At 70.2% G+C, this 112867-nt stretch carries 103 protein-coding genes, 3 tRNA genes and 1 other RNA gene; 55 read left to right on the forward strand and 52 right to left on the reverse strand.

All coding sequences use genetic code 11. The annotated features are described in order from the left end of the window. The 7 genes from FDA94_RS21245 to FDA94_RS21275 all read left to right on the forward strand — a co-directional run. On the forward strand, positions 1–1003 hold a 1003-nt coding region (locus tag FDA94_RS21245), incomplete at its 5' end, for a putative PEP-binding protein (protein ID WP_137248843.1). A 17-nt stretch (positions 1004–1020) separates the two neighbouring features. Further along, positions 1021–2310 (forward strand): beta-N-acetylhexosaminidase, encoded by a 1290-nt coding sequence (nagZ, locus tag FDA94_RS21250; protein ID WP_246060074.1) that lies wholly within the window; start codon positions 1021–1023, stop codon positions 2308–2310. Positions 2311–2325: 15 nt separating this feature from the next. Further along, positions 2326–2976, forward strand: a complete 651-nt coding sequence (locus FDA94_RS21255) for an HAD family hydrolase (RefSeq protein ID WP_137248844.1) — start codon at positions 2326–2328, stop codon at positions 2974–2976. 20 nt (positions 2977–2996) lie between these two features. After that, positions 2997–3503, forward strand: coding sequence for a DUF6912 family protein (locus tag FDA94_RS21260; protein ID WP_030451232.1), 507 nt, complete (start codon positions 2997–2999; stop codon positions 3501–3503). Positions 3504–3516: 13 nt separating this feature from the next. Beyond that, on the forward strand, positions 3517–4152 hold the full coding sequence (locus tag FDA94_RS21265; protein ID WP_137248845.1) for an HAD family hydrolase: 636 nt from the start codon (positions 3517–3519) through the stop codon (positions 4150–4152). Positions 4153–4211: 59 nt separating this feature from the next. Beyond that, positions 4212–4946, forward strand: a complete 735-nt coding sequence (locus tag FDA94_RS21270) for an HAD family hydrolase (protein ID WP_137248846.1) — start codon at positions 4212–4214, stop codon at positions 4944–4946. Between the two features lie 32 nt (positions 4947–4978). Then, positions 4979–6862, forward strand: a complete 1884-nt coding sequence (locus FDA94_RS21275) for an acetoacetate--CoA ligase (protein WP_137248847.1) — start codon at positions 4979–4981, stop codon at positions 6860–6862. On the opposite strand, the gene FDA94_RS21280 is transcribed toward FDA94_RS21275, so the two are convergent. The 5 genes from FDA94_RS21280 to FDA94_RS21300 form a co-directional block, all read right to left on the reverse strand. Further along, the gene (locus tag FDA94_RS21280) at positions 6840–8204 is read right to left on the reverse strand and encodes an FAD-binding oxidoreductase (protein WP_137248848.1); all 1365 of its coding nucleotides are present in this window, start codon (positions 8202–8204) and stop codon (positions 6840–6842) included. The two genes, FDA94_RS21275 and FDA94_RS21280, sit on opposite strands and share 23 nt — an antisense overlap. A 62-nt stretch (positions 8205–8266) precedes the next feature. Then, positions 8267–9727 (reverse strand): NADH-quinone oxidoreductase subunit NuoF family protein, encoded by a 1461-nt coding sequence (locus FDA94_RS21285; protein WP_137248849.1) that lies wholly within the window; start codon positions 9725–9727, stop codon positions 8267–8269. Positions 9728–9730: 3 nt separating this feature from the next. Beyond that, positions 9731–10420: a hypothetical protein gene (locus FDA94_RS21290; protein ID WP_137248850.1), complete on the reverse strand. Its 690-nt coding sequence runs from the start codon at positions 10418–10420 to the stop codon at positions 9731–9733. A gap of 141 nt (positions 10421–10561) precedes the next feature. Further along, positions 10562–12043, reverse strand: a complete 1482-nt coding sequence (locus FDA94_RS21295; protein WP_137248851.1) for a DUF1996 domain-containing protein — start codon at positions 12041–12043, stop codon at positions 10562–10564. 19 nt (positions 12044–12062) lie between these two features. After that, the gene (locus FDA94_RS21300) at positions 12063–12653 is read right to left on the reverse strand and encodes a DUF4142 domain-containing protein (protein ID WP_062335411.1); all 591 of its coding nucleotides are present in this window, start codon (positions 12651–12653) and stop codon (positions 12063–12065) included. 115 nt (positions 12654–12768) lie between these two features. Between FDA94_RS21300 and FDA94_RS21305 the strand changes: the two genes are divergently transcribed. From FDA94_RS21305 to FDA94_RS21315, 3 genes are all read left to right on the forward strand, one after another. Further along, on the forward strand, positions 12769–13338 hold the full coding sequence (locus tag FDA94_RS21305) for a sigma-70 family RNA polymerase sigma factor (protein ID WP_062335413.1): 570 nt from the start codon (positions 12769–12771) through the stop codon (positions 13336–13338). Next, complete coding sequence (locus tag FDA94_RS21310; protein WP_062344630.1) at positions 13338–13520, forward strand: zf-HC2 domain-containing protein; 183 nt, start codon at positions 13338–13340, stop codon at positions 13518–13520. The genes FDA94_RS21305 and FDA94_RS21310 overlap by 1 nt, the downstream gene beginning before the upstream one ends. 440 nt (positions 13521–13960) lie before the next feature. Next, positions 13961–18811 carry an NAD-glutamate dehydrogenase gene (locus FDA94_RS21315; RefSeq protein WP_137248852.1) on the forward strand — a complete coding sequence of 1617 codons (4851 nt, stop codon included), beginning with the start codon at positions 13961–13963 and terminating at the stop codon, positions 18809–18811. Here FDA94_RS21315 and FDA94_RS21320 read toward each other — a convergent pair. Further along, the gene (locus tag FDA94_RS21320; protein ID WP_137248853.1) at positions 18801–19808 is read right to left on the reverse strand and encodes a DUF8094 domain-containing protein; all 1008 of its coding nucleotides are present in this window, start codon (positions 19806–19808) and stop codon (positions 18801–18803) included. The two genes, FDA94_RS21315 and FDA94_RS21320, sit on opposite strands and share 11 nt — an antisense overlap. Positions 19809–19879: 71 nt before the next feature. Here FDA94_RS21320 and prfB point away from each other — a divergent pair, with 71 nt between their 5' ends. The 8 genes from prfB (at position 19880) to FDA94_RS21365 (ending at position 26998) form a co-directional block, all read left to right on the forward strand. Then, positions 19880–20995, forward strand: coding sequence for a peptide chain release factor 2 (gene prfB, locus FDA94_RS21325; RefSeq protein ID WP_137248854.1), 1116 nt, complete (start codon positions 19880–19882; stop codon positions 20993–20995). A 357-nt stretch (positions 20996–21352) separates the two neighbouring features. Then, a complete protein-coding gene (ftsE, locus tag FDA94_RS21335; RefSeq protein WP_062335424.1) occupies positions 21353–22042 on the forward strand; it encodes a cell division ATP-binding protein FtsE in 690 nt (229 codons plus the stop codon). 9 nt (positions 22043–22051) lie between these two features. Further along, positions 22052–22951 (forward strand): permease-like cell division protein FtsX, encoded by a 900-nt coding sequence (gene ftsX, locus FDA94_RS21340; protein WP_137248855.1) that lies wholly within the window; start codon positions 22052–22054, stop codon positions 22949–22951. A 23-nt stretch (positions 22952–22974) separates the two neighbouring features. Further along, positions 22975–23457, forward strand: coding sequence for an SsrA-binding protein SmpB (gene smpB / locus FDA94_RS21345; protein ID WP_062335428.1), 483 nt, complete (start codon positions 22975–22977; stop codon positions 23455–23457). Positions 23458–23460: 3 nt separating this feature from the next. Then, positions 23461–25341, forward strand: coding sequence for a penicillin-binding transpeptidase domain-containing protein (locus FDA94_RS21350; protein WP_137248856.1), 1881 nt, complete (start codon positions 23461–23463; stop codon positions 25339–25341). An 85-nt stretch (positions 25342–25426) separates the two neighbouring features. Continuing rightward, positions 25427–25816: a transfer-messenger RNA gene (ssrA, locus tag FDA94_RS21355) on the forward strand. A gap of 571 nt (positions 25817–26387) precedes the next feature. Continuing rightward, entirely contained in the window at positions 26388–26579 is a 192-nt protein-coding gene (locus FDA94_RS21360) for a hypothetical protein (protein WP_170991052.1), read from the forward strand. Positions 26580–26593: 14 nt separating this feature from the next. Next, on the forward strand, positions 26594–26998 hold the full coding sequence (locus FDA94_RS21365) for a type II toxin-antitoxin system VapC family toxin (RefSeq protein WP_246060075.1): 405 nt from the start codon (positions 26594–26596) through the stop codon (positions 26996–26998). A gap of 4 nt (positions 26999–27002) precedes the next feature. Here FDA94_RS21365 and FDA94_RS21370 read toward each other — a convergent pair whose 3' ends face one another. The 10 genes from FDA94_RS21370 to FDA94_RS21415 all read right to left on the reverse strand — a co-directional run bounded on the left by FDA94_RS21370 (position 27003) and on the right by FDA94_RS21415 (position 35716). Further along, on the reverse strand, positions 27003–28205 hold the full coding sequence (locus FDA94_RS21370) for an ROK family transcriptional regulator (RefSeq protein ID WP_212735432.1): 1203 nt from the start codon (positions 28203–28205) through the stop codon (positions 27003–27005). Positions 28206–28224: 19 nt separating this feature from the next. Then, positions 28225–30021 (reverse strand): glycoside hydrolase family 9 protein, encoded by a 1797-nt coding sequence (locus FDA94_RS21375; protein WP_137248859.1) that lies wholly within the window; start codon positions 30019–30021, stop codon positions 28225–28227. Continuing rightward, positions 30018–30983, reverse strand: coding sequence for an N-acetylglucosamine kinase (locus tag FDA94_RS21380; protein ID WP_137248860.1), 966 nt, complete (start codon positions 30981–30983; stop codon positions 30018–30020). The genes FDA94_RS21375 and FDA94_RS21380 overlap by 4 nt, the downstream gene beginning before the upstream one ends. After that, a complete protein-coding gene (locus FDA94_RS21385) occupies positions 30980–31807 on the reverse strand; it encodes a carbohydrate ABC transporter permease (RefSeq protein WP_246060076.1) in 828 nt (275 codons plus the stop codon). The genes FDA94_RS21380 and FDA94_RS21385 overlap by 4 nt, the downstream gene beginning before the upstream one ends. After that, positions 31804–32724 (reverse strand): carbohydrate ABC transporter permease, encoded by a 921-nt coding sequence (locus FDA94_RS21390; protein WP_137248861.1) that lies wholly within the window; start codon positions 32722–32724, stop codon positions 31804–31806. The genes FDA94_RS21385 and FDA94_RS21390 overlap by 4 nt, the downstream gene beginning before the upstream one ends. Next, positions 32724–34067 (reverse strand): extracellular solute-binding protein, encoded by a 1344-nt coding sequence (locus FDA94_RS21395; RefSeq protein ID WP_137248862.1) that lies wholly within the window; start codon positions 34065–34067, stop codon positions 32724–32726. Before FDA94_RS21395 ends, FDA94_RS21390 begins: the two co-directional genes overlap by 1 nt. A gap of 133 nt (positions 34068–34200) precedes the next feature. After that, a complete protein-coding gene (locus FDA94_RS21400) occupies positions 34201–34608 on the reverse strand; it encodes an NUDIX hydrolase (RefSeq protein WP_137248863.1) in 408 nt (135 codons plus the stop codon). A gap of 53 nt (positions 34609–34661) precedes the next feature. Next, positions 34662–34735 (reverse strand) — tRNA-Leu (locus FDA94_RS21405). 1 nt (position 34736) lies between these two features. Beyond that, positions 34737–34812: transfer RNA gene (locus FDA94_RS21410), tRNA-Leu, on the reverse strand. A gap of 274 nt (positions 34813–35086) precedes the next feature. Next, on the reverse strand, positions 35087–35716 hold the full coding sequence (locus tag FDA94_RS21415) for a DUF899 domain-containing protein (protein ID WP_137248864.1): 630 nt from the start codon (positions 35714–35716) through the stop codon (positions 35087–35089). 62 nt (positions 35717–35778) lie between these two features. On the opposite strand from FDA94_RS21415, the gene FDA94_RS21420 reads away from it, so the two are divergent. Both FDA94_RS21420 and FDA94_RS21425 read left to right on the forward strand, forming a co-directional pair. Next, positions 35779–36492, forward strand: coding sequence for an SDR family oxidoreductase (locus FDA94_RS21420; protein WP_212735433.1), 714 nt, complete (start codon positions 35779–35781; stop codon positions 36490–36492). Between the two features lie 13 nt (positions 36493–36505). Further along, positions 36506–37375 (forward strand): amidohydrolase family protein, encoded by an 870-nt coding sequence (locus tag FDA94_RS21425; protein WP_137248866.1) that lies wholly within the window; start codon positions 36506–36508, stop codon positions 37373–37375. Here the strand turns inward: FDA94_RS21425 and FDA94_RS21430 are convergent. Genes FDA94_RS21430 through FDA94_RS21440 form a run of 3 tightly spaced genes read right to left on the reverse strand, consistent with a single transcriptional unit; the run spans position 37348 to position 40428 of the window. Beyond that, positions 37348–38223: an SAM-dependent methyltransferase gene (locus FDA94_RS21430; protein WP_246060077.1), complete on the reverse strand. Its 876-nt coding sequence runs from the start codon at positions 38221–38223 to the stop codon at positions 37348–37350. The two genes, FDA94_RS21425 and FDA94_RS21430, sit on opposite strands and share 28 nt — an antisense overlap. 44 nt (positions 38224–38267) lie before the next feature. Next, on the reverse strand, positions 38268–39287 hold the full coding sequence (locus FDA94_RS21435) for an adenosine deaminase (protein WP_137248868.1): 1020 nt from the start codon (positions 39285–39287) through the stop codon (positions 38268–38270). Positions 39288–39342: 55 nt separating this feature from the next. Continuing rightward, the gene (locus FDA94_RS21440; protein WP_137248869.1) at positions 39343–40428 is read right to left on the reverse strand and encodes a S1C family serine protease; all 1086 of its coding nucleotides are present in this window, start codon (positions 40426–40428) and stop codon (positions 39343–39345) included. Between the two features lie 96 nt (positions 40429–40524). Here FDA94_RS21440 and FDA94_RS21445 point away from each other — a divergent pair, with 96 nt between their 5' ends. From FDA94_RS21445 to FDA94_RS21455, 3 genes are all read left to right on the forward strand, one after another. Further along, a complete protein-coding gene (locus FDA94_RS21445; protein ID WP_137248870.1) occupies positions 40525–41355 on the forward strand; it encodes a hypothetical protein in 831 nt (276 codons plus the stop codon). Positions 41356–41413: 58 nt separating this feature from the next. Then, positions 41414–43561, forward strand: coding sequence for an acyl-CoA dehydrogenase family protein (locus tag FDA94_RS21450; RefSeq protein WP_137248871.1), 2148 nt, complete (start codon positions 41414–41416; stop codon positions 43559–43561). Positions 43562–43637: 76 nt separating this feature from the next. Next, the gene (locus FDA94_RS21455; RefSeq protein WP_137248872.1) at positions 43638–44738 is read left to right on the forward strand and encodes an NAD(P)H-dependent flavin oxidoreductase; all 1101 of its coding nucleotides are present in this window, start codon (positions 43638–43640) and stop codon (positions 44736–44738) included. Here the strand turns inward: FDA94_RS21455 and FDA94_RS21460 are convergent. Beyond that, on the reverse strand, positions 44725–45534 hold the full coding sequence (locus tag FDA94_RS21460; protein ID WP_246060078.1) for a crotonase/enoyl-CoA hydratase family protein: 810 nt from the start codon (positions 45532–45534) through the stop codon (positions 44725–44727). The genes FDA94_RS21455 and FDA94_RS21460 overlap by 14 nt on opposite strands. 58 nt (positions 45535–45592) lie before the next feature. On the opposite strand from FDA94_RS21460, the gene FDA94_RS21465 reads away from it, so the two are divergent. The 5 genes from FDA94_RS21465 to FDA94_RS21485 are packed head-to-tail and all read left to right on the forward strand — an operon-like array spanning position 45593 to position 51659. Next, positions 45593–47125, forward strand: a complete 1533-nt coding sequence (locus FDA94_RS21465) for an acyl-CoA synthetase (protein WP_137248874.1) — start codon at positions 45593–45595, stop codon at positions 47123–47125. Continuing rightward, entirely contained in the window at positions 47115–47978 is an 864-nt protein-coding gene (locus FDA94_RS21470) for a Zn-ribbon domain-containing OB-fold protein (protein ID WP_246060079.1), read from the forward strand. Before FDA94_RS21465 ends, FDA94_RS21470 begins: the two co-directional genes overlap by 11 nt. Further along, a complete protein-coding gene (locus FDA94_RS21475) occupies positions 47978–48955 on the forward strand; it encodes a lipid-transfer protein (protein WP_137248875.1) in 978 nt (325 codons plus the stop codon). Before FDA94_RS21470 ends, FDA94_RS21475 begins: the two co-directional genes overlap by 1 nt. Then, positions 48955–50103 carry a thiolase domain-containing protein gene (locus tag FDA94_RS21480; RefSeq protein ID WP_137248876.1) on the forward strand — a complete coding sequence of 383 codons (1149 nt, stop codon included), beginning with the start codon at positions 48955–48957 and terminating at the stop codon, positions 50101–50103. Before FDA94_RS21475 ends, FDA94_RS21480 begins: the two co-directional genes overlap by 1 nt. Further along, a complete protein-coding gene (locus FDA94_RS21485; protein ID WP_342778513.1) occupies positions 50100–51659 on the forward strand; it encodes an acyl-CoA synthetase in 1560 nt (519 codons plus the stop codon). The genes FDA94_RS21480 and FDA94_RS21485 overlap by 4 nt, the downstream gene beginning before the upstream one ends. 41 nt (positions 51660–51700) lie before the next feature. Here FDA94_RS21485 and FDA94_RS21490 read toward each other — a convergent pair whose 3' ends face one another. From FDA94_RS21490 to FDA94_RS21500, 3 genes are read right to left on the reverse strand one after another with little or no spacing between them, the layout of a single operon-like run. Continuing rightward, complete coding sequence (locus FDA94_RS21490; RefSeq protein WP_212735434.1) at positions 51701–52285, reverse strand: dihydrofolate reductase family protein; 585 nt, start codon at positions 52283–52285, stop codon at positions 51701–51703. Between the two features lie 35 nt (positions 52286–52320). After that, positions 52321–52956 (reverse strand): LysE family translocator, encoded by a 636-nt coding sequence (locus FDA94_RS21495; protein ID WP_137248878.1) that lies wholly within the window; start codon positions 52954–52956, stop codon positions 52321–52323. Positions 52957–52984: 28 nt separating this feature from the next. After that, on the reverse strand, positions 52985–53839 hold the full coding sequence (locus tag FDA94_RS21500; RefSeq protein WP_137248963.1) for a LysR family transcriptional regulator: 855 nt from the start codon (positions 53837–53839) through the stop codon (positions 52985–52987). 113 nt (positions 53840–53952) lie between these two features. On the opposite strand from FDA94_RS21500, the gene FDA94_RS21505 reads away from it, so the two are divergent. Then, on the forward strand, positions 53953–54906 hold the full coding sequence (locus tag FDA94_RS21505; RefSeq protein ID WP_137248879.1) for a threonine ammonia-lyase: 954 nt from the start codon (positions 53953–53955) through the stop codon (positions 54904–54906). A 6-nt stretch (positions 54907–54912) separates the two neighbouring features. Here the strand turns inward: FDA94_RS21505 and FDA94_RS21510 are convergent, their stop codons facing one another. From FDA94_RS21510 to FDA94_RS21520, 3 genes are all read right to left on the reverse strand, one after another. Beyond that, positions 54913–55377 (reverse strand): hypothetical protein, encoded by a 465-nt coding sequence (locus tag FDA94_RS21510; protein ID WP_137248880.1) that lies wholly within the window; start codon positions 55375–55377, stop codon positions 54913–54915. Positions 55378–55621: 244 nt separating this feature from the next. Next, positions 55622–57286 (reverse strand): substrate-binding and VWA domain-containing protein, encoded by a 1665-nt coding sequence (locus FDA94_RS21515; RefSeq protein WP_246060081.1) that lies wholly within the window; start codon positions 57284–57286, stop codon positions 55622–55624. A 60-nt stretch (positions 57287–57346) separates the two neighbouring features. Further along, on the reverse strand, positions 57347–58687 hold the full coding sequence (locus FDA94_RS21520) for a M20/M25/M40 family metallo-hydrolase (RefSeq protein ID WP_137248882.1): 1341 nt from the start codon (positions 58685–58687) through the stop codon (positions 57347–57349). 177 nt (positions 58688–58864) lie between these two features. Here FDA94_RS21520 and FDA94_RS21525 point away from each other — a divergent pair, with 177 nt between their 5' ends. Both FDA94_RS21525 and ald read left to right on the forward strand, forming a co-directional pair. Continuing rightward, complete coding sequence (locus FDA94_RS21525; RefSeq protein ID WP_137248883.1) at positions 58865–60244, forward strand: aspartate aminotransferase family protein; 1380 nt, start codon at positions 58865–58867, stop codon at positions 60242–60244. Positions 60245–60260: 16 nt separating this feature from the next. After that, positions 60261–61376: an alanine dehydrogenase gene (ald, locus tag FDA94_RS21530; RefSeq protein WP_137248884.1), complete on the forward strand. Its 1116-nt coding sequence runs from the start codon at positions 60261–60263 to the stop codon at positions 61374–61376. On the opposite strand, the gene FDA94_RS21535 is transcribed toward ald, so the two are convergent. From FDA94_RS21535 to FDA94_RS21550, 4 genes are all read right to left on the reverse strand, one after another. Further along, complete coding sequence (locus FDA94_RS21535) at positions 61373–62773, reverse strand: tetratricopeptide repeat protein (RefSeq protein WP_137248885.1); 1401 nt, start codon at positions 62771–62773, stop codon at positions 61373–61375. The genes ald and FDA94_RS21535 overlap by 4 nt on opposite strands. A gap of 58 nt (positions 62774–62831) precedes the next feature. Continuing rightward, complete coding sequence (locus FDA94_RS21540) at positions 62832–63650, reverse strand: sulfite exporter TauE/SafE family protein (protein WP_246060085.1); 819 nt, start codon at positions 63648–63650, stop codon at positions 62832–62834. A gap of 103 nt (positions 63651–63753) precedes the next feature. After that, positions 63754–64401, reverse strand: a complete 648-nt coding sequence (locus tag FDA94_RS21545) for a response regulator transcription factor (protein WP_137248887.1) — start codon at positions 64399–64401, stop codon at positions 63754–63756. Continuing rightward, positions 64398–65507 (reverse strand): sensor histidine kinase, encoded by a 1110-nt coding sequence (locus tag FDA94_RS21550; RefSeq protein WP_246060082.1) that lies wholly within the window; start codon positions 65505–65507, stop codon positions 64398–64400. Before FDA94_RS21550 ends, FDA94_RS21545 begins: the two co-directional genes overlap by 4 nt. A 127-nt stretch (positions 65508–65634) precedes the next feature. On the opposite strand from FDA94_RS21550, the gene ggt reads away from it, so the two are divergent. After that, positions 65635–67383 (forward strand): gamma-glutamyltransferase, encoded by a 1749-nt coding sequence (ggt, locus tag FDA94_RS21555; RefSeq protein ID WP_137248888.1) that lies wholly within the window; start codon positions 65635–65637, stop codon positions 67381–67383. A gap of 58 nt (positions 67384–67441) precedes the next feature. Here the strand turns inward: ggt and FDA94_RS21560 are convergent, their stop codons facing one another. Further along, entirely contained in the window at positions 67442–67627 is a 186-nt protein-coding gene (locus FDA94_RS21560) for a hypothetical protein (RefSeq protein ID WP_062438396.1), read from the reverse strand. 117 nt (positions 67628–67744) lie between these two features. Between FDA94_RS21560 and FDA94_RS21565 the strand changes: the two genes are divergently transcribed. Together FDA94_RS21565 and FDA94_RS21570 are read left to right on the forward strand one after the other, a co-directional pair. Next, positions 67745–68509: an SURF1 family protein gene (locus FDA94_RS21565; protein WP_137248889.1), complete on the forward strand. Its 765-nt coding sequence runs from the start codon at positions 67745–67747 to the stop codon at positions 68507–68509. A gap of 2 nt (positions 68510–68511) precedes the next feature. Continuing rightward, positions 68512–68817: a DUF3817 domain-containing protein gene (locus tag FDA94_RS21570; RefSeq protein ID WP_030451176.1), complete on the forward strand. Its 306-nt coding sequence runs from the start codon at positions 68512–68514 to the stop codon at positions 68815–68817. Here the strand turns inward: FDA94_RS21570 and FDA94_RS21575 are convergent, their stop codons facing one another. The 3 genes from FDA94_RS21575 to FDA94_RS21585 are packed head-to-tail and all read right to left on the reverse strand — an operon-like array spanning position 68818 to position 71448. Next, on the reverse strand, positions 68818–69009 hold the full coding sequence (locus FDA94_RS21575) for a hypothetical protein (protein WP_030451175.1): 192 nt from the start codon (positions 69007–69009) through the stop codon (positions 68818–68820). It lies immediately after the preceding gene. 52 nt (positions 69010–69061) lie between these two features. Further along, the gene (locus FDA94_RS21580) at positions 69062–69994 is read right to left on the reverse strand and encodes an LLM class F420-dependent oxidoreductase (RefSeq protein WP_137248890.1); all 933 of its coding nucleotides are present in this window, start codon (positions 69992–69994) and stop codon (positions 69062–69064) included. A gap of 26 nt (positions 69995–70020) precedes the next feature. Further along, positions 70021–71448 (reverse strand): carotenoid oxygenase family protein, encoded by a 1428-nt coding sequence (locus tag FDA94_RS21585; RefSeq protein ID WP_137248891.1) that lies wholly within the window; start codon positions 71446–71448, stop codon positions 70021–70023. Positions 71449–71562: 114 nt separating this feature from the next. Here FDA94_RS21585 and FDA94_RS21590 point away from each other — a divergent pair, with 114 nt between their 5' ends. Then, a complete protein-coding gene (locus FDA94_RS21590; RefSeq protein WP_137248892.1) occupies positions 71563–72489 on the forward strand; it encodes a winged helix-turn-helix transcriptional regulator in 927 nt (308 codons plus the stop codon). On the opposite strand, the gene FDA94_RS21595 is transcribed toward FDA94_RS21590, so the two are convergent. Continuing rightward, on the reverse strand, positions 72479–72931 hold the full coding sequence (locus FDA94_RS21595) for a hemerythrin domain-containing protein (RefSeq protein ID WP_137248893.1): 453 nt from the start codon (positions 72929–72931) through the stop codon (positions 72479–72481). The two genes, FDA94_RS21590 and FDA94_RS21595, sit on opposite strands and share 11 nt — an antisense overlap. A 118-nt stretch (positions 72932–73049) precedes the next feature. Here FDA94_RS21595 and FDA94_RS21600 point away from each other — a divergent pair, with 118 nt between their 5' ends. Continuing rightward, on the forward strand, positions 73050–74669 hold the full coding sequence (locus FDA94_RS21600; RefSeq protein WP_137248894.1) for a class I adenylate-forming enzyme family protein: 1620 nt from the start codon (positions 73050–73052) through the stop codon (positions 74667–74669). A gap of 38 nt (positions 74670–74707) precedes the next feature. Here FDA94_RS21600 and FDA94_RS21605 read toward each other — a convergent pair whose 3' ends face one another. Both FDA94_RS21605 and FDA94_RS21610 read right to left on the reverse strand, forming a co-directional pair. Then, positions 74708–76375, reverse strand: a complete 1668-nt coding sequence (locus tag FDA94_RS21605) for a hypothetical protein (protein WP_137248895.1) — start codon at positions 76373–76375, stop codon at positions 74708–74710. A gap of 115 nt (positions 76376–76490) precedes the next feature. Next, positions 76491–77024 carry an XRE family transcriptional regulator gene (locus FDA94_RS21610; protein WP_137248896.1) on the reverse strand — a complete coding sequence of 178 codons (534 nt, stop codon included), beginning with the start codon at positions 77022–77024 and terminating at the stop codon, positions 76491–76493. Positions 77025–77084: 60 nt separating this feature from the next. Between FDA94_RS21610 and FDA94_RS21615 the strand changes: the two genes are divergently transcribed. Further along, positions 77085–78218 (forward strand): benzoate/H(+) symporter BenE family transporter, encoded by a 1134-nt coding sequence (locus FDA94_RS21615; RefSeq protein WP_170991053.1) that lies wholly within the window; start codon positions 77085–77087, stop codon positions 78216–78218. Here the strand turns inward: FDA94_RS21615 and FDA94_RS39330 are convergent. Further along, complete coding sequence (locus FDA94_RS39330; RefSeq protein ID WP_170991054.1) at positions 78167–80062, reverse strand: prolyl oligopeptidase family serine peptidase; 1896 nt, start codon at positions 80060–80062, stop codon at positions 78167–78169. The two genes, FDA94_RS21615 and FDA94_RS39330, sit on opposite strands and share 52 nt — an antisense overlap. A 47-nt stretch (positions 80063–80109) precedes the next feature. On the opposite strand from FDA94_RS39330, the gene FDA94_RS21625 reads away from it, so the two are divergent. The 7 genes from FDA94_RS21625 to FDA94_RS21655 are packed head-to-tail and all read left to right on the forward strand — an operon-like array spanning position 80110 to position 87920. Further along, a complete protein-coding gene (locus FDA94_RS21625; protein ID WP_137248897.1) occupies positions 80110–81915 on the forward strand; it encodes an ABC transporter substrate-binding protein in 1806 nt (601 codons plus the stop codon). Positions 81916–81919: 4 nt separating this feature from the next. After that, entirely contained in the window at positions 81920–82861 is a 942-nt protein-coding gene (locus FDA94_RS21630; RefSeq protein WP_246060083.1) for an ABC transporter permease, read from the forward strand. Beyond that, entirely contained in the window at positions 82858–83742 is an 885-nt protein-coding gene (locus FDA94_RS21635) for an ABC transporter permease (RefSeq protein WP_137248899.1), read from the forward strand. Before FDA94_RS21630 ends, FDA94_RS21635 begins: the two co-directional genes overlap by 4 nt. Beyond that, positions 83739–84698 carry an ABC transporter ATP-binding protein gene (locus tag FDA94_RS21640; protein WP_137248900.1) on the forward strand — a complete coding sequence of 320 codons (960 nt, stop codon included), beginning with the start codon at positions 83739–83741 and terminating at the stop codon, positions 84696–84698. Before FDA94_RS21635 ends, FDA94_RS21640 begins: the two co-directional genes overlap by 4 nt. Continuing rightward, entirely contained in the window at positions 84695–85627 is a 933-nt protein-coding gene (locus FDA94_RS21645) for an ABC transporter ATP-binding protein (RefSeq protein WP_137248901.1), read from the forward strand. Before FDA94_RS21640 ends, FDA94_RS21645 begins: the two co-directional genes overlap by 4 nt. Further along, positions 85624–86904: a M20/M25/M40 family metallo-hydrolase gene (locus tag FDA94_RS21650; protein ID WP_137248902.1), complete on the forward strand. Its 1281-nt coding sequence runs from the start codon at positions 85624–85626 to the stop codon at positions 86902–86904. The genes FDA94_RS21645 and FDA94_RS21650 overlap by 4 nt, the downstream gene beginning before the upstream one ends. Next, positions 86901–87920: an arginase family protein gene (locus FDA94_RS21655; protein ID WP_137248903.1), complete on the forward strand. Its 1020-nt coding sequence runs from the start codon at positions 86901–86903 to the stop codon at positions 87918–87920. The genes FDA94_RS21650 and FDA94_RS21655 overlap by 4 nt, the downstream gene beginning before the upstream one ends. On the opposite strand, the gene FDA94_RS39985 is transcribed toward FDA94_RS21655, so the two are convergent. Genes FDA94_RS39985 through FDA94_RS21665 form a run of 3 tightly spaced genes read right to left on the reverse strand, consistent with a single transcriptional unit; the run spans position 87905 to position 90246 of the window. Then, on the reverse strand, positions 87905–88789 hold the full coding sequence (locus FDA94_RS39985) for an AAA family ATPase (protein WP_212735435.1): 885 nt from the start codon (positions 88787–88789) through the stop codon (positions 87905–87907). The two genes, FDA94_RS21655 and FDA94_RS39985, sit on opposite strands and share 16 nt — an antisense overlap. Next, positions 88782–89360, reverse strand: coding sequence for an AAA family ATPase (locus FDA94_RS39990; protein WP_212735436.1), 579 nt, complete (start codon positions 89358–89360; stop codon positions 88782–88784). Before FDA94_RS39990 ends, FDA94_RS39985 begins: the two co-directional genes overlap by 8 nt. A 40-nt stretch (positions 89361–89400) precedes the next feature. Beyond that, complete coding sequence (locus FDA94_RS21665; protein WP_137248904.1) at positions 89401–90246, reverse strand: arylamine N-acetyltransferase family protein; 846 nt, start codon at positions 90244–90246, stop codon at positions 89401–89403. A gap of 76 nt (positions 90247–90322) precedes the next feature. Between FDA94_RS21665 and FDA94_RS21670 the strand changes: the two genes are divergently transcribed. From FDA94_RS21670 to FDA94_RS21695, 6 genes are read left to right on the forward strand one after another with little or no spacing between them, the layout of a single operon-like run. Beyond that, a complete protein-coding gene (locus tag FDA94_RS21670) occupies positions 90323–91012 on the forward strand; it encodes a response regulator transcription factor (RefSeq protein WP_062335540.1) in 690 nt (229 codons plus the stop codon). Beyond that, the gene (locus tag FDA94_RS21675; protein ID WP_137248905.1) at positions 91009–94497 is read left to right on the forward strand and encodes a DUF4153 domain-containing protein; all 3489 of its coding nucleotides are present in this window, start codon (positions 91009–91011) and stop codon (positions 94495–94497) included. Before FDA94_RS21670 ends, FDA94_RS21675 begins: the two co-directional genes overlap by 4 nt. A 4-nt stretch (positions 94498–94501) precedes the next feature. Next, positions 94502–95986, forward strand: coding sequence for an N-acyl-D-amino-acid deacylase family protein (locus tag FDA94_RS21680; protein ID WP_137248906.1), 1485 nt, complete (start codon positions 94502–94504; stop codon positions 95984–95986). A 34-nt stretch (positions 95987–96020) separates the two neighbouring features. After that, complete coding sequence (locus FDA94_RS21685) at positions 96021–97118, forward strand: alanine racemase (RefSeq protein ID WP_137248907.1); 1098 nt, start codon at positions 96021–96023, stop codon at positions 97116–97118. Between the two features lie 8 nt (positions 97119–97126). Then, a complete protein-coding gene (locus tag FDA94_RS21690) occupies positions 97127–97507 on the forward strand; it encodes a Rid family detoxifying hydrolase (RefSeq protein WP_137248908.1) in 381 nt (126 codons plus the stop codon). Beyond that, positions 97507–98730: a hypothetical protein gene (locus tag FDA94_RS21695; protein WP_137248909.1), complete on the forward strand. Its 1224-nt coding sequence runs from the start codon at positions 97507–97509 to the stop codon at positions 98728–98730. The genes FDA94_RS21690 and FDA94_RS21695 overlap by 1 nt, the downstream gene beginning before the upstream one ends. A 5-nt stretch (positions 98731–98735) precedes the next feature. On the opposite strand, the gene FDA94_RS21700 is transcribed toward FDA94_RS21695, so the two are convergent. The 4 genes from FDA94_RS21700 to FDA94_RS21715 all read right to left on the reverse strand — a co-directional run bounded on the left by FDA94_RS21700 (position 98736) and on the right by FDA94_RS21715 (position 103107). After that, entirely contained in the window at positions 98736–99737 is a 1002-nt protein-coding gene (locus FDA94_RS21700) for a LacI family DNA-binding transcriptional regulator (protein WP_137248910.1), read from the reverse strand. Between the two features lie 52 nt (positions 99738–99789). After that, positions 99790–100740: a carbohydrate ABC transporter permease gene (locus FDA94_RS21705; RefSeq protein WP_137248911.1), complete on the reverse strand. Its 951-nt coding sequence runs from the start codon at positions 100738–100740 to the stop codon at positions 99790–99792. 2 nt (positions 100741–100742) lie between these two features. Continuing rightward, the gene (locus FDA94_RS21710) at positions 100743–101726 is read right to left on the reverse strand and encodes a carbohydrate ABC transporter permease (RefSeq protein WP_137248912.1); all 984 of its coding nucleotides are present in this window, start codon (positions 101724–101726) and stop codon (positions 100743–100745) included. Positions 101727–101799: 73 nt separating this feature from the next. After that, positions 101800–103107, reverse strand: a complete 1308-nt coding sequence (locus tag FDA94_RS21715; protein WP_342778514.1) for an ABC transporter substrate-binding protein — start codon at positions 103105–103107, stop codon at positions 101800–101802. 668 nt (positions 103108–103775) lie between these two features. Here FDA94_RS21715 and FDA94_RS21720 point away from each other — a divergent pair. Both FDA94_RS21720 and FDA94_RS21725 read left to right on the forward strand, forming a co-directional pair. Continuing rightward, the gene (locus FDA94_RS21720) at positions 103776–105149 is read left to right on the forward strand and encodes a GH1 family beta-glucosidase (protein ID WP_137248914.1); all 1374 of its coding nucleotides are present in this window, start codon (positions 103776–103778) and stop codon (positions 105147–105149) included. Next, entirely contained in the window at positions 105146–106129 is a 984-nt protein-coding gene (locus FDA94_RS21725) for a LacI family DNA-binding transcriptional regulator (protein ID WP_137248915.1), read from the forward strand. The genes FDA94_RS21720 and FDA94_RS21725 overlap by 4 nt, the downstream gene beginning before the upstream one ends. Here FDA94_RS21725 and FDA94_RS21730 read toward each other — a convergent pair. Then, positions 106113–106517 carry an SRPBCC family protein gene (locus FDA94_RS21730; RefSeq protein ID WP_137248916.1) on the reverse strand — a complete coding sequence of 135 codons (405 nt, stop codon included), beginning with the start codon at positions 106515–106517 and terminating at the stop codon, positions 106113–106115. The two genes, FDA94_RS21725 and FDA94_RS21730, sit on opposite strands and share 17 nt — an antisense overlap. Before the next feature lie 25 nt (positions 106518–106542). After that, on the reverse strand, positions 106543–106713 hold the full coding sequence (locus FDA94_RS21735) for an MbtH family NRPS accessory protein (RefSeq protein WP_137248917.1): 171 nt from the start codon (positions 106711–106713) through the stop codon (positions 106543–106545). A 106-nt stretch (positions 106714–106819) separates the two neighbouring features. Between FDA94_RS21735 and FDA94_RS21740 the strand changes: the two genes are divergently transcribed. Together FDA94_RS21740 and FDA94_RS21745 are read left to right on the forward strand one after the other, a co-directional pair. After that, on the forward strand, positions 106820–107962 hold the full coding sequence (locus tag FDA94_RS21740; RefSeq protein WP_137248918.1) for an ROK family transcriptional regulator: 1143 nt from the start codon (positions 106820–106822) through the stop codon (positions 107960–107962). Positions 107963–108047: 85 nt separating this feature from the next. Continuing rightward, the gene (locus FDA94_RS21745) at positions 108048–109406 is read left to right on the forward strand and encodes a glycoside hydrolase family 16 protein (RefSeq protein ID WP_137248919.1); all 1359 of its coding nucleotides are present in this window, start codon (positions 108048–108050) and stop codon (positions 109404–109406) included. Here the strand turns inward: FDA94_RS21745 and FDA94_RS21750 are convergent. Genes FDA94_RS21750 through FDA94_RS21760 form a run of 3 tightly spaced genes read right to left on the reverse strand, consistent with a single transcriptional unit; the run spans position 109385 to position 110952 of the window. After that, complete coding sequence (locus tag FDA94_RS21750; protein WP_137248920.1) at positions 109385–109951, reverse strand: DinB family protein; 567 nt, start codon at positions 109949–109951, stop codon at positions 109385–109387. The two genes, FDA94_RS21745 and FDA94_RS21750, sit on opposite strands and share 22 nt — an antisense overlap. A 10-nt stretch (positions 109952–109961) precedes the next feature. After that, positions 109962–110528, reverse strand: a complete 567-nt coding sequence (locus tag FDA94_RS39335; protein ID WP_170991055.1) for a hypothetical protein — start codon at positions 110526–110528, stop codon at positions 109962–109964. A gap of 16 nt (positions 110529–110544) precedes the next feature. Next, positions 110545–110952 (reverse strand): response regulator transcription factor, encoded by a 408-nt coding sequence (locus FDA94_RS21760; protein ID WP_246060084.1) that lies wholly within the window; start codon positions 110950–110952, stop codon positions 110545–110547. Positions 110953–111074: 122 nt separating this feature from the next. On the opposite strand from FDA94_RS21760, the gene FDA94_RS21765 reads away from it, so the two are divergent. Then, a tRNA-Arg gene (locus FDA94_RS21765) sits at positions 111075–111146 on the forward strand. A gap of 144 nt (positions 111147–111290) precedes the next feature. On the opposite strand, the gene FDA94_RS21770 is transcribed toward FDA94_RS21765, so the two are convergent. Both FDA94_RS21770 and FDA94_RS21775 read right to left on the reverse strand, forming a co-directional pair. Next, positions 111291–112664, reverse strand: coding sequence for a tyrosine-type recombinase/integrase (locus tag FDA94_RS21770; protein ID WP_137248921.1), 1374 nt, complete (start codon positions 112662–112664; stop codon positions 111291–111293). A gap of 11 nt (positions 112665–112675) precedes the next feature. Continuing rightward, the gene (locus tag FDA94_RS21775; protein ID WP_137248922.1) at positions 112676–112867 is read right to left on the reverse strand and encodes a helix-turn-helix transcriptional regulator; all 192 of its coding nucleotides are present in this window, start codon (positions 112865–112867) and stop codon (positions 112676–112678) included.

Genomic DNA, 112867 nt, shown 5'->3' on the forward strand with positions numbered 1-112867 from the left:
GGAGCCGGCCGCCGCGCAGGCCGCCGTCGCGACCGCGCGGGCCCGCGCCGAGGCGCTGTCGGGTACGACCGGGCCCGGCGCGACCGCCGACGGGCACCCCGTCCCGCTGCTCGCCAACGTCGGTGGCCCGAAAGACCTCGAAGCGGCGCTGGCCAACGGCGCCGAGGGCGTCGGTCTCTACCGCACCGAGTTCCTCTTCCTCGATCGCGCCGACGCGCCGACCGAGGAGGAGCAGCAGGCCGCCTACCGGGCCGTCTTCGACGCCTTCCCCGGCGGACGCGTCGTGGTCCGCACCCTCGACGCGGGCGCCGACAAGCCCCTCGCCTTCCTGCCGCCGCCCGGCGAGGAGCCCAACCCGGCCCTCGGCGAGCGCGGCCTGCGCATGTTCCGCCGCTATCCCGACATGATGGCCGCCCAGCTCGGTGCGCTGGCCCGTGCCGCCGAGGGCACCGAGGCGATCCCCTACGTCATGGCCCCGATGGTGGCGACCGTCGCCGAGGCGGCCTGGTTCGCCGACGCGTGCCACGCGGCCGGGCTGGAGACCGCCGGCATCATGATCGAGGTGCCGTCGGCCGCGCTGCGCGCCCGCGACCTGGCCGGGGTGGTCGACTTCTTCTCGATCGGCACCAACGACCTCACCCAGTACGCCATGGCCGCCGACCGTCAGATCGCCGGGGTCTCCGACCTGCAGGATCCCTGGCATCCGGCGGTGCTCGACCTCATCGCGCTGGCCGCCGGGGCGGCGGGCGCGGCCGGGAAGAGCTGCGGGGTCTGCGGCGAGGCCGGCGCCGATCCGGTGCTGGCCTGTGTGCTGGTCGGACTGGGTGTGACATCGCTGTCGATGGGCGCCCCGGCGCTGCCGTGGGTACGCGCGTCGCTGGCCCGGCACACCCTTGACCAGTGCCGCGCGGCGGCCGACGCCGCCCGAGACGCACCGGGCGCGTCCGAGGCGAAGGCGGCGGCCCGCGCCCACCTGACCGGCCTCGATGATCTGGGGCTCTAGCCGCTACGGTGTCTGGCGTGTCCCTCCACAGGGCGCTGCTCGGCGCCGGTCTGCTCGTCGTCGTGGCGGGGTGTTCGACCACCCCGCCACGCACCGCCCTCCCCAGTTCCCCGACGACCTCGGTCGTCGCCCCGCCCCCCGCTCCCAGCCCGTCGCCGTCTCCCACTGAAGATCCGATGGCCGAGATGACCGTCGAGGAGAAGGTCGGCCAGCTCTTCATGCCGGTGCTCTACGGCTCGTCGGCCCGGTCGGCCCACCAGGAGAACCTGGCCCGCTACGGCGTCGGCAGCCCGGTCGAGGTGATCCAGAAGTACCACCTGGGCGGCGTCATCCTGTTCCCCGGCACGGGCAACATCCAGAGCGCCCGCCAGGTCGCCACGTTCACCGCCGGCCTGCGCTCGGCGGCGAAGAAGGTGCCGCTGCTGATCGGCGTCGACCAGGAGAACGGCATCGTCTCCCGGCTCAAGGGCATCGTCACCGAGATCCCCGGCGCCTCGGTGATCGGTCAGACCGGCGACCTGCGCAACGCCCGCGACGCGGCCCGGGTCACCGCCGAGGAGCTCAACGCGCTCGGCATCTCGCTCGACTTCGCCCCGGTCGCCGACGTGAACGTCAACCCGAACAACCCGGTCATCGGGCCGCGCGCCTACGGGAACGATCCCGAAGAGGTCGCCGACATGGTCGGCGCGGCCGTGCAGGGGTTCCACGACGGCGGGGTCGCGGCGACCGTGAAGCACTTCCCCGGCCACGGCGACACCAACGTCGACAGCCACACCTCGCTGCCGGTCATCGACCACACCCGCGAGGAGTGGGAGAAGCTCGACGCGCCGCCGTTCAAGGAGGCCATCGCCAACGACGTCGACGCCGTCATGAGCGCCCACATCGTGATGCCCGCGCTCGACCCGTCGGGCGACCCGGCCACGCTGTCGAAGAAGATCCTCACCGGGGTGCTCCGCGGCGAACTCGGCTTCGAGGGCGTGGTCTTCACCGACGCGCTCAACATGGACGGCGTCCGCAAGAAGTACGGCGACGGCGAGGTGGCCGTCCGCGCGATCCTGGCCGGGGCCGACATCCTGCTCATGCCGCCCGACTTCGACGTCGCCCGCGACGCCGTCCTCGCGGCGGTCGCGTCGGGCCGCATCACCGCGACCAGGCTGAACCAGTCGGTCGAGCGCATCCTGCACCTGAAGCGGGAGTTCCGCCTCGACAGCCCGCGCACGTTCCCGACCCCGGCCGAGGCCGTGAAGCTCATGAAGACCACTGAGCACCGGGCTGTGGCCCGGCGGATCACCGGCGCCGCAAAATGACTACCCTTTGACCACATGACGGTCAAAGGGGTGCTTATCGACTGGGCCGGAGTGCTCACCACGAGCATGGCCGAGTCCATCAACACGTGGCTGGTCGGCGACAACATCGACGCCGACCACTACCGCGACGTCATGCGCGGCCTCATCACGGCGGCGTACGGCGGCGGCGCCGAGAACCCGATCCACACGCTGGAGCGCGGCGAGATCACCGCACTCGCCTTCGAGACCGGCCTGGCCGCCGAGCTGCGCACGCTCGACGGGATGCCGCCGGTCGCCGAAGGTCTGCTGACCCGCATGTTCGCCGGGTTCCTGCCGGTCGAGGCGATGTTCGAGATGCTCCGCCGGGCGCGCAAGGCCGGATACAAGACCTGCCTGGTGTCGAACTCGTGGGGCAACGACTACGACCGCACCGGCTGGGACGAGGCGTTCGACGCCGTCGTCATCTCGGGCGAGGTCGGCATGCGCAAGCCCGAGCCGCGCATCTTCGAACACGCCGTCGGCCTGGTCGGGCTCGAACCGTCGGAGTGCGTCTTCATCGACGACATCGAGGGCAACATCGTCGCCGCCCGGGAACTGGGCTTCACCGGCATCCTGCACACCCACGCCGACTCGACCATCGCCGAACTGGAGACGTTGCTGAAGGTGCCGTTGCGCGCCCTTCCGTGACTTCCTGGCACACTCGTCGCATGCGTGTCTACCTTCCGTGCACGCTCTCCGCGCTGGCCCGCACGGCCGCCGCGGGTGAGCTGGGCCCCGCTCCGCTGACCGGGTTCGCCGTGACGCCCGCACTCGTGGAGTGGTACGTCTCCGGCGACACCGAGGAGCTCGAATACGTTGCCCTCACGGAGGCGGCCCGCGCGTCGCTGCGGATGATCGCGGCCGACCTGGCCGACGGCGTGACCGCTCCCGCCCGCCGGGTGGTGATCGCGGCCGACGTGCCCGACGCCGACGTCCAGGTCAGCCCCGACGTCGCCGAGCGCGGCCGGGTCAGGCTCGGCGCGCCGGTCCCGATGCGGCTGATCCAGGCCGCCCACGTCGACGAGGAGTCGGCGGTGCCTGACGTCGAGGCCGCCGCGCTCGCGCTCAAGGCGGCCGACGCCGGCGACGACGACGCCCAGTTCACCGTCGACGGCGCCGAGGCCCACGAGCTGCTCTGGTACGCCACCCAGGAGATCCCGGACGTCCTCGGATAACCTTGTTGGCGCTATGACACACATCGTCTGGGACTGGAACGGCACCCTTTTTCACGACTCCGACGCCGTCGTGAGCGCCACCAACGAGATCTTCCGCCCCTACGGGCTGGCCCCCATCGACCTCGACGGGTTCCGCAGCGTCTACTGCCGCCCGATCTGGGTCGCGTACGAACGCATGATCGGCCGCGCCCTCGAAGAGGGCGAGTGGGAGCTGCTCGACCGGGGCTTCCACGACCACTACCACCGGCTGATGGAGGCCTGCCTCCTGGCCGAGGGCGCGGTGGCCAGCCTCGCGGCCTGGGGCGACTCCGGTCGCAGCCAATCGCTGCTGTCGATGTGGCAGCACGAGCGGCTGGTGCCGAAGATCGCCGAGTTCGGCATCGACCACCACTTCACCCGGGTCGACGGCCTGCGCCCCTCGGGCCGCGCCGACCACAAGGCCGACCACATGGAGGCCCACGTCAGGGCCCTCGACCTCGACCCGGCCAAGGTCGTGGTGATCGGCGACAGCGTCGACGACGGCATCGCCGCGCAGCACGTCGGCGCCCGCGCGATCCTCTACACCGGCGGCATGACCAGCCGCGCCGAACTGGCGGCGCTCGGCTTCCCGGTGGTCGACTCGCTCTCAGACGCAATGGATCTGATCTGACCCGATCCGGGGCAGAGGGCCTTACTCTGGGCGAACCCACCTTTTTCCAAGGCAGATTCATGACGCCTCCGGAGGCAGCCATCGACCGCCGACTCGTCCTCTGGAACATCGACCTGACCCTGGTCGACGTCACGATCGTCACCCGGGACGCCTACGCCGAGGCGTTCCGCGCGGTCACCGGGCGTCCGCTCGTGAAGCTGGCGCCCGCGATGGGGCGGCCCGACTCGGAGATCATCTTCGAGACCCTGGCGATCAACGGCATCGTGGTCGACGACGGGCACCTGCCGAGGTTCATCGAGGCGCTGGCCCGGTCGTTCGGCGACCGGCGCAAGCGGCTGGCCAAGGAGGGCCGGGCGATGCCCGGCGCCAAGGACGCGCTGCACGCCGTCTCCCGCCTCGACGGGACGGTCCAGTCGGTGCTGACCGGCACCGTCAAGTCGAACGCCATCCACAAGCTGATGGCCTTCGGCCTCGACAAGTACGTCGACTTCGAGGTCGGCGGCTACGGCGAGGAGGTCTACCCGAAGGCCAGCCTCCTCCAGGTCGCCCAGGGCCGGGCCAAGGACAAGTACCGCGCCCCCTTCGAGGTCGTCCTGATCGGCGACTCGACCCGTGACGTGCAGGCCGCCCGGATCGCCGGAGCCGCGATGATCGCGGTCGCGTCGGGCCGGTCGACCGCCGCCGAACTCACCGAGGCCGGGGCCGACATCGTGCTGCCCGACCTGTCGAACGCCTCCGAAGTGGTCGCCGCGGTGGCCCGCCTGACCGACCGTTATGTGGGGGGCCGACAGTGACATCCCGCTGACCTCGCAGCAGGATGGGCCCCATGGTGAGTGAAGGCGACGTGCTCTGGGTCCCATCGGCCGAGGTCATCCGGGATGCCCGGATCACCCGTTTCCAGGAGGCGGTCGGCCGGCCCGGCTCCTACGACGGGCTGTGGTCGTGGTCGGTCGAGGAGCCCGCCGCTTTCTGGACCGCCGTCTGGGATTACTTCGGCGTCGTCGGCGACCGTTCCGATTCTCCGGTCATAACCGGAGAAATGCCGCAAGCGCAGTGGTTTCCCGGCAGTCGCCTTAATTACGCGGAAAACGCGCTAAAAGGCCCTGCCGACCGTATTGCAGTGATATTTCGGGATGAATCGGGCGAGCGGCGGACGTACACGCTCGGAGAGTTGCGCGACGAAGTCGCGAAAGCGCGGGCCGGGCTGGTCCGGCTCGGCGTGGGGAAGGGCGACCGGGTCGCCGGATATCTGCCGAACATTCCCGAAGCGCTGATCGCCTTTCTCGCCACCGCGTCGCTGGGGGCGATCTGGTCGTCGTGCTCGCCCGACTTCGGGGCCCCGGCGATCATCGACCGGTTCACCCAGATCGAGCCGAAGGTCCTGATCGCGGTCGACGGCTACACCTACAACGGCAGGCGCTTCGACCGGACCGACGTGGTCGCCGACATCGCCGCGCGGCTGCCCTCGCTCAACGCGACCGTGCGCGTCTCCGAGTGGGACTCCTTCACCCGCCCCGGTGACCTGGCCTTCGACCGGGTGCCCTTCGACCACCCGCTCTGGGTGCTCTACTCCTCCGGTACGACCGGGCTCCCCAAGCCCATCGTGCACGGCCACGGCGGCATCGTCGTCGAGCACCTGAAGTCGCTCACCTTCCACCAGGACCTCGGCGAGGGCGACCGGTTCTTCTGGTACACCACCACCGGCTGGATGATGTGGAACTACCTCGCCGGCGGCCTGCTGGTCGGCGCGACGGTCGTCCTGTACGACGGCTCGGCCGCCCACCCCTCGACCGGCGCCCTCTGGGACCTCGTCGCCGAAGAGGGCGTGACCTACTTCGGCACCGGCGCCCCCTACATCGTCGCCTCGATGAAGGCCGGCCTGAAGCCCGCCGGGCTCGAAGCGCTGAAGGGCGTCGGCTCGACCGGCTCGCCTCTCCCGCCCGAGGGCTTCGCCTGGATCTACTCCGACGTGTCGGCGGACGTCCAGCTCGGCTCGTTCTCCGGCGGCACCGACGTCTGCACCGGGTTCGTCGGCGCGGTCAGGACCCTGCCGGTCCGCGCGGGCGTCATCCCGTGCCGCTCGCTCGGGGCGCGGGTCGAGGCGTTCGACCCGGCGGGCGAGCCCGTCACCGGCGAGGTCGGCGAGCTCGTCATCACCGCGCCGATGCCCTCGATGCCGGTCATGTTCTGGAACGACCCCGACGGCCGCCGCTACCGGGAGTCGTACTTCGAGGAGTACCCCGGCGTCTGGCGGCACGGCGACTGGATCAAGATCCTGCCCGACGGGGGCAGCGTCATCTACGGCCGGTCCGACTCGACCCTCAACCGGGGCGGGGTGCGGATGGGCACCAGCGAGTTCTACCGCGTGGTCGAGCGCTTCGACGCCGTCGCCGACAGCCTCGTCATCGACACCGGCCGGCTCGGCCAGGAGGGCCGGCTGCTGCTCTACATCGCCCTCGCCGAAGGACGCGATCTCGACGAGACCCTCGTCAAGGAGCTGAAGACGGCGCTGCGCACCGAGCTGTCGCCGCGCCACGTGCCCGACGAGATCGCGGCCGTGCCGGGGATCCCGCGCACCCTGTCGGGCAAGAAGCTCGAAGTGCCGGTGCGCAAGATCCTCCAGGGCGTGCCGGTCGAGCAGGCCGCCAACCCCGACGCGATGGCCAACCCCGAGGTGCTGGCGTTCTTCACACCCCTTGCGGATGCCTGAAGAATCCCGTCGGGTCGTAGACCTTCTTCACGGCCGCCAGCCGGGCGGCGTTGGCGCCGTAATACTGATCCTTATAGTCCTTTAGGGCTATATCGGGATAGTTAACGTAGGCATGCCGTCCGAGCCTCGGCGTCATCGAATCGCGGGCCGAGCGGACCCACGCGCTTGCGCCGTCGAAGTGGGCGTAGTACTGGAGGCTGAACAGCGCCTTCCGGTGCGGGAAGGCCGTCGCGCCGGGGGCCACCCGGCCGACCGCCCCGCCCAGCGCGTCGATCAGGACGGTGTGCCGCCCGGCCCGGCCCACCTGGGCGATGAGCGCCCTGATGGTCGCGTCGCTCATCTCGGCGTACGCGAAATGGGAGCTGGCGCTGAACCGGTCGCGCGGCCCGGTGTGGCAGGCCTCCAGGGTCGAGCAGCCGGCCATGAAGTACATCGCCTGGAGGTAACTCAGCGACTTGACCGTCCGTGTCGACGGCGGGAAACCCTTCAGGAGGGCCTCACAGCGCGATCTGGAGCCCAAATAGAGCCCGGTGACGGAGACGGATCGCCCCGGATCCTGGGAGAGGTGCAGATTCGACCACAGCGCGTCGGGTGCCGCGGGGGCCCATTTCTGCCACTTCTTCACCACCGCGAACGCCTGCGACCACGGCCAGCGCATCGTGAACACGGTGACGTCCTGGACGGGGTGGGTCTGGTAGGTGAACGAGGTGGCGATGCCGAAGTTCCCGCCGCCGCCTCCGCGCAGCGCCCAGAACAGGTCGGGGTGGCTGCCGGCCGTGGCCGTGATCAGCTTTCCGCCGGCCGTCACGAGGGAGACGGCCTTCAGCACGTCGATCGTCAGCCCGTAGCGGCGTGCGACGACCCCGATCCCGCCGCCCAGCGTCAGGCCGGCCACCCCGACCGTCGGGCACGAGCCCGCGGGGATGCTGACGCCGCTCCTGCCCAGGGTGGCGTAGACGTCGATGAGCTTGGCCCCCGCCCCGACCGTCGCCAGGCCGCCGGTGAGCTTCACGGCCTTGAGCTGGGAGACGTCCACGACCAGGCCGGATCCGGTCGACCAGCCGGCGTACGAGTGGCCGCCCGACCTCGGGTGCACCGCCAGGCCGTGGCGGCGGGCGAACCCCACGCAGGCCGCCACGTCGGCGGCGGAGGCGCAGTAGGCGACGGCCCGGGGGGTCGCATTGTCGAAGGCGACGTTGAAGACGCGTTTGGCGGTGGCGTAGGAGGCGTCGCCGGGCCGTACGAGACGGCCCTTCAGCGTCCTGTCCAGCGCGGCCCAGTCGGGCGCCGCGCCCGCGAACGGCGCGAGCGCCGCCGCGGACAGAAATTCACGACGATCCACTGCACATCACTCCCCGAGGGTTGGTACTACCTCGTGAGACGACCGCTTGGATAACGGAACGATTACTTCCGGGAGTCGACTCGGAGCGCGAGCGCCGGGCACATCTCGACCGCCCGCTGCGCCTCGCTCTTGGCCCACGCCGGGACCGGCGCGTCCATGAACACCGGGAAGCCGTGGTGGTCGAGTTTGACCAGGTCGGGCATGAGGTGGGCGCAGAGGCCGTGGCCCTGGCAGCGGGTCCAGTCGACCACCAGCCGCACGTCGCTGGCCTCGGTGATCGGCATGGGCAGGGTGTTCTTCACACCCCGGCCGCACGAGCCGTTGATGATGTGCTCGTCGACGTCCTCGGCGAAGGCCTCCAGGGCCGACAGCACGAAGCGGGTCGTGCCGTCGGGGTGGAAGCACGCGCCCCGGCCCTTCACCGCCGTGGCGGCCGATTTCACCAGGTCGTGGGCCTGCGGGTCGCCCATGGTGAGCTCCGACAGGGCCCGCGCGAGCGCCGGCAGGCCGATGCGGCACGGGCCGCACTGCCCCGACGACTGCTGGGCGAGATAGGCGGCGACCCGGACCGTCTCCCCGAGGGGACACGTGTCCGGGCCCAGCGGCACGATGATGCCCGCGCCGAGCTCACCGCCCGCCTGCTGCATGCCCCGGCGCGACACGATCGCGCCGTAGGCGTCGGCCGCGCTGAGCCACTTGCCGTGGTAGCCGCCGATGAGCACGCCGTCGCCGACGTCCGCCTCGCACATGTCGAGCACCTGCGCCAGCGGCACGCCGGGCGTGACCTCCACGACCGAGGGCGCCTTCACCGACCCGCTCACGCTGAGCAGGGTGGTGCCGGGCTCCTGCACGGTGCCGACGGAGCCGTACTCCTCCGGGCCCAGCTCGGCGAGCAGCGCGAGCTGGGCGAACGTCTCGGTGTTCGACAGCAGGGTGGGCAGTCCGCGCACCCCGGCGTCGCTGGTCCGGACCTTCCGCCCGGACGGCTGGCCCAGCTCGCCGTTCACCGCCCGGACGAGGGACCCGCCCTCGCCGGAGATGAACCGCTCCTGGATGCCGGCCACCCGGACGTATCCGATGAGCCCGCGCTCGGCCACGGCCGCGCGCATCGAGCCCTCCGCCAGCTCACCCGCGGGGGTGGCGATGACCACCTCTTTGGCGTCCAGCGCACTGGCCGCCAGCAGCGCGCCCTCGAGCACGAGGTGCGGCTTGCGGGTGAGCAGCATCTTGTCCTTCATGCTGGCCGGCTCGCCTTCGGCGGCGTTGACCAGCACGACGGTGTCGGAGGTGCGCGCGTTGGCCTGGACGGCCCGGAGTTTGCGCGCGAACGGGAAGGCCGCCCCACCGCGTCCCCGCAGGTCGACCTCTTCAGCCAGCGAGATCAGTGAGTCGACGGACTGGCCGTCGAGTTTGCCGTGGATCTCGTAGTGAGTGTCGAGGTCCATCCGGCGGTGCTCGTCGAGGCCGGCGGTGAGCCGGGCCGGACCGAGCCTGCGGATCTTGGAGACGCGGTAGGGAATCATGTCTTAGACAACCCTCCTTAGCTTCTGAGGCTGGGCGACCTGCTCGCGCTCGGCCTCCCGGGTCTTCTTGCGCTTGGCGTCCTCCTGCGGCATCGGCAGCTCCTCCATCTCGTCCCGCATGGTCGTCTTCGGCCTGAGCGAGACGATCGCGCGGATCATGAGGGCGGTGCCGACGGCCACGATGCAGAGGATGTAGCTCCACGCCACCCAGGGCGCGGGGGTACGTCCGGCCGCCAGGCCGTGCAGGATCGAGACGGGCCAGGCCAGATAGGCCAAGTCGTGCAGGCCACGCCAGATCCAGGGGTGTACGGCCATGGCGAACCGGCCACGCATCACCCCGGTGGCGACGATCACGATGAACAGGTCCGACGCGACGGCGCCGGCTCCCACCGCCAGGCTGGTGGTGGGAATCACCGACCCGTACGACGGGACCAGCCCGGCCGCGATCTTCATGCCGATGTGGACGACCAGGAAGCCGACCCCGATGAGGGCGGCGCCCCGGTGCACGAGCTGGGCCCGGACCCGCCACTTGATCGGCAGGATCATGCGCTCGGACGTGAGCAGTCCGAGTCCCACGGTCGCCGTGAGCGCCACGAGCGAGAAGACGCCCGCGTAGAACGTGAGGAACTCCTGCGCCATCAGCAGGACCTGGGTGCTCAGGCCCAGACGGGCACCGAGCAGGGATCCGGCCATGATGGTGAACGCGAGAGAGCCCAGGACGATCCGAACGCCTCGTTTCTGGAGGTCGAAGCGTTCGGATCGCCGATGAGCCCGCCTTTTTGACACTGATTCCTCCGATTAGGGGGGATCTGCCGAGGGCTCTGAGGCCGCCTGTCAGCAGCGGCGATTACGGTTGATGCACTGCACCATGAAGTTCATGAGGTTGTTGGGCATGACGTTGTGGAAGTCGGCGTGGTCGGTGATCGGGCTGTGCTTCTGCTCCGGGAACGCGTCCACGGCGAAGCTGGCGCCCTGCGGCACCGAGTAGGCCAGGGTCATGCGCAGCTGGGGAACGGCCCGGGTGCCCTGGGGGCAGCGGCCGCTCTGGTCGGGGAACACGATGTGCGTCCGGTGGTTGGCGCTGTCGGTGTTCTGACCGTCCCAGCAGCTCGGGAAGTCCAGGATGCGCATCACGAGGCTGCCCCTCGGACAGACCGGATACTTGTCGGAAGCCCGGTTCTGGAAACCGGAGCAGGTCCACTGCGCCCGCGCGTTGGCCGGACCGTTGGTGGCCGCCTTGGCGTCACCGGTGATCACACGCAGGAAGCGGGGCATCGCGACGACCCGGCTGAACCGGTTGCCGCGGAACTGGAGCTGGACCGAACGCGGGGTCAGGATCTGACCGACGTTGCCGTCGGCGAAGCCGCCGATCTCCGAACCGTCCTGGCCGGGCTGCGGAGGCTGGCCGGTCTGGCCGGGCTGCGGCTGCTGCCCGCCGTTGTTGCCGCCGTTGTTGTTCCCGCCCTGGTTGTTGCCCCGGCCGCCGTTGTTGTCGCCGCGGTTGCCGAAGCGGCTCTGGTTCTCCGGCTGGGGCTGCTGCCTGCTGAAGCTCTGCGCCTGCGCCGCGCCGTTGCCGGCGTTCGCTGCGGGCTGCTGGCTCTGGTCGGCCTGGCCGGTGTTCCCCGCCTGGTCATTGACGGGCTGGTCGCCTTGCTGCGCAGCCTGGTCATTGACGGCTTGATCGTTGGGAGCGGCCTGGTCGCCCTGCTGCTGCTGTTGCTGCTGAGGCTGGGCGTTGGGGTCCTGCTGCTGGTTCGGGTCCTGCTGCTGGTTGGGATCCTGCTGTTGCTGGTTCGGATCCTGTTGCTGCTGGTTGGGGTCCTGCTGCTGCTGCTGTTGCTGCTGGTCCTGCTGTCGCTGCTGCTGATTGTTGTTCTGGCCCTGCAGCCTCAGGTCCGGCCGGAGGCGGAGGATGGGCCAGAAGTACGCGGACCGGTCGCCGTTCCGGCAGGTCGTGCCGCCGGCGGCGAGCGACTGGTCGGTGGAGAACCCGTTGGTGGTGACGTTGCCCACGTAGTCGTGGACGTGGTGCGCGCCGTTCGTCACACCCGGCGCGACGATGTGGTTGTCGGAGTTGCGGTGCCCTCTTTCGTTGCGGCCACACTGCGAGGTGAACGATCCGCCGCCTGCGACGACGCCGTTGGCGCGGCCGACGCGGCGGATGTCGACGAAGTCGCTCAGGGCCGGGCCGAGTGCGTCGCACTCGGCGCCGCCGATGCGTGGGTCGCAGGCCGCGAAGGCCGGCGTGGGGAAGCTCGGCAGGATCAGGGACCCGGCCAGCAGAGCTCCCGCCATGGCGAGGGCGCGTTTACGCATGTTCTTCTTTTCCTCCTGGTTAGACCGGCGGGACCGGGAGCGCGGAGTAGTCCACCAGGCCGGTCTCCTCGAGCACACGCATGTGCTTCATGACGACCACGTTGGCCTCCGCGGCGAAGGCGCGGATCCTCTCGTTCCGCGTCCCTGCGCGGATCGCGGCGACCGTGGCGAAGACCTTGCCGTGGGCGGCCCGCAGCCGGTCGGCGAAGATCTGGTCGAACTGGGCGCCGGTCGCGTTCGACATCTCACCCAGCCAGCGCTGCTGGTCAGGGTTGGGTTCGTTGGGGAGCAGCACGCCGAGGGCGGCGGCCTCCGCGCGGACCGCCTCGTCGAGCTTCGCGTGGTCGACCATCAGGTGGTTGCCCGCGATCTTGACCTTCTCGTTGGTCGAGCGCTCCTGAGCCCAGCGGCCGGCGGGGATCTCCCAGAGCCCCGCCCACCGCACCTTCACGAGGAAGTCCCTGTCGGCGGGGCTCAACGGGCCCCACCGGGTCGAAGTGAAACCCTGCTGCGCCGTCGCCTGTTCTTGGGGCACGACGACGATGACGGCGACGGCCGCCGCGAACAGGAAAACCGCGAAGACCACGAGTTCCCCGAACCGGAACCGCATGGCGCCTCCTCTCTTTCGGGGGGAGGTACGCGGGCTTGTGGCGGATGGTTCAGGAATAGTTAGAAATGACGAGAGTTGTCAGAGTTGTGTACAGGCCACAAAGGCTGATGCAAATATGTGGCCTGTGCGCCGACAACTCGACAGCCGGTTCGAGCGTCTGGACCCCGACGTAGACCCTGATTGGGATGATCGCCTCATCAGGGAGCTCTATAACGAGTTCGGTGGTCCGTTGCTCCGTCAGGTCAGGCAGACGACCGGCAACGACCTTCAGTGGGCGGAGGACGTCGTTCAGGAGACGTTGCTTCGTGCCTGGCGTAACGCGGCGAAACTGACGTGGGAGAGGGGTCTGCTCTGGGCATGGCTCCTCACCGTCTCTCGCCGCATCGTGATCGACGGCCGCCGCCGCCGCGGTGTCCGTCCCCGGGAGGTGGAACCACCCGAGGCGGACAGCATCGCGGTGCCCGACGGTGCCGACAAGACTCTGGCGGCGATCGTCGTCGCCGACGCCTTGCGCGGCCTGAGCGCCGATCACCGAGAAGTTATCGAACAGACATACTTACGGGACCGTACGGTTAACGAGGCAGCAGTGATACTGGGGATACCTCCGGGTACTGTGAAATCGAGGCTGTACTACGCTCTGCGTTCCCTCCGCGGGGTCCTGAAGGAGAGGGGAGTGGCCAGCTGATGTCCGAGTCGTCACACCTTGAAGTGGCGGCCTACGCCCTCGGGGTGCTTGACGACGGCGACGTCGAGGCCTTCGAACGCCACCTCGACGCGTGTGAGCGGTGCCGACAGGAGCTCAAGACGATGTCCGAGCTGCCCGGCCTGCTCGATGGAGTGAAGTCATCATCGGAGCGAGCCAACTAATCCGCGTGACGTGAGAACACCGCAGCCGTCGACCTCGAGTTTGACGGCTGCGGTGTTTTCGGCTGTTATCGGAGACGAGACGCGGACGGCCGGAGGCCGGTCGTGGCTCGTCTTGTGAATCTGCCCGATGGACACGAGACGCGGACGGCCGGGGGCCGGTCGTGGCTCGTCTTGTGAATCTGCCCGATGGACACGAGACGCGGACGGCCGGGGGCCGGTCGTGGCTCGTCTTTTGAATCTGCCTTAGATGCTGGTGGTCCAATGCTGCCGGTCAACGGAGACCGGTAGGCGTCCGCCCAGAGGTCGCGTCCCCGTGTCGTGCATCTATCACCGTTTCACGGGAAGCGCTGTGCGATGCTGACACGACCGCCCTCCTCTTCGCGGCTGACGTGAGGGCCCTCACGCAACTCGCACCAGCTCACAAAGGAGTGAGGACCGCGATGCCGCTCGATCCGGCCGGGGAACTCGACGACCTGCTCCGCGCGGCCGCCGCCGCGTGCGGCGACGCCGATGACGACACCCTCGGATATCTACGGGAGTTCTACCGCAACGTCCCGCCCGACGACCTCGCCCACCGCGACCCGGCCAACATCTACGGTCCGGCGCTGGCCCACCGCAGGCTCGCCGCGGTCCGGCCGCAGGGACGGGCGCTGGTGCGGGTGCTTCCCCAGGCCCCCGACGACCACGGATGCGACCTTGGCGACTCGGTGGTCCAGATCGTCACCGACGACATGCCCTACCTGGTCGACTCGGTCACCAACGAGATCGAACGGCACGAGCTCGGCGCCCATCTGATCGTCCACCCCCAGATGCGGGTGCGCCGCGACATGACCGGCCGGCTCCTCGGGCCCGACGAGATGGACGTCACCGGCCTCACCCTGGCCGAGTCGTGGATGTACATCGAGATCGACCGCCAGACCGACCCGGTCGCGCGCGGCCTGCTCGAGTCCGACCTGCTACGGGTCCTCGACGACGTGCGCGGCGCGGTCGAAGACCAGGCGAAGATGCGCGCCCTGGCCGTCTCCACCGCCGACGACCTCGCGGTCAACCCGCCGCCGCTCGACCCCGGCGAGGTCGAAGACAGCCTGGAGCTGCTCCACTGGCTGGCCGACGGCCACTTCACCTTCCTCGGCTACCGCGAATACCGGCTCGAAGAGGACGACACGCTCACCTCACAGCCGGGCACCGGCCTGGGCGTGCTGCGCCCCGACCGGGCGGGCTCGGGCAGCTTCGCCGCGATGCCGCCGGAGCTGCGCGCCAAGGCCCGCGAGAAGCAGGTGCTGATCGTCACCAAGGCCAACAGCCGGGCCACCGTCTCGCGCCCCGCCTACCTCGACTACGTCGGGGTCAAGCTCTTCTCGCCCGAAGGCGAGGTGGTCGGCGAGCGCCGCTTCCTCGGCCTGTTCACCCACGTCGCCTACAACGAGTCGATCTCCCGGGTGCCGCTGCTGCGCCGCAAGCTGGCCGCCGTGCTGGAGAAGGCCGGGCTGTCGCCCGACAGCCACGACGGCAAGGACCTCATCGAGATCCTGGAGACCTACCCGCGCGCCGAGCTCTTCCAGATCTCCGCCGACGAGCTGCTGCCGATCGCCCTGGGCGTGCTGCGGCTGCGCGAGCGCAAGCAGGTCAAGCTGTTCCTGCGCCGCGACGACTACGGCCGCTACATCTCCTGCCTGATCTATCTGCCGCGCGACCGCTACACCACCAAGGTCCGCCTGCAGATCCAGGACCTGCTGATGAAGGCCCTGAGCGGGCACACCCTCGACTACAGCGCGATGATCGGCGAGTCGGCGCTGGCCCGGCTGCACGTCGTCGTCCGCGGCGAGCGCGGCGTGCCGCTGACCACCGAGGGCGTCGACGTCGACGCTCTGGAGGCCAAGGTCACCGCCGCCACCCGCACCTGGGAGGACGACCTCGCCGCCGCCATCGCCGACCTGTGCGACGAGGCCGACGTGCCGGGGCTGATCCGCCGCTACAGCATCGCCTTCCCCGAGGGCTACAAGGCCGACTTCCCGCCCCGCGCCGCCGTCGCCGACCTCAAGCGCCTCGAACAGCTCAGCGACGACGACGCCGACGACATCGCCATGAACCTCTACGAACCGCTCGACGCGGTCGAGGGGGAGTGGCGGTTCAAGCTCTACCGGCTCGGCGCGGCGATCTCGCTGTCCCACGTCCTGCCGCTGCTGGCGCGAATGGGCGTCGAGGTCGTCGACGAGCGGCCCTACCAGGTCGACCGCGACAACGACCCGCGCACCAAGGACGCCTGGATCTACGACTTCGGGCTGCGCTACACCCGGGCCGCGGAGCTGGCCGCCGACGACTTCAAGCGCCTGTTCCAGGACGCCTTCGCCGCCCTGTGGCGGGGCCAGGTCGAGAACGACGGCTTCAACGCGCTCGTGCTCGCCGCCGGCATGACCTGGGAGCAGGCCGAGGTGCTGCGCGCCTACGCCAAGTACCTGCGCCAGGCCGGGGCCACCTTCTCGCAGGACTACATCGAGAAGACGCTGCTCGGGAACCTGCGGCTGGCCCGCCTGCTGGTGCGCCTGTTCGAGGCCCGGCTCGACCCGCGCCTGCCCGAGACCTCCCGCGAGGACATGTCGGCCGCGCTGCGGGAAGAGGTGCTGGCCTCCCTCGACGAGGTCGCCTCGCTCGACGAGGACCGCATCCTGCGGGCCTACCTCGAATGCGTCGGCGCGACGCTGCGCACCAACTTCTTCCAGCACGACGCCGAGGGCCGGCGCAAGCCGTACACCTCGCTGAAGTTCGACCCTCAGTCGATCAGCGTGCTGCCCCTCCCGAGGCCCAAGTTCGAGATCTTCGTGTACGGACGGCGCGTCGAGGGAGTGCACCTGCGCTTCGGCAAGGTGGCCCGAGGGGGGCTGCGCTGGTCCGACCGCATGGAGGACTTCCGGACCGAGATCCTCGGCCTGGTCAAGGCGCAGATGGTGAAGAACACCGTGATCGTGCCGACCGGGTCGAAGGGCGGCTTCGTCGTCAAGCACCCGCCGCAGGGCGGCCGCGACGAGTTCCTCGCCGAGGGCGTCGCCTGCTACAAGCAGTTCATCTCCGGCCTGCTCGACCTGACCGACAACCTGGTCCACGGCCAGGTCGTGCCGCCCGCCGACGTGGTGCGCCACGACGGCGACGACACCTACCTCGTGGTCGCCGCCGACAAGGGCACCGCGACGTTCTCCGACATCGCCAACGGCGTGGCCAAGGACTACGGCTTCTGGCTGGGCGACGCGTTCGCCTCCGGCGGCTCGGTCGGCTACGACCACAAGGCCATGGGCATCACTGCACGGGGCGCCTGGGAGTCGGTCAAATACCACTTCCGCACCCTCGGGCTCGACACCCAGACCACCGACTTCACCGTCGCCGGCGTGGGCGACATGTCGGGCGACGTATTCGGCAACGGCATGCTGCTCTCGCGGCACATCCGCTTGGTGGCCGCCTTCGACCACCGCCACGTCTTCGTCGACCCCGACCCCGACGCCTCCCGCGGCTTCGCCGAGCGCGAGCGCCTGTTCGCCCTGCCGCGCAGCTCGTGGGACGACTACGACCGCGGCCTGATCTCCACCGGGGGCGGGGTGTGGCCGCGTACCGCGAAGTCGATCCCGGTCTCCCCGCAGATGCGGAGCGCGCTCGGCATCGACGCCGCCGTCACCTCACTGGCCCCGAACGACCTGATCAGCGCCATCCTCCGGGCCCCGGTCGACCTGCTGTGGAACGGCGGCATCGGCACCTACGCCAAGGCCACCGCCGAGTCGAACGCCGACGTCGGCGACAAGGCCAACGACGGGCTCCGGGTCAACGCCGCCGACCTGCGCTGCAAGGTCATCGGCGAGGGCGGCAACCTCGGCTTCACCCAGCTGGCCCGCATCGAGTTCGCGCTGCGCGGCGGCCTGGTCAACACCGACTTCATCGACAACTCCGCCGGGGTCGACACCTCCGACCACGAGGTCAACATCAAGATCCTCCTCGACGAGGCGGTCCGCGAGGGCGACCTGACCGAGAAGCAGCGCAACGGGCTGCTGGCCCAGATGACCGGCGAGGTCGGCGACCTGGTGCTGCGCGACAACCACGCCCAGAACGTGGTGCTCGCCGCGGCCCGCAAGCAGGCCGCCGACATGCTGCACATCCACACCCGCTACCTGCGGCGGCTGGAGCGCCAGGGCCAGCTCAACCGGGCGCTGGAGTTCCTCCCCTCCGACAAGGCGCTGGCCGAACGCCGCCAGGCCGGGCTCGGGCTGACCGCGCCGGAGTTCTCGGTGCTGCTGGCCTACACCAAGCTGGTGGTCGACCAGGAGGTGCTCGCCAGCGACCTGCCCGACGACCCGGCACTGCGCGAGTGGCTGGTCTCCTACTTCCCGTCGGCGTTGCGGGGGGCGTACGAGACCTTCATGGACAATCACCCGCTGCGGCGGGAGATCATCACCACCGGCGTCACCAACGACCTGGTCAACAGCGGCGGCACCAGCTTCGTCTTCCGGTTCCACGAGGAGCTGGGCGTCTCCACGCCCGACATCGCGCGGGCCTACCTGGTGACCCGGCGGGTCTTCGACCTGCCCGCGTTCCGCCGCCAGGTCGAGGGGCTCGACAACCGGGTCGACGTCGACACCCAGCTGGCCATGCTGCTCGAAGGCCGCAAGCTGTCGGAGCGCGGCACCCGCTGGCTGCTCAACAACCGCCGCCCGCCGCTCGACCTGGCCGCCTCGGCCCGGTTCTTCGCCGAGGGCGCCGCCCTGCTGCCCAACCTGCCCAAGCTCCTGACCGGTCCCGACCTGACCGCCTTCGAGGAGCGCCGCGACCACTTCGTCGGCCGCGGCGTGCCCGACGAGCTGGCCGAGCGGGTGGCCGCGATGGTGCCCGCCTACTCGACCTTCGACCTGGTCGAGATCGCGGTCGCCACCGACCGGCCGGTGAGCGAGGTGGCCGAGGTCTACTTCGACCTGGCCGACCGCGTCCAGCTCGCCCGCCTGCGCGAACGCGTGATAGCGCTGCCGCGCGACAGCCGGTGGAACACGATGGCCCGCTCGGCGCTCCGCGACGACCTCTACGCCGCCCACGCCAGCCTCACTCATGACGTGCTGATGCACAGCAAGCCGGGCGAGGCGCCGGAGGAGCGGCTGGCCCGCTGGTCGGAGGCCAACGAGGCCGAGGTGACCCGGTCGCGGCAGACCCTGTCGGAGATCTGGGAGAGCGACGTCTTCGACCTGGCGACCCTGTCGGTGGCCCTGCGCGCGATCCGGACCCTGGTCGCCACCAGCGGTCTGCCGCGCGCTACTCCGTAGCGCTGGCCTGGGTGATCCGGCCGTCGTAGGCGATGATCTCGGCCTTCGCGGTGGAGGTGCGGGGCGGGACGAGCGCCAGGAACTGCTGGGTCTCCTGGATCCGCCGGTCTTTGAGGATCTCGGTCGTCGTCAGGTCCCACCTGGCGTCGGCCGGGATCGGCAGATGGCCGCCCACGGCGTTGGGCAGCGCCGGGATCCACTGGCTGGTGCGGGTCAGCGTGTAGAAGAGCAGGCCGCCGCCGTCGGCGGTGCGGACCGCCTGAACCGGGTAGGAGGCCGCCGCCGCGAAGATCGAGATGTACTCGTACCCCTCGGTCTTGTAGATCTTCTTCTGCGCGGCGATGTCGTCGAAGAAGCCCTTGGTCAGCGGGCCCTCCTCGATCAGGTCGGAGGTGAACCCGTCGGGGCCCTCCTCGGCGACCGTGGCGTGCAGGGGGCCCAGCAGGTTGGGGCTGATCGCGATCGACTGGTCGCGGGCGTCGAGCGAGACGGCGTAGCCCTCGGCGTCTTCGGCGATCTGGGGCAGGACGGCGCCGCTGTTCAGCAGGGTGGCGAGCCCGCGCTGCCAGAACTCGCCCTCTTTCATGAACGTCATGATCGCGGTCTGCTTCACCTTGCCGTGGCGCCGCTCGGCCACCGCCGCGAACCAGGGGGTGACCCCCTTCTGCAGGCGCGGGACGATCAGCCGGCGCGGTCCCCAGGAGTATCGGATGGGCCTGTTTTCGGATGACCGATATTCGGCCAGCACGAGCGGGTCCTGGCCGTCCCTGGCGCGGTCGAGGGCCATGCGGCCGTCGCCCATGCTCCTGATCACGTCGTCGGCGCCGAGGAAGACGTCGGCCGCCCTGGCCGCCTCGTCGAGGGTGAGGGCGGGCGGGGCCGGAGTGGGGGAGGGCTTGGTGGTGGCGGCGACCGGGCTCGGCTTGGGCGCGGGGCCCTGGCTCGTGCATCCCGCCAGCAGCAGAAAGGCCAGAGGAAGGGTCAGCGCGCGGCGCATGTGAATCCCCCTCCCTTGTGCAAAAGGGACCGTACCTGAGTCGGTCCGGTGTTCGCGTACCCTTTAGAAACGTGGCAGCCATCGATCCAGCAGAAGAGATCAACGAGCTTACCGGCACCCTGAACAGCATTCAGGACGTGCTCGACCTCGACAGCCTGCGCAAGCAGATCGCCGAGCTGGGCGAACAGGCCGCGGCACCCGACCTGTGGAACGACCCCGAGGCCGCCCAGAAGGTCACGAGCAAGCTCTCCCACCTCCAGGGCGAGGTGAACAGGGTCGAGGGCCTGACCTCCCGGCTCGAAGACCTCAAGGTCCTCTACGAACTGGCCGCGGAAGAGGGCGACGACGACACCCTGGCCGAGGCCGACAAGGAACTGGCCTCCCTGCGCACCGACATCGGCGCGATGGAGGTCCGCACCCTCCTGGCCGGCGAATACGACGCCCGCGAGGCCCTGGTGACGATCAACTCCCAGGCCGGCGGCGTCGACGCGGCCGACTGGGCCGAGATGCTGCTGCGCATGTACCTGCGCTGGGCCGAGCGCAAGGGCTACGGCACCGAGGTCTACGACACCTCCTACGCCGAAGAGGCCGGCATCAAGAGCGCCACCTTCACGGTCAAGGCGCCCTACGCCTACGGCACCCTGCGCGGCGAGCACGGCACCCACCGGCTGGTCCGCATCAGCCCCTTCGACAACCAGGGCCGCCGCCAGACCTCCTTCGCCGGGGTCGACATCGTGCCCGTGGTCGAGCAGACCGACCACATCGACATCAACGAAGACGACCTCCGGGTCGACGTCTACCGGTCGTCGGGCCCCGGCGGTCAGGGCGTCAACACCACCGACTCGGCGGTGCGCATCACCCACCTGCCGACCGGCATCGTGGTGTCGTGCCAGAACGAGCGGTCGCAGCTCCAGAACCGCGCCTCGGCGATGGCCGTCCTCCAGGCCAAGCTCCTGGAGCGCAAGCGGCAGGAGGAGGCCGCGGCGATGAGCGAGCTGCGCGGCGAGACCACCAGCTCTTGGGGCACCCAGATCCGCAACTACGTGCTGCACCCCTACCAGATCGTCAAAGACCTGCGCACGGGGGTCGAGGCCGGCAACCCGACGGCGGTGCTCGACGGCGACCTCGACGAGTTCATCGAGGGCGAGATCCGCTGGATGCGCCGCCAGGAGTCGGGCCAGGAATAGGTCAGCTGTAGGCGACCTTCAGCGCCGTCAGGGCGAGGGCGAGCACTATCACAAGGGCCACCAGAAGGGGTGGCAGTCCCAGGAATCCGTGCTGGTGCATCTTCTCCCTGGCGGCACGGCAGGAGGGGCAGCGACCCTCCACCACAGGTGCGGCGCACGCGGCGCATACCAAGTGTTCGCAGCTCATCAGCCCTTTACCTATGCCCTAATCGTTTTGTTTCCGTTATGGACGTTCCATGCCAGTGTTACCCCTAGACTGAGCTCTGGCCAACCGGAACGTCGATCTGGAGCAAAGAGACCGGCGCCCCCCGGTATGGATGTCCCCCGCCCCCTAGACTGGCATGCCGTGATGCGCCCGTGATCCATTTCGATAATGTCACCAAGGTCTATGTGAACCAGAATCGCCCTGCGCTCGACCACATCTCGGTCGACGTCGACAAGGGCGAGTTCGTGTTCCTCGTGGGGCCGTCGGGTTCGGGAAAGTCGACGTTCCTCCGCCTGGTCCTCAAAGAGGAAAGGCCCAACTCCGGCGCCATCCACGTCGCCGGCAAGGACCTCTCCAAACTCTCCAACTTCAAGGTGCCCCACCTCCGGCGCCGCATCGGATGCGTCTTCCAGGACTTCCGGCTGCTGCCCAACAAGAACGTCTACGAGAACGTGGCGTTCGCCCTTGAGGTCATCGGCAAGCCGCGCCGTTTCATCCGCAAGGTCGTTCCCGAGGTCATCGAGCTGGTCGGCCTAGAAGGAAAGGCCCACCGCATGCCCGACGAGCTGTCGGGTGGCGAGCAGCAGCGAGTGGCCATGGCGCGGGCCTTCGTCAACCGACCGATGATCCTGCTGGCCGACGAGCCGACGGGAAACATCGACCCCGCGACGAGCATCGGCATCATGAAGGTGCTCGACCGCATCAACAGGACCGGCACCACCGTCCTCATGGCGACGCACGACGCCGCCATCGTGGACTCCATGCGCAAGCGCGTGGTGGAGCTGGAGGATGGCAAGATCGTCCGCGACCAGTCGCGGGGTGTCTACGGCCAGGCTTACTAAGAAGGAAGCATGCGGGCGAATTTCATCTTCTCCGAGGTCTGGATCGGCCTCCGTCGCAACCTCACGATGACCATCGCGGTCATCGTGACCGTTGCCGTCGGCATGGCGCTGCTCGGCATCGGGCTGATGATCAACTCACAGGTCTCGAGCATGACCAGCTACTGGTCCGACAAGGTCGAGCTCTCGGTCTACCTGTGCAAGGAGAACTCCCCCTTCGAGCCGTGTACGGACAAGAAGGGGATCTCCGAGGAGCAGAAGACGGCGCTCGAGGCCGTCATCAAGGGCATGCCGCAGGTCGAGGACGTCATCTTCGAAGACTCCGCCACGGCCTACAAGAACTTCCTCGACAACCAGTCGAACAACGTCTTCGCCTCGTTCCTCAAGGTCGAAGACATGCCGGAGTCGTTCCGGGTCAAGCTGGGAGATCCCGACCAGTCGCAGGCGGTGACCGAGGAGCTGACCGGCCAGGCCGGCGTCTCCAACATCGTCAACCAGCGCCAGCTGCTCGACAGTTACTTCGGCTTCATGGACAAGCTGCAGTGGATGGCCCTGTCGGTCGCCTTCGCGATGGTCTTCGCCGCCACCCTGCTGATCGGCAACACGGTGCGGCTGTCGGCGTTCAACCGCCGTCGCGAGACCGGCATCATGCGGCTCGTCGGGGCGTCCAACGTCTACATCCAGCTGCCGTTCGTCCTCGAGGGTGTCATCGCGGGTCTGATCGGTGGTGTCCTGGCCGCCGTCATGCTCATCACCAGCAAGGTTCTGATCTTCGACAGCATCCAGAACTTCATCCCCGAAGCCCTGGGCTGGAACACCGTCGCCGGGATCATCTCCGGCACGATGGCCATCGGCGTGATCATCTGTATCCTCGCCTCGTTCATCACGCTCCGCCGTTATCTGCGGGTGTGACGAGCCGCCGGTAGGCTCTTGCCATGCCTCGTGAGACCGGGCGCAAGGTCATCGCCCAGAACAAACGTGCCCGTCACGAATACTTCATCGAAGACACCTACGAGGCCGGTCTGGTCCTGACCGGCACCGAGGTGAAGTCGCTGCGGGAGGGCCGCGCCAACCTCACCGACGGGTTCGCCGCCGTCGAGAACGACGAGGCGTGGCTCTACAACGTCCACATCCCCGAATACACCCAGGGGACCTGGACGAACCACTCCGCCAAGCGGAAGCGCAAGATGCTCCTGCACCGCAAGGAGATCGGCAAGATCTACGCCACGCTGCGGGAGAAGGGCCTCACCTTGGTCCCCCTGGCCCTCTACTTCAAAGACGGCCGGGCCAAGATCGAGATCGGCATCGGGCGCGGCAAGAAAGACTACGACAAGCGTCAGACCCTTCGTGAGAAGCAGGACAACCGGGATATGTCACGCGCCATGTCGAACGCCGTCCGGCGCAAGGGGGGCCGCTAGGCCGTGACCGCCCGTCGTCCCCTTCGGTTGGCGCTCACGCTGGCGCTTCTGGCGCCCGGCTTGACCGCCTGCTTCGAGGAGCCGTCCCCCCACGAGGCGGTCCGCGACTTTCTCGTGGGCTGGCAGAGCGGCGACTACGAGATGGCCGCCCGCCGGGCCGACGCCGACGAGGCCACCGTGGTGAAGGCGCTCGGCGACGCCAGCCTCCACCTCGACGCCGCCTCGATCCGCTTCGCGCTCGGCACCATCAGCCGCGAGGGCGACAGCGCGAAGGCCAACTTCTCCGCCGAGGTCAACCTGGGCGAGAACAACCCGCTGTGGGAGTACGACAGCGTGCTCCCGCTGCGGCTGGTCGACGGCCGGTGGAAGGTGCACTGGTCGCCCGAGGTCGTCCACCCCGACCTCCACGAGGGCCAGCGGCTCGCGGTGAAGATCGACCCCGAGCCCCGCCAGCCGATCATCGACCGCAACGGCGACACCCTCCAGGAAGACGACACCCAGTACGTCGCCCAGGTGGTGCCCGCCGAGCTCACCGACCCCGCCAAGGTCTGCGAGGAGCTCTCCAAGATCACCGGGTTCGCCCAAGACCGGCTGCTCAGCCGCATCCTGTCGGCCCCGCCGACCGACGAGGTCCCGCTGGCGACCTTCGGCCCCAACAAGTACCGCGAGCTGTCGGCCAAGCTCCAGGCGATCCAGGGCCTCACCATCGAACAGGTCCACCCGCCGGTCGCCCCCAAGTCGCCCGCGCAGATCGTCGGCCGCGTCAACGCCGTCACCCCCGAGAGCGAGCAGCAGCTCGGCGGCCCCCAGCGGGCCGGCGACACCGTCGGCCGCGACGGCCTCCAGAAGGCCTACCAAGACCAGCTCACCGGCTCGACCGAGACCCGCGTCGTCGTCCTCGACTCCAAGTCGTCGCAGCAGGTGAAGGAACTCAAGTCGTGGCCCGGCCGCAAGAACGCGCCGGTCCGCACCACCCTCGACACGGCCATGCAGCACGCCGCCGACCTGGCCGTCGCCGGCTCCCAGCCGGCCGCGCTGGTCGCCGTGCAGGCCTCCACGGGTGAGATCCGCGCCATCGCGACCAAGGGTTTCCACCAGCAGAGAGACGCCCTCGCGGGCAAGTTCCCGCCCGGCACCGCCTTCTCCATCGTGACCACCGACGCCCTGCTCAAGGCCGACCTCGACACGCAGGAGAAGATCCCCTGCACCGCCGACCGCACCGTCGGCGGCGCCCGCTTCCAGCAGGTCGGCGTCACCGCCGCCGCCCCCACCTTCGAGGCCGACTTCGCCCACGGATGCGTCACCGCACTCGCCTCCCTGGCCCGCAAGGTCAAGAGCGACGACCTGCTCCTCAGCGCCCAGCAGTTCGGCATCGGCGCCGACTGGACCCTCCCGCTCCCCGGCCACAGCGGCCACGTCCCCACCCCCGCCACCGACGCCACCCGCGCCAAGGTCATCGCCGGCACCAGCGTCCAGGTCAGCCCCCTCGCGATGGCCCTGGTCGCCGCGGCCGTCCAGTCGGGCACCTGGCGCCCGCCCGTTCTCGTCAGCAGCCCCGCCCTGCCCGACGTCAGCGCCGAGGCGGCCGCCACTCCCGCGACCCCGCCCAAGCCGATCAGCCTCGACCCCGGCCGCGTCTCGACGCTGCGTACCCTCATGAGGGCCGGAGTGACCAGCGGGTCGGCCAAGGCCGCGTCGGTCGCCGGGTCGGAGGTCTACGGCGTGGCCTCCCACGTCGGCTTCACCGACAAGAAGCAGCGCCGCCAGCTGTCGTGGTTCGTCGGCTGGCAGGGCGACATCGCCATCGCCGCGATGGTCGAGACCAGCGTCCCGGGCGCCGCCCCCGCCGTGGCGGGGTCGTTCTTCGGCGCGCTGGCGCCCTGAGGGAATACGTGTTCGCGGCGGGGTGGTTGTACGGGTAAAGTTGCGGTGTCCGGACGCTTGCGCGGACGGGTTTGACAACTGCACAGGGGGTGACCGGTTTCGACTTTGGCATTACAAGCCAGGGGAAGCGGGCCGAGGACGGCGGACATAACCTCGTTAACACTGTGACCGCAAACAAATAAGTGCCAATACCAAGGCCACTTCGGTTAGCCAGGGTTCCCTGGCTCTCGCTGCCTAAGCAGACGAGTTAAACCGTGTCAGCCCGGGACCGCCTCCGGCCCGGGATCTGGCATCGCTAGGAGGCTCCACCATCTTCGCCGGCCGCGGGGGAGGATGGGAAAACAAACAGCGGATGAGCCCGTCGGCGACTCGCCTGTGAGAGCGCCGGGGCTGAGAAAACGCTAAACAGGCTGCGCCCGGAGAAGCCCTGACTCGGTGCTGAAGGACGCGGGTTCGATTCCCGCCACCTCCACTCTCGGAATGGCCCGTGGTTGACGCCCCTTCGGGGCGGCTGCCGCGGGCCATTCCTCGTTTCTACGGGGGGCGACCCCCGAACCCCCCGATGCGAAGGGGCTGGCGCCCCCTCGCGCTCCCCCTGGTGCGCGTTCGCGCCCCTGGCGTCGCTTGCGCTCCGGGGTCGCTGCGCTCCGGGGTCGCTGCGCTCCCTGGCGATGGGCTCCGCCCCTCGCGCTCCCTGGCAAGGCCTCGCTTCGCTCGGCTTTCGAATCCGAACGATCCGGCGATGAGGGTCCTGATGAACGTTCGTACGACGGGTACCTCAGTGCGATTGACGCATTTTCACCCCATGAAAGTGGGGTGATGCGCTGCAGATCCCTCGATTGTGGGAGTGCTGCCCCGTCCCAAGGAGTTCGGTGAAGGCTTCACGCCGCTCATCTGCGGAAGGGTTGCGGTGTTAGTGTGGTACAGCGTGGTACGGGTGGAGGGTGGAGATGAGCGGGAGATCGCGGCCGGTTGATGTCAGTGTGCGGCAGTTCGTCAATGACTCGGGGAGTGTTACGCGAGGGCTGCGGCGGGGGCAGCGGTATGTGTTGACCATCAATGGTGAACCGCTTGCCGATGTCGTCCCGATCAAGCGTCGGCGTGCCGTTCCGACCGGCGAAGTGTTGGCGATCTTCGCCGGTGCGCCTGCTCTTGATGTCGACGAGTTGCGTGCCGACCTGGACGCCGGTATCGATCAGGAACTGCCTCACGATCCCCTTGAGGGGACCGGTCTGTGAGACACGCGGAAGGTGTGCTGGATACGAACATCGTGGCGGTGCTGGCCCTCCACAACGCTGATGAACTTCCGGAGGCGGTGCTCATCACCGCTGTGACGCTCGGTGAGTTGTCTGACGCGCCGCACGCGACCGACGATCCGATCAGGCGGGCTCGGCGGATGGCGGTGCTGCAGCATGTCGAGGCCACATTCGACGCGCTGCCCTACGACGACGAGGCCGCTCGTATGTACGGCCAGATCTGTGCGGCCGTTCGAGCCGGTGGTCGGCAGCCGCGAGGCCGAGTGGCCGATCTGATGATCGCCGCGATCGCCGCGAGCAACGGGCTCCCTCTCTACACCGCCAATCCCAAAGACTTCGCCGGGCTCGAGGACATGGTGGAGATCGTGGCCGTGCCGCGGCCTCCGGATGCCACTGCTTGACGGTCTAGGAACGGCTGACCAGGACGCCCTCGAACAGCTCCTCCCGTACGGACGTCAGCCCCAGCTCCAGCGCCCCCGCCAGCACCGGGTTGCCCTCCAGTGCCGACAGCCGCACCTGAGGGCGCGAGTGCGCCAGCGCGTGCAGCTCCCGTTCGACCAGGTCACGCAGCAGTTCCCCGCCCGCCACCGGCAGGCCCCCTGTCAGCACCACCAGGCCCGGATCGACGACCGAGGCGATGGCCGCCAGGCCCACGGCCAGGCGGGAGGCGACCAGGCGGAGGCCCGCGCGGGCCTCTTCGGCCGCTCGGTCGGTGCCCTGGGACAGGGCTACCGCGGCCGTCATGGCGCGGCGGAAGTCGGGGGCCTCCACGCCGTAGGTGCGGAGGAGGTCGTGGACTGCCGGGCCGCCCACCAGGGCCTGGTAGCCGTGGTGGCCGAAGCGGCCGCCGTCACGGGCGGTGGCCACGCCGGGGGTGGGCATGTAGCCCACCTCGCCCGCGCCGCCGAAGAAGCCCCGGTGCAGGCGGCCCCCTATGACCAGGGCCGAGCCCAAGCCCTCGTCGGCCCACAGGAGGACGAAGTCGGGGTGGTCGGTCGCGGCGCCGTGGGCCTGTTCGGCCAGGGCCACGAGGTTGACGTCGTTCTCCACGTCGACCTCCGTCCCCAGGCCCTCGCGCAGGGTGGGGAGGAGGTCGGGGATGCGCCAGCCGGGCAGGTCCTCGTCGGTGGCGTAGGACAGCAGGCCCGTGGTGGGGTCGACCGCGCCCTGCACGCCGATCACGATCCGGCGCAGCGGGACGGGCGGGGTCGCCCCGGCGATCGCCGAGGCCAGGCGGTCGACCAGTGGACCGGGGGTTCCTTCCGTGAGGTCTACGGTGTGTTCGCCCCGGATCGTCCCGGTGAGGTCGGCGATCTGGACGCTGATGCGGTCGTGGGTGACGTCCAGGGCGGCGACGTGGGCCGAGTCGGGGTTGATGCGGTAGATCTCCGCCGTGGGGCCCGGCTGGCCCGCGCGGATGCCGTCGGCGACCACCAGGCCCGCCTCTTGGAGGCGGGCCAGGAGCTGGAAGGCCGTCGGTTTGGAGAGGCCGGTGAGCTCGCCGATCTCGGGACGGGTCAGCGGGCCGCGTTCGAGCAGGACCCGGAGGGCCCGGCCTTCGTTGATCGCGCGCATCAGGCTGGGGGTCCCGTGAAGGGGAGGCTTCACTGCATCTCCGCGGCGATGATCATGACGAGGTGAGGGTCAAAGCGTACAGCGCGATCGCGGCGAAATCGTCGGCCGGCTCGGAGGCCTGCCAGGAGCGGACGTCGTCGACGAAGCGGCTGCCGTGGCCGGTGAACTCGTTGTACACGTCGACGCCGTTGGGCGGGCAGGGGGGCATCTCGTCGAAGTGGCCGCCGAGACCGTCTTCGAACAGGCCGGCGCTGTTCGGGCCGTTGACCACCGCGCCCGTTGCGGGCTTGCCGGTGATGTTGGCGATCTGGTGGTGCGGGCAGGCGATGGAGTTGGCGCCCGCGCCGGCCACGAAGGAGACGCCCCACGGGTTGGCGCCGAGGGTCCAGTTGCGCTGCTGGGTGCCGAAGGCGTCGTAGGAGCGGTCGCCGGTCACCTTGCGGTAGAGGCGGGTGGTGGCGGCCAGGCCGAAGGCGTGCGGGACGGAGTCGAACTCGTCGTGCTGGGCGCCGGCGCGGAAGGGGTCCTTGGCGGCTCGGGCGGCGCCGATGTCGAGCTGGGCCTTCAGGCCGGCGATCAGGTCGGCCTCCGAGACGGCCAGGCCCCTGGCGCGTGCGGCCCGGATGGCGGTGATCAGGTCGGCGTGGGCGAGGGCGCTCACGTCGTACAGGTTGAGGGTGTCGCCCTGGTCGTCGTCGAGGTAGCCGCGGGCCCAGCGGGCGGCGTCGGCCAGCCACTTTCCGGCCCTCGGGTCGCGGAGGCGCTGGGCGGCGAGGGTCATCTGGGTGGCGCCGAGTTCCATGTCGTCGCGCCAGACGCTCTCGGGGTAGAAGGCGTGCGGCAGCGAGGTGACCAGCTGGCCCACGTCGGTGGTCTTGGCCATCGCGTACACGGAGGCGGCCTGTTCCAGCAGGTGGGCGGCCTTCTTGCGGTCGGGCTCCAGCTGGGCGGCCAGGGCGAAGGCGGCGGCGGTGCGGCCCGCGAGGTTGGGGCTGATCGGCTGGCCGGGGGCGGCAGCGCGGAACACCGGGCGGTTGCGGATGAACTGGTGGCCCTCGGCGGTGTCGGTGTCGTCGGCCTGGGGGAGGCGCCAGATGTCGTGGTCGCCGATGAAAGTGCCCTCTTCGTTGCCGGCGCCGACGCCGACCTGGATGTAGAGGGTCTTGGACTTCTCGTCCCACATCTTGTCGAGGTACTTCAGGCCGTGGGTCGCCTCGTCGCGCAGGGCCGCGGTGTGGACCCTGCCGTCTCGCTGGGCGGCGAAGAGCAGGGTGTCGACGTACGACAGGATGTGGGTGAACTTGAGGTAGTCGCCGGCGTCGAACCAGCCGCCCTCGACGTCGACCGGGCCGCCGACCTTGGTCAGCTCGCCCTTGATCTGGTCGGTGTCGGGGCCGGTGAACGTGGGCCAGTCGTAGACCGACGCGGCGCGGTCGTTGTGGTGGGTGGTGTCCCGCTGAAGGCCGAAGAAGCCCAGGATGTCGGTGGCCGGGTTGTGCTTGGGGGCGATCTGGAACTCGGCCGAGGTGGTGCCGCCGGCCTTGATCCGGTAGCGGCCGGGGGCGCGCAGCTTCGAGACGTCGAGGTCGTACACGTGGGGATAGCCGCTGTTCCAGGCGCCCCGGTCGCGGCCGGCGTGGCCGGTGAGCACGGTCCGGCCGCGGTGGTCGACCACGGTGAAGCGGCCGGCCGCGCCGCTCGTCATCAGATAGGCGTGCTTGCTCTCGCCCGGCAGGAAGCCGACCTGGTCGACCCGGACGTGGCTGGGGGTGGTGTCGGCCCATGCCGGGGCGGTGGTCGCGCACGCCGCCAGCGCCAGCGCGAGGGCGGCGGGGAACAGCCTGGTCATTCGCTCCTCCTGAAATGTTCACGAACACGGGTGCGCGCGGAGTCGTCCGCGTGGAACAGGTCCAGTCCGGCCAGGGCGGCGCCCGCGACCGGCGGGAGGGTGCCGACCACGACCTGCGCGCGCGGTGCGCTCGCGCCGATCGCGGCCTCGATCAGTCCGTGCATGTACGGGTCTTTCGCGGTCAGCACGCTGCCGCCGAGCACCACCTCGGCGGCGGCGTCGAGCAGGCCCAGCCGTTGGAGGCAGACGCGCGCCAGCACGGCGACCTCCTCGGCCTGGCGGGTGACCACCTCCCTGGCCACCGGGTCGCCGCCGGCCGCGACGGTGAACAGGCCCGGTACGAGCTCATGCAGCCTAGCCGGGGACAAATCGCCGAAATGCAGTGATAGCACCACTTCTTGAACGGTGGCCGTGCCGAAGTGGCCGACGACCAGATCGGCCAGCGCGGTCGACGGGCCGCGGCCGTCCTCCATGCGGGCGGCGTGCCACAGGATCCAGTCGGCCAGTTCCTCGCCGCCGCCCCAGTCGCCGCTCCGCCTGCCGAGCGCGGGGAACCGCGCCACCTCGCCCGAGGGGGCGACGCCGACGGCGTTGATCCCGGCCCCGCACACCACCGCGACGCCCCACGGCCGCGCGGCCCCGGCGCGCAGCACGGCGAAGACGTCGTTGGCGACGTTCACCTCCTTGGCGCACCCGCGCAGCAGGAACTCCGCACGCAGCGCATCTTCTTCGGCGGGGAAGTCGGCCCCGGCCAGGTAGCCGGCCAGCGCGTCGGCGTACGGCGGGCCGTGGCCGAGCAGGTCGCGGGCGGCCCGGTCGACCACGTCGGCGGCGGCCTCGACACCCTCGCTCTGCGGCAGGAAGGGGCCGGTGCGCACGGTGGCGAGCACCGCGCCGTTCTCGGCGACCAGGGCGAGATCGGTCTTGCTGTTGCCCCCGTCGACCGCGAGCACCGTCCTCACCCCTTGACCCCCGTCAGCGTGACGCCTTCGATGAAGACCTTTTGGGCGAAGAGGAACACGACGATCACCGGCGCGGTCACCAGCAGGGTCGCCGCCATGGTCAGGTTCCACTGCACGCTGTGGAAGGCCTTGAAGGTGGCCAGCCCGAGCGACAGGGTCCAGCCCTCCTGGTCGACGCCGGCGTACAGCAGCGGCCCGTAGTAGTCGTTCCAGCAGTAGAAGAACGAGAACAGCGCCACCGCGGCGATGGCCGGGCGGGCCATCGGCAGGATGACCGTGAACAGGATGCGCACGTCGGAGCAGCCGTCGACGCGGGCCGCGTCGGTGTAGTCGCGGGGGATCGTGATGAGGAACTGGCGCAGCAGGAAGATCGAGAAGGCGTCGCCGAACAGCATCGGCAGGATCAGCGGCCACAGCGAGTCGGTCAGCCCGAGCCGCGCCCACACCAGGTAGATCGGCACCGCGACGACCTGCGGCGGCAGCATCATCGCGCTGATCACCACGAGGAAGGCGACCTTGCCGCCCCGGAACCGGAACCGCGACAGCGCGTAGGCCGCCGGGATCGACGAGGCCAGCATGAAGACCGTCGCGAGGGAGGCGTACAGGAAGGTGTTGGCCGTCCAGGTGAGCAGTTCGGAGCGGGCGAACACCTCGGCGAAGTTGTCCCAGTTCCACTGGTCGGGCCACAGGCGGCTGGTGAGGGCCTGCTCGTCGGTCATCAGCGCGGTGAGCGCGATGAAGACGATCGGGCCGAGGAACATCAGCGCCAGGGCGATGGCGATGGCGTGCTGGGCGATCCAGACCAGGCCGCGTCGGCGCCTCACGAGGCCGCCTCCGCCCGGCCGAACTGGCGCAGCAGCACCAGGGTGAACACCATCGAGACGGCGAACAGCATGAGGGCGTACACGCAGGCCAGGCCCATCGACCAGTCACGGAAACCGGTGTGGAACAGGTGCTGGGGCAGGGTGAGCAGCGCGCCGTCCGGGTAGCCGGGGGTGAAGGTGGTGCCGGCCGAGTCGGTCGCGCCGGAGGCGACCCGGGAGGCGATCATCGCCTGGGTGAAGTACTGCACCGCGTAGATCACACCGGTCACGGCCGAGAACATCAGCACCGGGGAGATGACCGGCAGCGTGATGCTGCGGAACTGCCGCCATGCCCCCGCGCCGTCGATGGCAGCGGCCTCGTACAGATGCTTCGGTACGTCGAGCAGCGCGGCCAGGAAGATCATCACGGTGTTGCCCGCCCCCCACAGGGCCAGCAGGGTGAGGCTCGGCTTGGCCCACGCGGCACTGCCGAACCAGTCGGGACCGGTGATCCCGACCAGGGCCAGCAGCTGGTTGACCGGGCCGGTGGCCGGGTTGAGCAGGTAGACGAAGGCGACCGTGCCCGCCACCATCGGCACCAGCGACGGCAGGTAGAAGATCGTGCGCAGGATCCCGCCGCCGCTTTTGAGCTTGGTCAGCAGCTGCGCGACGCCGAGCGCGAACAGCAGCTGGGCCGGGACCATGAAGACCACGAGCCACAGCGTGTTGAGCGCCGAGCGCCCGAGCCTGGTGTCGGACAAGGCGTAGCGCCAGTTGTCCAGGCCGACGAACTCCAGCGTGAACAGGTCGTAGCGGTGGAAGGAGAAGTACACCGTGGAGGCCAGCGGATAGACGAAGAAGACCGCGATGCCGATGATCCACGGGGCCAGCCAGACGAGGGCGCGGACGCCCTCGCCCCGGGTGGAGGCCGCCATCATCAGCTCCCGGACAGCTTCCGCTTGTCGTCGATGCGCGCGTCTACCTCCGCCAGGCCGGCGTCCAGATCCTTGACCGCGCCCTTCTCCCACTCGATGAGGAAGGTGGAGAAGGCGTCCTGGTTGAAGACGCTGTTGACGTTCGCGGGCAGGGTCGAGGTCTTCGGGTGGGCGAAGATGTCGAGGAAGGTGGCGAACCTGTCGTCCTTGGCCAGGCCGGGGTGGTCCATGGCGGCCTTGGTGGTGGGCACGTTGCGCAGCGCGTTCGACAGCGTCACCAGCGACTCGGTGTCGGTGGTCAGGTATTTGACCAGCTCCCAGGCCTGCTGCGGGTGCTTGGCGCCCTTCGGTACGCCGATGACGGTGCCGGCGGTGAAGCCGCTGCCGTACAGGTCGGGCTTGTCGTCGGCGACGGGCAGCGGCGCGGTGCCGTAGTCCATGTCCTTGGCCTCGGGGTCGGCGGCGATCATGGCGTTGCGCCACTCGCCGTCGAGGACCATCGCGACCTTGCCCTCGAAGAAGGGGTGCTCGGCGCCCCACTCGTCGCCCAGGCCCTTGCGGAACTTCTCCAGCTTGTCGTAGCCGTACCAGTCGACGAGCTCCTTCTGCCACTGGAGCAGCTGCTTCCAGGCCGGGTCGGAGCCGATGGCCGAGGTGCCGTCGTCGTTGTACCACTTCGCGCCGACCATCGGCCCGAGGTGGCTGGGGGAGTTCTCGTAGTACTGGAAGCTCGGGATGAACCCGGCGACCTCGATGTTGCCCTCGGCGTCGCGGACGGTGAGCTTCTTGGTCAGCTCGGTCAGCTCCGACAGCGTCTTCGGCGGCTGCTCGCCCTTCATCAGGGCCTTGTTGTAGTAGAGGCCGTAGGCGTCGGCGAGCAGCGGCATCGTGCACCGCTTGCCCTCGAACTCCGTGTACGACCGCGACGCCGCCGGCAGCACGTTCAGGTCGATGCCGTCCTGCGCGATGACGGGCGTGAGGTCCTGGAACGCCCCGCTCTTGCACCACTGGGCGACGTTGTCGGTGGTGAACGAGGCCGCCACGTCGGGCGCCTGGCCGCCCCGGATCGCCTGGGTGATCTGGGCGTCCTGGATGCCCTTCTGCGCGACCACCTTGATCTGCGGGTACTTCGCGGTGAACCCCGCGATGGCGTCTTCGAACGCCTTGGTCTCGACGTCGGTGGAGAAGCCGTGCCACAGCTCCAGCGTGGCGGCGGGCAGCGCGGCGGGGTCGGTCGAGGTGGTCGTGGGTTTGGCGCCGAGGGCGGGCGGCGCGGAGTTGCCCGCGGTGCACGCGGTCAGCGTCAGGGCCAGCAGTCCGGCTGCCGCGAGGGGGAGAGAGCGCACGTGGTGCCTCCTATGACCAGGGATGCACGGCAAGTTAGTAAGTCTTCCTAACTTTCCATGGACCCTAGGACGGCCCTATGGACGGGTCAAGGGGCGACATCAACTCGTAACAGCGCCTGGCGGGCAACAGTCCTTACGACCAGCTGAGGCGGCCGGCGTGGTGGAGATGGTCGAAGACGGCCTGGTTGGCGGGGGAGACCCGGTCGCGGTCGGCGTAGGTGAGCCAGGCCAGCTCGGCGATCTCGCCGCCCGGGGTCGGCTCGCCCTCGTGGTCGGCGGTGTAGCAGGTGATCCGCACGATGACGCCGTCGGTCCGGCCGTGGGCCCCCGCCTCGAAGACGCCCACCAGGACGGCCGTGCCCGGGGCGATGGTCACGGTGAGCTCCTCGCGGATCTCCCGCACCAGGGTGTCGAGGTCGGTCTCGCCGGGTTCGCGCTTGCCGCCGGGGACGTAGTAGGCGTCCTTGCCGTGCGACCGGGCGCCGAGGATCCTCCCGTCGCGGAGGCAGATCCAGGCGATCTTGTCGATGGTGCCGTTCATGGGTGCCAGTGTGGTCTGTACCCCGAGCGAACTGGACCGCTGGATCAACGGGGTGCCGCCCCGGGGATTCGAACCCCGACTGCCCGTGTCCTGAGCACGGTGCCTCCTGCCGTTGGGCTAGAGCGGCTTGGTACGTCCGGCGGGATTCGAACCCGCGACCTCCGGCATCTCGGGCCGGCGCCTCTCCCGTTGGGCTACGGACGCGTGAATTCGGCGCATGAAAAAGCCGCCGGGTCGTCACCTGGCGGCTTCGCGGGCGTTTCCCCTTTTATTCAGCCGGGGATCGCCGCTGCCGCAGGACCAGGACGAGCAGGAGGCCGCCGGCCTGTTCCTGCCGGGCTTCGTAGCTCATGGAATCGTCCTTTCCTGCTTGACTGGAGCGGCTGCTGTTGTCGAAAACCGTAGCCGCTCACAACGGCGCGGGCGAATTGTTTAATGGACGGCGATGAGGTCGGCGGCAGCCTCATCGCCGCGAATTTCAGCCGTAGGTCGGATATTGCGGCCAGCCCACGGGAGAGTCCTCCCAGTCTTCCTGGCGGCCCCACGGCGTGAGGTCGAGGAAGCTGTGGGTGAAGACCAGGCGGTCGACCCCGCGCGCCGTCGTGTTGTAGGTGCGGTAGACCCGGTCTCCGTCGCGGAGGAAGACGCTCAGCATGAAGCCCCGGCCCGCGCCGCAGTCGTCGGAGAACGTCGTGCCGTTCGACGACAGGAACGGCAGCGTCCAGCCGCGTTCGGCCTTGTAGGCCTCGATCTGGGCCAGCGGCATGTTGGAGATCGTCGCCCAGCTGACGCCCTTCTCGGCCAGCGCCGGCAGGGCTCCCGCCGGGACGTTGTCGGTGAACTTGGTGCAGCCGGGACAGAAGTGGCGCGGGCCGTTGTCCATGAACTGGTAGACGATCAGCTGGTCGCGGCCCTCGAAGAGATCGAGAAGCGTGCGGGGCCCGTCGGGACCCGCGAAGACGTAGTCACTCCGGAACTCCGTCATCGGGAGCCGGCGGCGCTGGGCGGCGACGGCGTCTTCGGCCCGTGTGGCCTCCTTTTCCGCTTTCAGGAGGTTATCGCGGGCAAGTTGCCACTCTTCAGGTGATACGACTGGTGGTTTGCTCATAGGCGGATTCTGCCCAATGGGTATGACAGAAACCGAGGGTGCCCAGGTCAAGGGGGATGCAGATGGAACTGGACGGGCAGCGGGTCGTTCTCCTCGGGGGCACCTCAGGCATCGGGTTCGGGGCCGCGCGGATCGCGGCGGCCCACGGGGCCGAGGTCGTCGTGGTCTCCTCCCGCGAGGAGAACGTCCGCCACACCCTCGACCAGTTGCCCGATTCAGCGTGGGGAGACGTCGCCGACTTCAGCGACCCGGACGCCATCGAGAGCGTCATCGGCCGCATCGGGCGTCTGGACCATCTGATCTACACGGCCGGGGAGCCCCTTTACATCTCCCCGGTCGAGCATCTCGACATCGCCGTGGCCCGTGAGTACTTCCAGATCCGCTTCTTCGGCGCGCTGGCCGCCGCGAAGGCCGCGCGGGGCCGGATGCCCGACACGGGCAGCATCATCGTGACGGCGGGGGTGGCCAAAGACCGGCCGGGGTTCGGGTGGGCGGGGCCGGCGTCCATCTCGGGGGCGCTTGAGGCGTTGACGAAGGCGCTGGCCGTGGAGTTCGCGCCCGTACGGGTCAACTGCGTCGCCCCCGGGGTGATCAGGTCGCCGCTGTGGCAGGGGACGCTCCACGTCGAGGAGATGTACCAGGAGATCGCCGACACGTGCCTGGCCGGGCGGGTGGGCGAGATCGAGGACGTGGCCAAGGCCTACCTCTACCTGATGACCCAGGACTACTCGACCGGGATGGTGCTGACCGTCGACGGGGGCCTCACCCTCGTCTGACAGACTGTCCGGCATGTCGGTGGAGGAGGTCTGGCGAGGGCTCGGACTGCCGGGCATCGTCGACGTGCACACCCATTTCATGCCCCAGCGAGTGCTCGACAAGGTGCAGGCCTATTTCGCCGGCGCCGAGGCCTACCTCGGGTTCCCCTGGCCGATAGCCCACGGGAACGACCCCGACGACCACGTGAAGAGGCTGCGGGAGTTCGGCGTGGTCGCGTTCACCTCGATGATCTACGCCCACAAGCCCGGCATGGCGGCCTGGCTGAACGCGTGGGCGCGGGAGTTCGCCGCCGCCACCCCCGGCTGCGCCCTCACGGCGACCTTCTTCCCCGAGGAGTCCGCCGCCGACTACGTACGCGAGGCGCTGGAGAGCGGCGCCCGGGTGTTCAAGGCCCACCTGCAGGTGGGGGAGTACGACCCCCGCGACCCGCTGCTCGACGACGTCTGGGGGATGATCGCCGACGCGGGGGCGCCGGTGGTCACCCACTGCGGGTCGGGGCCGGTGCCGGGGCGGTTCACCGGGCCGGGGCCGATCACCGGCGTGCTCGAACGGCATCCCCGGCTCAGGGTCGTCGTGGCGCACATGGGGCTGCCCGAATACGGCGCGTTCCTCGATCTGGCCGGGCGGTTCCCGGGGGTCGGCCTCGACACGACCATGGCGTTCACCGAGTTCACCGAGCAGGCGTGGCCGTTCCCGCCGTCCGACCGCTCACGCCTGCTCGACTACGAAGACCGCATCCTGTTCGGGAGCGACTTTCCCAACATCCCCTACGCCTACGCGGAGGCCGTCGGCGCGCTGGTCCGGCTCGACCTCGGCGACGACTGGCTCCGGGCGGTGCTCTACGGCAACGGCGTTCAGATCTTGCGGCCGATGGCGCCGTAGGCGCCGTGCTCGCGGTCGGGGAACAGGTCGGGGTCCTCGTCGGGCCGCCACAGGGCGACCGGGACCATGCCGGGGTCGACCAGCTCGAAGCCCTCGAAGTACTCGCTGATCTGCTCCTTGGAGCGCGGGGTGAAGCCGAGGTTGGGCGTGCGGTAGGCGTCGGCGGCGTTGCCGACCGCCTTGGGGAAGAAGTCGGCCGTCACGTGGCTGACCGCGAAGTAGCTGCCGGGGGCCAGCGCCTCGGTGTACTGGCGGACCAGCCCGGGCGGGTCCTCCTCGTCGGTGATGAACATCAGGGTGCCGACGATGACCAGCGCCACGGGCTGGTCGAAGTCGATGACGTCATTGATCTCCGGGTGTTCGAGGATCGACTTCGGGGCGCGCAGGTCGGCCTCGACGTAGCAGGTGCGGCCCTCGCGGGTGCTGCGGAGCAGGGCGCGGGCGTGCGTCATGACGATGGGGTCGTTGTCGACGTACGCGATCCGGGCCGCCGGGTTGACCTGCTGGGCGACCTCGTGGGTGTTGCCCTGGGTGGGGATGCCGGTGCCGATGTCGAGGAACTGCGTGACGCCCTGTTCGGCGAGGAACCGCACGGCCCGGCCGAGGAAGGCGCGGTTGTCCCGGGCCCCCTGGACGATGCCGGGCGCGACGGCGGCGGTGCCCTCGGCGACCTTGCGATCGGCCTCGAAGTTGTCCTTACCGCCCAGCCAGTAGTCGTACACGCGGGCCGAATGGGGAACCGACGTGTCGATTTTGGGGGCGTTCTCGTCACGCGGGGACGCCCAGGGCAATAAGTTCTTCGGCTCCGACATCAGGTCTCCAAGGGAGGTCGCGGCTCCGGTCAGCATAGACCCCTTGATCGCGGACGAAGCCTTGTTCCCGGCGTATGCCGTTAAAGACGGGCATACTCCGCTATTTCGGACAGCAAGGTGCGCTTTCCGGCCTCGTCCATGAACGACGCCCGGACCGCGTTTCCGGCCAGGTCGGCGATTCCGGCGCGGTCGAGGCCCAGCAGCTGGGCGGCGACGGCGTACTCCTTGTTGAGGGAGGTGCCGAACATGGGCGGGTCGTCGCTGTTGACGGTGACGAGCACTCCGGCCTTGACCAGCTCGGGCAGCGGGTGCTCCTCCAGCGACGCTACGGCGCGGGTGCAGACGTTGGACGTCGGGCAGACCTCCAGCGCGATCCGGTTCTCCGCCAGATGCTCCAGCAGGGCGGGGTCACCGGCGCTGCCGATGCCGTGGCCGACGCGCTCGGCCTTCAGCTCGCGCAGCGCCTCCCACACCGTCTCGGGGCCGGTGGTCTCCCCGGCGTGCGGGAGCGAGTGGAGGCCCTCGGCGCGGGCGGCGTCGAAGTAGGGGGCGAACTGCTTCCTCGGCACGCCGACCTCCGGACCGCCGAGGCCGAAGCCGATCAGGCCCTCGGGGCGCTGGTCGAGGGCGATCCGCAGGGTGCTCTCGGCCGCCGGGATGCCCAGCTCGCCGGGGATGTCGAAGATCCACCGGAAGGTGAGGCCGTGGTCGCGCAGGACCCGGGCGCGGGCGTCCTCGATGATCTCGCAGAACTGCTCCGGGGCGAACCCGTTGATCAGGTGGGTGTACGGCGTCACGGTCAGCTCGACGTAACGGGCGTTCTGCGCCGCCAGGTCACGGCCGACCCCGTAGAAGAGCTGCCACAGGTCTTCGGGGTCGCGGATCAGGTTGAGGACCGAGACGTACACCTCGATGAAGTGGGCGAAGTCGCGGAAGGTGAAGAACTCGGCCAGCCGCTCGGGGTCGGCGGGCACGGGGGTGCTGCCCTCGTGGCGGGCGGCGAGCTCGGCCACCACCCGGGGGGAGGCGGAACCGACGTGGTGGACGTGCAGCTCCGCCTTGGGCAGACCGGCGATGAAGGACTCCAGATCTGATGTCACGTGACCGACCGTAACAACCGACCCGATCGAACACCCAACTTCTTACATGGAATTGTCAGCTTCCGCCGGGAAGTTCGCCCAGCGTCACCTGAACGGTCGTCTGAGTGCCGTCCGAGTGCCGCACCACGACCGGCACCTTCTGGCCCGGCTTCAACGTCGCGAGCACCTCGCTCAGGGTCGCGGTGTCCTCGGTGGCCTTGCCGTTCACGCTGGTGATGACGTCGCCGGTGCGGATCCCGGCCTTCTCACTCGGGCCGTTCCTGGTGACCGCGCCGACCTGGACGCCCATCGGCTCTCCGTCCCGGCCGATGGCCGTCCCCACCTGGACGCCCAGGGCCGCCCGGCGCGTGTTGAGCACCCGGCCGTTCTGGACGATCTGCCGCGTGATGTCGGTGGCCGTGGCGCTCGGGATGGCGAACCCGATGCCGTCGGCGGGGCCCTGCTCCGGGTTGTTGGCACCCAGGGTCGGAATGCCGATCACCTGCCCGTGCAGGTCGACCAGGGCGCCGCCGCTGTTGCCCGGGTTGATCGGGGCGGAGGTCTGGACGGCGTTGGCGATGGTGGCGCCCGGCATGCCGCCCTCACGGGGGCCGATGACCGTACGGCCGAGCGCCGACACGATGCCCGAGGTGACGGTGCCGGAGAAGCCGAGCGGGTTGCCCATGGCCAGCACGATCTGACCCACCCGGAGCTTGGTCGAGTCGCCGAAGACCGCCGGGGTCAGGCCGCGCGGGTCGGTGACCTTGATGACGGCCAGGTCGCCGGCCGGGAAGGAGCCGACGAGGGTGGCCTTGCGGGCCGCCCCGCCCGTCGGGACGGTGACCTCGAAGTCGCGGGAGTCGCCCACGACGTGGGCGTTGGTCACGACGTGGCCCTGGTTGTCGAACACGATGCCCGAGCCCAGGGCGTTCCCGGTGGTGATCTGCACGATCGACGGGAGCACCTGGTGGATGACGTCCTCGTACAGCGACTCCAGGCTCAGGGCTTGCTGGGCCGGCGTCACCGGCGCGCCCGGCACGGTCGACGAAGGGGTCGCGGACGGGGTCGCCGTCGCCGTACCTGGCGACGAGTTGGCACAGCCTGCCGCCGCCGCGAGACAGGCGAGAACGGCGATCCGGGTGATGACCGGCGAGAATTCCATGCGCTCCTGTCTACCCAGGTGGATCACCGGATTCCAGCACCGTTGGAGCGTGCCATCGTCCGGCTTCGATCATGAATATTGACGTAATCTGCCGTCATGGCGGACGAACTCGGCACCCCTGCCCGGCCGTCGGCACGCTCCTACGACGCGCCAACCACCCCCATCCCGGTCTATCGCCCTCCCGTCGAGGTCGAGCAGGCCCCCGCTCCCGCCCCGCCGCCGCCCTCCGGCGGCAACCGGGCGCGGGTCCTGTGGACGGTCTTCGCCGCGCTCGTCACGGTCGCCGCGGTGGTCTTCGCCTTCTCCGCGTTCTCCGCCGACGAGCCGGTCCGCGAGGTGGCGGTGCTGCCCGCCGCAGACTCGGCCTCGGCGCCCGCGGCCCCCGCGCCCACCCGCACCCCGCTCTCGCTGCCCGCGCCTCCGGCCGGGAAGAGACTGGCCGTCTATTCGGGAGCCGGCACGCCCACCGCCGGCCTCGTCGACGACCGGCGCTCGGGCATCGCGTACGCCGCCTTCGCCGCCCCCTGGGAGCAGGTCAAACCCGACCCCTTCCAGTTCCGCCAGCGGGCCGGCCAGGCCGTCATCGCCTCGGCCCCGATCCCCGGCGCCGACCCCGGCACCCCCAAGACCGCCGCGCAGTGGCGTGCCCTGACCGCCAAGGCGGCCCGCTGGACCGTCACCCGCTACCAGCCCGAGGAGGCCACCTTCCAGTGGACCGCCTCGCAGCGGACGCGCAACGGCATCGGCTGGGTGCTCGGCTACCGGGTGGCCTGGGAGACCGGGGGCAAGCGGCGGACCGCCGAGGCGGTCGTGGCGCTCATGAAGACCGAGGGGAAGCCCGCGATGCTTTTCGCCTCGGTGCCCGATTCGCGGAAAGAGCTGCGTAAAGACCTGAACGTCCTGCTTGAGACGCTTCGCCCCCGGTAGCCTCGAAGCTTCTTCTAGAATATGATTCTGTCCACATTGCCGAGTGTGGAGGGGTCTTATGGCGATCGGGCTGAGCGAAGAGCACGAAGCGCTGCGCGAGTCGGTGACGGGATGGGCGCGGCGTCACATCACGCCGCAGGTCGTCCGGGCCGAGCCGGCCGCACGACCTCCGTTCTGGTCCGGCCTCGCCGACCAAGGGCTGCTCGGCCTGCACCTGCCCGAAGAGGTCGGGGGCTCCGGATACGGCCTGCTGGAGGCCGCCGTGGCGGTCGAGGCCCTGGCCGAGAAGCTCGCGCCCGGCCCCTACGTGCCGACCGTGCTGGCCGGCGCCGCGATCCACGCCGCCGACAGCAAGGCCCACGGGGAGCTGCTGTCGGGCCTGGCCGACGGGTCGCTGACCGGCGCGCTCGCCCTCGACGCGAGCCTGACCGGCGCCGACCGGGTCTCCGGAGTGGCCGAACAGGTGCTCGGCGCGGCCGAGGCCGACGTGCTGGTGCTGCCGGTCGGCGACAGGTGGGTGGTCGTCGAGGCCTCCGCCGCGACCGTGACCCCGATCCCGGCGCTCGACCTCACCCGGGGCGTCGCGCGGGTCGAACTGGCCGACGCCGAGGCGCGCTTCCTCGACGGCCTGACCACCGAGACCGTGCGTCACCTGGCGGCCGTGCTGCTGGGCGCCGACGCCATCGGGGTGGCCTCCTGGTGTGTGACCGCCGCCGCCGACTACGCGAAGGTCCGGGTGCAGTTCGGCCGTCCGATCGGCCAGTTCCAGGGCATCAAGCACAAGCTCTCGCGCATGCTGGTCGCGCTGGAGCAGGCCCGCGCGACCGTCTGGGACGCCACCCGCGCCACCGGCGACGAGCGCGACTACGCGGCGGCGATCGCCGGGGTGGTCGCCCCCGACGCGGCCGTGCAGTGCGCCAAGGACGCCATCCAGACCTTCGGCGGCATCGGCTACACCTTCGAGCACGACGCCCACCTCTACTTCCGCCGCGCCCTCACGATCCGGGCCCTGACGGGCTCCTCGGCCGACTGGAAGGAGCGGGTCGCCGCGCTGAGCCTGGCGGGGGTCACCCGGGAGATGCGGCTCGACCTGCCCGAAGACGCCGAGTCGCTGCGCGAGAGCATCCGCGGCGAGCTGGCCGCGATCGCCCCACTGGAGGGCGCGGAGCAGAAGCGGGCGCTGGCCTCCGCCGGGTTCGTGATGCCCCACCTGCCGGCGCCGTGGGGGCGGAACGCGCCGCCGCTGGAGCAGGTGCTGATCCAGCAGGAGATCAAGGCGGCCGGGCTGAAGCTGCCGCAGATGATCATCGGCGCGTGGGTGGTGCCCTCGATCGCCGTGTACGGCACCGAGGAGCAGCAGCAGCGCTTCCTGCCCCGAACCCTCAGCGGGGAGCTCGTCTGGTGCCAGCTGTTCTCCGAGCCCGGGGCGGGCTCCGACCTGGCCAACGTCCAGATGAAGGCCGAGCGGGTCGAGGGCGGCTGGCGGCTCAACGGGCAGAAGATCTGGACCAGTGTGGCGCACGTCGCCGAGTGGGGGATCTGCATCGCCCGCACGTCGAGCGAGGGGTCCAAGCACGACGGGATCACCTACTTCATCGTCGACATGAAGGCCGAGGGGGTCACGGTCCGGCCGCTGACCGAGATGACCGGCGAGAACCTGTTCAACGAGGTCTTCTTCGACGACGCGTTCGTGCCCGACGAGCTCGTGGTCGGCGCGGTGAACGAGGGCTGGAAGGTGGCCCGCAACACGCTGTCGAACGAGCGGGTGTCGCTGTCGTCGGGCTCGGGCGGGACCGGCTCGTCGGTGCCCGACCTGCTCGGGCTGGCCGGGCGGCTCGGCCGGGAGCTGACGCCGGTCGAGCGGCAGGAGCTCGCCGAGGTCGTCTGCGAGGGCCACTCGATCAACGCGCTGTCGCTGCGGGTGACCCTGAAGCAGCTGGCCGGGACCGAGCCGGGCGCCGACGCGTCGGTGCGCAAGCTGCTGTCGACCTCGCACGCGCAGCACGTCTCCGAATGCGCGGTGAACCTCATCGGCCCGGCCGCCGTGACGGCGGCAGACTGGAAGCTCGGCGACGCCGGCTACTGGAACCGGGCGATCCTGGCCACGCGGGCCATGACGATCTACGGCGGCACCACCGAGGTGCAGCTCAACATCATCGGCGAGCGCATGCTGGGCCTGCCCCGCGACCCGGAGCCGGGTAAGTAAGAACCTGTTACCTAAACCTGTTCCAGGCCTGATTCAAGGCCTGGAACAGGTTGCAGTTCGGTTGTAGCGTCGGGACATGCGGACCCGCGCGGCCGACATGTTCGGCCTTGAGTTCCCGATCTTCGCGTTCAGTCACTGCCGCGACGTGGTCGCCGCGGTCAGCCGGGCCGGGGGCATGGGCGTCCTCGGCGCCCTCTACTTCACCCCCGAAGAGCTGGAGACCGAGCTCGCCTGGATCGACGCCAATGTCGACGGCAAGCCCTACGGCGTCGACGTCGTGATGCCCGCCTCCTACGAGGGCGCGGAGTTCGCGCCCGAGGAACTCGTGGGGCGGCTCCAGGGGATGATCCCGGACGGCCACCGGAAGTTCGTCGACGACCTGCTGGCCCGCCACGGTGTGGCCGAGTCGGACGGCGCGGCCGGGCGGGTGCTGCTCGGCTGGACCGACGCCACCGCCCGCCCCCAGGTCGAGGTCGCCCTGAAGCACCCGATAGCGCTGCTCGCCAACGCCCTCGGGCCGCCTCCCGCCGACGTGGTCGAGATGGCCCATGCCAAGGGCGTGAAGGTCGCCGCGCTGGCGTCCACTCCCCGGCACGCGGTCAAACAGGTCGAGGTCGGGGTCGACGTCGTCGTCGCCCAGGGGACCGAGGCCGGCGGGCACACCGGCGAGATCTCCACGATGGTGCTGATCCCGCAGGTCGTCGACGCGGTCGACGTGCCGGTGCTGGCCGCCGGGGGCATCGGCGACGGGCGGCAGGTCGCCGCCGGGCTCGCGCTCGGGGCCGAAGGGGTCTGGACGGGCTCGATCTGGCTGACCGTGGAAGAGGCCGACACCCCGGCGGTGGCCCGCGACAAGATCCTCGCGGCGACCTCCCGCGACACCGTCAGGTCGCGGTCGTGGACCGGCAAGCCCGCCCGGCTGCTCAAGAACGAGTGGACCGACGCCTGGGAGGCCGCCGACTCGCCCGGCACGCTGCCGATGCCGCTGCAGTTCATGCTGGTCAGCGACGCGCTGCGGCGCATCGGCCGGTCGGACGCGAAGGAACTGGCCACCTTCCCGGCCGGTCAGATCATCGGCACCATGAACGACGTCAAACCGGCCAGGCAGGTGGTCTTCGACCTCGTCGAGGGCTACATCGAGGCCATGGACCGGCTGCGGGCCATCAGTGACCGGTGAACCGGGCGGGCCGCTTGTCCCGGAAGGCACGGGCTCCCTCCTTGGCGTCCTCGCTGCCGATGACGGGCCAGCCGAGCGCGTCGGAGATCTTCAGCGCCTCCTCCTCCGGCACCCCGATGGTGTCGCGGTAGGCCCGCAGGATCGCCCGCACCGCGAGCGGTCCGCTGGCGGCCACGTCGTCGGCCAGTTCCCTGGCCCGCGCCAGGGCCTGGCCGTCGGGCACGACCTGGTTGACCAGGCCCATCCGCTGCGCCTCGTGGGCGCCGACCGGACGGCCGGTGAGCAGCAGGTCCATCGCGAAGGCGTAGGGGATCTGGCGGGCCAGCCGGATCGCGCTGCCGCCCATCGGGAACAGCGCCCGCTTGGCCTCGAACAGGCCCAGCGTCGCGCTCTCGGCGACCACCCGCAGGTCGGTGCCGACCAGCAGCTCGGTGCCGCCCGCGACGGCGTAGCCCTCGACGGCGCAGATGATCGGTTTGGTCGGCATGGCCTCGCGGAGCAGGCCGCGCCAGTGGTAGTTGGGGATCTCGGCGGCCCTGGCGCGGACGCGTTCGTCCTCGCTCGGGCTCGCCATGGCCTTGAGGTCGGCGCCGGCGCAGAACGTGCCGCCCGCGCCGGTCAGGATGCCGACCCTGACGTCATCGTGTTCGGATATGTACGTCCAGGCCTCCGCCAGCCCGACGAGCATGTCGGTGGAGAGCGCGTTGCGCGCCTCCTGGCGGTCCATGGTCACGATCACGACGTGGCCGTCGCGGTCGACGCGGCAGTGCGGGGTGCTGATCGGCAGGCGTTCCACGTACGTACTGTCCGACGCCGACTTCCAGAGATCAAGCGCTTGGTTGGAAGGAGCGCTCATGGGTTCACTCGGATTCTGGCGGCTCGCGCAGGCCGACCCCACCTGGATCGCCGCCGTCGATCCCGACGGCACGGAGCACACGGCCGGTGACCTGCTGGCCCGCGCCAACCGGCTGGTGCACGGGCTGCGCGACCTCGGGCTGCGGCCCGGCGACGGGATCTGCGGGCTGGTGCCCAACGGTTCCGACGGGCTGGTCCTCTACCTGGCGGCGCTGCAGGCCGGGTGGTACTACACGCCGGTCAACTGGCACCTGACGGGGCCGGAGATCGCGTACATCGTCGAGGACAGCGAGGCCAAGGCCTACTTCGTGGACGAGAGGTTCGCCGTCGAAGGGGCACGCGGCCGGGCCGGACTGGGGCCCGAACGGTGCTTCGCCTTCGGGGAGATCGACGGGTTCTCGCCCCCGCCCACCGGATCGGCCGAACTGCCGGACGACCGGACCGCCGGGGCGACGATGCACTACACGTCCGGGACGACCGGGCGTCCCAAAGGGGTCAGACGCGGGCTGAGCGGCCTCGACCCCGACGACATGGCCGAGCTCATGACGTCGCTGCTGAGGCTGTTCGGCATCACCCCCGGGCAGCCCAACGCCCACCTGGTCACCGCGCCCGCCTACCACACCGCCGTCACCCAGTTCGGCGGCAGCGCGCTGCACATGGGCCACACGCTCGTGCTGACCGACAAGTGGGACGCCGAGGAGACGCTGCGGCTGTGTGAGCGCTATCGCGTCACCAACTCCCACATGGTCCCGACCCACTTCAAGCGGCTGCTCTCGCTGCCGGAGGAGGTCCGGGGCCGCTACGACCTGTCGTCGCTGCGCTGGATGATCCACGCCGCCGCGCCCTGCCCGGTGCCGGTCAAGTCGGCGATGCTCGACTGGTGGGGCGACGTCGTCTACGAGTACTACGCCGCCACCGAGGGCGGCGGCACCCTCGCGACCCCGGAGGACTGGAAGAAGCACCCCGGCACGGTCGGCAAGGCCTGGCCGATCAGCGAGCTGCTGATCGTCGACGACGCCATGGAGGAGGTCCCGCGGGGCACCCCCGGGACCATCTACATGAAGATGGGCGCCGCCGCGTTCGAGTACAAGGGCGACCCCGAGAAGACCCGGGCCAACCGGCTGCGCGAGTTCTTCACCGTCGGCGACATCGGCTATCTCGACGACGACGGGTTCCTGTTCCTGTGCGACCGCAAGGCCGACCTGATCATCTCGGGCGGGGCGAACATCTACCCGGCCGAGATCGAGAACGAGCTGCTCGTCCACCCGAAGGTCGCCGACGTCGCGGTGTTCGGCGTCCCCGACGACGACTGGGGCGAGCAGATCAAGGCGGTCGTGGAACCCGCCGAAGGGGTGATCCCCGGCCCCGAGCTGGCCGCCGAGCTGCTCGACTCGCTCCGGGGGCGGCTGTCGACGATGAAGTGGCCCAAGACCATCGACTTCATCGCCGAGATGCCCCGCGAACCCAACGGCAAGCTGCTGAAACGCAAACTCCGCGCGCCTTACTGGGAGGGCCGGGCCAGTGCCATCTGAACCGAACCCCGAGATCAACCACGTGCTGGAGTTTCCGGGCGGCTACACCCGGTCGACCGGGCCGGTGATCGGCCGCTTCCTGACCGAGTTACGCGCCGGCCGGATCGTCGGGGTCCGCACGGCGGCCCGGAAGGTGCTGGTGCCGCCGCTGGAGTACGACCCGGCGACCGGAGAGCCGGTCGTGGCGGACGACTTCGTCGAGGTGGGCCCCGCCGGGACCGTCCGGGAGTGGACCTGGGTCGAGGAACCGCGCAAGAACCACCCCCTCGACCGGCCGTTCGCCTGGGCGCTGATCAGGCTCGACGGCGCGGACACCTCGCTCGTGCACGCGATCGACGCTCCGGCGAAGGCGATGCGGACCGGGTTGCGGGTCTGGCCGCGCTGGCGGCACGACCGGATCGGGTCGATCACCGACATCGAGTGTTTCGTCCCGGAAGTGACCACGATCGTGGCGAACGTGCGGACCGAGTACACGGTGACGCCGGGTGCCGCCCTGAAGCGGTATCTGGACGCTCTGACCAGGAACGTCTTCCTCGCCGGCCGGTGCTCCACGTGCGCCGCCGTCTACGTGCCCTACCGGCTCTCGTGCCCCCAGTGCGGGTCGGTCATCGAGGACGAGGTCGAGGTCGGGCCGGCCGGCACGGTCACCACGTTCGCGATCAACAACCTGCCCGATCCGCGGGCGCCGCAGGTGCCGTTCGTGTCGGCGTACATCCTGCTCGACGGGGCCGACACCCCGATCATCGCGCTGCTGGGCTCGGTGGCGGCCGGGGAGGTCACCGAAGGGATGCGGGTGCGGGCCGTGTTCGAGGGCGGGACCGTCAAGTGGTTCGCGCCGGAACGGGAGGCGTGATGAGACCGGTCGCCGTCGCGGCGTTCGCGCAGACCACGCACACCGACCACGACTCGGGGCTGTCGGAGCCGGAGCTGATCCTCCCGGTCATCCGGGCGGTACGCGAACAGTCGGGCCTCACCGAGTTCGGCTTCACCTGCTCGGGCAGCTGCGACTACCTGGCCGGGGCGCCGTTCTCGTTCGTGTCGGCCCTCGACGCCCTCGGCGCGTGGCCGCCCATCCAGGAGAGCCACGTCGAGATGGACGCCGCCTTCGCGCTGTACGAGGCGTGGGTGCGATTACAGCACGGCGACGTCGACTCGGCCCTGGTCTACGGCTTCGGCAAGTCGTCGATGGGCGACCTGCGGGAGATCATGACCCTCCAGCTCGACCCCTACTACCTCGCGCCGCTCGGCCTCGACCAGCTCTCCTACGCGGGCCTGCAGAGAAGCGCGGTGCAGGGGGACTTCCCCGCGATCGCCCGCCGGAGCTGGGAGTCCGCTCAGACCAACCCGTACGCGCTCAAGCTGCCCGAACCCGTGGAAACGGCCCCGATCACGGACGGAGCGGCCGCGATCGTGCTGGTCGCGGGTGATCTCCTCCACGACCGCACGAACCTCGCCTACATCAACGGCATCGCGCATCGCATAGACCCGCACTATCCGGGCATGAGGGATCTCACCCGGTCGGCCTCCGCCGCCGCTGCCGCAACGGCGGCGGGGGTCGGCAAGGGCCCTGTCGACGTCGCCGAGCTGCACGTCCAGTTCGCCCACGAGGAGACCGTCCTCGCCGAGGCGCTCGGCCTCTCCGGCGACACGCTGATCAACCCCTCCGGCGGGCCGCTGGCCGCCAACCCGGTCATGGCGACCGGGCTCATCCGCATCGGCGAGGCCGCGAGCCGGGTCATGGACGGCACCGCCGCCCGCGCCGTCGCGCACGCCGCCAGCGGGCCCTGCCTGCAGCACAACCTCGTCGCCGTCCTGTCCCGGGAGTCGTGATGGGCAATCGTTGCGCGGTCATCGGGGTCGGCCAGACCCACTACACGACCCGGCGCCGGGACGTCTCCATGGCGGGCCTGGTCAGGGAGGCGGCGCTGCGCGCCCTGGAGGACGCCGGGCTGACGTTCGCCGACATCGACGCCGTGGTCGTCGGCAAGGCCCCCGACCTCTTCGAGGGGGTCATGATGCCGGAGGCCTACCTGGCAGACGCGCTCGGCGCGGCCGGCAAACCCATGACGCGGGTGCACACGGCCGGGAGCGTCGGCGGGTCCACGGCGCTGGTCGGGGCCTCGCTCATCCAGGGCGGCGTGCACGACCGGGTGCTGGTGGTGGCGTACGAGAAACAGAGCGAGTCGAACGCCACGTGGGCCCTGACCACCCATCTGCCGTTCACGTCGTCGCTGGTCGTGGGGGCGGGCGGCTACTTCGCCCCGCACATCCGCGAGTACATGCGGCGGTCGGGCGCCCCCGGCCACATCGGCACGCTCGTCGCGGTCAAAGACCGGCTGAACGCGCTGAAGAACCCCTACGCGCACCTGCGCATCCCCGGCATCGACCGGGCCATGGTCGAGTCGACGCCCATGCTGTGGGAGCCGATCCGCTACCTGGAGACCTGCCCGTCGTCCGACGGCGCGTGCGCGATCGTGCTGTCGTCGGAGCGGGCGGTGACCGGGACGCCCGCGTGGGTGCACGGCGGCGCGATGCGCTCCGAACCGATCTTCCGGGCCGGCCGCGACACGGTCAGCCCGCAGGCCGGGATCGACTGCGCCGCGGACGTCTACCGGCAGGCGGGGGTGACCGACCCCCGCCGCGACCTCGACGTGGCCGAGGTCTACGTGCCGTTCAGCTGGTACGAGCCCATGTGGCTGGAGAACCTCGGCTTCTGCGGCGTCAACGAGGGCTGGAAGCTCACCGAGGCCGGGGCCACCGCCCTCGACGGCGACATCCCGTGGAACGCCTCCGGCGGAGTGCTGTCGAGCAACCCGATCGGCGCCTCCGGGCTCATCCGGTTCGCCGAGGCCGCGCTCCAGGTCCGGGGCATGGCCGGCGACCACCAGGTCGAGGGGGCCAGGAGGGCCCTCGGGCACGCGTACGGCGGAGGCGCGCAGTTCTTCGCCATGTGGATCGTCGGAGCGGAGAAGCCATGAGCCCGATGCACTTCCACCACGCCGACCTCTTCGAGGGCCTGGCCGACGCGATCGGCGACCGGACCGCCGTGGTCTGCGGCGACGACCGGGCCACCTACGCCGAACTCGACGCCGCCGCGAACCGGCTGGCCCACCACCTCGCCGGGCACGTCGCGCCCGGCGAGCACGTCGGGATCCACCTCTACAACGGGCTCGAATACGTGACCGCGCTGCTGGCGATCCTGAAGATCCGCGCGGTGCCGGTGAACGTCAACTACCGCTATGTCGCGGCGGAACTGCGCTACCTGTACGACGACTCGGACATCGTCGCCCTGTTCTACGCCGCCGAGTTCGACGACCGGGTCGCCGCCGCGCGCACCGACCGGCTGCGGCACCTGATCGCGGTGGGGGACTCGGCCATCGCGGACGCGGTGCCGTACGGCGAGGCGATCACGGGTTCCGCCGACCGGGACTTCGGCCCGCGCGACGGGCAGGACGTCTACATCATCTACACCGGCGGGACCACCGGCCTGCCCAAGGGCGTGCTGTGGACGCACGAGGACCTGTTCATGGCCTTCGGCGGCGGCAACCCCTACGGCCCGCCGCACACCACGCCCGAAGGGGTGATCGAGCAGGCCCGCACCGCCGGGCCACTCACCATGATGGCGGCGGCCCCGCTGATGCACGGCGCCGCCCAGATGGGGACGTTCATCGCGTTCTGGATGGGCGCCACGATGGTCTACGTGCCGCGCTTCGAGGCCGACGCGGTGCTGCGCGCGATCGGGCGCGAGAAGGTGGTGTCGATCACCATCACCGGCGACGCCATGGCCGTCCCGCTGGCCGACGCGCTGGAGACCGGCGACCACGACGTGTCGTCGCTGTTCGTGCTCAGCTCGACCGGCGCGATCCTGACCGGCGCCGTGCGCGACCGGCTGCAGGCGCTGCTCCCGAACGTCATGATCATGGACAGTTTCGGCTCGACGGAGTCGGGCTACACCGCCTCGGCGGTGGCCGGGTCGTCACCGGAGGCGGGCCTGAAATACCAGCCCAACCCGAACGCGACGATGGCCGTGCTCGACGGCGCGCTGCGCCCGGTCGCCCCCGGCGAGATGGGCGTCGTGGCCAAGACCGGACGGATCGCCCACGGCTACTACAAGGACCCGGCGAAGACCGCCGAGACCTTCGTGACCGACGCCGACGGCGTGAAATGGCTGCTCACCGGCGACATCGCCCGCGTGGAGGAGGACGGCACCATCCGCGTCTACGGCCGCGGCTCCCAGTGCATCAACACCGGCGGCGAGAAGGTCTTCCCCGAGGAGGTCGAGGCCGTGCTGAAGGGCCACCCGGGCGTCTTCGACGCGGTCGTCACCGGCCTGCCCGACGACCGCTGGGGCCACCGCGTCGCCGCCGTCGTCGAACCGCGCACGAAGGACCTCACGGACGCGGACCTGGACGCCCACTGCCGCGAGCGCCTGTCGGGCTACAAGGTCCCCCGGCAGTACGCGTTCGTAGACGAGCTGGTGCGCTCGCCGTCGGGCAAGGCCGACTACCGATGGGCCCGCGAGCAGTTCGCCTGAGCGGAGGGCGGGGCTGGTCTCCGGCGGCCAGGCCCGGCCGGTCAGCCTCTGATGTCGTAGGTCAGGTGGGTCGCCAGCGGTGAGTGGCGGCAGTCGACGAGGTCGAGGTCGGCCTGGAAGGTGCCGTCGAACAGAGCGGTGCCGCCGCCAAGAACCACCGGCGCGATGTGGACGGAGAGCCGGTCGACCACGCCCATCCGGAGATACTGCCTGATGACGTCGGCACCGCCGCCGATCGCGATGTCGCGGTCGCCCGCCGTCTCGCGGGCCCGCTCAAGGGCCTCTCCGGCGTCGGAGACGTAGGTGAACGCCGTCGGCAGGTCGTCGGTGATGCGATTCGTGAGCACGAAGACCGGGCTGTGGAACGGGTTCTCGCCGCCCCACCGGCCCGCCGCGTCGAACATGCCCCGGCCGACGATGCCGGCCCCCGCGCCGTGGAACTCCCCGAGCACCTCGACGTCGACGGGGTGCCGCTCGCCCTCGAAGGACGGCTTCTCGTAGGTCCACGGGCCGCCGAAGACCCAGTAGTGGAGGCGTTCGCCGCCGTCGCCGAGACCACGGCCGGGGGCCCAGTTCGGGCCGGCCACGAAACCGTCGAGGGAGGTCGTGATGTTGGCGTGAATCATGCCGCCATCGTGACCCATGGCACCGACAGAAACGGCTACTTGGCGGCGGGTTCGCCGGTGAACGCGGCCACCCCGCCGAGGGCGATGTAGACCACGCCGCTGCCGACGTCGAGCCGCCGCCGGGCGGTCGCCGACCTCTTCAGGCGTCCGGCCAGCGCGGAGGCGGCCAGGGCGTAGGTGCCGTCGCTGGCCATGCCGAGGACGACCCAGATCATGCCGAGCAGCACGATCTGCGGGGCCAGCGGGCCGGCGTGCGGGTCGGCGAACTGCGGCAGGAAGGCCAGGAAGAAGATGGCGGTCTTCGGGTTGAGGACGTTCACCACGAAGCCCTCGCCGAACAGGCGGGCCTTCGGGGTCTCGGCGACCACGGCCTCGCCGGCCGGACTCCGGTCCATGAGCTTGCGGACGCCCAGGTAGACGAGGTAGGCGGCGCCGGCGTACTTGACGATGGTGAACGCCGTCGCCGAGGCGGCCAGGATCGCGCTGATGCCCAGCGCGGCGGCGGCGACGTGGACGAGCGACCCGGCGTGCACGCCGAGCACCGAGACCATCCCGGCGGCGCGGCCCTGGGCGACGCTGCGGGTGACGATGTAGACCACGGCGGGGCCGGGCACGAGCAGCAGCGCCAGGGTGGCGACGGAGAAGACGGCGAGCGTCGGCAGGTCGGGCATGCGGTGAGGATAGGGACGATCCCGCCGTTCAGGCCAGGGGTTTTGCCAGCGCCTCCAGCAGCGCCTGGGTGGCCGGGGGGTCGGGCGGGGCGCCGTAGGTGGCGGCGTAGACGTGCCTGACCGAGCCGGGCAGTTCGGCGGTTCTGACCTTCGGGTTCCGGTGGGCGCGCAGGGCCAGCGACGGCAGCAGCGCCGCGCCGAGCCCGGCCGCGACCATCGCCTGGACGGCGACGTAGTCGTCGGTGGTGAACGTGATGTTCGGGGTGAACCCCTCTTTCGCGCACACGTCGAGCAGGTGGCGGCGGCAGCGTTCGCATCCGGCGATCCACTGGCCGTCGCGGTGGTCCTTGAGGGCGGAACCGTCGAGGTAGACCAGGTGGCCGGGGTCGTCGAACAGGTGGCGGGTGCGGATGTCGGGGTCCTCGCCCAGTCCGTATCCGAAGACCACCGCGACGTCGGCCTCGCCGGCCCTGATCATCGCCAGCGCCTCGGGTGGCTCGGCCTCGACGATGTGCAGTTCCACTCCCGGGTACGACTCCGCGAGCCGGACCCCGGCCTCGGGCACGAAGGTGCCGAGCGCGGAGGGGAAGGCGGCCAGCCTGACCCGGCCGGCCCTCAGCTGGATGAGCGCCTCCAGTTCGGCGGCGGCCGAGTCGAGCCGCCCGAGGATCTCGGCGGCGCGTTCGGCGAGCAACTGCCCGGCGTCGGTCAGCCGGACCCCTCGGCCGACGCGTTGCAGCAGCTTGGCGCCGGTTTCGGCTTCGAGCCTGGCGAGGTGGTGGCTGACGGAGGGCTGGGCGTAGTGGAGCTCTTTGGCGGCCGCGGTCAGCGAGCCGGTGCGGGCGACGGCGACGAGTACCCTGAGGCGGACGGGGTCGAGCACCTCATCGATGCTACTCACGCCGGTATATGGCGGGAATACATCGATACCGTCTATGGATTTCGCGTTATTTCCCTATTGGACCTATCGATGCAGGTGGGTTCAGGCTGGTCGGCATGACCGACATGCGTGACATCCTCCAGGCCGCCTCCCTGCTCGCCCGGCACATCCCGCCGACGCCGATGTGGAGCTACCCCGTCCTCAACGCGGCCGCCGGCGCGGAGCTCTGGGTGAAGCACGAGAACACCCAGCCGATCGGGGCCTTCAAGGTGCGCGGCGGGATCACCCTCCTGGCCGCCCTGCCCGACCGGTCGCGGGGCGTGGTGGCCTACTCGACCGGCAACCACGCGCAGTCGATCGCCTATGCCGCGCGGCTGTTCGGTACGCCGTGCGCGATCGTGATGCCGGAGAACCCGAACCCGTCCAAGGTCGCCGCCGTCGAGGCGCTCGGCGCGACGGTCGTCATCGGCGGCGCGACCATGGTCGAGGCCGCCGACGTGGCCCGCGAGGAGGCCGACCGGCTGGGCCGCCGCCTGATCAGCCCCGCCGACGAGCCAGAGATCATCGCCGGAGTGGGCACCCTCTACCTGGAGATCCTCCTCCAGCGGCCCGACCTCGACGCGATCGTGGTCCCGGTCGGCAGCGGAACCGGCGCGGCGGCGGCCTGCCTGGTGGCCCGGGCCCTGGCTCCCGGATGCCAGGTGATCGGCGTCCAGTCCGCCGCCGCCCCGGCGGCGCACGACTCGTGGCGGCTCGGCGAGATGGTGCTGCGGCCGATGAAGACGCGAGTGGACGGCCTGGCGACCGGCTCGGCCTACGCGCTCCCGCAGCAGGTCATGCGCGACCTGCTCACCGACTTCCTGCTGGTCACCGACGAGGAGATCCGCGCGGCCCAGCGCCTCATGCTCACCCACGCCCACACGCTGGCCGAGGGGGCGGGGGCGGCGGCTCTCGCGGGGGTCCTCAATCGGCGGGAGGAGTTCGCGGGCAGGAAGGTCGCGATCGTCGTGTCGGGCGGCAACGCGGGCCCGGCGGAGCTGGCGGCTCTGATGGGACCACAGGACGCATAAGCCGGATCAGGGCTGGTCGCCTCTGGTTTCCTCGTCCAGGTCGTGGAGGCTCTGGCGGGTGATCTCCAGGTCGGCCGTCAGGTGGTCGAGGGCCGCCGGGGTGTCGGTGCCGCTGGTGACGTCCATGGCCGACAGTTCGACCACCCGCGCGACCAGGCCCTCCAGCACGATGACCGTCGACTCCAGTCGGACCAGCAGGCGTTCCCGGGTCGCCGACAGGCGGGCGTGGACCTCCTCCTGGGCCGTCAGGGCCGAGATCGCGCGGTCGAGTTCGGCGGCGATCTCCGGGCGGGCCGACTCGCGGGCATGCGTCAGGCGCAGGCGTTCCTGGCGCAGGAAGTCGGGGTCCAGGCGGCCGAGGGCGGCCGTCGTGACCGACGTGTGGGCGGCCAGCCGCCGCAGGGTGGCGACCGTGTCGTCGACCTGGGGGCGCATCGAGGCCACCGGGCCGACCAGCAGCCGGCCGCGCATCGACTCGCTCAGTTCGGCGAAGGCGGCCGCGGCGCGTTCGGCGCGGGCCAGGGCGCGGTCCTCCGCGCTGTCCGTGGTGACCGGGGTGGGCGTGGGAGGTTCGTCGGGTTCGGGGGAGGACAGGAAGGCGGCGATCAGCCAGCCGGCCAGGGCGACGGCGACGGCCGCCGCGACGGGCAGGCGCAGGGCCAGGGTGGCCAGGCCCGCGACGGCGCCCGGCAGCAGGGCCCACGGGTTGGCGAACCTAGAAATTGGCGATCACCTCCGTGAAGATCCGGTCGATCACGCCGGGGTCGCGGGAGTCGTAGGAGGCCGCCCTCGTCGTGTCGGAGACGGCCTTCAGGGTCTCCAGGTCGGCGTCGGCGCCGTAGGCGATGGTGAAGACCCGCACCGGGTGCCGCCCGCGCAGGCCCTTCAGGAGGTGGTCGAGGGTGATCGTCTGCTGGACCTCGTTGCGTCCGTCGGTGAGGAGCACCACGGCGTTGATGGTGTCGCTCCGGGCCCGGTCCTGTACGTGCCGGTACGCCGCCAGCGCCGTGTCATGGAGGCTGGTGGCCCCCTGGGGGCGCAGGCGGTCGATCTCTGCCCGCAGGTCGTCGCGGGTGCCCGTGGCGATCGGCACGAGCTCCGTCCGGCCGGTCGAGAACGACCACAGCCCGACCCGGTCGCGCGGCCCGAAGTCGCCGACGGCCCGTTTGGCCGCCGACTGGGCCAGGGCGAGCTTCGATCTGCCCGTACCGGAGGCGGGGGCCTCCATCGAGCCCGACACGTCCATGACCATCAGCACGTTGGCCGGCTTGCGCAGCTCGGCCCAGCTCGCCAGCACGGCGTCGAGCACCTTCGGCGCCGGGACCTGGAGGATCCGCACCGGCAGGGGGTCGTCGAGGGACCGGAAGCCGTGCTCGGTGAAGCGCTTCTGCTGCGTGGGCGCCCGCAGGTAGGCCAGGAAGTCGGCCGCGACCTTCCGCTTGGCGGGGGAGGCCCATTTCAGCACGGCGTAGGGGTTGTCGGACAAGAGCGTGCCCTCTTTGGGATGGATGGCGACGAGCGGCACCTCGGGCTTGTCGTGCCGTCCCAGCGTCGCCGGGTCGCCCGTGGGGTTGCCCTCGTTGTAGTCCCAGACCGACTTCTCCTCGACGGTGACGGCCGAGATGTAGGACATCGCCGCCCCCGCGTCGTCGGCCCGCTGGAGGTTGGACAGGAACGTGAGCGTGGTGTCGCCGTAGTGGACGATCGACCGCTCCACCCCCTGGACGAACCGCCGCACCTTCGGCGCGGCGACGTCGCGCGTGGTCAGGTCTCCCGATACCCCGGTCGCCGCGACATACGCCCCGATGGTCGCGTTCAGCCCCGAGGTGGAGAAGCCCGGATGCGTCTTGCCGAGCCGGAAGGGCCCCCACTCCGGGTGCCCGTGCCGCGCCCACCCCTGTTCGGAGGAGGCCAGTTCCAGCACGTCACCCCACCCGAGGGCCTTCTCGGGCCACCCGAGGGCGGTGGCCATCGGCTCGGGCATCGCGATGACCAGCGGCGTCTTCACGATCGAGGGGGCGTCGGCCGGGATCGGCGCCGAGCGGGCCCGCTGCCGCAGCAGCGTCAGCCACGCCGACGCCGCCGGGCTCCACACGTCGGGCCGCGCGCCGTCGTCGCGGGTCCACCCGTCGGCCAGCGCGTCGAGGGCGGCCCCGGACGCCATCGTCGCCACGGTCACCTTCCCGCAGCCCTTGCGCGAGTAGTCGGCCGCCATCTGTCGTAACAGCTCGGCCTTCTCGCTGGAGGCCGCGATCCGCACCCCGGCCGTCGACGGGGCGCAGTCGGGGTCGGCGTGGACCGTCCGCACCACCACGATGATCGCCCCCGCCACGACGGCGGCGACCACGAGGACAGAGAACCGGCGGGATCGTCGGCGCACGCGGGCCTCCCACAGACGTGTCGGTATTTATCCCGACGAATGGAGGCCCGCCAAAGTTCTTTACGACGCGCCGTACTCCAGCAGGAACAGCGCCTCGGCGGTGGCGACGCGGCGGAGCTCGTCGATCACGACCCGCTCGTTGGGGGCGTGGATGCGGGCGGCCTCGTCTTCGGCGCCGAAGAGCAGCAGCTCGGCCTCGGGGAACTGGCGCTGGAGGGTGGCCACCAGCGGGATGCCGCCGCCCTGGCCGACGTCGCGCGGCTCACGGCCGAACGCCCTGGTCATCGCGCGGTCGAGAGCCGCACGGGCCGGGCCGCCCGCCGGGGCCTGGAAGCCCGAGCCCACCGACACGTCGGAGAACGTGACATGGACGCCCCACGGCGCCTGCGCCTCCAGGTACGCGGTCACGTCGGACAGCGCCGTCTTCGGGTCGTTGGCGGCCGGGACGCGGATGGTCACCCGGGCCCGCGCGACCGCCTGGATCGCGTTGACCGCGCCCGAGACCGTCGGCACGTCGAGCCCGGTCACCGTGATCGCGTAGGAACCCCAGATCCGGTCGGCGATCGAGCCGGTGCCGACCAGCGAGACCCCGTCGAGCACGCCCGCGCCCTGGCGGAACTCCTCGTCGGTGCCCGCGTCGCCGTCGAAGACGCCCTTCTCCAGGCCGGGTACGCGCACGTCGCCGTTGTCATCGTGCAGCGCGACCAGCATCCGCATCAGCGCCGACAGCGCGTCGGGGGCCGGGCCGCCGAAGGAGCCGCTGTGCAGTGCGTCCTTGAGGGTGCGCACCTCGACCGTGACGGCGGCCATGCCGCGCAGCGAGGTGGTCACCGCCGGGTCGCCGACGGCGGGGTTGCCGCAGTCGGCCACGATGATCGCGTCGGCGCGGACCAGGTCGGGGTTCTCCTCGACGAACCGCTCCAGGCGCTCGCCGGCGTACTCCTCCTGGCCCTCGATGATTACCCGCACGCCCACGGGGAAGCGGCCGTCGAAGGCGCGCAGCGCGGTGAGGTGGGTGATGATGCCGGACTTGTCGTCGGCGGCGCCCCGCCCGTACACGGCACCGTCGATCTCGGTGGGCTCGAAGGCCGGGGTGTCCCACAGGGCGGGGTCACCGGGGGGCTGGACGTCGTAATGGGCGTACAGGAGCACGGTCGGGGCGCCGGGAGGCGCCGGGGCCTCGGCGTAGACGGCGGGGAAGCTGCCCGCGACCGGGATCTGCCGCACGGTCGGCAGACCGGCGTCGCGCAGCAGCGACTCCACGGCCGCGGCGGCGCGGTGCACCTCCTCCTCCGGATGCCCGGGGAAGGCGACCGACGGGATAGAGACCAGCGCCTTGAGGTCCTCCACCGCGCGGGGCATGGCGGCGGCGACGGCGTCTTCGATGTCACCAGGAGTCATGCGCCCCATCGAACCACAAACCGGGCACGTTCCAGACGACCGACGAATTTCGTCGCCGTTACACGTAGATATCGAGGAATCCGAAGCCGTTTCAATTTGCAACCACGTTTTCCCTTGGCAGAAGTCTGGGACGCAATGCACACTGACAGCGGAGCTCAGACACCAAGGGAAGTACTGATGACGCACCCCGAAGACCTGCAGAGAGCGGCTCACGACAACCTCTGGATGCACTTCACCCGCCACGGCGCCTACGAGAACGCCGAGGTCCCCATGATCGTGCGAGGTGAGGGCGCCTACATCTACGACGTCAACGGCAAGCGCTACCTCGACGGCCTCGCCGGCCTCTTCGTGGTGCAGGCCGGACACGGTCGCAGCGAACTCGCCGAGGCGGCCGCCAAGCAGGCCCAGGAACTGGCCTTCTTCCCCCTCTGGTCCTACGCCCACCCCAAGGCGGTGGAGCTCGCCGCCCGGCTGGTCGAGCACACCCCGGGCGACCTCAACCGTGTGTTCTTCACCACAGGCGGCGGCGAGGCCGTCGAGACCGCGTGGAAGCTGGCCAAGCAGTACTTCAAGCTGACCGGCAAGCCGCTCAAGCACAAGGTCATCAGCCGCCAGATCGCCTACCACGGCACCCCGCAGGGCGCCCTGTCGATCACCGGCATCCCCCTGTTCAAGCAGATGTTCGAGCCGCTGGTGCCGGGCTCGGTCCGGGTGCCGAACACCAACCACTACCGCGCCGACGAGATCACCGGCGTCCCCGGCATGACCCCCGAGCAGTACGGCATCTGGGCCGCCGAGCGGGTCGCCCGCGCGATCGAGATGGAGGGCCCCGACACGGTGGCCGCCGTCTTCGTCGAGCCGGTCCAGAACGCCGGCGGCTGCTTCCCGCCCCCGCCCGGCTACTTCAAGCGACTGCGCGAGATCTGCGACGAGTACGACGTTCTGCTCGTCTCGGACGAGGTCATCTGCGCCTACGGCCGGCTCGGCACCATGTTCGCCGGGGAAAAATTTGACTACGTACCGGACATCATCACGTCCGCGAAGGGTCTGACCAGCGGGTATTCTCCACTTGGAGCGATGATCTGCTCCGACCGGCTCTTCGAGCCGTTCAAGTCGGGGACCGAGATGTTCGCCCACGGCTACACGTTCGGCGGACACCCCGTGTCGGCGGCCGTGGCGCTGGCGAACCTCGATTTGTTCGAGCGCGAAGACCTGCTGGGTCACGTGACCCGCAACGAGGGCGCGTTCCGCGCCACCCTGGAAAGGCTCTACGACCTGCCCATCGTCGGCGATGTGCGGGGCAGCGGGTTCTTCTGGGGCGTCGAGCTCGTCAAAGACAAGAACACCAAGGAGACCTTCACCGCCGACGAGTCGGAGCGCCTGATCCGGGGCTTCCTCTCCAAGGCGCTGTTCGAGGCAGGCCTGTACTGCCGGGCGGACGACCGCGGCGATCCCGTGGTCCAGCTCGCCCCGCCGCTCATCTGCGGCCAGAAGGAGTTCGACGAAATCGAATCCATCCTTCGCGGAGTCCTCACCGAAGCCTGGGCTCTGCTCTGAGAAAGGAACCCCGAAGATGAAGATCGGCGTGCCCGCCGAGGTCAAGAACCACGAATATCGTGTCGCGGCGACCCCCGCGGGCGTCCATGAGCTGGTTCGTCACGGCCATGACGTCCACGTGCAGCGCGGTGCGGGCCTCGGTTCGCACATCCCCGACGAGGAATACCTGGCGGCCGGCGCGAAGATCGTCGACACGGCCGACGAGGTGTGGGCCGAGTCGGAGATGGTCCTGAAGGTCAAGGAGCCGATCGCCGAGGAGTACCACCGGCTCCGCGAGGGTCAGGTGCTCTTCACCTACCTCCACCTGGCCGCCTCCCGGCCGTGCACCGACGCGCTCCTTGAGAGCCGCACCACCGCCATCGCCTACGAGACCGTCCAGGTCGGCGGCGCGCTGCCGCTGCTGGCCCCGATGTCCGAGGTGGCCGGGCGGCTGGCGCCGCAGGTGGGGGCGTACAACCTGATGCGCTTCAACGGCGGCCGGGGCGTGCTCCCGGGCGGCGTGCCCGGCGTGGCCCCGGCGAAGGTCGTCGTCATCGGCGGCGGCGTCTCGGGTCTGCACGCCGCGCAGATCGCGGTCGGCATGGGCGCCGAGGTGACCATCCTCGACGTCAACATCGACCGGCTGCGCTTCATCGACGCGATCTACCAGGGCCGCCTCAAGACCCTGGTGTCCACGTCGTACGCCATCGAGAAGGCCTGCCTGGAGGCCGACCTGGTGATCGGCGCCGTGCTGATCCCGGGCGCCAAGGCCCCCCAGCTGGTGTCGAACGCGCTGGTCGCCCGCATGAAGCCGGGTTCGGTGCTCGTCGACATCGCCATCGACCAGGGCGGCTGCTTCGAGGACTCCCGCCCGACCACGCACGCCGAGCCGACCTTCACGGTCCACAACTCGATCTTCTACTGCGTGGCCAACATGCCGGGCTCGGTGGCCAACACCTCCACCTACGCCCTCACCAACGCCACCCTGCCCTACGCGGTCAAGCTGGCCGACCAGGGCTGGAAGAAGGCGCTGGCGGGCGACGCCGGGCTCGCCCTCGGGCTCAACACCCACCAGGGTCTCGTCACCAACGAGCCGGTCGCGGTGGCGCACCAGCTGCCGTACACCCCGGTTGGCGAGGTCATCGCGGCCTAACTCAGGCCCAAGCGTTTTCGCAGGTCACGGGCCGTCTCCAGGACCCGCTCCACTTCGGTGGGGGTGGGCCAGGGGGCGGTCCCCGGCCGTAGCAGGGTGGCCCGCACCGCCGCGAGGTGCTCGACCGCGCCGACGTGCAGGCCGCTCTTCTCCGACAGCCACGTGATCGGGTCGATCGGGTCGCGCAGTCGCCGGGTGACCATGTCCCAGGTGCCCAGGATCTCGCTCAGCTCGGCCACGTCGAGGCTGGTCTCGCCGCGCCGTCCGGCCGCCGCGACGGCCAGTTCGGCCCGCGCGGCCAGTTCGGGCTCGGCCGGCCGGTCCCAGCCCGGGGTCTTCGGCAGGTTGCTCCACCGCTCGGCCTCCATGGCCCGGTCGGTGGCCGTCAGCAGCGTGGCCAGCTCCACCGCCGCCCGGTAGTGGCCCTGCGCCGCCGCCTGCCGCAGCCAGTGCTCGCCGCCGCTCATGTCGGCGTGCTCGGCGATCAGGAGCAACCCGAAGTTGTACGCCGCCTCGGCGTCGCCGCTCGCCGCCGCGCGGCCGAACCAGTGGGAGGCGGCCCGCGCGTCGTCGAGTTCCACGCAGACGAACCCGGCCATCCGCTGGTCGTCGACCCGGCCGGTGCCGGCGGCCCGCTCGAACCAGGCCCGCGCGGTGCGCAGGTCTCTTCTGGCCAGCGCGAGGTTGCCCAGCTGGGAGGCCGCCCCCGGGTGGTCGTGCTGGGAGGCCAGCCGGTAGAGCACCTCGGCGCCCTCGGGATCGCGCAGGGCGTGCAGCAGCAGCCCCAGGTGGTAGGCGGCCTCGGCGTGCCCGCCCCGGGCCGCGAACTCCCACCAGTGCCGCGCGTCGCCCTCCTCGCCGCACGAGTAGCCGAGGAAGCCGAGGTCGTGGGCGCTGGTCAGGTCGCCGTCGAGGGCGGCCCTGCGGTGCCAGTCGCGGGCGCGCGTCAGCTCTCCGGCGTCCTCGCAGAGCAGCGCCAGTCTTCGGGACGCCCGCCGCGACCCGGCGGCGGCGGCCGTCTCATACCAGTGGAAGGCGGCCGGGGCGTCGCCCTTCTGCTCCAGCAGCAACGTGGCCAGGTTGGCGGCGGCCTCGGCGTCGCCGGTGCCGGCGGCCAGTTCGTACCAGCGCAGCGACTCCTCCAGCGACCCGTGCTTCTCGTGCCACTTGCCGAGGTTGAAGGCGCTGTCGACGTTGCCGGCCCCGGCCGCCCGCTCCCACCAGTGGCGGGCCGCCGAGCGGTCGCCACGCTGGGCGTAGAGCCGCCCGAGCAGGTGGGCCGCGCGGGCGTCCCCCGCCTGAGCGGCGGCGTGCAGATCGTCGCCCTCGCCGTCGGCGGCGGGGCGGGGCGGCGGGACCTGTGCGATCCTGGCCGACACCTCAGGCCACATTGTCATGCCGGACAGAGTTACATGTAACAGTCTGATCACGGAGGGTGATTGCCAGTTTCTTACCTCAGCGGATGCTGATGAATCCCGAGAACATGCCCATGCCGCACGAGTACCGGACCGTCCCCGGCCCCCGTGCGCCGAGCCTGATCGTGACCTGCCCGGTCTCCGGCAGGGCGACGTCTCTGCCGTCGATCGCGACCGTGGTGGTGCAGCTCCGGTTGTTGTCGGTACGGAAGATCACCACGATCTCCCGGTTGGCGGGAGCCGTGATCATCGCCGGCCGGAAGCCGTCGGGCGTCGCCCAGACCACGTTCCCGGCCGAGGCGGCGACGGCGGGGCTGTCGGGGAGCCAGCCGCCGAGCCGTACGCCGGAGAAGACCGTGAAGAGCCCGGCGGCGATCACCAGCACCCCGGCCCACCGGGCCAGCCGCTTCAGGACGATCCCCACCAGGGCGAATGCCGGAGACGACCCCAGCACGAACCCGCCCATCAGCACCGCCCCCGCGAGCGCCGACCCGCCGGAGACCGCCGCGAGCTCGGTGCTCAGCGTCACCCCGCAGGGGACCAGCACCGTCGCCGCCCCTCGGGTGAACGGCGATCCCTTGAGCGGCCGGCACGCCATCGGCCTGCGCAGCAGCGCGACTCCGGCGACCACCACGCCGATCCCCGCGACGACCAGCACGAGAGCTCTGACCTGCGGCGAGAGCACCAGCACCCCGCCGACGAGGCCCAGTAGCGCCCCCAGCACGATGTGAACCAGGGCCCGCCCGGCCAGGAAGGCCCAGATGCGGTCGACCCCCGCGATCAGCCCGCCCTGGACGGCCGTGCACGACACGGAGCCCGCGAGCAGCCCGGCGCCCACCCCGCCGGCGAACAAGGCCATCACCAGCGCAACCTAACGTGACCGGCCGGACGCGAGAAGTAGCCCGAGTGCCACTCCCTCCGCACCTGGCCGCAGTACGGAAAGCGCTTACCGGGCTATTTCATCACGTCCATCCCGGCCTGACCAGGCCCGATTCGTAGGCGATGACCACGAGCTGGGCGCGGTCGCGCGCCCCGAGCTTCATCATCGCCCGGCTGACATGGGTCTTCGCCGTCGCGGGCGACATGAACAGCTTCCCGGCGATCTCGTCGTTGGTCAGCCCGTTGCCCACCAGGGCGAGCACCTCGCGCTCCCGCTCGGTGAGGGAACCCAGCTGCTTCGGCACGACCGGGGCCTTCGCCCGCGACGCGTACTCGGCGATCAGCCGCCGGGTCACGCCGGGAGACAGCAGCGCCGCCCCGCCCGCCACCACCCTGACGGCCTGGATGAGCTCGGCCGGTTCGGTGTCCTTGACCAGGAACCCGCTGGCGCCGCCGCGGAGCGCCTCGAAGACGTACTCGTCGAGCTCGAACGTGGTCAGCATGACCACCTTCGGCCCCGGCGGCATCAGCCGGACGGCCGTCAGGCCGTCGGTGCCGGGCATCCGGATGTCCATCAGCACCACGTCGGGGGAGTGCTCCCCGGCCAGCCGCACGGCCTCGGCCCCGTCGCCGGCCTCGGCGACGACCTCCATGCCGTCCTGCGCGTCGAGCAGCGCCCGGAACCCGGCCCGGACGAGGGCCTGGTCGTCGGCGAGCAGGATCCTGATCACGGGTTCTCCTTCGCGGGGATCGGGAGGGCCGCGGCCACCCGGAAGCCGGTGTCGTGGGGGCCGGCGGTGAGCGACCCGCCCAGGGCCGAGGCGCGTTCGCGCATGCCGGGGATGCCGTTGCCGCCGCCCAGGTCGGTGACGGCGTCGCGCTTCCCGGCGCCGTCGTCGGTGATCGTGACGGCCAGCGCGTCGTCGCCGTAGTCGAGGGTGACCACCACCGACGAGCCGGGGGCGTGCCGGGTCACGTTGGTCAGGCTCTCCTGGACGATCCGGTAGGCGGCCCGGTCGGGTCCGTGCGGGACGGCCCTGACCTCGCCGGTCCGGACGAGTTTCACGTCGAGGCAGCTGCGGTCGACCAGGTCGTCGAGACGGTCGAGCCCGGCGGTCGGGTTGCGGGGCGCGCCCTCGCGCAGCACGTCGAGCACGCCGCGCATCTCGCTCAGCACGTCCTTGGACGCCGTCTTGATCGTCGACAGGGCGCTGCGGGCCTGCTCGGGATGGGTCTCGATGAGGTGGAGCGCGGTCGAGGCCTGCACGTGGATGAGCGAGATGTTGTGCGCCAGCACGTCGTGGAGCTCCTGGGCCATGCTCAGCCGCTCCTCGCTGGCCTGCCGCCGCTCCTCCTCGGCCGCCTTCTGGGCCTTCTCGGCCCGGCGCTCGCGGAAGGCCCGCAGCCACTCGGCGAAGACCAGCACCAGCAGCAGGCAGGCCGCCACGGTGAGGTTGTGGAACCAGCCGCTGGGGCCGTTCGCGAACCACGTCGTATAGACGACGACGAAGACCAGTGACGCCAGGCCCCACACCCACGCGGGGCGCCGGTGACCGGAGACCAGGGTGTGGACGATCATGATGATCGGCGTCAGGAACACCGGCCCGTAGGCGAAGCCGCACGTCAGGAAGGTCGCGGTCGCCAGGAGGGTGACGGCCATCGCCCCGACGGGCTGCCGCCGCATCCACAGGATCATCGCCGGGCCGACGAGCAGGAGCAGGTAGCCCCGCCAGTCGAGGGGGGTGCGGTCGGGCTGGCCCATCTGGGCGCCGACGGACGCGACAGTCTGCACCACCGCCGCGGCGATGGCGTGCACCACGTCTCTGCGCTCGACCACGGTGTCACGTTAGGCGACCTCAGTGGGCATGACATCCATCAGCGGGGGAAGCCCGCACTACACCTCGGGGCGTACCGGGTCTTGACATGTCCGGTCATCCTTGGATGATCGCAAAGTGGAGGTGACCATGAGACGCGTCACAGGCGCCGCGCTCGGGATCGTCGTGCTGGGGGCGCTCGTCGCGCCGCCCGCCCAGGCCCGGCCCCAGGTCCGGCCCCAGGTGGAGAAGAAACCCGTGGCCGAGGGCTACGGCGGGGCCGTGGCCACCGTCGACCTGGAGGCCAGCAAGGTCGCGCTCGGCGTGCTGAAGGACGGCGGGAACGCCATGGACGCCGCCGTCGCCGGAGCCGCCGCGCTCGGCGTCACCGAGCCCTACTCGGCCGGGCTGGCCGGAGGCGGCTTCATCGTCTACTACGACTCCCGCTCCCGCCGCGTGGTCACCATCGACGGCCGCGAGACCGCCCCGGCGGCGATGGCCCCCACGACCTTCGAGGGCATCCCCTTCGACCAGGCCGTCACCAGCGGCCTGTCGGTCGGCGTGCCCGGCTCGGTGGCCCAGTGGGACCTGGCGCTGCGCCGCTTCGGCACGATCTCGCTGAAGAAGGCCCTGAAGCCCTCCGTCGACCTGGCCCGCAGGGGCTTCCCCGTCGACCAGACCTTCTACGACCAGACCGCCGCCAACGCGGCCCGCTTCGCCGACTTCACCTCCACGGCGGCCCTCTACCTGCCGGGCGGCGCGCCGCCCCCGGTCGGCTCGACGTTCCGCAACCCCGATCTGGCCCGCACCTACCAGGAACTCGCCGACCGTGGCCCTTCGTGGCTCTACGGCGGGAAGCTCGGCCAGGAGATCGTCGCCACGGTCAAGACCCCGCCCGTCACCCCCGGTTCGGCCCGGAACGTCCGGCCCGGCCTGATGGAGGTCTCCGACCTGCGGGCCTACCGGGCGCTCACCCCCGAGCCGACCAAGGTCCGCTGGAACGGCCTCGACGTCTACGGCATGGCCCCGCCGTCCTCCGGCGGCTCCACGGTCGGCGAGGCGCTCAACATCCTCGAGAACGTCGGCCCGGTCGGCCTGAGCGAGTACCTCGACGCCAGCCGCCTGGCCTTCGCCGACCGCAACGCCTACGTCGGCGACCCCAAGTTCGTGGACGTCCCGCTGAAGCAGCTCCTGTCAGAGGGCTTCGCCAAGGAGCGGTCCTGCCTGATCGGCGACACCGCGCTGCCCCACCCGGCCGCGCCCGGTCAGCCCGACGGCGTCTACGGCCCCTGCGCCACGCCCGCTCCCGCGCCCGAGAGCAAGGAGCAGCAGCCCGAAGGGCCCGAGACCACCCATCTGGTCGTCTCCGACCGGTGGGGGAACGTGGCGGCGTACAACATCACCATCGAGCAGACCGGCGGCTCCGGGATCGTGGTGCCCGGCCGGGGCATCCTGCTCAACAACGAGCTGACCGACTTCACCTTCGGCCCCGCGCCGAACGACCCCAACCTGCCCGCCCCGGGCAAGCGCCCGCGCTCCTCGATGGCGCCGACGATCGTGCTCAAGGACGGCAGGCCGCTGCTGGCGGTCGGCTCGCCCGGCGGCGCGACGATCATCACGACCGTCCTGCAGATCCTGCTCAACCGCTTCACGTTCGGCATGTCGCTGCCCGACGCCCTGGCCGCCCCGCGCGCCTCGCAGCGCAACATCGCGGCGACCCAGGCCGAACAGGCCTTCATCGACAGGTACGGCGCCGAACTGACCGCCAAGGGCCACACGTTCGCGCCGACCCCGGAGATCGGCGCCGCGACCGCGCTGGAGTTCCTCAGGCACGGCAAGGTCCAGGCCGTCGCCGAGCCCACCCGAAGGGGCGGCGGCAGCGCTTTGGTGGTTCGCTGAGCATGTCAAAACCGCCGGCGGGCGCGGTCGCCGGCGGTTCTGCTCAGGGGAGGTCTTCCTAGGCCAGGAAGGCGAAGTAGCCGACGACCGCCACCACGATCACCAGGGCGACGCCCAGGGCGATGTAAAGGGGCAGGCGCGACGACTCCTGCTGCTGGGCCTCCTGCGCGGCCTCTTCCTGGTTACGGGCGAAGGCGCGGAAGGCCTGCGTGTTCCCGGCCGGGTCAACCTGTGGGTCAGACATGTCACGAACTCTAGCGACACACCATGCCCACGAGACACCAATATGTCGTTATTGCTAGTTTTGAGGAATCCGGCCCCATGGCCGGGACCGGTGTGCAAGGCGGATACCTTGTCAGTCATGCTGCGCACCCTGTTCGCTCCCCGGTTGGTGGGCCTCCACCTGCTGGTGATCGGGGTTCTGGTGGCCTTCATCCTGCTCGGCCGCTGGCAGCTCGGCGTCTTCACCGACTCCGGGCAACCCCGGGCCGCCGCCGACCCGGCCCCCGTCGCGCTGACCGACCTCAGCACGCCCGGTGAACGGGTGACCGCCGACGAGGTCGGCCGCCAGGTCACCGCGACCGGCACCTACGACGCCGCCGCGCAGCTGCTGGTCGCCGACCGCGAACCCGACGTCGCCGCCCCCGGCGGCAGGGCCTCGGCCGGCCAGGGATTCTGGCTGCTCACCCCGCTGACCCTCACCGACGGCTCGACCATGCCGGTGGTACGCGGCTGGGTGGCCTCCCCCGACGACCCCGCCACGGCCGTCCCGGCGGGCCAGGTGAGCCTGACCGGCCGCCTGCGGGCGCCCGACCAGTCGGACGCGGTCCAGCGCGGGGGCGCCCTGCCCACCGGGCAGGTCGCGACCGTCTCGACGGCCGAGCTGATCAACCTCTGGACGGGCGACCTGCGCGACGGCTTCGTCGTGGCCACCCGGCAGACGCCCGCCCTGTCGGCCACCCCGGTGGCCGTGCCCGCCCCCACCCAGGGGGCCGCGCTGACCTGGCGCAACCTGGCCTACGCGGCCCAGTGGTGGATCTTCGCGGCGTTCGCCGTCTACATGTGGTTCCACTTCGTCCGCGACGCCATACGATCTGATGACCCCGAACCCGAGCCGGAGACGTGACCGTGGAATCCGCCCTCAAGCCGTTTCGAGTGATGGCCTACATCGTGGGCTGCATGCTGCTCGTGCTCGTGACCGGAATGGTCCTGCGCTACGGGTTCGACATCCCCGGGCCGTCGCAGATCATCTCGCCGATCCACGGCTTCCTCTACATGGTCTATCTGGTCGCCACCATCAACCTGGGCCTGAAGGCCCGCTGGTCGTGGGGCTACATCCTGGGCGTGATGCTCGCCGGCACGGTGCCGTTCCTGTCGTTCTACTTCGAACGGCGGGTCACCGACCGGGTTCACGCCCAGGTCGCGGCGGCCTGACTAGCGGCCGATGCCCCGGCGGCGCAGGCGCAGGATGCGCCGCCGCTGGGATTCGTCGAGCATGAACCAGGCGACGACGGGCGCCCCGAGGAGCCCGACCACCACCAGGAAAGAGATGAGTCCGGGCAGCAGCCAGATGGCGAGCAGCGAACCGATGCCCGCACCGACGTAGTACTTGGCGAGTGGCGACATTGGGGCCCCTTCGGATCATTCGCGATGCATCTCAATACTGGACGATGGATCCTCAACGTGCGTCCAGGGCCCGCAGTTCCCTGAGCGTCACGGCCCCGCCTGGATCGTCTGCCGTGCTCGCGGGCACCACGGCTATCTCGTCGACCCCGGCGTCACGATATTCGGCCAGCCGCTTCTCGGCGGAGGGCCCGAGCAGCCCGACCGATTCGAGCAGCTCGTTCGGGATCTCGGCGAGGAGCTCCCGGGGGTGCGGGCGGGTGCGGGCGAAGGCCACGACGTCGCCGAACCCGGCCTCGGTGAACATCTCGCCGTAGCCGGGGGCGGCCAGGTAGCCGACGACGCCCCGGCGGAGCTGCTCCGTCGCGGCGGCGTCGCGGCCGGTGGCGGCGGTCACCCAGGCGGTCACCCGCTTCCCGCCCGCCGCGCGGAAGTCGCCGATCAGCCGGGCGGCCGACGCGGGGGTGATCAGGTTGAGGACCATCCGGTCGGCCCTGGCCGCGATCTTCACCGCCTGCGGCCCGAAGGCGGCGACCGAGACGGTCGAGCGCGGGGCGTCGAGCCGGAGCCGGTAGCCCGACGAGCGCGGATGCGCCGACTTCTCGCCGTCGAGCAGGCCGCGCAGCACCTCGGCGTGCTCGGCCAGCGCCCGCGCCGAACCCGCGTGGGGGCGGCCGTGCCACTGCTCGACCACGAGCGGGCTGGACGTGCCGATCGCGACGTCGACCCGCCTGCCGACCAGGTCGGCCACCGACGCCGCGCCCATCGCGATCATCATCGGGTCGCGGACCGCGACGGCGAAGGGGCCGAGGGTCAGACTGATGCGTTCGGTGGCCAGGCCGACGGCGGTGGCCAGGGCGAAGGCGTCGTAGGTGGCCATCTCGCCGATCCACAGTTCGGGATAGCCGAGGTCGTCGGCCGCCTTGGCGGTGAGCAGGGCGTCGGAGGCCGGCCGGTCCTGCCACAGGCCGAGGGAAACGCTGAGCATCTGGAGCCGTTCTCGTTCGTGGACGATCAGGGGAGCTGGTCCGACCGTACCCAGGTGGCGTGGAAGCCGAGGGGTACGCGCTGCGGCAGCAGCACCCGGGCCACCGGGCCCTTGGTGATGTCGGCGGCGTCCAGGATCTGGACCTCGGAGCGGTCCTCCCGGTCGTCGGTGACGAAGGTGACCAGGTAGCCGTCGTCCTCGCCGGCTCCGCCGTCGCGGGGGGCGAAGGGGGCCTCGCTGCCGTAGCGGTGCTCGCCGTAGTAGTAGGTCTCCTTCGCGCCGGTCAGGTTGTCGTACTTGACCAGGCCGTCGAAGAGGTTGGTGGGGGCCTGCTTGACGGAGACGTTGTAGGCGTACCGGGACTTGCGGCCGGTCATCCGCAGGTCGATCGAGGGGAACTCGGTGTTGTGGTCGCCGTCGACGTACTCCTCGGAGGTCGTGCCGGTCGTCAGGTCGAAGCGGTAGCGGTACATGCGGGCGTCGAGCTTGAGGTAGCTGATCATGCGGGCGAGCACGCTGCCGCCGCCGCTGGGAGCGGGGCGGCCGACGCGGCAGACGTCCATGACGATCTCGCCGCCCTCCTCCCACGCGTTGACCACGTGGTAGATGTAGCAGGGCTTGGCCTCGAACCATCTGATCTGGTCGGCCCGGCCGCGCTTGGGGATCACCCCGAACCGCGACGGCAGCGAGCGGTCGAAGGTCAGCTTGTAGCGTCCCTGGCGGGCGGCGTCGAGGTCCTGGAACAGCGGCAGGTCCATCAGAACCGCGTAATTGTCGGTGATCGCCATGTCGTGGGGGAGCCGGGCGCCCGGCAGGTCGAGCTCGACCAGGTGGTCGACGGTGCCCTGGGGGCCGACCACCCCGTACCGGAGGAACGGGGGTTTGGGCCCGTAGTCGAACCAGAACAGCTCCCCGGTCCGCTCGTCGACCTTCGGATGGGCCATTACATCGCCGGTCAGCGTGTCGAGGAAGGTCTGCGCGCCGAGCGTCTCGAGCGACAGGGGGTCCATCGTGTACGGCGACCCGCACAGGTACCACGTCGTGAGCAGCCGCCCCTGGTGGAACACGATGTCGGTGTTGGCGGAGTCCTTCAGGTTGAGCCCGCGCACGTTGCCGAACGGGTTGGCCTTCGGGTTCTCCATCACCCCCGTCCACAGCGAGCGCCCGGCCGCGCTCTCGGCCTCGAACGCCCTCGTGCGCACCCACCGGTTGCGGTAGCGGGCCGTGCCGTTCTCGAAGTGGATGGCGTGCACCATGCCGTCGCCGTCGAACCAGTGGTAGCGGCCCCGCATGGGGAACCGCGCGTTGGGGCCGTTGCGCAGGTAGACGCCGTTGAGGTCCTTCGGGATCTCCCCGACGACTTTCAGCTGGTCGGCGGTGATCTCCTCCTGGACGGGCGCGTACACCCCGAGGAGGTATGGGTTGTCTTCGCCTGATTCGTCCAGAACTTTCATACAGTGACGCTACGGATAAAGAAGTCAGCTCGTCAATGTGCCCTTACAGTGGGATATTCGGGTTCATCCAGTAAGCGCGGGGAAACATGCACAGCACCACCTGTCAGGAATCTCATGCCTGAGGCCACCCTGACGGTCGCACCACCTTCGGCTCCGGCCGAAGAGCGGCTCACCCCGATCGGGCAGGCACTCACGATCCTCGGTGACCGGTGGGTCCTGATGATCCTCCAGCGGGCCTTTCTCCTCCACGTCCGCACCTTCGCCGGCTGGCGCGACGAACTGGGCATCAGCGAGTCGGTGCTGGCCTCCCGCCTCAAGGAACTGGTGGCCTGCGGGATCTTCGAGACGGCCGCCTACCGCAACGGCCGGATCCGCTACGAATACCGCCTCACCCAGCGCGGCCTCGACCTGTGGTCGCTGCTGGTCGCGATCTACTCGTGGGAACGCGACTGGACCGACCGCGAGCTCCCCCCGCTCATCCACGACGTCTGCGGCCACGAGTCGCGCCCGGTGCTCGGCTGCGGCCACTGCCTCAACGTGATGACCGCCCGCGGCACCCATACGGTGCGCGGCCCGAACGCCACCTTCGCCAGCGCGCACGCCCCCCGCCGGCACCGCCGCACCGCGGGCCCCCGCCCCGACTACCTCGGCTACTGCCCCGACGCCATGGAGATCCTGGGCGACCGCTGGTCGACCCACGTGCTGGCCGCCGCCTTCCTCGGCGTGAAGCGGTTCGGCGACTTCCAGGCCGAGATGGGCATCGCGCCCTCGGTGCTGACCGACCGGCTGCGCCGCTTCGTCGACCTCGGCGTCTTCCGCCCCTGCGAGTCGGGCTACCGCCTCACCGAGCGGGGCCTGGCCTTCTTCGAGGTCTTCGCGTTCCTCGTCGCGTGGGCCCAGCGGGAGCTCCCGACGCCACCGGGCTCCACACTCGACATCACTCACAAGTCGTGCGGCGCCGGGCTCGCCCCCGTGCTGCTCTGCACCGCCTGCGGCGGCGTGCTCGCCCGCCGCGAGGTGCACTTCGACATCAGTGCCTGAAGGTCTCCCTGACCCCTTCGGCCATGGCGTGCCGTTCGGCCGCGCTGGTCACCGAGTCCAGTGCGGCGTACTCGTACCTCTCCTCCGCGGTGACGTGGGCGAACACCGTCGCCCTGAGGACTTCCAGATCGCGCGTGAAATCGGGGGAATCGGGATCGAGTCTTCTGATGAGCTCCCTGACGTGCCCTGCTTCCTGTCTTCGGCTCGCCACGATCTCTGCCCCGCCGTTCAGGCGGGCCAGTGCGACCGGGTGCACGACGACCTCCTCGGCCTCCTCATGTACGGCCAGCAGCCGCACCAGCCTTCCGAAGGTCTCCCTGCGGTCGGCGGGCTGACTGCGCTCCACTTCATCGAACAGATCCCTGATCAGGGCGTGCTGACGGGTCAGCACGATGATCACGTCCAGGTCCTGATCCGGCTCGACGGTGGTGCGGCGGTCCATCCGTGGCCTCCTTTCTGATCTCTTCCGCCTAACCCACACGAATCAGCCGAAACTCGTTGACCCTGGAGACGGGGTTGCCTAATGTTCCGGGCACAATCAAAGAGTCCGGGAGTCCGGTATGAGGCTGCACGCGAAAGATGTCGTCGAGCGCTACACCTCCGCCGGGTGGTGGACTGACGACACCATTGACGGGTTGTTGCGGGCTCGCGTTGCCGAACGCCCCACCGCCCTCGCCGTGGCCGACCCCCCGAACAAGCCCGCCCTCATGGCCGGTTCCCAGGTCAAGCGGCTGACCTGGGCGGAACTCGACGCCGAGGTCGACCGGGTGGCCGCCGTCCTCCTTGACCGCGGCGTCGCCGCCTCCGACGTGGTGGCCGTCCAGTTGCCGAACTCGGTCGAACTGGCCGTCACCGTGCTCGCCGTAGTGCGCATCGGGGCGATCGTGACGCCCTTCCCGGTGCAGTTCCGGCGCTATGAGCTGGCCCAGCTGACCCCTCTCGCCGCCGCCTCCGTCTTCGTCACCTCGGCCGACCGTGCGGAGGTCGTCCACGAGATCGGGGTCGACACGGTCCTCGAATGGGGCGGCGACCTGGAGACCGCCACCGGTGACTCCGGCAAGCTCGCCGCGCACTTGGCCGCGCTGAGCGTCGACCCCAACGACTGCGTGACCATCTGCTGGACGTCGGGCACCGAGGCGACGCCCAAGGGGGTGCCGCGGTGCCACTACGACTGGGGCGCGGTCGGCTGGACCTGCGCCGACGCGGTCGGCCTCGGCCCGTCTGACGTGGTGCTCAACCCGTTCCCGATGGTCAACATGGCCGGGATCGGCGGCGTCTTCATGCCGTGGCTGCGGACCGGGTTCGCCCTCATCCAGCACCACCCCTTCGACCTGCCCGTCTACCTGACGCAGGTCGCCTCGGAGCGGGTGACCTACACGCTCGCCCCGCCCGCCCTGCTGACGATGCTGCTGCACAAGCCCGAGGTGCTGGGGCAGTTCGACATCTCGTCGCTCACCCGGATCGGGTCGGGGTCCGCCCCTCTTCCGCCGCCGATGGTGCGGGGGTGGCAGGAGAAGCACGGGATCGCGATCATCAACTTCTTCGGGTCGAACGAGGGGATCGCCCTTCTTTCCGATCCCGAGACGATGCCCGACCCTGATGACCGGGCGCGTTACTTCCCGCGTCCCGACGCCCCCGGGACGTCCTGGCCGGGGACGCTCGGCGGGACCTCGGTGAAGCTGTTCTCGCACGACGGGACCGAGGTGACTTCTGAGGGGGTGCCCGGGGAGCTGCGGCTGTCCGGGCCGACCGTGTTCGCGGGGTATCTGGCGGGGACGGCCGAGGCGGATCCCTTCGACGACGACGGGTACCTCATCACCGGCGACGTGTTCGAGCTCGCCCAGGGGCGGTATCTGCGGTACGTCGACCGGGCCAAGGACCTGATCATCCGGGGCGGGACGAACATCGCGCCGGCCGAGATCGAGGCTCTCCTTGCCGGGCATCCGGCCGTGGCCGAGGTGGCCGTCGTGGGGTATCCGGACGCGGTGCTGGGGGAGAAGGCCTGCGCGATGGTCGTGGTGAAGCCCGAGACGTCGGTGACGCTGGAATCGCTGGTGGAGTTCTTACGGGACACGGGGATCGCGTCGTACAAGCTGCCGGAGCGGCTGGAGGTCGTCGAGGCGCTGCCCCGGAACTCGCTGGGGAAGATCCTCAAGCGGGAGTTGCGGGAGACGCTCTAGTCTTCACGCCCACCACGATGAACCGGCTGCCGGGGTGGTCAATTCGTCGACTTCACGTCGAGGTGCGGACCTAAATACCCGATATAGATTTTTCCGGTGCCCCGGACGTCGTCGTAATAGTGGAGGCGAGGTGCGCTCATGCCGCCGCTTCCGGCGATCCTGATGTGTGCACCCATATAGGTGCGCCCTGACGGATCCACTTCTCGCGGCACCGGTAGTTCGCGTTGCCCGCGCATCTTCGCATTCTTCCGTACAGTTTCGGACTCCTCTGTCTTGACCTTTCCGGCGGAGATGGCGGCGACCCCGTCCGCCGGTTCGAGGCACCATCGACGGAAATCACCATGGAATTTCCCGTCGGCCACGGCGTCGGCGTATTCCTGCATGGCGAGGGCGACTTGCCAGGTGGTTTGGGCCCAGGTCGAGGACTGCGCTCTTTCGTCGAGTTTCCAGACCACATCGATGTCGCCGGTGAATTCGACTCGTTCGAGGCCGTCCATCAGCTCGAGAACCTCGGGAAGTTGAGTGGGAAGCACCGTTTGCTCTTCGGCGGGAACCCATGCTTCGGCCGCTTTTCCCGCGAATTCCAGCCGTTTCCTGAGAGTGCGGACCCAGTCGGAGAGCTCGGCGATCTTCTGGTTGGCCGTTTCGAGTTCCGCGGCCGTGTCCAGTAGGTCGTCTCTCAGGTCGGCGCTCTCGCCTCTCAGTGTTCTCTCTTCGTAGTCGAAGAGTTCCAGGAGTTCACGCAGTTCGCTGTTCTCCTGGCGCAACTCTTCGACGATGGTTGAGTGATCCAGTGGGATCGTGCTGTCTCGACTTGTCGCGGTGGGCGCGACGTCTGCTCGCGACAATCGGCTCAAAGGCTTGGGAAGGCGGCTGTCGGCCGACAGTTGCCGGGGAAGTCCTGCGAGGAGTCCGGCAGAACGATGGACGTCGGCCTCGATGCGGGCGCTGGACAGGACGCGATGTCGGCGGGCGTCGTCCTCGACGGCGAAGTCCAGGCCGGGCAGGTACGTCCTTACCGCGCCACCCCAGACTCCGAAGCTGCTGCCGATCTCCGCGTTGAACGTCTTTTCGGTGACGGGATCGAGTATGTAGATGCTGGCGATCCCGTGCAGGTATTTTGTGGCCTGCTCGATTACCTTGTGCCACGTGTCGAATGGGATTTTGCTGTGCGGCGACGCGATGACAACCGGCAGCCGGCGTTCCTCGTCGGTGAGGATTTCGAGCAGATGCTCAATTCGATCAGGCCTGATGAGAATGGGCCGGGGTGCGAGTTCGGCCCAATGGTCATAGGCGTTCACGGCGGCGAGCAGCTTGCGGGCTATGCCGGGCAGGCCGGCCCGCATCTCCTCTCCGTCCGTCCTCCGTACGTACTCGACATCGAGCCAGAACCAGGTGCGCTGCTGGGCGTCCGCGGGTTTCGCCGGAGCGTGGACGACCAGGGAGCTCAGCCAATATCCGTTTTCGTCATGCTCTCTCAGTTGCCACTGCCGTGTCTGGGTGCCGTCACCCTCGGCGCGGGCATTGTGCAGGAGAAGGATGCCCTTCCCCAGCTGTGAATGGCCGGCGTCATATGCTGCGATATCGATCGCTCGATGTTTGCTCTTGGCTGTCAACCAGCTTCGAAGCTCCCTCGTGGCGGTGGCGAAGGCGTCCGCCGGAGCGAGGGCCGAATGGAAGACCATGCGGTAGCGTCCGGTGATCAAATGTCCCCCCACGGGCCCGAGCTCTGGTCGGATAAAACACCGACCGATGCCATTTCCCGGTAGGGCAAATGTCCGAAATTCGCTTTCCGGACATTTGTGCATCATTGGCAGGTGTTTAGGGGGATTCTAGATGTCTCGCCGGTTTTGGGTAGCGGATCAACAGACTCGCCCGCACGTCTTCAACCCCCCGCGCCGCATAAACGTGAGGCGTGTCCGACGTCCACACCAGGTGGTCGCCCGGCCCGCCCGTCAGCGGTGCCGCCTCCGGCCCCACCTCGGCCGTGCCGCTGAAGATCGTCAGGTGCTCCGTCACGCCGGGCCCGTGGGCGGGTGACACCTGGGCGGTGCCCGCCTTGATGACCAGGCGGTAGAGCTCGTACGTCACCGTCGCGTCGGTGAACGATTCGAGCAGTTCCCCCTCGACGGCCACGTCCGGCAACACCGCGGGTGACGACAGCAGGGCCGTCAGCGGGACCTCCAGGGCCGCCGTCACCTTCCACAGTGTCTCCATGGTCGGGTTGCGGGTGCCGGTCTCCAGGCCCGACATCGTCGCCTTCCCCACCCCCGCCACTCTGGCCAGGGCCGACAGCGACATGCCCTTCGCCTCACGAAGGTCGCGGAGGCGGCGGCCTATCTCTTGGGCGTCCACGTCGGCTATCCTCCCTCACGCGGCAAGCGTTCCGTTTATGGAACGGTAGGAGGAAAGCCCATGGTCCAGCCCATCGTCGCGGGCATCGTCACCGCCGTCGTCGGGTTCGCGAGTTCGTTCGCGATCCTGCTCGGCGGCTTCCAGGCCGTGGGGGCGAGCCCGGCCCAGGCCGCCTCCGGGCTGCTCGCGGCCTGCCTCGCCGTGGGGGTCAGTTCCATGTGGCTCTCGCTGCGGTATCGGATGCCGATCGTGATCGCCTGGTCGACGCCGGGGGCGGCGTTGCTCGCCTCCACCGGGGCGGTCGACGGCGGGTTCGCCACCGCTGTGGGGGCCTTTCTCGTCTCGTCGGTGCTGATCGTCGTCGCGGGGCTGTTCAAGCCGCTGGGACGCTGGATCGCCGCCATTCCGCAGCCCATCGCCGCCGCCATGCTCGCCGGGGTGCTGCTGCCCCTGTGCCTGGCGCCCGTCGAGGCCGTGGTGAAGGTTCCGGCGCTGGCGGTTCCCGTCGTGCTGGTCTGGCTGGTGCTGATGCGGTTCGCCCGCACGTGGGCCGTGCCTGCCGCGCTGCTCGTCGCGGTCGTCGGCATCGCGGCCCCGGTCGGCGCGGGGTGGCCGCAGCTCACGTTCACTACCCCGCAGTTCACCGTTCAAGGGGTGGTCTCGATCGCGGTGCCGCTGTTCCTGGTGACCATGGCGTCCCAGAACGTGCCGGGGATGGCCGTCATGGCGGGGTTCGGGTATCAGGTGCCCTTCGCCAAGGCGCTCACCGTCACCGGGGTCGCGTCGGCTGCCGCGTCACCGTTCGGGGGGCACGCGGTCAACCTCGCCGCCATCTCGGCGGCGCTGTCGGCGGGGCCCGACGCCGAGCCCGATCCGGCGCGCAGGTGGATCGCGTCCACGACCTCGGGGGTGGCGATGATCTGCCTCGGGCTCTCGGCGGCGGTCGCGACCTCGTTCGTGGTGCAGTCGCCGCCGATCCTCATCCAGGGGGTCGCGGGGCTGGCGCTCCTCGGGGCGCTGACCTCCGCCGTCAGGAGCATCGAGGGGGAGGCGGCCATCATCACCTTCCTGGTGACCGCCTCCGGCGTCTCATTCCTCGGGGTGGGGGGCGCGTTCTGGGGGCTGCTCGCGGGCGGGGTCGTTCACGTCTTCTTCAGCTCCTCCAGGACGAAGGAGAAGATCTCCGCCTCGTAGTGCAGGTGGGCGTAGCGGCCGGGCGGGCCGGAGTGGCCGCCGTCCTCCACCTCCACCCGGAACAGCGGGTCGGCGCCCTTGGCGCGGAGCGCGGCCACCCACTTGGCCGGCTCGTGGACCAGCACCCGGGGGTCGTTCACCGCGCCCGTCACCAGCAGCGGGGGCAGGTCGCCCGACGGGATGTTGTCGTACGGCGAGTAGGCGAGCATCCACGTGAAGTCCTCAAGGCGTCGTGGGTCGCCCCATTCGTCCCACTCGTTCACGGTCAGCGGGATGGTGTCGTCGAGCATCGTGGTGACGACGTCCACGAACGGGACCTCGGCCACCACCGCCGCCCACAGGTCGGGGCGCATGCCGTAGACGGCGGCCTGGAGGAGGCCGCCGGCCGACAGGCCGCGGGTGGCGATCTTCGAGACGTGACCGTCCAGCAGGAACTCGGCCGCGGCGATGTGGTCGGTGAAGGTCGTGGTCTTGCGCGACAACCGGCCCGCCTGCCACCACGCGCGGCCCATCTCGCCGCCGCCCCTGACGTGGGCGTGGGCGAAGACCGCGCCCTGGTCGAGGAAGGCCGACAGGGCGGCGTCCCAGGTCGGGTCGAAGACGGCCTCGTAGGCGCCGTAACCGTAGAGGAGACAGGGGGCGGTCCCGTCGAGCGGCACGTCGGCGCGGCGGACGACCGTGACGGGGATCCGCGCGCCGTCCGGAGCGGGGGCCCAGAGGCGTTCGCTCACGTAGCCGTCGTAACGGGGGTTCTCCTTCAGCAGCCTCCGGACGCCGGACGCGAGCGTCAGCCGCCACCACTGCGTCGGTTCGCTGTACGACCCCGTCTCGAAGATCACCGAATCGGTCAGGTACTCCTCGTTGTGCACCAGGGCGATCCGCCCGCAGGCGACGGGGGGATGCACCTCGTACGACGTACCGTCGTCGCCGAGCACCCGCAGCAGCGGGTCGCCGCCCCGGCGCAGCGTCAGCACCTTGTAGCCGTCGAAGCAGTCGACCGAGTGGATCCGCTCGCCGGGCAGCGGCGGCACGCCGACCACCCGGAACTCGGCATGCCCGTCGTCGGTCCAGGTCACCAGGCCGTCGAGGGTCGCGTCGCAGCGGTATTCGACGCCCGGACGCCGCCCGCCGACCGACTCGGGCACCCCGTCGACCACCGACCACACCTCGGTCGTGTCGCGGCTGGCGGCGGTGATGAGCAGGTGGGTGCCCGATCGGGTCGCCCGCACGGTCAGCTCGAAACGGCGGTCGCCCTCGCGGAGCACGACCTCGTCGGCGCCCGTGGCGATGTCGTATCGGCGTACCTCGCACGGGCGGTACACCTCGTCCACCACCGTGTAGTAGAACCACCCCTCCGACCAGCCGCCCGTGTAATAGGTGCCGCCGATGCTCACCGGCAGGTCGGTCATCGTCGACAAATCACGGAACCGCAGGTCATAGACCTCGTCGCCGGTCACGTCGATCGAGTAGGCCAGCCAGCGCCCGTCCGGCGACACCTCGCGCACGCCCAGTTCGACGTAATCGCCGAACGCGTCGAGGTCGAGCAGGACGTGGTCGGTCGCATCACGCTTTCGTCTGAATTCGCCGAACTCTCTTCCGGCGTCAATCTGCGTGTAGTAGACAAAGGCCCCATGACGCCAACTGACTGAAGACTCAGTCTCAGGCGTCCGTCCAGCCATTATGGCTGCGAGGTGCTGCCGAAAGGGGGCGGTGTGGGCGATCCGGGACTCGTAGCGCCGCCGCTCGGAGACGAGCACATCGCGTACCGCCGCGGAGTCTCTCATCCAGGCGTGGTCGTCGATCCGCTCGATGCCGTGCAGTTTGTGCACTACCGGGTGTGTCATGGCAGGACAGTACCGATTTGGAGCGACTCCCGCCCCCGGAGGACGATATGCACCATTTCGTCATCAGAGCACTGACCTTCGCACTCGCCGGAGGGCTCCTGTCCACCCCCCTCAGTCCGGCGGCGCCCGCCCCGAAACTGACCTTCACCATCGGCATCCAGTCGGATGTCGACTCCACGAACCCGTTCACGGGCATCGTCGTGGAGGCCTATGAGACCTACGCGCTCATGTACGACTACCTCACCACCTCCAGCGCCAAGGACGTCTCACCGCAGCCGTCCCTCGCCGAGTCCTACAGCGAGGCGCCGGACAAGAAGTCGTGGACGTACAAGATCAGAGCCGGGGTGAAATGGTCGGACGGGCAACCGCTGACCGCGCGCGACGCCGCGTACACCTTCAACCGGATCATCGGCGGCGACTTCGAGCAGACCAACTACGGCAACTACGTCGCCAACATCGACAAGGCCGAGGCGACCGACGACACCACGCTCGTCCTGCACGTCAAGAAGCCCACCCCGATCATGGAACGGCTGGCCGTGCCGATCCTGCCCGAGCACGTCTGGAAGGACGTCGACGCGAAGGCGGTCAAGTCGTACGCGAACGAACCCCAGGACGGTCAGCCGGTCGTCGGCTCCGGGCCCTTCCAGCTGGTCGAGCGGCGGAAGGGGCAGTACCTCCGGTTCGCCGCGAACAAGAACTACTGGCAGGGCGCGCCCAAGTTCGACGAACTGGTCTTCCGGGTGTTCACCAACGCCGACGCCGAGGCGCAGGCGCTGGTCCGGGGCGAGATCGACTTCGCCTACGACCTGCAGAGCAACGTCTTCAACTCGCTCAAGGACAAGCCCGGGGTGACGACGCGGAGCTCGGAGTACTCCGGGTTCAACGAGATCGCCTTCAACACCGGCGCGGCCCTGGCCGACGGCACCCCGATCGGCGACGGGCATGAGGCGCTGAAGAACAAGCAGGTCCGGCTGGCCATCTCGCACGCCATCGACCGGCAGACCCTCGTCGACCGGGTGCTCAACGGGCACGGGTCGCCCGGTGACGCGTTCATCCCGCCGGTCTATCCGCTGCTGCACTACACGCCGACCGCGCCGCAGAACTTCGACCTGGCCAAGGCCGACCAGCTGCTCGACGCGGCCGGATATCCGAAGAAGGCCGACGGCACGCGGTTCGCGCTGCGGCTGTTCGCGCGGCAGGAGTCGCAGGACTCGCAGAGCACCGCGGAGTTCGTGAAGAGCTGGCTGAAGGAGGTCGGCATCGACGTCACCGTCAAGGTGATGTCGGAGGACACCCTCACCGAGGTGATCGGCCAGGGCGACTACGACATGTTCGAGTGGGGCTGGGTGGTCGAACCCGACCCCGACTACCAGATGTCGGTCTTCACCTGCGGCAAGCGCAGCTACAAGGACGGCGACTCGATCTACGCCGACCTGTCGGACTCCTTCTACTGCAACCCCGCCTACGACGAGCTCTACGAGCAGCAGGCCGGCGAGACCGACCAGGCGAAGCGGGCCGAACTGGCCAAGCGGATGCAGCAGCTGGTCTACGACGACGCGGCGTACGCGATCACCTACTACTACAACGACCTGGTCGCCTACCGGAGCGACCGCTGGTCGGGCTTCACCGCGCAGCCCGACCCGCACGGGTCGCTGCTGTTCCAGTACGGCATCCACTCCTACCTGACGATCGCGCCCGCCACGGCCGCCGATCCGCAGGCGGCGGCCGAGACGCCGTCAGAAGGCAGTCTGGGGTTGATCATCACCGTGGCCGTTGGGGTGCTCCTCCTGGGAGGCGCGGGGTTCCTGGCGCTGCGGCGGCGCTCGTCGGTCTCCGCCGACGACCGGGAGTGAGCCGGTGCGCGGCTACGTCCTGAAGAAGGTCGGCTGGTCGATCGGCACCCTGCTGTTCGTCGTGGTCTTCAACTTCTTCCTGTTCCGGCTGCTGCCGGGCGACCCGATCGGCCTCTACACGCGGGGCCGGAACATGTCGCCCGAGCAGCTGATCAGGCTGCGCCAGCAGCTCAACCGGCCCATCGGCGAGCAGTTCGTCGAGTACCTGGCCAACCCGTTCGCCTCGGCGATCAACTCGACCCGGTTCAACCGGCCGGTCTGGGAGATCATCGGCGAACGGGTCTGGCCGACCGTGCTGCTCGTTGGCACCGCCGTCCTGGTGGCGGCGGTGGCCGGGGTCTGGCTGGGCATCCGCAGCGGGTGGCGGCGCGGGTCGCGGTTCGACCGGATCACGACCGGCACGACCAACACGCTCTACGCGATGCCGGAGTTCTGGGTCGGCATGATGCTGATCATGTGGCTGCCGTTCTTCCCGAGCGGCGGCATCAACTCGGTGGGGGTGTCGGGCTTCTTCGCGACGGCCGTGGACACCGCCTGGCACATGGTCCTGCCGGTGACCGCGCTCGCCATCGTCTACCTGGCCGAATACACCTCGATCATGCGGGCGTCGCTGGTCGACGAGCTGCGGCAGGACTACCTGACGCTGGCCCGCGCCAAGGGCCTGCGGGAGGACCTGGTCAGGCGGCGGCACGCGGTGCCGAACGCGCTGCTGCCGACCATGACGCTCATCTTCCTCAACCTCGGCTTCGTGATCGGCGGGGCCATCACCGTCGAGTACGTCTTCTCCTGGCCCGGTCTGGGGCTGCTCACCGCCGAGGCGCTGCGCGGGCCCGACATCCCCCTGCTGCAGGCGGTGTTCCTGCTCTTCTCCCTCGGGGTGATCGTGTTCACACTGCTGGCGGACCTGCTGTACGCCGTACTGGACCCACGGGTGAGCACCCAGTGACGGCGATCACCTGGCAGCGGCGGCGCGCCACCGCCTCGCGGTTCTGGGCCGACTTCCGCTCGCACCGGTCGGCGCTGGCCGGGCTGGGCATCCTGCTGTTCTTCGGGCTCGTCGCCGTGTTCGCCTCGGTGCTCGCCGACCCCGCCGGGCTGGACGTCACCAAGGCGACCGCCCCGGCGCACGCCGCCCCGTCGGCCGACTACTGGCTCGGCACCGACCAGAACGGCCGGTCGGTGCTCACCCTGCTCATCCACGGCACCCGGGTGTCGCTGATCGTCGGGCTCGCGGCCACCGCCATCGCCATCGTCATCGGGACGATCGTCGGGATCATGGCCGGGTTCTACGGCGGCTGGGCGCGCTCGACGCTGATGGGGTTCACCGACTGGTTCCTGGTCATCCCGTTCCTGCCGCTGGCCATCGTGATGGCCACCGTGCTGGGGGCCTCGCTGCTGAACATCGTCATCGTCATCGGGGTGACGTCGTGGCCCGGCACGGCGCGGCTGGTCTGCGCGCAGACGCTGAGCGTGCGGGAGCGGCCGTACATGGAACGGGCGCGGGCGCTCGGCGGCGGCGACTGGCACCAGATGACCCGGCACATCCTGCCCAATGTGATGCCGCTCGTGCTGGCCCACGTGGTGCTGACCGTGTCGGTGGCGATCCTGTCGGAGACGACCCTGTCGTTCCTCGGGCTGGGCGACCCGACGCGGCCGTCGTGGGGCTACATCCTCGACAACGCCTACGGGACCGGGGCGATGTCGAACGGCGAATGGTGGTTCGTGCTGCCGCCGGGCCTGTGCGTGGTGCTGGTGGTTCTGGCGTTCACGCTGGTCGGGCGGGCTTTGGAGGTCGTGCTCAACCCACGGCTGCGGGAGGGATCATGAGCCTGCTGGAGTTGCGGGACCTGTCGGTCACCTACGCCGGAGACGTCCCCGCCGTGCGCGGGGTCTCGCTGAGCGTCGCGCCGGGCGAGGTGCTCGGCGTCGCGGGCGAGTCGGGGTGCGGCAAGTCGACCATCACCAACGCGGTGCTGCGGCTGCTGCCGAAGTCGGCGCGGGTCGGCGGGTCGGTGCTGCTCGACGGCGAGGACGTCTACGGGATGTCGTTCGGCCGCCTGCGGGCCATCAGGTGGGCGACCGCGTCGATCGTGTTCCAGGGCGCGCTGCACTCGCTGAACGCGGTGCAGACCATCGGCCGCCAGATCGCCGAGCCGATCCTGCTGCACGAGCCGGCGACCACCCGGAAGGAGGCCGACCGGCGGGTCGGCGAACTGCTGGAGCAGGTCGGGCTGCCGGCCCGGCGCGCCCGCGACCACCCCCACCAGCTCTCCGGCGGCCAGCGGCAGCGGGTGATGATCGCGCTCGCGCTGGCCTGCCGGCCCCGGCTCGTCATCGCCGACGAGCCGACCACCGCGCTCGACGTGATGGTCCAGGCGCAGGTGCTGGAACTACTGTCGGGGCTGGTCAGAGACCTGGGGCTGGCGCTGGTGCTGATCTCCCACGACCTGTCGGTGCTCGGCACGACCTGTGACCGGGTCGCGGTCATGTACGCCGGCAAGGTCGTCGAGGAGGGCCCGGCCTCGGTGGTGTTCGACGACTCGCGCCACCCCTACTCCGGGGCGCTGGCCGGGGCGTTCCCGCGCGTCGGCGACCCCCGGTTCCGCTACGCGCCCGCCGGGCTGGCCGGCGATCCGCCCTATCCGGGCGACCTGCCGACCGGATGCCCGTTCCATCCCCGGTGCCCGGTCGCCTTCGACCGGTGCTCGTCGGCCGACGTCGAGCTGATCCAGGTGTCGGCCGGGCGGCGGGCCGCCTGCCTGCTCGCGGAGGAGGGGTCATGAGCGCACTGGCCGCACGCGGCGTCCGGGTCCGCTTCGGCGCGGCCCGCGCGGTCGACGGGGTCGACCTGGAGATCGGTTCCGGCGAGATCGTCGCGCTGGTCGGGGAGTCCGGGTGCGGCAAGTCGTCGCTGGCCCGTGCCCTTCTCGGGCTCGTACGCCCCTCCGACGGCACCGTCGAGTGCGCCGACCGCCCGCTCGACTACCGCCGGTTGAAGGCGTTCCGGCGGCACGTCCAGCTCGTCCTCCAGGACCCCAGCGGGTCTTTGAACCCCCGCCACACCGTCTACGAGGCCGTGGCCGAGGGGCTCAGGATCCACAAGGTGCCCGGCGACGAGCGCGAACTGGTCGCCGCCGCGCTGGCCAAGGCCGGGCTGCGCCCGCCGGAGCGGTTCTTCCTCCGCTACCCGCACGAGCTGTCCGGCGGGCAGCGGCAGCGGGTGGTGATCGCCGGGGCGCTCGTGCTGGAACCCGACGTGCTGGTCGCCGACGAGCCCGTGTCGTCGCTCGACGCCTCGGTGCGCGGGGAGATCCTGGCGCTGCTGCTCCGGCTGCGCGCCGAGCTCGGGCTGTCGCTGCTGGTGGTGACGCACGACCTCGGGCTGGCGTGGAACATCGCCGACCGGGTGGCGGTCATGTATCTGGGCCGCATCGTCGAGACCGGCGACACGGCCGAGGTGCTGACGGCGCCGCGGCATCCGTACACCAAGGCGCTGCTGTCGGTCGTTCCGGAGATCGCCCGGCAGGAGCCGATCGTGCTGAAGGGCGAGACCCCGGATCCGTCCAGGATTCCGGCCGGCTGCCGCTTCCGGCCCCGATGCCCGGCCTACGCCGCCGGGCTCCCCGCCGAACTGGCGGAACGTTGCGAGAAGGAGAGCCTGCCCGTGCTGCCCGCCGACCGCGGCCACCATGCCGCCTGTGTCCTGCCATGAGCGACGTCGGGACGATCTGCTCCGATCTGATCAGGATCGACACCACCAACGAGGGCGACAATCGCGGCCGGGGCGAACGGGCTGCGGCCGAGTACGTCGCCACCGTGCTCTCCGACGCCGGCGTCGAGGCGACGATCCTGGAGTCGTCGCGCGGACGGTCGAACGTGGTCGCCCGCGTGCGCGGCTCCTCCGACGGCGACCCGTTCCTGATCCACGGCCACCTCGACGTGGTGCCCGCCGTCGCGGGCGACTGGGCCGTCCACCCGTTCTCGGGCGAGATCGTCGACGGGGTCGTCTGGGGACGCGGCGCGGTCGACATGAAGGGCACCTGCGCGATGACCCTCGCCCTCGTGCGGGACTGGGCCGCGCGCGGCGTCCGGCCGTCGCGCGACGTCGTGCTCGCCTTCACGGCCGATGAGGAGGCGACCGGGGAGTACGGGTCGTACTTCCTGGCCCGTGACCACGCAGGCCTGTTCGAGGGGGTCCGCGAGGCGATCAGCGAAGACGGCGGCTACTGCGTCGTCCACGAGGGCAAACGCGTCTATCCCGTGGCGGTCGGCGAGCAGGGCATGGCGTGGATGCGGCTGACCGCCGAGGGCGTCGCCCAGCACGGCTCGCTCCGCGCGGTCGACAACGCGGTCGCCGAGATGTGCCACGCGATGTCGCGGCTGGCGTCGTACGAGTGGCCGATCCAGCTGACCCCCGGCGTCGTGAGCATGCTCGACGGGATCTCCCGGGCGCTCGGCCGCCCCCTCGACCTGTCGGACCTCGACGGCGAGGCCCGGCGGCTCGGCCAGGTCGGCGAGCTGTTCGCCCACGTGCTGCGCAACTCGGCGAACGTGACCATGCTGGACGCCGGATACAAGGTCAACGTGATCCCCGGGTCGGCGTCCGCGCAGGTCGACGGCCGGTTCCTGCCCGGCTCCCGGGACGAGTTCCTGGCCACCGTCGACTCGCTGCTCGGGCCGAAGGTCCGCCGCGAGTTCATCTGCTTCGAGGACGCGCCGGAGGCCGACCCGGGAGGCCCCACCTTCGACGCGCTGTGCGCGTCACTGGTCGCCGAGGACCCCGCCGCGCTGCCGATCCCGTACGTGATGAGCGGCGGCACCGACGCCAAGGCGTTCAACGAACTGGGGATCGTGACCTACGGCTTCGCGCCGCTGGCGCTGCCCGAGGGGTTCGACTACAACGCCATGTTCCACGGGGTGGACGAGCGGGTGCCGGTCAGCGCGCTGGAGTTCGGCGTACGGGTGCTCGACCGGTTCTTCCGCCCGTGATCGGCGTCTGGTCCCCGGCGACGCTGCGGCACGACCCGTCGGCCGAGATCTGGATCGGCCTGCGCACCCCCGGCACCGAGGTGGCCGAACGGGTCCGCCGCATCCAAGAGAACGTGCCCCTGACGTGGGTCGACGCGGACGAGGTGCCGTGGGACGTGCTGACCTCGGTGCACGCCGAGGGCATGCTGCGCCACCTGCGGGACGTGTACGCCGAGTGGGTCGCGGCCGGCTACCCGCAGGACCGGGTGGTGCCCTACGTGTTCCCCACGCCGGCCATGCTGGGCGGCATGCCCGGCCGGGTGCCCGCGGCGGTGCACGGGCGGGCGGGGCTGTACGCGTACGACACGATGACCCTGGTCGGGCCGGGAACCTGGGAGGCCGCCCTGGCGGCGGCCGGCGCCGCCTGGACCGCCGCCCGCCGGGTGTCCGGCGGGCCCGCCTACGCGCTGTGCCGCCCACCCGGGCACCACGCGACGCGGGACGGCTACGGCGGCTCCTGCTACCTGAACAACGCGGCCGTCGCCGCCGCGACGCTGCGCGGCGAGGGCTACGCGAAGGTCGCCGTCATCGACGTGGACGCCCACCACGGGAACGGGACGCAGGCCATCTTCTGGGACCGCGACGACGTCTTCTACGGCAGCGTCCACGTCGACCCGGGCGCGGGCTGGTTCCCCCACTACGTGGGCTTCGCCGACGAGACCGGCGGCGGGACGACCCTCAACGTCCCCGTCGCGCCGGAATCGGGGGACGCGGTGTGGCTGGCCGGGGTCACCCGGCTGTGCGAGGCGGCGGCCCGGTTCGGGGCGGAGGCCCTGGTGGTCTCACTCGGGGTGGACGCCGCCGCCGACGATCCGGAGAGCCCGCTGCGGATCAGCCGGGAGGGCTACTTCGAGACGGGTCGGCTGCTCGGCGGGCTCGGGCTGCCGACGGTGGCGGTGCAGGAGGGCGGCTACCACCTGGAGACCCTCGGGCCGCTGGTGGCGGCCACGCTGCGCGGAATTCAGTCGCCTTCGTAGAGCCGGTCGAGGCCGACCAACTGGATCCGGCCGCCGCTCTCGCGGGCGGCCTCCTCCAGTTGCGGCATGAAGCCGGCGCCGCTGAACAGCAGCAGTCTCCGCGCCGGGCGAAGGGTCGCGATCTTTTCCAGCCGGGCGAGATGACCCATGCCGATCACGTCGCCCCACTTCACCTCGCCGAGCGCGAGAAGTTCGCCGGTGGAGTCGAAGGCCGCCAGGTCGACCTCATGGCTTTCGCGGGTCGAGGAGTCGTACACGACGCCGGAAAGGACCTTGGAGGGCATGCCGGTGAGGGTTTCGTCAGAGGCCATGTCGGCCGTCCAGACCCGGCACATGCGCTCGAAGACCGGGCCGGCGACCAGACTGGGAAAGGTGTTCTTGGAGGCGGCGGCCCAGATGCGTTCGGTGCGGCCGGGGCGCACCACCTCGAGCTGAGGCCAGGACGGCCGCATGATCGCGTGGTGAAAGCGAACCAGAGGTTCGGTGATGCGGTAATAGGAGCGGTTGGCCCGGAAAGGGTCGGGATCGGAGACGAGCATCCCCGCATCCTCAAGCACTTTCAGATGGTGGGAGATGTCACTGGCTTTGCGTTCGATGCGGCTGGCTATGCCGCCTCGGGTGTTGTTCCCTTCGGCGACCGCGGCGAGGACGGTGCTGTAGAGCCCGGTCTCCCGGAGTGTGGGATCTTCGGCGAGCAGCATTCGCACTTCTCGGAAGAGGGGACTCACTGGGCTCAGCACATGGTTGACCACCCAGTCGTCGAAGTCGTCGATGCTCCGCGGGACGGCGTCCTCAAGGAATTCCGCCCTGTAGGCAGGCGTGCCGCCGACGATGAAATAGACCAGCGCGGCGAGCCGTCGATCACGCAATCCCCAATAGTCGGCTGCGACACGGAAGTTGAAGGACGGGGAGCACCATCTCGAAGCCGGCACGACCGCGAAGGGGAGCTTGTCCCGACAGAAGCCCGCCCATGAACGAGATGGAAGAGCCGCAGAGCAGCAGCCGGATCCGGGAGTCGAGGCGGAGCTTGCGACGTGGTGCCAGGGCGTGCTGGATGATCGAGGGTAGTTCTTTCGCGTCCCCGGTCAGATAGGGGAATTCATCCAGCACGACAGGTATCGGCCGGTCGGTGGAGAGAGACAACAGGCCGTCAATCGCCTGCTGCCAGTTCTCGAACCGCGTTACACCCGGCGACCCCAGAAAGTCCCCCACAGCGTTTCCGAGTTGGCGCAATGCCTCCTGGCGAGGCACATTCTCGGTGGCGCCGAAGTAAAACCCCCCCGTTGCTTCGCAGATGGCCTGCAACATGAACGTCTTCCCCTGGCGGCGCCTCCCGGACATCACGCCGAGACTCGCTCGCTCTACCGTCGAGGACACCCATCGGGAGAGTTGAGCCCATTCCCAATCGCGGTCGAACATGTCACCAGGCTTGTCGATCATGATCACCTTTTGTAGTAGTGCAGTTCTTAGAACTGTACTCCTAACAGTTTTCCCTGGTGGCGAGCCACTTCTCGTGGCTTTCCGCCAGCTTGGGCCACAGGATCGCGCGTTCCTCGCCCGTCGGGCAGAGGCCGAAGACGTCGGCCAGCGCCGCGAAATAGTCGCCCTCCCGGTCGAGCGTGGTCGACGTCGAGTCGGCGCCGACCCGCGTCAGCACCAGCCCCCGCACCGAGTCCACCCCCGTCGCGTCGCGCCGCTGGATCGCGAGCACGCGCACGAAGCCCGACTCCGGCGACGTCGACAGGCGGACGTGCTCGGACTCGAACGCCGTCATCTCCGTCGGGACCTTGCGGAAGTCCATGCCGACGAAGCTGCCGCGCGGGTCGTGGTCGAGCCGCCACCCGCCCGGTTCCGCCTCCGACGGCCGGAGCCGGTAGGTGAAGGGCCCTTGGTCGTAAGCGCCCTCGATCAGGGGGAGCGGCGAGTGGATCGCGTCGCCGAGGCCGGCGTCGACCAGCCACTCGCCCGACGGGTTGTCCTCGGTCGGCAGGCCGCCGACGGTCAGCACCAGGTGGTTGCCCCGCGCTCCGGCCGGGTCGGCCGCCGAGCCCTGCACGCCGCCGAAGTGCCGGGTCACCGCGTAGCCCAGGCCCGACAGCAGCTCGGACAGGGCTCCGTTCAGGTGGAAGCAGTAGCCGCCGCGGCCCGAGACGATCCGGGCCGCCGACTCGTGCGGGTCGACGGTGGTGGAGCGGCCCAGCCAGATCTCCGTCGTCTCGTAGGGCACCCGCTCGACGTGGGCCCGCTGGAGGGCGAAGAGGGCTTCGACGCCGGGGGGTTCGCGGGGGAGGCCCAGGCGGTGGAGATATGCGTCAATGTCGATCACGCCCTCACGTTAGCCTGCACCAAAGCTCCACAAAAAGGCGCGAAAGCTCTGCACGTCCGGCCTCTACGCTGCCTGCATGGCTTATCCCCAGCAGCGCCGGGTGCTGGTCGTCGAAGACGACGACACCATCGCGAAAGCGGTCGCGACCCGGCTGACGGCGGAAGGGTTCGACGTTCGCGTCGCCAGTGACGGCGAAGGGGCGTTGGTGGCGTACGCGCGCTTCGAACCCGACCTGGTGGTGCTCGACCGGCTTCTTCCCGGCCTGGACGGGCTGGAGGTGTGCCGCCGCATCCAGGCCGCCCGGCCGGTGCCCGTGCTCATGCTGACCGCGCTCGGCGAGGAGACCGACGTGCTGGTCGGGCTCGGGGTGGGGGCCGACGACTACATCACCAAGCCGTTCAGCATGCGCGAGCTGGTCGCGCGGATCCACGCGCTGCTGCGGCGGGTCGACCGGGCGGCGCAGCTGGCGTCCGAGGAGACGGTGCTGCGGGTCGGCGAGATCGAGATCAACCTGGCCGAGCGGCGGGTGTTCGTGCGCGGCGCCGAGGCGCAGCTGACCCGGACCGAGTTCGACCTGCTCAGGCGGCTCGCCGAGCGGCCCGGACAGGTCTACGAGCGGGAGCGGCTGCTCGCCGACATCTGGGGGTTCTCCGAGGCGGCGGCAACGCGGACCGTGGACAGCCACGTGCGGGCGCTGCGTCGCAAGCTCGGGTCCGAAGTGGTGCGGACCGTGCACGGCGTCGGGTACGCCCTGGTGCGCCCATGAGGCCGCTCGACTTCCTCGGCCGCATCAAGGTCAAACTCGGGATCGTCATGGTCGGGGCCGTGGTGACCGCGTTCGTGGTCAACGAGGTCGGGATCAACGGGGGCGTCCCGCGTGACCTCCGGATCGCCTTCGCGGTGTTCCTGGCGCTGCTCATGATGCAGGTGCTGGCCCGGGGGATGACCAAGCCCCTGCGGGAGATGGCCGCCGCCGCCCAGACCATCGCCAAGGGTTCGTACGGCCTCCGCGTCACCGCCACCAGCCGCGACGAGGTCGGCGAGCTGGCCAGGGCCTTCAACGCGATGGCCGCCGACCTGGCCGAGGTCGACCGGCAGCGCCGGGAACTGGTGGCCAACGTGAGCCACGAGCTGCGAACCCCGATCACGGGGGTGCAGGCCGTGCTGGAGAACGTGGTCGACGGCGTCTCCCCGCCCGAACCCGAGATCCTCGGCACCGCCCTCGCCCAGACCCAGCGCCTCGGCCGGCTCGTGGCGCAGCTCCTCGACCTGTCCCGGCTCGACTCGGGGGCCCGGCCGATCGTGGCCGAGGAGTTCGACCTGGCCGACCTCGGCGGGCAGGCCGTCCGCGAGGCGTCACTGGGCCGCGACGACGTGAAGGTCGTCGCCGCGATCGACCCCGGCCGCCACCTGACGACCGCCGACCCCGCCCTGCTGGCCCAGGTGCTGGCCAACCTGCTGGACAACGCCGTCCGGCACAGCCCGCCCGGCGGGACGGTCACCCTGACCTCCCGCGCCTCGGCCGACGGCACCCTGGAGATCGAGGTCGCCGACGAGGGCCCCGGCATCCCGCCCGCCGACCGCCAGCGCGTCTTCGAACGCTTCTCCCGCCTGGACGCCGGCCGCGCCGCCGACGCCGGAGGAGCCGGACTCGGCCTGGCCATCGCCAAGGAGATCGCCGAACTCCACGGGGGAACCGTCGCGGTCGCCGACGGCGCCGGCTGCCACATGGTCGTCACCCTGCCCAAGGCGGTCAGGGAGCTCACACCGACCGGACGAACCGTCGCCGCGGGCCGGACCCCCACGGGGGCGGTCCACGCCCGCCTACCGGCGACGAGCCGCTCACGAACCGATACGGAGGCCGGTCCCGTGAACCAGACGGACCCATCGTCGACCGACGTCGGGGTCTCGCCGGAGACCCCAACCGCTCCGGCGTCTCCCGGGGGGCTGTTGTGGAAGGCTTCGCCGTCTGCGGCAGCCGAACGGGACTCAACCGAAGGTGCGCCCATGGCGCCGCAGGCACCTGGGATACCGCCAACGAGGGCGGCGGCTCCGGCCGATGGCTCCAAGGCGGAGCCAGTCCAGCCGCAGGTCACCCAGGTACCCGGTGCGGTCACGCCTTCACCGCAAACCACTGCGACCCAAGAGAAGCCTTCGCCTTCCGCGCCGACTCCGGCCGATTCCGGGCAATTCGCCGCCGCGCATTCGGCGGCGGCTCCGGCGGATGCCGCGCCGCTCGCCCCTGCGCATGCGGATGCGGTCCCGGCGGATGCCGCGTCGCTCGTCTCATCAGAGGTTCCCGCTCGTCTGGAGGCGGCCTCGGCCGATTCCGCGTCGCTCGCCCCATCGGCGGCTTCGGCTGACTCCGCGTCGGTCGCCCCTCCGGCTGTTCCTGCGCAACCTGCGGCGGCTTCGGCCGATTCCGTGCCGACCGCCACCCCGGCCGGTTCCCTCCGGACCGCCGTCACCTCGCCGCACCCCGTCGTGATCCCTCCCGCTCGGCGAGGGCAGGCCGCCCCGAGCGGCCCCACCTACCCGCCCGGCTCCTCCCGCCAGCGGATGTTCGACGACGGGCCGCCCTCCGGGAGATCCATCGGCGGGGCCGTCGTCGGGGCGATCATCGGGGCGCTCGCCGGCCTGCTCGGGGGCACGGTCGCGGCCATGTTCTTCGGGATGGGGCCCAACACCGAGATCCAGGCCGCCGGGGCGTTCCTGCTGTTCGTCTGTGTCGGCATCGCCGTCGGCGGGTCGCTCGGCGGGCGGGTCGGGACGCCGTCCGACCAGGCGGGCGGTCAGTTCGACGCGTACACGCCGCCGCCGCTCTTCCCTCGGCCGGCCCTGCCCGACACGCCCACCTGGGTTCTCCCCGCCGCCATGGGGACGGGGCTGGTCGCGGCCGTCTGCTTCCCCTACGCGCCGACCGGTCTCGGGGTGGTGCTGACCGCGGTCGCGCTGACGCTCGCGGTGTTCCCGGCCGTCCGGCATCGCGTCAACGCCTGGAGTGCCGCCTACGCCGTCGCCGCCTACGGGCTGGTGTCGGTCGCGTTGTTCCGGGACGCCGACTGGCTGGTCGGGCTCACCCTGCTGGCCGCCTTCGCGGTCGCCTCACTGGCCGTGTCGGGCGGGCGGGGCTGGGCCGGAGTGATCAGAGGGCTGCTGTCGGTCGGGCTGGCGGTGTTCCCGGTGCCGTGGTTCCTGGGCGGGCCGGTGCGCCGGGTACTCAAGCGGCGCAGCCTGCTGCCCGTCATGGTGTCGCTGGGGATCACCGCGATCCTGCTGGGCGTCTTCGGGGTGCTGTTCGTCTCGGCCGACGCGGTGTTCTCCTCGTTCGCCCGCGAGTTGTTCTCGGCGCCCGCGTGGGCCGGGACGCTGCCGGTGCGGATCTTCCTGTTCGTCGTCTTCGGGGTGGTGGCCGCCGCCGCGATCCTGGTCGCGCTGCGGCCGGTCGCCGAACCCCGCGTCGACTACGCGCCGCTCAACCTGGCCCGGACCCTCTGGGTCATCCCGCTGGTCGGCGTGAACCTGCTGTTCGCCGCCTTCGTCGGGGTGCAGATCTCGGTGCTGTTCGGCGGCAGCCGCAGGGTGCTGGAGACCGCCGGGCTGACGTTCGCCGAATACGCCCGCTCGGGCTTCTTCGAGCTGATCACCGTCAGCGTGTTCGTGCTGTTCATCGTGGCCTTCTGCAGTGTGATGATCAAGGGCGACCGGTGGATCATGGCGACCCTGCTGGGGCTGCTCTGCGCGCTGACCCTGGTCATCCTGGCCTCGGCGCTGCACCGGCTCGGCCTCTACACGGCCGCCTACGGCTTCACCCGGCTGCGCGCCTCGGTGGGCGCGACGATCTGGTGGATCGCGGCGGTGTTCGTCCTGGTGCTGGTCGGCGGGCTGGTGAAGCGGCAGGCGTGGCTGCCGAAGGCGCTGGTCCTGCTCACGGCCGTGTCGCTGATGGTCTTCGCGGTCTGGAACCCGGACGCGCAGGTGGCCGAGACCCAGGTGTCGGTACGGGGCGTCGACCGCCTCGACGCGCACTATCTGGGGCGGCTGAGCGCGGACGCCGTACCGGGACTCGACCGGCTGCCCGAGCCGATCAGGAGCTGCGTGCTCCGGGAGGTGATCGAGGTCCAGGACCTGCGCTTCCCCGACCCGTGGAACGGCTGGAACCTGTCCCGGCTGCGGGCGGCGGAGATCCTCGCGGCGCACCCGGTCGACACGTCGGTGACGTGCGAGGAGAAGTACCGGTCCGCATACTGATCAGGTGACTTTCGACGTGGTGATCGCGAACGGCTGGGTCGTCGACGGAACCGGCGCCCCGCCGTTCCGCGCCGACGTCGGGATCTCGGCCGGGAAGATCGCGGCGGTCGGGCGGCTGCCGCACCACGACGCCGTCGACGCCACCGGCCGCCACGTCATGCCGGGAATGATCGACTGTCACTCCCACGGTGACGCGCTCGTCCACGACGCGGACTTCCAGCTCGCCAACCTGCGCCAGGGCGTCACCACGGTCGTGCTCGGCCAAGACGGGCTCTCGTTCGCCCCGACCACCACCAGGGCCGCCTTCGACTACGCCACCCGCTACTTCGCCGCGATCAACGGCGACTTCCCGGGCGACGGCCCGCTGTCGGTGGCCGAGATCAGGGCGAGCCATGACAGAGCCGCCCTGAACAGCGTCTTCCTGCTCCCGCACGGCACCATCCGCTACGACGTGCTCGGACCCGCTCAGACCGCCGCGTCTCCGGACGACATCCACGCGATGCGCTCGATCGTGGAGAAAGGCCTCGAAGAGGGTGCGGCAGGCCTGTCGACCGGCCTCGAATACGTCCCCGGCCGCTACGCCGACGTCACCGAACTCGCCTCCCTGTGCGCGCCTCTCCAGGGTCTTCCGTACGTCACCCACATGCGCGGCTACGGCCAGTCGGCGCCCGTGGGGATGAAGGAGGCGCTGGCCGTCACCCGGAAGGCCGGCGTCGCGCTGCACGTCTCCCACTTCCACGGCCCGGCCGATGTGCTGCTCCCGCTGCTGGAGGGCGACACGACCTTCGACACCTACCCCTACCTGCGGGGCAGCACGATCCTGGCGATGATCGTGCTGCCGCAGGGGGTGCCCGCCGCCGATCCGGCGGCGGCGCTGCCGATGATCGAGCACCTCGACCTCGACTACGCCTGGGAGCGCCTGACCATCGCGCACGCCCCGGGCCTCGAATGGTCCGAGGGCCGCACCATCCCCGAGGCCGCGCAGCGCCAGGGCGAGAGCCCGGCGCTCTTCGCCCGCCGGCTCCTCGTCGAGACCGATCTCGAAGCGGGCTGCGTCAGCGCCCGCCCCGACGAGGGCCCCGAGGGCGAGGAGTCGGTCCGCCGGATCCTGCGCCACCCCGCCCACACCGGCGGCTCCGACGGCCTGCACGTCGGCGGCCACCCGCACCCCCGCGCCTACGGCGCGTTCGCCCGCTTTCTCGGTCACCACGTGCGGGAGAAGGGGCATCTGAGCTGGTCGGAGGCCGCGCTGCACCTCGCCGCCCACCCGGCCCGCCGGTTCGGGCTGTTCGACCGGGGGCTGGTACGCCCCGGCCACGCCGCCGACCTCGTCCTCGTCGACCCGGCGAAGGTCGCCGACCGGGCCACCTACGCCAGCCCCCGCGAACTCGCCCGGGGGATCGACGACGTGTGGATCAACGGGGAGCGGGTCCTCAAAGACGGACGAATGACCACAGCACGCCCCGGCCGGGCCCTGCGACCGGCGTAGTCTCCTATACGATCCACGAGTGCTCATTTCCGGCATGACCATCGACTGGCGCACACGGGGATTCGTCCAGCCGGAGCCGGTCACGGCGGAGGAGTTCCTGGCGGCACGCCACAGCCTGTTCGACGGGCCGTTCACGTGGCCGCTCATGGTCGCCCGTCAGAGCGCCCTCGACCACAACGTGCGGCTGCTGGCTCAGCACGTACGGGACAACGGCCTGCTGCACGCCCCGCACGGCAAGACCACCATGTCCCCGCAGCTCTTCGCCAAGCAGCTCGCGGCGGGCGCGTGGGGGCTGACGGCCGCGACGGCGAGCCAGGTCATGGTCTACCGGAGCCTCGGGGTCGAGCGGGTCCTGCTGGCCAACGAGATCTACGACGAGCGCGCGATCGACTGGCTGGCGAGGCAGCCCTTCGACGACCTCCTCGTCTACGCCGACTCGCCCGGGGGCGTCGAGCTGCTGGCCGGGAAGGGCTTCCGGATCCTGGTCGAACTGGGGCATCCCGGCGGGCGGACCGGCTGCCGGACCCCTGACGAGGCGAAAGCGCTCAAAGCGCTCATCGACGCCACCGACGGCGTCGAGTTCGCCGGGGTGTCCGGCTACGAGGGCACCCAGCCCGACCGCGCCGGCGTCACCCGATACCTGAAGGACCTGCGCCGGCTCGCCGAAGACCTGGCCGCCCCGATCGTCTCGGCCGGCGGCAGCTCCTACTTCGACCTGGTCACCGACGAACTGGCGGGCATGGACGCCCGGGTCATCGTGCGTCCCGGCGCCTACATCGGCCACGACGAGGGCTTCTACGCCCGGATGAGCCCCTTCGCCGACCGGCTGAGGCCCGCGATCGAGGTGTACGCCCAGGTCGTCTCGGCCCCCGAACCCGGCATGGCGATCGTCGGGCTCGGCAAGCGCGACATCCCCTATGACCTGGACCTGCCGTTCGCCCCCGACGGGCTCACGGTGACCGGGCTGCAAGACCAGCACACCTACCTCAGCGACCCCGGCGGCCTGGTCAAGCCGGGAGACGTGCTGAGGTTCGGCGTCTCCCACCCCTGCACCGCCTTCGACAAGTGGCGGGTCATCCCCGTCGTCGACGACGACAACATCGTGGTCGACCTGCTCACCACGTACTTCTAGGAGAAAAAGTGAAGGAAGAGATCCGCACCACCGACGGCGCCGCCCCGGTCGGCGCCTACTCGCAGGGGCTCGTGGTCGGTGACTTCGTCTACACCTCGGGCATGGGGCCGCTCGACCCGGCGACCGGCGAGATCGTCGGCGCCGACGTGGCGGAGCAGACCCACCAGACCATGCGGAACCTGGGCGCGGTGCTCGCCGTCCACGGCCTGACCTTCGACGACGTGATCAAGTCGACGGTGCACCTGCAGAACCTGAAGGAGGACTTCGCCGCCTACAACGAGGTGTACAAGTCCTACTTCACCCAGCCCTATCCGGTGCGGACCACCGTAGGATCGCAGCTCATGAACATCCTGGTGGAAATCGACTTCGTGGCCTACAAGGGGCGTTAGTGGATTCTTCGGTGTACGTCTTCGTCGAGGACCTGCGCGACGAGGGCGTCGACGCGGTGCTCGACCGGATCACGGACCTCGGCGTGGCCGGGGTGACCGTGGCCGCCGCCGTCCACCAGAGCACGGACGTCACCCCTCACGGCACCAGCCGGATCACCCTCCGGCACGACGGGGTGCACTTCCCCCCGCCGCCCGACCTGTTCGGCCGGCTCTCGCCGCCGCTCCAGCCCGGCGCCGACGACAAAATCCTCGACGACCTGCGGGCCGCCTGCCGGTCGCGGGGCCTGGCCTTCCACGGCTCGGCGGTCTTCCTGCGCAACCCGACCCTTGGGGCGAGCCACCCCGAGGTGACGGTCCGCAACTGCTTCGGCGACCGCGGCGCCCCCGCCGACCTCTGCCCGGCCAACCCCGACGTGCGCGCCTACGCCGTCGGGCTGGCCCGCGCGGTGGCCCGCCAGGGCGTCGACAGCGTCGTGGCCGACTCATTGCACTTCGCGGCGTTCGAGGCGGGCCGCTCCTACATCCCCCTCGGCCCCATGGACGCCTTCCTGCTGGGCCTGTGCTTCTGCCACCACTGCCTGCTCCGGGCCACCCAGCTGGGCGTGAACGCCGAGGTGGCGCGCGAGGAGTGCGCCAGGATCGTCGGCGGTGTCCTCGACGGCGACCCGCCCGCCCAGGGCCAGGTCACCCGGGCGGCGCTGACCGCCTACGCCGGCCCCGAGGTGGTCGCCTACGCGCGGGCCCGCTCCGAGACGGTGACCTCGCTGGTCGCGGAGGTCTCGGCGGCGGTCACCGACGAGGGCTCGCAGCTCACCTTCACCGACGCGACCGGCGCGCTGAAGGGGGCCGCCGACGGCCTGCCCACGGCGGGCCTGGCCGCCCACGACGCCTGGCAGATCGGCGTCGACCTGGTGGCGCTCGGCGACCTGGTCCCGTCGTTCGCCGTGCTCGCCTACGCCCGCGACGCGACGCGGATCGCCGACGACCTGGCCGCCTACTCGCGCTCGGTCGGCAAGGACCGCGAACTGCGCGCGGTCCTGCGGCCGGGCATGCCCGACATCGAGGGCTGGGGCGAACGCCGCCGCGACGTCGACTCGACCGAACGCCTGGCCGCCAAGGTCAGGGCGGCCAAGGCGGCAGGCGCGGCTGGGGTCGACTTCTTCGCCTACGGGCTGGTCAGCCGGAAGGTGCTCAGCCGGATCGACGGAGCCCTGTCAGGTTGATTCGGTCAGGCTGACTCGCGGACGACCAGCTCGGTCGTCAGGATCACCGGGTCGGCCGCCGTCTCGCCGCGCTCCAGCAGGCTGAGCAGCAGCTTCACCATCGCCGCGGCCTGTTCGATGATCGGGTGGCGGACCGTCGTCAGCGGCGGGTCGGTGTAACGGGCCGCCTCGATGTCGTCGAAGCCCACGATCGCGACGTCGTCGGGGACGCTGCGGCCCGCCTGGCGCAGGGCCTGCATCGCGCCGATCGCCATCAGGTCGTTGGCGATGAAGACCGCGTCGAGCTGGGGGTCGTCTTCGAGGAGCTGGCGCATCGCGATCGCGCCGGACTCGCGGGTGAAGTCGCCGACCGCGACGATCGAGCGCCGGTCGGAGTCGCGCAGGGCGTTGCGGTAGCCGGTCAGCCGGTCCTGTCCGCCGATCATGTCCTGTGGCCCGGCGATCGTGGCGATGCGGCGGCGGCCGCGTTCGAGCAGGTGCTTCACGGCCTTCTCGGCGCCGCCCACGTTGTCGTTGTCGACGTAGGGCAGGGCCACCGGGACGGCCGGGCGGCCGTAGGAGACCGCCGGGACGCCCATGCGGGTGATCGCGGCCGGCAGCGGGTCGGCGCCGTGCATCGAGATCAGCATGACGCCGTCGACATGGCCGCTGGCGATGTATCGCTCCACACGGGCGTGGGACTGGGCCGAGCCGCTCAGCATCAGCACGACCTGCTTGTCGGCCGCCTCCAGCTCGACGCTGGCCGAGCGGATGACGGTGGAGAACATGGGGTCGTCGGAGAACACCCGCGTCGTCGGCTCCGACACCACCAGGGCGATCGAGTCGGTCCGCTGCGTGACGAGGCTGCGCGCCGCGGAGTTGGGCACGTAGCCCAGCTCACGGACGGCGCGCAGCACCACGTCGCGGATCTCGGGACCGACGGTGGACTGGCCGTTGACGACCCTGGAGACGGTCGCCCGGGAAACCCCGGCACGAGCGGCGACGGCCTCCAAGGTGGGGCGCTTCATCGACGGGTCCCTCCCACGGGGCTCGGGTTGCGGACGATAACGATATCGGCCCCTAGCCCTTCACACTTCCGGCCAGCAGGCCGCGTACGAAATACCGCTGCATGGACAGGAACACGATCAGCGGGATGATCATGGAGACGAAGGCGCCCGAGGTGAGGCGCTGCCACTCGTTTCCTCTGGTCCCGGCCATCTGCGCCAGCCGTACCGTCATCGGGGCGGTCTCCGCGGTGCCGCCCGAGAAGATCAGCGCGACCAGCAGGTCGTTCCATACCCACAGGAACTGGAAGATGCCGAACGCCGCCAGCGCGGGGGCCACCAGCGGCAGCACGACCTTGCGCAGGATGGTGCCGTGGGTGGCGCCGTCGACGCGGGCCGCCTCCATCAGCTCGCCCGGCAGTTCCGACATGAAGTTGTGGATCAGGAACACGCCCAGCGGCAGCGCGAAACAGGTGTGGGCGAACCAGACCTGGATGAACTGGCCCGAGCCTTCGAGGTTCCAGGCCGGCATCAGGGTGATGCCGAAGACCTCCACGCCCTGCGAGAAGAACGACAGCAGCGGCACCAGGGCCATCTGCAGCGGCACGACCTGGAGGGCGAAGATGCCGATGTAGACCCAGTCGCGGCCGCGGAACCGCGTCCACGACAGCGCGTAGGCCGCGAAGGTGGCCAGCGCCAGCGGGAACAGCACCGACGGGATCGTGATCACGACCGAGTTGATCAGGAACGACGCCAGCCGGCCCGACGACGACGAACTGCCGAACAGCACCTCCCGGTAGTTCTCCAGGGTGAGCTGCGGGTTGCTGAAGAACGTCCACCAGCCGGTCTGCTTGATGTCGTCCTCGGGACGGAACGACGACAGGAACAGGCCGAAGGTGGGGGTCGTCCAGAGCAGGGCGATGACGACCGCGATCAGGCTCGCGACGCGGCCGGACAGCCGCTTGCGCACCCGGCCGGCGGCCGTCTTCGGCTGCGTGCGGGCCACGCTGGGGGCGATGGTGGTCATGCTCATGCCTCCCGGCGCTGCCGCAGCGAGCGGATCTGGTAGACGACGATGGGCGTGACGAGCACGAAGAGGAACACGGCCAGCGCCGCGCCCTTGCCCGCCTCGCCGTAGCGGAACGCCTGGTTGTACATCTCGTTGGCGATGACGCTGGTGTCGAACTGGCCGCCCGTCATCGTGCGGACGATGTCGAACAGCTTCAGCGTGCCGATCGACTGGGTCACCAGCACCACCACGAGCGCGGGGCGGATCGAGGGGAGCGTGACCCGGAAGAACATCTGGAGCGGGCTCGCGCCGTCGAGCCGGGCGGCCTCGACGATCTCGGCCGGGATGCCCTTGATCGCGGCCGACAGGACCACGGTGGCGAAACCGGCCTGGATCCAGACCATGACGACGATCAGGAACAGGGTGTTGGTCGGGGCGCTCTGCAGCCACTGCTGCGGTTCGCCGCCGAGCCAGACCACGAACTGGTTGAGCAGGCCGATCTGGTTGGCGTCCTCGGGACGGTACGCGTAGACGAACCGCCAGATGATGCCCGCGCCGACGAACGAGATCGCCATCGGCAGGAACACCAGCGACTTGGCGATCGACTCGAAGCGGGACTTGTCCACCACGACGGCGTACACGAGACCGATGGCCGTCACCAGAGACGGCACCAGCAGCACCCAGATCAGGGTGTTGCGCAGGACCGTGATCGACTCCGGCTGGGTGAACATCCAGATGTAGTTGTCCAGACCGACGAACTGGCTGCTGTCGCCGCTCATGAACGACAGCAGGGTGGTCCGGATGCCCGGCACCACCAGGCCGATCGCCAGCAGCACCAGCGCGGGGCCGAGCAGCAGGAGCGAGTGCCCCCACGACCGTTCCTTCATGGGGGCGCGGTCGAGCAGCAGGAGCATGAGGCCGACGAAGGCCAGGAACACGACGACGCCGACCAGAAGCTGGAGGAGTTTGGGCGCCTCGGCGGCGAAATCGAAGAAGAAGTCCATGGGGGAGGTCTCCCGGGTGCGGGTGTGCCCGGCCCCGGAGCTCGTGGCTCCGGGGCCGGGCAGCGGTCCTATGTCAGGACTTCGGCCAGGAGGCCTCGATGAAGTCGAGCGTCGACTTCGTGTCCTTGCCGTTGATCCAGTCGGTCATGCCCTTCCAGAAGGTGCCCGCGCCGACCGCGGCCGGCATCAGGTCGGAACCGTCGAAGCGGAAGACCGTGCTCGGGTCCTGGAGCATCTCCATCGACAGCTTGTCGATCGCGTTGGCGGCCTTGCTGACGTCGACCTTCTTGTTGGCCGAGACGTAGGTGCCCAGGGCCATGCGGCGGTTCGGGAAGTCGCCGCCGGCCAGGTAGGCCTGGACGGCCTGGACCTCGGGACGGTCGGCGAAGCCGGCCACGAACTCACCGGCGCCGAGCACCGGCTTGCTGCTGGCGTCGTTGCCGGGCAGGTAGAAGGCGAAGACGTCGCCGTCCTCGGCCACCTTGGTGCCCTCGGGCCAGAAGTTGGCGTAGAAGGAGGCCTGGCGGTGCAGGGCGCACTTGCCCTCGGTGATCGGCACGCCGCCCTCCTGGAAGGCGGTCGAGGCGATCGACTTCACGGGGCCGTAGCCGCCGTTGACGTACTTCTCGTTCTTCAGGATCGCGCCGACCTTGTCGACGGCGGTGACCATCTTGGGGTCGTTGAAGGGCAGGTCGTGGGCGACCCACTGGTCGTAGCCCTCGGGGCCGAGGTCGCGCAGGACGACGTCCTCGATCCAGTCGGTGGCGGGCCAGCCGGTGGCGTCGCCCGACTCGATGCCGGCGCACCACGGCTTGATGCCGGAGGCGGCGATCGTCTCGGTCAGGGTCATCAGGTCGGCCCACGTGGTGGGGACGGTCCAGCCCTTCTCGGCGAACATCGAGGGGGAGTACCAGACGAACGACTTCACGCTGGCGCCCAGCGGCGCGCCGTAGAAGACGTCGTCGACGGTGCCGTACTTGACCCAGTCGGGCGACCAGTTCTCGTTGGCGAGGGTCTTGACCTTCTCGGAGGCGGGCTTCAGCTTGCCGGCCTTGGCGAACCGCTCAAGGAGACCGGGCTGCGGGAAGAACGCGATGTCCGGCGGGTTGCCGGCGTCGGCGCGCACCTGGATCTGGGCCTCGAACTCGCCGGTGCCCTCATAGGTGATCTTGATGCCGGTGCAGTCGGCGAAGGGCTTCCAGGCCTGCTCGAACAGGTCGGCCTCCGCGTCGCGGATCGGCGAGTAGATGCTCACCGTCGTGCCCTCGAACTTGCCGTACTCAGTGAACGGCGCGCATTCGGCGGACGCCGCGTCGCCGCCGCCGGCGCTGGCCGCCGGTGCCGCGGAGTCGCCGCCGGAGTTGCCGCAGCCGGTGGCCACGAGTGCCAAGCCCAAACCTGCCGCGATGGCGGACAAACGGGCGGGTCGTGAGAGGAGCGACATGGACCCTTCCTCCAAAGTTCTTCCATGAACTCTCATCAGAGAGCGGTTCCGGAAGCTTCACCCCGGTTACGACGGCATGTCAATCCATGTGAGATTACGGTTACCGCATTGTGAATTGGACAGTTCCGTTATCGTGGAGAGCGCTCTCTGATGACGTCCCAGCCGGTGGCGGGCAGAGGGTCGATCGTCACATTCCCGGCAATGAGTGCTCTAAGCGCCAACGCAGGACACGTTATGGGGACGGCGGTGGGAGCGCGACCACGGTTGTGTTCCGATTCGGTCACCGCACTCTTGTCGGAATTTATCCGGATGCATAAACAAATAGAGTGGCGTCGTCGAGTCCGGTCGGGCAGCCGTCTCGACGCCGTGCCGGCCCGACGGTGACCGGCGCCGCCGCCGGCCCGGCGGGCGCCCTCCCGGGAGCCGTGGTAGAGAGCGCTCTCAGGCGCGGAGCGCTGACGGAGAGTGAAGCTCCCGTCAACGGAGCCTCACCCGTCACCGGAAAACTCTGTGATAAACGCCCCGCGTTGACATGGGGCCCGACTTGCCGGGATGCTGGCTGAGAGCGCTCTCACACGGAGGGCCGGTTGGGTGGGGGCGGCAGCATGACCGTGTCGGCGGATGTGGCCACAGGGGCGGAGGTCCTGGAATTCCCGCAGGGGTTCGTGTGGGGCACGGCGACCGCCGCCTACCAGATCGAGGGGGCCACCCGCGAGGGCGGACGCGGCCCGAGCATTTGGGACACCTTCAGCGCCACCCCGGGCAAGGTCTTCCAGGGTCACACCGGCGAGGTCGCGTGCGACCACTATCACCGCCACCGCGACGACGTGGCGCTGATGGCCTCGCTCGGCATGTCGGCCTACCGCTTCTCGGTCGCCTGGCCGCGCATTCAGCCCAGCGGCAGCGGCCCGGCCAACCCGCACGGCCTCGACTTCTACGACCGCCTCGTCGACGACCTCATCGAGGCCGGCATCACCCCGATCGTCACCCTCTACCACTGGGACCTGCCGCAGGCCCTCGAAGACCGCGGCGGCTGGACCAGCCGCGACACCGCCGAGCGGTTCGCCGAATACTCCGCCGCCGTCTACCGCCGCCTCGGCGACCGCGTGGAGACCTGGACGACCCTGAACGAGCCGTGGTGCTCGGCCTTCCTCGGCTACGCCGCCGGCATCCACGCCCCCGGCCGTACCGACATCGGCGCCTCCTTCGCGGCGGCCCACCACCTGCTTCTCGGGCACGGGCTCGCGACCCGGGAGCTGCGCGCCCTCGGCGCGCGGCAGATCAGCATCACCCACGCGCTCTCGCCGGTCAGGGGGACCGACCCCGACGCCGTGGCGGTGCCCGACGGCATCATGAACCGGATCTTCCTCGATCCGGTCCTGCGCGGCGTCTACCCGGCCGACGTGGTGGCCCGCGCCTCCCGGTTCACCGACTGGTCGTTCGTCCGCGACGGCGACCTCGAAGTGATCAGCCAGCCGATCGACCTGCTCGGCGTCAACTACTACAACCCGACCTTCACCGAGCCCCGCCCCGGCGAGCCCGCCAACCCGGTCTTCCCGGGCAGCGAGGGCATCGGGTTCCCCGTCCCCGACGGTCCGAAGACCGCCATGGGCTGGCCCATCGAGGCCGCGGGCCTCACCGAACTGCTGGTGAGCCTGTCCCGCGACTACCCCGACGTGCCGCTCATGATCACCGAGAACGGCGCCGCCTTCGACGACACGCTCATCGGGGGCCGAGTCGACGACAGGCGGCGCGTCGAATTCCTCGACGCCCACTTCCGCGCCGCCCACGCGGCCATCGCCGCCGGCGTGGACCTGCGCGGATACCTGGTCTGGAGCTTCCTGGACAACTACGAGTGGGCCTTCGGCTACGACAAGCGCTTCGGCCTGGTCTACATCGACTACGCCACCCAGGAGCGCGTCCCGAAGGACAGCGCCAAGTGGTACGCCGAGGTGATCCGCAGGAACGGCCTGGCGTGAGCCGGCCCACCCTGGAGAAGGTGGCCGCCCGCGCGGGCGTGTCCCGAGCGACGGTCTCCCGCGTCGTCAACGGCTCGACGACGGTGGCTGAGCACATCCGCGTGGCCGTCCAGCGGGCGGTCGAGGAGCTCGGGTACGTCCCGAACCAGGCCGCCCGGTCGCTGGTGACGCAGCGGGCCGACTCGATCGCGCTCGTCTTCTCCGAGCCGCCGGTCCGCGTCTTCTCCGACGACCCGACCTTCGCCGGGATCATCCGCGGGGTCTCGACGGAGGCCGACGCGGCCGACAAACAGGTCGTCCTGATGCTGGCCGGATCGTCGCGGGGCCACGAGCGGGTCGAGCGCTACACGACCTCGGGCCACGTCGACGGGGTGATCGTCGCCTCGATGCACGGCGCCGACCCGCTGCCCGCCGCGCTGGCCCGCCGTGGCATCCCGGTGGTGTGCAGCGGGCGGCCCCTGACGGGGTCATCTCTTCCGTACGTCGACATCGACAACGTCGGGGGCGCGGAGTCGGCGGTGCGGCACCTGCTGGAGTCGGGCCGCCGCCGGATCGCCACCATCGCGGGGCCGCCCGACATGGTCGCCGGGATCGACCGGCTGACCGGCTACCGGAACGCGCTGCGCGACTCGGGCCGCCGCTCGATCATCGCGATCGGCGACTTCACCCGCGACAGCGGCTTCGAGGGGATGACCCAGCTGCTCGAAGACGACCCGGGCCTGGACGCGGTGTTCGCGGCCTCCGACATGATGGCGCTCGGCGCGCTCCAGGCGCTGCGCAGGGCGGGCCGCCGGGTGCCCGACGACGTGGCCGTGATCGGCTACGACGACGTCCCGGCCGCGCCCTACGCCGACCCGCCGCTGACCACGATCAGGCAGCCGACGATGCGGATGGGGCGGGAGCTCGCCCGGCTGCTGCTGAGCCCGGGGGAGTCGTCGGTGATCCTGCCGACGGAACTGGTGGTCAGGGAGTCGGCCTAGCGCCCTCGATCGCGGTCTTCATCTCGGCCGCGCCGTAGCGCATCCGGATCTCGACCTCTCCCCGCGCGGAGTCGGGCAGGAAGTCGGCCGTCCAGACGAGGACCCCGTCGGGCCGCACCTCGAACGAGGCGTGGTGGTGGGTCAGCGGGGGCCGGGCGCCCGCGACGACGGCGTAGGAGAACCGCCGGGCCTCGTCGTCGAGGGAGACGATCAGTTCGGTGACGACGTTGCCGTCGGGGAAGGTCAGGCGCCGGCGGCCGTCTTCGATTTCCGTGCCGGCGACCCGGCCGGGCAGCAGCCGCTCGTGGACGGCCCCGACGTCGCGGATGACGTCCCAGGTGTGCGCGGGCGGCGCGTCGATCGGCAGTTCCACTCGGACAGAGGCCACGGCGGGACACTACCGTGTTCCCGTTTCAGACGATCTTTCCGTCGACGCCCCAGAGCGCGGCCACGCGGTCGAGGTTCTCCTGGAACACGCCGTCGACGCCGGTCGCGACCCACCCGTCCGGGGGCTCGCGATCGGCGGGGCAGAGGGAGTAGTTCCCCTCCCCATCCATGATGACCTTGAACGTACGGGGGGCCATATCTGCCCCTTTCCACCGACTGAGAGCGCTCTCTGTTCAGAAAACACCCGTTCCACTGGAACGTCAAGAGGTGTACGTTCAATCCCTGAACAAGGGAGATCGTCTGATGGCCAATTCCCTGACGGGCCTACGTGAGACCAACCGCCGCCTGATCACGGAAACGGTGCGTAAGTCCGGCGCCCTCACCCAGGCGCAGCTGGCCCGTCAGACGGGCCTGTCCCCGGCGACCGTCTCGACCATCGTCAGGGAGCTGCGCGACGCCGGGCTGGTGGAGATCTCCCAGGCGGGCGGGCGTCGCCACCTCATCTCCCCGGCCCGGGAGACCGGGCTCGTGGTCGGCGTCGACTTCGGGCACTCGCACCTGCGGGTGGCGCTGGCCGAGCGGTCGCACAAGGTGCTGGCCGAGGAGGCGATCCCGTTCGACGTGGGGGCCAGGGCTCCCGAGGGGCTGGCGGCGGCCGAACGCCTGATCATCGGGCTGCTGGGGCGGGCGGGCGTGAGCCGTGCCGAGATCAGGGCCGTCGGGCTCGGTTTACCCGGCCCGATCGACCCGCAGACGGGGATCATGGGGTCGAGCACCATACTGCCGGGCTGGGCCGGCGTCGATCCCGCCGCTGAGCTGGGACGACGTCTCGGGGTGCCGGTCGTGGTCGACAACGACGCCAACCTGGGGGCGCTCGCCGAGGCCACGTGGGGGGCGGCCAAGGGGCGGCGCGAGGTGGCGTACATGAAGATCGGCACGGGGGTCGGGGCGAGCATCCTGATCAACGGGCTGCTCTACCGGGGGGCCACCGGGACGGCCGGGGAGCTCGGCCACATCACCATCGACGAGAACGGCCGGCTGTGCCGGTGCGGCAACCGGGGCTGCCTTGAGACGCTGGCCGGCGGCCAGCAGCTCATCGACCTGGTCCGGCCCACCCACGGGCAGGTCACGGTGTCGCGGCTGGTCGAGCTGGCGCACGCCGGCGACATCGGCTGCCGTCGCGTCATCGCCGACGCGGGCCGCCACCTGGGGGTGGCGGTGGCGAGCCTGTGCAACATCCTCAACCCGGGCCTGGTGGTGATCGGCGGGGCGCTGGCCGAGGCGGGTCCCCTGCTGATCGATCCGATCATGACCGTGGTCGGCCGCCTGGCCATCCCGAGCGCGGCCCGCGCGGTCAGCGTGGTGAAGGGTGAACTGGGAGAGCGCGCCGGAGTGCTCGGAGCGCTCGCGCGTGTTCAGAGCCCGAACGTGGAGAGCGCTCTCTAGGATCTTCACCTTAGGCCTTGACGAGGTGTGAAGCCGGGCGCACAGTAACGGCAATCTGCGACTTCCCGCCTACCGAAAGGTTCCCATGGCGACCTTACGACTCGGTAAACGCTCTCTGATCGGGTGGATCGCCGCGTTGCTGATCCCGGTCCTGTGCATCGGCGTCGCCAACGCCGCCGTCCCCTCGACCCCCTCGGGCTGGACCCTCGTCTGGTCCGACGACTTCAACGGCTCGGCCGGCACCCTGCCCTCGTCGGCCAACTGGATCATCGACACCGGCCACGGCTACCCGGGCGGCCCCGCCAACTGGGGCACCGGCGAGATCCAGAACTACACGTCCAGCACGAGCAACCTCAGCCTCGACGGCAGCGGCAACCTGCGCATCACCCCGATCGGCAGCGGCCAGAACTGGACCTCCGCCCGCATCGAGAGCCGCCGGGCCGACTTCAAGCCCGCCTCCGGGCGGATCCTGCGCATCGAGGGCCGCATCCAGATGCCCAACGTGACCGGCAACGCGGCGCTCGGCTACTGGCCCGCGTTCTGGGCCCTCGGCGCCCCCTACCGGGGCAACTACTGGAACTGGCCCGGCATCGGCGAGTTCGACATCATGGAGAACGTCAACGGGATCAACCAGGTCTGGGCCGTGCTCCACTGCGGCGTCTCACCCGGCGGCCCGTGCAACGAGACCAACGGCCTCGGCGCCGCCCGCGCCTGCCCCGGATCGTCGTGCCAGTCGGCCTTCCACACCTACCGCTTCGAGTGGGACCGCTCGATCACCCCGAACCAGTTCCGCTGGTACGTCGACGGCGTGAACTACCACACCCTCAGCCAGAACCAGTTCGACGCCACGACCTGGAACAACATGACCAGCCACGCGGGCTACTTCCTGCTGCTCAACGTGGCGATGGGCGGCGGCTTCCCCAACGGCGTGGCCGGCTTCGGCACCCCGACCGCCGCCACCGTCAGCGGCCGGCCCATGGTCGTCGACTACGTCGCCGTCTGGCAGAGCGGCGCCGGCACGACCCCGCCCCCGTCATCGCCGCCCCCGACCGGCGGCGTGATCCAGGCCGAGTCGTACAACGCCCAGCAGGGCACCCAGCTCGAAACCACGACCGACTCGGGCGGCGGCCAGAACGTCGCCTACATCTCCAACGGCGACTGGCTGCGCTACTCGGTCGACTTCACCGGCGAGACCCAGTTCAACGCCCGCGTCGCCTCCGGCGCGGCCGGAGGAGTCAGCGGCCTGGTCCAGGTCAGGCTGGGCAGCCCGACGGGCACCGTGATCGGCCAGATGTCGGTCGGCAACACCGGCGGCTGGCAGTCGTGGCGGACCGTCCCGGCCAACATCTCGGCCGTCAGCGGCACCCAGACCGTCTACATCACCTTCAGCAGCGGTCAACCGGCCGACTTCGTCAACCTGAACTACTTCAGCTTCTCGCGGTAGAGGTCGCGCAGCAGCGCGACCTCGGCCGCGTGGTGGACGAACTCCCGGTTCAGCCACCACACGATCGCGATGAACGGCACCGTGGGGTCCAGCCCCGCCGGAAACTGGCTGAACCCCACGGTGTCGAGCTGCTCCTCCGTCAGCCCGTCGACGTCCTCCCGCCACCGCTCGACGCTCTCGAACAGCCGCTTCTGGGCGTCGTCGGCCGTGTGGGGGATCTCCAGGTCGTCGAAGAGCATCCGCCGGTTGCCGAACGTCCAGTCCCACCGCATCGTGAAGCAGGCGAGCAGATGCGCCATTCGCCAGGCGATGCTGGTGACGGGCGGCGGGATGGGCTCGTTGGGGCTGAAGTCGGCGATCCAGTCGCCCTTGCCGTAGACGTCCACGTCGCCGTCGAGCCGCCGCCGGACGGTCCAGGAGTTGCCCGGTGAGGGCTCCCAGAAGTACTCGTCGTCGGTCAGGCCCTGGAGGCGGTCGCGGGTGAAGGTGACAGAGGACTCCAGCTGGTCGAGCAGCAGGCCGACCCGATCGGTGCGCAGTTCCATGCCCGGGGCACTACCCCCGGACCGTCCACTCATGAGCGTCGAGGAACGACCGGTCACCGACCAGATAAAGGAGAACCATCCGCCTGACCTGCTCCCGGTCGGTCGTGGACGTCGACCGGATGACGCCGTCCTCCTTGAAGTCGACCTCGTAGCCGGGGGAGACCTGGATGAAGTGGCTGCCGTAGACGACCAGCGCCATGAACGGGTTCTCCGCCGACAGGGTCTCCAGCACGTCGTTGACCAGGTTGAGATCGGGATCGTGGGCGACGACCCCGTCACCGGTGTGCAACTGCACGTCCCGGTACGCGCCCAGGGGCTCCCGGTTGTGGATCAGGTGACGCCGGGCGTCGTAACAGACGAGCCCGTGCTCCCGGGCGAACGCGAAGGCGGCGTTCCCGACCTCGTCGGTCGCCTCGTCGGGGGCCGACACGAGCGCGCCGTCGACGGTGGCCCCCGGAAGGGCGGCGGCCAGGGCCGCGCTGATCTCCGGGGGAAGCTCGGCCTTGCGGTAACGGTCCCGGGCGTCTTCCTTGGAGATCGGTTCGGGCTCGTACCAGAGGGCCAGTTCGAAGGTCATGGCACCGACGATAGGGCTAGATCTCCGGTGACCTGGAGCCGCTCTTCGCCGCCACGGCGAGATCCCTGACGACCTGGATCAGCTCGGCCGGGTCGAAGGGCTTGGTCAGGTAGGAGTCGACCCCGATGCCGAGCCCCCGGCGCTTGTCGTCCTCCTGGGCCCGCGCGGTGATCAGCACGACCTTGACGTGGGTGGTGCGCGGGTCGGTGCGAAGCTTGGTGGCGGTCTCCCAGCCGTCGAGCCGCGGCATCATGACGTCGAGGGTGATCACGTCGGGATCGACCTCCCGCACCCGGTCGAGGCAGTCCTGCCCGTCGAAGGCTGTATAGACATCGAAGCCCTCCAAGGTCAGATTGACCGCGATGAGCTGCCGGATGACCTCGTCGTCGTCGACGACCAGTACGCGCCCCAAAACCTCACCCACGGCCGCGAGGCTACCCGGGAGGGGCGGCTGGCGCGGGGTTTTCGGGGGATGTGTGCCCGGGCGCGTCGCATAACGGTGTGCGAAGAGGGTGTGGAGTGCTGGTAACCTAGGCTTGTTCCTGAGCCCCCTTAGCTCAGGGGATAGAGCACCGGCCTCCGGAGCCGGGAGCGCAAGTTCGAATCTTGCAGGGGGCACCTGATCTTCACCAGCGAAAACTAGCTGTGACCAGCATATATGGCATCGAACGGGCGAGTCTCCAGTCTCACTGGGACTCGCCCGTTCTCATTGACGCTCGCTGGTTGTGGGCCAGTTGTGGGCCAACGGCGGGCCGAGTTTGATCACCCTTTGAGGACCGCTTCGATGCGCTGATTGATCTGCTCTGCCTGGCCGTCCAGGCACTTGGCGTAGCGCTTGAGGAGGACTTCCACGCTGTTGCCGGCGCGTTCGGCGACGGTGGCAGGATCTACCCCCGCGTTGAGCCACGTGGACAGGGCGGCGTGCCTCAGGTCGTACGGCCTGCCCGCCAGGGGAGAGGTGACCTGCTGCGGCGTCAGGGCGAATCGTCTGGACTCCTCCCATGCGCGGGCGTAGGTGGAGGCTCCCAGGACACCACCGCGTTCGTTGCGGAACAGTCGGCCGTCTGCGGCGGTGCCGAACTCTTCCAGGTGGGTGCGCAGGATGGCCACCAGCTCGGGCGGGATCGGGACCGGTCGCACTTCCTGTTCCTCGCGCTGTTTGAGCCCACGTTCATCGTGGACGGTGCCGGTGTCGGTCCATTGCTTGCCGCTGCTGGGACGGGTCACTTCCAGCGTGAGCAGGCCCCATCCTTGCTCGGGTAGGAGGCAGTCCGTCTGCCGGAGTCCGACGACTTCGGCAGGCCGCATGCCGGCGTAGTAGAGGGTTGCGAAGAAGGCGACCAGGCGGCGGCCTCGGGCGCGGTGCCAGCTTCCGACGTAGGACAGGCCGGTGAGCAGCTCGCGAGCCTGAGAGGGATTGACCACGCGGCGGCGGTCAATGGCGGTGTCTCGGCTGGTCTTTTTCCGCTTCAGTCGCTTGAGAGGATTCTCGGACAGTTCGCCAATTTCGACGGCGTATTCGAGAGCGGTGTTCAGGCCGCGACGTCGCCGGGCGATCGTGTCGGGTGCCGCCCGCTTGCCGTCGCGCGTCTGACTGAGTTCCTGCCCAATCAGCCGGATAACGGCGGGAGTTGCCAACTCACCCACGGGAATGGTGCCTTTCTGGAGAAGCCTGACGGCATTCTCCAGGTGCGCGGGTATGGCTGTGTCGTCCGGCCTGGGGATCAGCGCCCACAGCATCGCCGCCCTGATGTCCTTCCTGGGTAGATCAGCGGCTTCGCCGTCCAACAGGGCGAACGCGGCGACAGTAAGACTGTCCACGATGCTTTCCCTGGTCTTGGCTGCGGCGTCCTTCCAGCGCATGGCCACGTACTTCCTGCTGAATTCGTACCAGGTCAGGACGGGCTTTTTCTCGGTGGGTGCCTGCCGCATGGAGGAAGGCAGACCGGTGACGGTGTCGAACAATTCTCCCTTCTGGGCTGCCTTGAGCAGTCCGGCGCGGAATTGGTCGGCGAGCGCACTGGTAAGGAATGACTTGGACTTGGGTTCGGTGGAGACCTTCCAGCGAACCTCATACGGCTTGGCTCTCCCCTTGCGCTGCCGGATCTTCCAGATGATTACGTCCAGGGTTTCCACGCAATGCCCTCCTACGCTGCGGTCTGTTCAAAGGCGGCAAGCCAGGTGTCCAGGTCGCTACGCCGAACCTTGCGCTTGCCGTTGGGGAACTTGAGGGACTTGGGACCACGGCCGGTGTGCAACCAGCGGTAGAAGGTGGACTTCGGCACGTCGATCTCGTCGAGAACTTCGGCGATGGTCAGAAGCTGCTTGGCTCGCGTCAT

The organism is Herbidospora galbida (assembly GCF_005233835.1).
Lineage (GTDB): Bacteria > Actinomycetota > Actinomycetes > Streptosporangiales > Streptosporangiaceae > Herbidospora > Herbidospora galbida.

What these genes read in the sequence shown, in the direction of transcription:
- FDA94_RS21255 (WP_137248844.1), top strand. Translation starts at nt 2,326, where the DNA reads ATGACGGTCAAAGGGGTGCTTATCGACTGGGCCGGAGTGCTCACCACG.
- FDA94_RS21260 (WP_030451232.1), top strand. Translation starts at nt 2,997, where the DNA reads ATGCGTGTCTACCTTCCGTGCACGCTCTCCGCGCTGGCCCGCACGGCC.
- FDA94_RS21265 (WP_137248845.1), top strand. Translation starts at nt 3,517, where the DNA reads ATGACACACATCGTCTGGGACTGGAACGGCACCCTTTTTCACGACTCC.
- FDA94_RS21270 (WP_137248846.1), top strand. Translation starts at nt 4,212, where the DNA reads ATGACGCCTCCGGAGGCAGCCATCGACCGCCGACTCGTCCTCTGGAAC.
- FDA94_RS21275 (WP_137248847.1), top strand. Translation starts at nt 4,979, where the DNA reads ATGGTGAGTGAAGGCGACGTGCTCTGGGTCCCATCGGCCGAGGTCATC.
- FDA94_RS21285 (WP_137248849.1), bottom strand. Translation starts at nt 9,727, where the DNA reads ATGATTCCCTACCGCGTCTCCAAGATCCGCAGGCTCGGTCCGGCCCGG.
- FDA94_RS21290 (WP_137248850.1), bottom strand. Translation starts at nt 10,420, where the DNA reads ATGGCCGGATCCCTGCTCGGTGCCCGTCTGGGCCTGAGCACCCAGGTC.
- FDA94_RS21295 (WP_137248851.1), bottom strand. Translation starts at nt 12,043, where the DNA reads ATGCGTAAACGCGCCCTCGCCATGGCGGGAGCTCTGCTGGCCGGGTCC.
- FDA94_RS21300 (WP_062335411.1), bottom strand. Translation starts at nt 12,653, where the DNA reads ATGCGGTTCCGGTTCGGGGAACTCGTGGTCTTCGCGGTTTTCCTGTTC.
- FDA94_RS21305 (WP_062335413.1), top strand. Translation starts at nt 12,769, where the DNA reads ATGTGGCCTGTGCGCCGACAACTCGACAGCCGGTTCGAGCGTCTGGAC.
- FDA94_RS21310 (WP_062344630.1), top strand. Translation starts at nt 13,338, where the DNA reads ATGTCCGAGTCGTCACACCTTGAAGTGGCGGCCTACGCCCTCGGGGTG.
- FDA94_RS21315 (WP_137248852.1), top strand. Translation starts at nt 13,961, where the DNA reads ATGCCGCTCGATCCGGCCGGGGAACTCGACGACCTGCTCCGCGCGGCC.
- FDA94_RS21320 (WP_137248853.1), bottom strand. Translation starts at nt 19,808, where the DNA reads ATGCGCCGCGCGCTGACCCTTCCTCTGGCCTTTCTGCTGCTGGCGGGA.
- ftsX (WP_137248855.1), top strand. Translation starts at nt 22,052, where the DNA reads ATGCGGGCGAATTTCATCTTCTCCGAGGTCTGGATCGGCCTCCGTCGC.
- smpB (WP_062335428.1), top strand. Translation starts at nt 22,975, where the DNA reads ATGCCTCGTGAGACCGGGCGCAAGGTCATCGCCCAGAACAAACGTGCC.
- FDA94_RS21375 (WP_137248859.1), bottom strand. Translation starts at nt 30,021, where the DNA reads ATGACCAGGCTGTTCCCCGCCGCCCTCGCGCTGGCGCTGGCGGCGTGC.
- FDA94_RS21390 (WP_137248861.1), bottom strand. Translation starts at nt 32,724, where the DNA reads ATGATGGCGGCCTCCACCCGGGGCGAGGGCGTCCGCGCCCTCGTCTGG.
- FDA94_RS21400 (WP_137248863.1), bottom strand. Translation starts at nt 34,608, where the DNA reads ATGAACGGCACCATCGACAAGATCGCCTGGATCTGCCTCCGCGACGGG.
- FDA94_RS21415 (WP_137248864.1), bottom strand. Translation starts at nt 35,716, where the DNA reads ATGAGCAAACCACCAGTCGTATCACCTGAAGAGTGGCAACTTGCCCGC.
- FDA94_RS21420 (WP_212735433.1), top strand. Translation starts at nt 35,779, where the DNA reads ATGGAACTGGACGGGCAGCGGGTCGTTCTCCTCGGGGGCACCTCAGGC.
- FDA94_RS21425 (WP_137248866.1), top strand. Translation starts at nt 36,506, where the DNA reads ATGTCGGTGGAGGAGGTCTGGCGAGGGCTCGGACTGCCGGGCATCGTC.
- FDA94_RS21430 (WP_246060077.1), bottom strand. Translation starts at nt 38,223, where the DNA reads ATGCTGACCGGAGCCGCGACCTCCCTTGGAGACCTGATGTCGGAGCCG.
- FDA94_RS21440 (WP_137248869.1), bottom strand. Translation starts at nt 40,428, where the DNA reads ATGGAATTCTCGCCGGTCATCACCCGGATCGCCGTTCTCGCCTGTCTC.
- FDA94_RS21445 (WP_137248870.1), top strand. Translation starts at nt 40,525, where the DNA reads ATGGCGGACGAACTCGGCACCCCTGCCCGGCCGTCGGCACGCTCCTAC.
- FDA94_RS21450 (WP_137248871.1), top strand. Translation starts at nt 41,414, where the DNA reads ATGGCGATCGGGCTGAGCGAAGAGCACGAAGCGCTGCGCGAGTCGGTG.
- FDA94_RS21455 (WP_137248872.1), top strand. Translation starts at nt 43,638, where the DNA reads ATGCGGACCCGCGCGGCCGACATGTTCGGCCTTGAGTTCCCGATCTTC.
- FDA94_RS21465 (WP_137248874.1), top strand. Translation starts at nt 45,593, where the DNA reads ATGGGTTCACTCGGATTCTGGCGGCTCGCGCAGGCCGACCCCACCTGG.
- FDA94_RS21475 (WP_137248875.1), top strand. Translation starts at nt 47,978, where the DNA reads ATGAGACCGGTCGCCGTCGCGGCGTTCGCGCAGACCACGCACACCGAC.
- FDA94_RS21480 (WP_137248876.1), top strand. Translation starts at nt 48,955, where the DNA reads ATGGGCAATCGTTGCGCGGTCATCGGGGTCGGCCAGACCCACTACACG.
- FDA94_RS21485 (WP_342778513.1), top strand. Translation starts at nt 50,100, where the DNA reads ATGAGCCCGATGCACTTCCACCACGCCGACCTCTTCGAGGGCCTGGCC.
- FDA94_RS21490 (WP_212735434.1), bottom strand. Translation starts at nt 52,285, where the DNA reads ATGATTCACGCCAACATCACGACCTCCCTCGACGGTTTCGTGGCCGGC.
- FDA94_RS21495 (WP_137248878.1), bottom strand. Translation starts at nt 52,956, where the DNA reads ATGCCCGACCTGCCGACGCTCGCCGTCTTCTCCGTCGCCACCCTGGCG.
- FDA94_RS21505 (WP_137248879.1), top strand. Translation starts at nt 53,953, where the DNA reads ATGACCGACATGCGTGACATCCTCCAGGCCGCCTCCCTGCTCGCCCGG.
- FDA94_RS21510 (WP_137248880.1), bottom strand. Translation starts at nt 55,377, where the DNA reads ATGCGCGGCCGGCTGCTGGTCGGCCCGGTGGCCTCGATGCGCCCCCAG.
- FDA94_RS21520 (WP_137248882.1), bottom strand. Translation starts at nt 58,687, where the DNA reads ATGACTCCTGGTGACATCGAAGACGCCGTCGCCGCCGCCATGCCCCGC.
- FDA94_RS21525 (WP_137248883.1), top strand. Translation starts at nt 58,865, where the DNA reads ATGACGCACCCCGAAGACCTGCAGAGAGCGGCTCACGACAACCTCTGG.
- ald (WP_137248884.1), top strand. Translation starts at nt 60,261, where the DNA reads ATGAAGATCGGCGTGCCCGCCGAGGTCAAGAACCACGAATATCGTGTC.
- FDA94_RS21535 (WP_137248885.1), bottom strand. Translation starts at nt 62,773, where the DNA reads ATGACAATGTGGCCTGAGGTGTCGGCCAGGATCGCACAGGTCCCGCCG.
- FDA94_RS21540 (WP_246060085.1), bottom strand. Translation starts at nt 63,650, where the DNA reads ATGGCCTTGTTCGCCGGCGGGGTGGGCGCCGGGCTGCTCGCGGGCTCC.
- ggt (WP_137248888.1), top strand. Translation starts at nt 65,635, where the DNA reads ATGAGACGCGTCACAGGCGCCGCGCTCGGGATCGTCGTGCTGGGGGCG.
- FDA94_RS21560 (WP_062438396.1), bottom strand. Translation starts at nt 67,627, where the DNA reads ATGTCTGACCCACAGGTTGACCCGGCCGGGAACACGCAGGCCTTCCGC.
- FDA94_RS21565 (WP_137248889.1), top strand. Translation starts at nt 67,745, where the DNA reads ATGCTGCGCACCCTGTTCGCTCCCCGGTTGGTGGGCCTCCACCTGCTG.
- FDA94_RS21575 (WP_030451175.1), bottom strand. Translation starts at nt 69,009, where the DNA reads ATGTCGCCACTCGCCAAGTACTACGTCGGTGCGGGCATCGGTTCGCTG.
- FDA94_RS21580 (WP_137248890.1), bottom strand. Translation starts at nt 69,994, where the DNA reads ATGCTCAGCGTTTCCCTCGGCCTGTGGCAGGACCGGCCGGCCTCCGAC.
- FDA94_RS21585 (WP_137248891.1), bottom strand. Translation starts at nt 71,448, where the DNA reads ATGAAAGTTCTGGACGAATCAGGCGAAGACAACCCATACCTCCTCGGG.
- FDA94_RS21590 (WP_137248892.1), top strand. Translation starts at nt 71,563, where the DNA reads ATGCCTGAGGCCACCCTGACGGTCGCACCACCTTCGGCTCCGGCCGAA.
- FDA94_RS21595 (WP_137248893.1), bottom strand. Translation starts at nt 72,931, where the DNA reads ATGGACCGCCGCACCACCGTCGAGCCGGATCAGGACCTGGACGTGATC.
- FDA94_RS21600 (WP_137248894.1), top strand. Translation starts at nt 73,050, where the DNA reads ATGAGGCTGCACGCGAAAGATGTCGTCGAGCGCTACACCTCCGCCGGG.
- FDA94_RS21615 (WP_170991053.1), top strand. Translation starts at nt 77,085, where the DNA reads ATGGTCCAGCCCATCGTCGCGGGCATCGTCACCGCCGTCGTCGGGTTC.
- FDA94_RS39330 (WP_170991054.1), bottom strand. Translation starts at nt 80,062, where the DNA reads ATGACACACCCGGTAGTGCACAAACTGCACGGCATCGAGCGGATCGAC.
- FDA94_RS21625 (WP_137248897.1), top strand. Translation starts at nt 80,110, where the DNA reads ATGCACCATTTCGTCATCAGAGCACTGACCTTCGCACTCGCCGGAGGG.
- FDA94_RS21640 (WP_137248900.1), top strand. Translation starts at nt 83,739, where the DNA reads ATGAGCCTGCTGGAGTTGCGGGACCTGTCGGTCACCTACGCCGGAGAC.
- FDA94_RS21645 (WP_137248901.1), top strand. Translation starts at nt 84,695, where the DNA reads ATGAGCGCACTGGCCGCACGCGGCGTCCGGGTCCGCTTCGGCGCGGCC.
- FDA94_RS21650 (WP_137248902.1), top strand. Translation starts at nt 85,624, where the DNA reads ATGAGCGACGTCGGGACGATCTGCTCCGATCTGATCAGGATCGACACC.
- FDA94_RS39990 (WP_212735436.1), bottom strand. Translation starts at nt 89,360, where the DNA reads ATGATCGACAAGCCTGGTGACATGTTCGACCGCGATTGGGAATGGGCT.
- FDA94_RS21670 (WP_062335540.1), top strand. Translation starts at nt 90,323, where the DNA reads ATGGCTTATCCCCAGCAGCGCCGGGTGCTGGTCGTCGAAGACGACGAC.
- FDA94_RS21675 (WP_137248905.1), top strand. Translation starts at nt 91,009, where the DNA reads ATGAGGCCGCTCGACTTCCTCGGCCGCATCAAGGTCAAACTCGGGATC.
- FDA94_RS21685 (WP_137248907.1), top strand. Translation starts at nt 96,021, where the DNA reads ATGACCATCGACTGGCGCACACGGGGATTCGTCCAGCCGGAGCCGGTC.
- FDA94_RS21700 (WP_137248910.1), bottom strand. Translation starts at nt 99,737, where the DNA reads ATGAAGCGCCCCACCTTGGAGGCCGTCGCCGCTCGTGCCGGGGTTTCC.
- FDA94_RS21705 (WP_137248911.1), bottom strand. Translation starts at nt 100,740, where the DNA reads ATGACCACCATCGCCCCCAGCGTGGCCCGCACGCAGCCGAAGACGGCC.
- FDA94_RS21710 (WP_137248912.1), bottom strand. Translation starts at nt 101,726, where the DNA reads ATGGACTTCTTCTTCGATTTCGCCGCCGAGGCGCCCAAACTCCTCCAG.
- FDA94_RS21720 (WP_137248914.1), top strand. Translation starts at nt 103,776, where the DNA reads ATGACCGTGTCGGCGGATGTGGCCACAGGGGCGGAGGTCCTGGAATTC.
- FDA94_RS21735 (WP_137248917.1), bottom strand. Translation starts at nt 106,713, where the DNA reads ATGGCCCCCCGTACGTTCAAGGTCATCATGGATGGGGAGGGGAACTAC.
- FDA94_RS21740 (WP_137248918.1), top strand. Translation starts at nt 106,820, where the DNA reads ATGGCCAATTCCCTGACGGGCCTACGTGAGACCAACCGCCGCCTGATC.
- FDA94_RS21745 (WP_137248919.1), top strand. Translation starts at nt 108,048, where the DNA reads ATGGCGACCTTACGACTCGGTAAACGCTCTCTGATCGGGTGGATCGCC.
- FDA94_RS21750 (WP_137248920.1), bottom strand. Translation starts at nt 109,951, where the DNA reads ATGGAACTGCGCACCGATCGGGTCGGCCTGCTGCTCGACCAGCTGGAG.
- FDA94_RS39335 (WP_170991055.1), bottom strand. Translation starts at nt 110,528, where the DNA reads ATGACCTTCGAACTGGCCCTCTGGTACGAGCCCGAACCGATCTCCAAG.
- FDA94_RS21775 (WP_137248922.1), bottom strand. Translation starts at nt 112,867, where the DNA reads ATGACGCGAGCCAAGCAGCTTCTGACCATCGCCGAAGTTCTCGACGAG.